We start from the raw sequence: 88,384 nt of genomic DNA on the forward strand, positions 1-88,384 counted from the left end.
CGGAAGGTTTATTCGCCAATAAGATTTTGGATATAGTAAAAAAAGCTCGTCCGAGCAATCAAGACCAGCTTTTGGGGAGCTTAATCAAGCTCTAAATCTATGTATTAGACTTCCTTCAGTGTACGACTAACGTTTGGCTCTGGGGTGCGCCCGGTCATACACTTCCTTCATCTTGCTTCGGGTCAACTGCGTATAAATTTGTGTAGTAGAAATATCCGCGTGCCCCAGCATTTCCTGTACCGACCTGAGATCCGCACCGTTCTCGAGCAAATGGGCTGCAAAAGAATGGCGCAGCGTATGCGGCGTAATTTCCTTCACAATTTGCGTTTCCGACGCGTACCTTTTAATAATTTTCCAGAAGCCTTGCCGGGTAATCCTCGTACCCAGATGGTTCACGAACAACGCCGCTTCCGATTTGGACTGCTTCAACAGCTTAGGGCGCATGACCTCGATGTACGTACCGACAATTTCGGAGGCAATAGCGCCAAGCGGAATGATGCGTTCCTTCGCCCCTTTGCCCGTACAGCGAATAAATCCCATCGTCGGATTCACATGCTCCACATCCAAAGAAATAAGCTCGGAGACACGTATCCCTGTTGCGTACAGCACCTCGAGCATGGCCTTGTCCCGCATTCCGTTAGGCACAGAGGTCTGCGGCGCTTCAAGGAGAGATTCTACCTCCTGAATTGTCAGCACCTTGGGCAGCCGCTTCTCCAGCTTCGGCGCCTCCAATTGGACGGTCGGGTCCTGATCCAGCATGCGCTCACGGACTAAATACTGGTAAAATGCGCGTAAGGAAACGATCGTACGGGATTGTGTCGCCGCCGCTCGTCCAAGCTGCCTCATATGATGAAGGTAGTTTGATATTTGTAATTTTTTCGTTTCCTGAAGCGAGGCGGTTCCGGTGCTTTCCAAATAGTCAATATATTGTGAGACATCCCTTTGATAGGAGTCTAACGTATTTTGGGCAAGTCCCCGCTCGTCGGACAAAAAATGGATAAATGAATGCAGTTCCTTTTTCATGCTGATTTCCCTTTCTATGTCTATCGCCCGATTCCTAGTAAAAGCAATCCATAGGTAAATTCAACATAAAGTAGTAGAATCCTGCTTATCTCACTAAAACGTTTATTCCCCTAACCAGTAAAACAGCTTTAGCCGCTCCCCCATCGGCCCTTCATCCGTCAAGGAAACATGATTTTGAAACACTTTTACCGCTTTGCCTGTCGGCTCCTTATAGCGCGGCGCGGGCTCAATCCAGCCTGTCAGCAGGACAAGCATATGGTATAAAGCATAGGTGAACAGAACAAACACCAGCATAAATTTCATTCGCTCGATCCATTTCCGAACGTGAAAGATCATAGCCAATCCCTCCTCTAGGATAAGCTATGATCCGAGATTTCGTTTTATGAAGGTTTTCAACCGCTTTTGCCGTCTTCTAAAGTCAAAAGCGAATCCAATGAAGCATACGGCATGCCTAAGCCTTCAGCTACCGCCGCATGGGTCACATGACCTTGATACGTATTCACCCCAGGCCTCAGCTCGGGATGCCTCCTCATCGCTTGAAGGAGCCCTTTATCCGCAAGCTCCACCGCATAGGACAAGGTCATATTCGTCAAAGCAAGCGTGGACGTGCGTGGCACCGCTCCAGGCATATTCGCCACCGCATAATGAATGACGCCATGCTTCACGTAGATCGGATCGCTGTGGGTTGTCACCCGGTCCACCGTTTCAATCGATCCGCCTTGATCCACTGCAACATCCACGATGACGGCTCCCGGCTTCATCTGCTTGACCATATCCTCGCTTACCAATTTAGGCGCTCTCGCACCGGGAATGAGAACGGCGCCGATAAGCAGGTCGGCTTTTTGAACAGCGCTTGCGATATTGTACCGATTGGACATCAAGGTTCGGATGCGTCCGTGGAATACATCATCCAAATAGCGCAGTCTGTCAGCACTGCGGTCGATGATGACAACGTTGGCTCCAAGACCTAAAGCCATCTTGGCCGCATTGGTACCGACGATGCCCCCTCCGATAATGATGACGTCCGCTGGCGGTACCCCTGGCACCCCGCCTAACAGAATGCCTCTGCCGCCATAAAATCGTTCCAAATACTGCGCTCCGACCTGGACCGACATCCGTCCGGCCACCTCGCTCATCGGAGTCAGCAGCGGCAGGCTGCCGCCGGCAAGCTGTATCGTTTCATAGGCGATACCGGTAATCTTGCTGCTGACCATCGCCTCGGCTAGCTTGGGCTCAGCGGCCAGATGCAAGTACGTGAACAGGGTCAGGCTTTCGCGGAAGTAGCCGTACTCGGACGGCAGCGGTTCCTTGACCTTCATGACGAGGTTCGCCTGCCCCCACACCTCAGCCGCATCCGCAAGGATGCTTGCCCCTTCCTTCTCATAATCCTGATCCGAGAAGCCGCTTCCTTCTCCCGCCCCCTCCTGAACAATCACTTTATGCCCTGACTGGGTCAGCATGCCTGCCCCGCCAGGAGTTAACGCAACGCGGTTTTCGTTATTTTTGATTTCTTTCGGAATTCCAATCATTTGGCTGGCCATCCTGTCCGCCTCCCTATTTCATTCATATGAAAAAAGACTGCTGCTGGTTCATTCTATTTTCACCCAACAGCACAATCTCTAACCGCTTTTTGCCATCGCATTGCACGTCTTGGAACTGCTGGCTGAGCATGGTATACTGGAAACTGGCTAGAAGCTGAGCAACCAGTTCCTGGTTAAAGGCCGAGGGACTGGTAAGGAAAGATCGAAGGGAGCAGCTATGAAAAAAATAGGGACCGAAATCCGCAGCTGGGTTACTTCTATTGTCATCGCTTTTGGCTGCGCATTATTAATCGGCGTATTCGTTATTCAGCCGACCAAGGTATCAGGTCATTCCATGGACCCGACACTGCATGACACCCAGCGTATCTTTATTTCCAAGCTGTCACATACGTTCCGGTACGAGCCGAAATACGGCGATATTGTGATTGTAGACAGTCGGGTAGACAGAGCGCGCAGCTTTTTGGATGATTTGGAGGAACACCCGTTGATCTCCTTGTTCAAGGGAGGAGACGACCGGATCGTTTATGTGAAAAGAGTCATCGGTAAACCTGGGGATGTACTGGAGTTTAAGAATCATAAAGTGTACCGGAATGGCGAAGCACTGGATGAGCCTTACTTGAATGAACCGATGAATTATACTTCACCTGATAAGGTGACCGTCCCTGCAGGCCATTTTTTTGTGATGGGGGATAACCGCAACAACAGCAAGGACAGCCGTAATATCGGTACCGTCCCGCTGGATCACATCCTTGGCATCAAGATGTAAGAACAGCAAAAAACCTTCTCCTTGTTCTCTTCTATTGAAGAATTGACAAGCAGAAGGTTTTCTTTGATTTTATTGATTGTTTTTATCATTTTTGTCAATGCAGCGGTGACAGATCCCTTGAAAATCAAGGCGATGGTCCAGTACCTTGAAGCGAAATTCGCTTTCCAGCCTTTCCTCCAATGGAGTCAGCCAGTCTTCCATAATTTCATCCACGGCACCGCACTGCACACAGATCAAATGATGATGATGGTGATGAGTGCTGTCATTGCGCAAATCATATCGGGCTACGCCGTCCCCGAAATTCATTTTCTCCAAAACGTGAAGCTCGCTAAGTAGTTCAAGCGTCCGGTATACCGTGGCAAGACCAATCTCGGGAGCTTTGTCCTTCACCAGCATGAAGACATCCTCCGCGCTTAAATGATCCTCTTCATTCTCCAGCAATACGCGGACGGTAGCTTCCCGCTGAGGAGTCAACTTATAGCCTTGTGATTGCAGCTGCTGTTTTATTTTTTCAATGCGAGATTCCATGCTACTCCCCCTACGGGTTTTGCACCAATGCAAAACCTGCTACGTAAGCCTGCGCCCAGATTTGCACAGCAAACGGTCTGCTGGGCTTCATCTTACATTATAGGTTGAGGTTGCCCGGAAAGTCAAACATTTAAGAAGACATCGTTACCAGCATCGGTGTGACCCACTTCATCATCACTGGAGAAATATGCGCTTCAAACAAGGCGACTCCGGCCAGCAGAACCCCCGAGACAAGGATCGTGGCCGAATACCGCATGAACGGCTCATAGAACGCGCCTTTACGGGTCATGAAACGGTGCTTCACCATATGGATGGAGAAGGCCATGGCGGTGACGCTGCAGATTAATAGAGCAGGAATAATAATGAGATTTTGGGGAGCCACCGATACCAAGGCGAATAAGAGGCCTTTCCACGACAGCTGACCGACAAGGTAGCCGACAGTAAATCCGATCAGTACCCCCTTCAGAAAATCAAGCACAAGAATCAGCGGAAGACCGATAACGGACATGCCGAGAATCCAAATGATGAGAATCCACTTGATATGCATCGCGAAGGACTGCTGAAACGAGGCGTTCGTCTCCATAAAGCCGCCCTGATCCACAGACGAAAAAAAGTTCCCCAAATAACGCATAATTTCCTGCTTTTGCTCCAAGGAGAGCGCATTGACCATAACCGCTCCAAAAATGACGCCTGTAATGAAAATGACGCTTACGAATAAATAGAGCGACAGGTTTTCCTTCACATACAGCTGTAACGACTGGTTACGATTCATGCTGCTTATCCTCCCTCACCCCTTGCACGATTAGTACAAGCATATGAGAAATTAAAGCAGGATATGACCACAACGTTATTTTCCAGCATCACTACTGCTTGAAGCCCTTTATTTCCCTGTCACTTTGCCGTATTTTCCGCCGCCGCCTACTTGAAGCTGCAGCTTGTCCTCACGGGCTTGAACGATATAGTCAGCAATCTCGGTACCAACGGACCGGATCAGGTCCTCATTCGGAACACGATGAAGCAGGTTCATTTCGGTACCGAATTCGTCCAGCAGCTTATTCAGCTTCTGCGGTCCAAGACCAGGGATATATTCAAGCGGGATTTGATAAAAATAGGGCGGCCGGTCCGCGGGTACATAAGGTGCCTCGAGCGGCCGGTCCGCAATATCAAGAATGCGGTCGAGGACACCGCGAACAATTTTTTTGCTGCCGCAGTATAAGCACCGTTCTACTGTTGTCTCCGCTTCTTCCAGCAGGGAGCTGCAGGCAGCACAGTACGTCCGGTGATATTTGCCAAGACGCGGATTCAGGCCGTAATTGGCAAGGACGGAGCGTCCCTGCTGCCCGGCCAATGCGAGGCGGAGCTCTTCAAAGCTCGGCGCTGCCAGCTGGAGCTTATTGTACTCGCGTCCGATCTTGGGCAGCGAGTGTGCGTCCGAGTTCGTCAAAAACGTGTACCGGTCCAGCTCCGAAATATACCCTGCCATTTCCGAATCCGCACTCAGCCCAAGCTCCACTGCGGCTACTTGATCCAGATCCAGCAGATCCGACATTCGGTCGGAGCAGCTTCCGTAGACGCTTTTGTGCGGGGTGAAAATATGTGCCGGGACGAGGAAGCCTCCCCTGCCGATGACCTCCTGCTGCAGCACCTTGGCAGGAACATAGATGCGCTGGGAGCTGAGCCCGACATTTTTCATATGCTTGCTCATCCATTCGGTAAACCGCTCCATGACATCAAGTGTAGGGAGATAGGCCAATAAATGAGCTGTCCCCAGGCCGGGGTCGCGGACCTCAATCTCGCTTCCCAGAATCACGGTGGTCTGATGGTACCGGATGCCGCCGCCCTCCAGCTCCTGCATCTCGCCGCGGTCCAGATACCTGCGCATATCCGATTGTACCGACGGGGCATGGCAATCGATAATACCTACGATGTCCATACCCTTTCGTTCGGAAGCTTCATGAGCAATATTGTAAAAAGTGAGATTGTTCGCTGCGCTAATCTTGACTGCCTGCCCTTCTTCACTTCGCCCAATATGAATATGCAAATCCGCGTAAAACGACCGCAAATCCATTGTTAAAAGCTCCCTGTCAGCTTATACGCCTGCCAGGCATAGACGGCTGTAATCGTTTTGGCGTCGCTGATCCGCTGCTCACGAATGTACTGCTGAGCCTCCTCCAGGCTCAAGCTTTCGCATTCGAGGAATTCATCCTCGTCCAGCTTGACGGTACCTTTCGTCAAATCCTGAGCGACATATAAGTGTAATATCTCATCCGCGAAGCCCGGAGATGTATAAAACGAGCAGATTTTCTCTATCGAACCGCAGCGGTAGCCGGTTTCTTCCTCCAGCTCCCTTTTCGCTGCATCCAGCGGATCCTCTCCGGCGTCCAGCTTGCCGGCCGGAATTTCAACCTGGCTTTTCTCCAGCGGCTTGCGGTACTGCTCTACGACGAGCATGCGGTCATTGAGCAAGGCTAATACCGCGACAGCGCCGGGATGCTTGACGATTTCACGGGTCGCCGTCTCACCGTTCGGGAGCCGGACCGTATCCACTTGAAGTGAAATGACGCGGCCTTGAAAAACAGGTTGGGTGGACAAGGTGATTTCTTCGAATTTATTACGGTTAATATGGGTCAATGGGGGTTCCTCCTAAGAGTTTTCCTTTAGGAAAACTGACTTCGTAAGCATGAGCAAAGCTTTCCATTGGAAAGCTGGCATCGTAAGCATTTGCTGAGTTTTCCTTTAGGAAAACTGACTTCGTAAGCATGAGCATAACAATGGAAAAACGGATTCATAAGGCATAAACTCCGCCTTCTCTGGGAAAACTGGCAGCATATGCGTACTTGGCATAACTATGCTCTATTATACCATATCCGCTATGTTCATAGCTTTTCATGACATAACCTGTCCCGAATACGCATAAGGTGTTACAAATCAGGTTTGCGTACAAAAAGGAGCGAGAAGTCTATGAAAACTTATATGACGGAAAATCAAATTCGATTGGTCGGGCGCGTGTGGGAAATTCGTCACTATTTAAAAATGGCTCAGCAGCGGCTGACGACAGACGTTCGACTACTGCAATTTTTATCCGAGCAAACCGGCCACAATCATCATCAGCAGCAGCCAAGCCGCGGATTGTGGCTGGATGGCTCTTTCTCTCAAGCGAACACTTCTGAAGAAATGAACACCCCGCCAGCAGAAGCTGTGTCTACCCTTCATGACAAAGAGACTGCCAAGCATTCCAGGCTTCATCTGCTGCAGCCCCAATTCCAGCCAGGCAGCACGGATCCTCGTGTAATTCCCTTCCCATTGAATAAATGGGCTCAGGATATGCTGCAAGAGCTTGATCCCACTCCTCAGCCTTAAGCGGTTCATGCCAACGCAGCTGGTGACGGGCTTCGATACCCGCCTCGCAAATCTGCTTATGTAATCTTTGCATCCATACGCCCGACAGCTTCGGCAGGGGGACACAAGCTTCAGCAAGCGCAACCTTGCTTAACACAGTTAAAGCATGATGACTGAGTCCCTGATGCCGTTCACGCAGATCGGTGAAGCTCATGCGCGGGATCAGGATCGGCTTTCCGTGCAATGCTGCGGCTGCGTTGATCAATTCCCCTGTTTCGATGCCGCTGAAACCAAGCAGAGTGCCTGTGCCTACACTGCCGGGGCCCATAAGCACGACTGCGATATCCGCCTGCAGAACGTGCTTGGCTGCAAGCAGCGCGGTATATTTATTGACCGTCTCTAGATCTCCGCCATACGCGTGTCCGTAAGTTACGGTACCCGCCAACCAGTCCAAACGTTTCAATAAACGCACATGCCTGCTGAATGACAAGGGCAAAGCAGCACCATCTGTCATAATATATGCCACTTTGCATTTTTTACCCTGCTTTTGTTCAAGCTGTCGAAGACGGCACAGAACAGCCGGCAGCATACTGTGAAGCTCTCCTATAAGCACCGGCAATCCTTCGAGGCTCAAATGTTCAAGAAATAGCGGGTGATAATCGCTTGCCGCCTCTTCCGCAGCCAATACGGACCTCTGCAAGGGCGTATACCGCATTTTCATAATATGGCCAGAGGTATTCTCGTCCCGAATGTCGTATTCAGCATACGAGACAGGGGAAGCACTGTTAGAGGAGGGTATAATGGAATGAATGAAATGATACCCCCCGGTACCCAGCCTCAAAGATGCTGCAGTGGTATTAACGAGCACTTGATCTCCCGGGGATAAGCTTGCTTTCATCCCTTCCTCGCAATAATATATAGCTTTACCGTTAGAGCCATCCGCAAGCTCGACAAGCGTCTCTTGTACACCCTGCTCCGGTTCGGCCGCTTCCGTTACGATTCCAATGCTCCACCTCATCATAGGTCCCCACCTCTATTCTTAGCCGATCGGACACGACTCTCTTCCTCTCAATGTATGAGCCTTGGGCTGCTGCTATGAACTGACACATACCCCGCCCCAGAAAAAGAAAAAGACCGCCCGCACGAGTGCAGACGATCTTCAATGAAAAAACCTCTATCGAAGCCTTACGAAAATAAGCGACCGCGTTCAGCGACAGGTTTTATCGCCAACTATAATTTTCACATCTGATGCCCTCGAAAGCTTATCTGGCGTGGGCTTGGTAAGAAACGCAGCTTATGCTCCTGCCGCTTCTTTCACAATCTCAACGACAACTTCAGCTACCTTGACTAAATCCTTGATGGCAATGTGCTCTTCTGTCGTGTGAATTTTTTGATAGCCTACGGCCAAGTTCACGGTAGGGACACCTAAGCCGTTAAATACGTTGGCATCGCTGCCTCCGCCGGAATGAAACGTTTTTGGCGTGCACCCGGCTTTTTTTAGAGCAGCGACAGCTAATTTGACGACCGGCGCTTCATCATCGAACATAAATGCCGGATAGATGAGTTCACTCCCGAACTCCATCTTCGCACCCATTTCCTGTGCGGCTTCCTGACATGCCTTTCTCATGGCCTCAACCTGACGGTCCAACTTTTCCTGCACGATACTGCGGGCTTCCGCTTCCAGCTCGACCCGGTCGACCACAATATTGGTCGCACCGTTCACTCCCCCTGCAAAACGGCCGATGTTGGCAGTCGTTTCCTTGTCGATGCGGCCGAGCGGCATTTTGGCTACCGCTTTGCTGGCGACAGTAATTGCGCTGACCCCCGCTTCAGGGTTCACACCCGCATGAGCGGAACGGCCTGTAAAGGCGATATGAATTTTGGACTGCGTAGGTGCGGCTACGGCAATATCGCCGATTTGCCCGTTGGAATCAAGGGCATAGCCGAATTCAGCCTGGAGCCACTTGGCGTCCATAGCACGGGAGCCTTTCAAACCGGATTCTTCGCCGGCCGTAATGATGAATTGAATCGGGCCGTGAGCGATATTTTGCTCCTTCAGCACCCGGATCGCTTCGAACATAGCAGCCAAGCCCGCTTTGTCGTCGCTGCCCAGAATCGTCGTCCCGTCGCTGCGGATGACTCCGTCCTCCCCAATCTGCGGTTTAATGCCTTTACCCGGCGTTACCGTATCCATATGGGAGGTGAAAAAGATTCCAGGCACCTTCGCGTCCTTCGTAGCCGCCAAGGTGCAGATCAGGTTGCCGGACCCGTGACCCGTCACGGCGGCCGTGTCGTCTTCTTCTACCGTCAAGCCGAGCGCCGTAAACTTTTGCTTCAATACTTGACTGATTTCCTGCTCAAAGCGCGTCTCGCTATCCACCTGCACCAATTCGATAAATTCCGCAACTAATCGTTTTTCCTGAATCATCTCTTTCCTCCTGTACATGCTTTAAGTTAAAATAGTACTATTCGTATTGCCCAAAGAGGAGTTGAAACCGAATGCGCAACAGGCTCATATTCAAAATTATTATTTACACGATGATCGCATGCATGCTGCTTTCGACGCTATTATTTACCGTCAACCTGTTTATTTAGTACAGCTTTGTCTCTTGATTGTAGGATTCCAGATTCTCCTTCACCCGCTGCAGGAACCGGCCGCAAATGACGCCGTCCAGTATACGGTGATCAAGGGACAAGCAGATGTTAGCCATGGAACGAACAGCAATCATATCTTGGATCACAACAGGCTTCTTCACGATCGACTCGAACGTAAGAATGGCTGCCTGAGGGTAGTTAATAATCGGATAGGACAAGATCGAACCGAAGGAGCCGGTATTGTTCACCGTGAACGTACCGCCCTGCAAATCTTGAAGCGACAGCTTGCCGGCTCTGGCCTTACGGGAGAATTCATCGATTTCCCGGGCCAAGCCGGCAATGTTTTTTTGATCGGCCTTTTTGATAACCGGTGTTGTGACCGAGTCTTCCGTACCTACGGCAAGGGAAATATTAATATCCCGTTTCACGATAATTTTATCTACCGCCCAAACCGAGTTCATGATCGGATAGTCTTTAATCGCGCTAACGACAGCTTTCATCATGAAGGAAAGGTAAGTCAGGTTAATGCCTTCCTGGCGCTTGAACTCGTCCTTCAGCTTATTGCGTAAATGAACCAGGTTTGTTACGTCCACCTCAATCATCGTCCAGGCATGAGGAATTTCGGAAACACTCTGACGCATATTGCGGGCAATCGCGCTGCGGATTGGAGTTACATCAATCAAATATTCTCCGCGGCCCTCCAGCTGCTGCCCCTCCACCTCGATATTCGGGATCGGAGGGTTCTCGGACAGGTGAATACCGGAAGAACGTACAGGTCCTTTGGAAGGCGCTGCGACAAAAATATCATTGTCCAACACTGCCGGGGCTGTCTGTTGAATCAGACCGCTTGCTGCAGGCGCCGGTGTCTGCTGCGTTGACGCCGCACGCTGCTGCTTTCCTGATGCCGCGTAGGCTTCAATGTCTTTACGCGTTATTCTTCCGCCCAGTCCGGTCCCTTGCACATCCTCCAGACGGATCCCATGCTCTCCTGCCTGCTTAAGCACGGATGGAGAGTAACGGCTCCGCATCCCTTGATCTGAAGATAATGCATCGCTGCCTGTATTGGCCGCCTTTTGAATGCCGGCCTGCGCTTCGTTTACCTGAACGCCTCCGGACACCGTTTCCTCGATGACACAAATTGCCTCTCCTACGGCCGCCGTATATCCTTCCTCTGCCAGAAGCCGAACCAATCTTCCCGAGACCGGCGACGGCATCTCGGTGTTCACCTTATCCGTAATCAGTTCGCATAATACATCGTACTGCTCTATGTAATCACCCGGTTGCTTGAGCCATTTGCCAATCGTTGCCGAAACGAGACTTTCCGCCAGATGCGGAACCGTCACCTCGGTCTCCCGTGTGTTTTGAGTCATGCCTGTATTTCCTCCTCATCTTCAAAGAAATGAAGCGCCTTACGGACCCGACCGGCAGGCAGTGTAACTGCCCCGTATCCGCCGTAAGGCACCTCTCGTCAGCTACTGTAAAGCTTCTTTAGAACAACGCCAGCTGTCTCATGGCGTCCTTGATTTTATCCGAGTTCAGCAGGAAAAACTTCTCCATCGGAGGGTTCATCCCTACCGCAGGCACATCCGGAGCACATAAGCGCATAATTGGCGCATCCAGGTCAAAAAGCATTTCTTCGGCGATAATTGCCGACACCTCTGCGCCGACACCGCCTGTCTTATTATCCTCGTGGATGATAAGCACCTTGCTGGTTTTGGCCGCGGCCTCGAGAATTGCATCCTTATCCAGCGGTTGAATCGTACGGAGATCGAGAATATGTACGCTGATTCCCTCTTCTTTAGCCAGCTCCTCCGCCGCCTGAAGCGCGTATTGTACCGTGATGCCATACGAAATGACGGTAATATCATCGCCTTGCCGCTTTACGTCCGCCTTGCCGATTTCGACAAGCACTTCGCCCTCCGGCACTTCACCGGTAACGCCAAGATAACACTTTTTATGCTCAAAATAAAGCACGGGGTCCGCATCGCGAATCGCCGCTTTCATTAAACCTTTAGCATCGTAAGGATTGGACGGCGCGACAATCTTAAGACCCGGTGTCCCGAAGAACACGGATTCCGGACATTGCGAGTGATACAGCGCGCCTCCGCCTGTTGCTCCGTAAGGAGCACGGATAACAACCGGGCAGTTCCAGTCATTGTTGGAGCGATAGCGGATACGGGCTGCTTCGCTAATGATCTGATTCGTCGCCGGAAAAATAAAATCTGCGAACTGCATCTCAGCGATCGGCTTCATGCCGTACATCGCCGCACCGATAGCTACACCGGCGATAGCGGATTCTGCAAGCGGCGTATCCATGACTCGTTCTTCGCCGAACTTGTCACGCAGCCCCTTTGTCGCGTTCAGCACGCCTCCCTTACCGACGTCCTCTCCAAGGACGAATACGTTCTCGTCCCGCTCCATTTCCTCCGCCATTGCCGAGCGAATGGCTTCCAAATACGTAATGACCGCCATTACCTTACCTCCCCTTCGTTTCCGTACACATGAAGTAAAGTATCCTCCGGCAGCGGATACGGCGCTTGATCAGCATACTGGGTAGCATCATTGACTTCCTGCTTGATTCGCTCTAGCAGCTCGGCTTCCTGTTCGTCGCTCCATAGACCGCAATCTACCAAATACTGCCGGTATTTCGGAATCCCGTCCTTCGCCTTGTTCTCCTCCACTTCTTCCTTCGTACGATAAAGCATATCGTCATCCGATGTGGAGTGAGGAGAAATACGGTACATCATAGCTTCGATCAACGTCGGGCCTTCTCCACGAATCGCACGCTCACGAGCTTCCTTCATCACGCGGTAAACCTCAAGCGCATCATTGCCGTCCACTCGAATCCCTGGAAAACCATAACCGTTCGCACGCTCGGCAATGCTTCCCGAGATTTGTTTATGTAAGGGAACGGAGATCGCATATTGGTTATTTTCACACATAAGAATGACAGGCAGCTTGTGAACGCCTGCAAAGTTACAGCCCTCATGGAAGTCGCCCTGATTGCTAGAGCCTTCCCCGAAAGTGGCGAACGTGACGAAGGCCTGCTTCTTCATCTTCGCAGCCAAAGCAATCCCCACGGCATGCGGCACCTGGGTAGTTACAGGACTGGAGCCGGTGACGATATTCAGCTTCTTATGGCTGAAATGTCCAGGCATTTGGCGTCCCCCGCTGTTCGGGTCCTCCGCTTTTGCAAAGACCGACAGCATCAGCTCTCTCATTGTCATGCCAACGGAGAGAACAAAGCCATAATCACGGTAGTAAGGAAAAAAGTAGTCCTTCTTCTTCTCCAATGCAAAGGCAGCGGCAACCTGTGCCACCTCCTGACCGATGCCGGACACGTGAAATCCGATTTTGCCGGAGCGCTGCAGCAAAAATCCCCTTTCGTCAAACTTTCTAGCCTTTTGCATGTATGTGTACATTTCAACAGCCTGTTCGTCAGACAAACCAAGCTTGCGATGTTTCATTAGCTGGCCAATGGACATGGGTTTAACCCCCTTCATTTGATACATACCAGGATTTAATACTAGGTACTAATACTTGCCCCTATAAGTATATTATAAACTGAATTAAAAATGAACACAATTTTTGCATTGACGGATCGATTAAATGCCGATAGCACGGCCATCGATTGCAAGCATCGCCTCACCTAACGCTTCCGACAAGGTCGGGTGCGGATGAATAGCCTGTCCTACTTCCCAAGGCGTGGCGTCCAGCAGCTGGGCCAATGCCGCCTCCGAGATGTAATCCGTTACGTGGGCTCCTATCATATGGACTCCAAGGATATCATTCGTTTTCTTATCCGCTATAACCTTCACGAAGCCGTCCGCCTCTCCGTGCACCAATGCTTTACCGATCGCTGTAAAAGGAACCCGTCCCACGACGACGTCATGCCCCGCATCCTTGGCCTGCTGCTCGGTCTGCCCCAGTGAGGCAGCCTCAGGTCTTGTATAGACGCATCGAGGCACTTGATGGGCATTGAACGTATGTGGGTGGAGTCCGCTTGCATGCTCAACGGCAATAATGCCTTCATGTCCTGCGACATGGGCAAGCTGGAGTCCGCCGTTCACATCGCCGATAGCATAAATATGGGAAACGTTTGTCTGCATGAATTCATTCACTCGGATGACCCCGTTTTCGATTTTCACATCCGTATTTTCCAGCAAACCGATACCTTCGACATTGGCCTGACGTCCTACGGAAACCAGCACTTTGTCCGCCATAAGCGATTTCTGCTCGCCTTTATGCTCCAGATTCAGCTGTACACGACCTTCTGTGATGTTCACCGTCTCCGGAAGCACCAACGCACCCGTTAATACCTCAACGCCTCTCTTTTTCAACAGACGCTCCATTTCTTTCGAAATATCCGCATCTTCTGTCGGCAGCAGACGAGGAGCATATTCGACGATCGTTACTTTGACCCCAAAATCATGAAGCATCGACGCCCATTCCACACCGATCACGCCACCGCCGATGATAACCATCGATTCAGGCAGTTCTTCAAGCTCAAGCGCATGATCCGAATTCAAAATATACCGTCCGTCCGTCTCTAGACCCGGGAGATTTCTTGGTCGCGAGCCTGTGGCGATAATAAGCTTGTCCGGGACGAGGGTAACAATTTCATCATCCGACAGCTCCACGGAAACCTGGCCGGATCGGGGGGAGAATATGGACGGGGAAAGAAGTCTTCCATTGCCATAAAACACTGCAATTTTATGTTTACTCATCAAATATTGAATGCCTCTATGTAATTGCTCGACAACACCGAGCTTGCGGGATTGTACTTTGGAAAAATTCAATTGTACGGATGCCGTTTCAACACCAAACCGGTCACCGTCCAACGTATTGGCATAAACCTCTGCGCTTCGCAGCAGCGCCTTACTCGGGATACATCCGCGGTGCAGGCAGGTTCCACCCAGTTTATCGCGTTCCACGATCGCTACCGTTTTTCCTAATTGGGCAGCGCGAATGGCGGCAATATACCCGCCTGTCCCTCCGCCGAGAACGACGATGTCAAATGCTTGGGTCATGTCAGTAAACCTCCTAAAATCTATGATTCTTTTATTGTAACCCTAATACGTGTGATAAATATAGTACAATTTACGAAACATACATGAAAAAATAGCGCAGTTATGGTACCTTAAAAGTACAAAGTAAGTTTACGCAGAAAGAGGATAAGGGGTTCCAAAACATGAAAGCTACGTTCTATCGGTTTATCGCTATGATGATGCTGGTCATTCCCGGTATTATGGCCACTTACGGTTTTTTATCGATGAAGGATGCGCTGTTTGCGCAATTCGGTGAAGGGGATACCCATGTATTATGGGGCAAATTCACCCTCGGCGCGGTGCTGTTCCTGCTTGGCGTCGCCTTCATCGGAGGCTGGACGTTTTTCCGTGACCGCAAACGCAACTATGTCGCTCCCCGCTTTAAAGCCAAACGCAAACGGAGCTAAGCGGCAAATCATTTAAACCTTTCATTCAGTCGGCCACAAACAAGAGGAGCCTGCCCATTCCAAAGGGGTCAGGCTCCTATATTTTACCCGTTCCATTACGTCCAAGTCTGTCGAACCATAGAAGAAACCGATTGGATTCAATCAGAGCCGATAACGAATGCCTCCAGGAGAATCCATGAACGATCACAAGCAGGATAAGCAGCAGTCCCTGCCACATCGCACTCACAGCCGCAACGGTCCAACAGCCGAAAGCAAAGCCCAGAAGGTTCGCTCCGGTATCCCCGAGCATCAGCTTCCCCCGCAAATCCGGAAGGAATAAAACAACCGCCCCGCAAATGACCGGCAGCATATCGGGCATAAAGGGGTACAGCATTGCCGCCTCATTGGACTTAGCTGCTAACGAAGCGGCTAACAGCAGCAGCAGGATGAAGAACCCTTTCAAGGCACGACCGGGACGTAAATCCAATAAATTGATCGCATTTGCCATCAAGGCTACTAATAAAACCTGCAGGGCCCCCATATACCAAGGTGCCGCCCCTCGGTGCTGCTGCAGCAAATAAACGGCAGGACATGCAGCAAGCAGGATTCCCCCCGCTTTAATAAACCCGGTGCTCAATTGGCCGCGCTTCACCCATAGTCCCCAATGGCCTGCAATCCCCTTCACATTGGTTTTGGCGCCGACAGCATCATCTATAAACCCAAGCAGTGCCACTATGCTGAGGCATGGTGCAAAAGAACGCTCGGGCTCTGGCCATATGGCAGCATCCAAGCCAAAATAAGCTGCAGCAGCAGCCAACGCCGAATGAATGATGACGAGCAGCCATACCAGAAAGCCTCCCGCCGTCGGAAGGGTCACTTGCTCATAATTGGTACAAGTCACCTCATGTTCAGCCAAAAACACACTCAGATAGGACAGCAGCCAGCTGCCAAGCAGCGTCAGCAGGAGGGCATATAGTAAATATTCGGCGGCAATCAATGCCAACGATATGTTTAACATATCGGCTGCCTCCACCGGTTCCAGAGCGTTCCTCCTACCGCACAAAACTGCTTTCCGCGGTGGTACCAGCCCAGTAAATCGCGCCCTGATTCTCTATGGGAAAAAGCAATCGTTTTCTCCTGCACCCGATAACCAAGTTTAATTGCGTCGATCGTGAGTCCGACCTCAACCCCAAAGCCTTCTGCCAATCTGCCGATGCGATCGAGCATCTCACTCTGAACGGCTCTTTGCCCTGATAGCGGGGCTGTGGTTTCAAAGCCGCACAGCCGGTAAACGCCTCGCTTGGCGAGCTGCTTGACAAGCCCGATTCCGCCCTTCGTCTTTGCTTCCGGCAAAACAGCAATGACCATATCACAATCTCCCCGGACCAGCGGTTCGACCAGATCGGTAAAAGCTTCGGCCGTGCTCCCTAAATCGGCGTCAAGAAACACGAGAATTTGTCCTTTTGCCATTTTGCGGCCTGTATTCAGCGCCGTTCCTTTGCCATAGCACTGCGGGTGTTGAACGACCAGATCCGCCCATGGAATCGCCAGCTCGAAGGTAGCATCCCGGCTGCCATCATCTACAACGATAAGCTCTGCTTTGGGAAGGCGGGCACACCCCCTGCGTATGGCACCAAGTGTCTCCTCAATCCGGTTCCCTTCATTCCAGGCAGGAACAATAATAGATATTTCAGGTATCATCACGAGTACTCATCCCCTTCTTGAACCATCCGTCTCGAAACCATGCCCTTAATTTGCAAAATATGCGGGGCAACTGCTTTCTTGCCTTGCTTAAGTCATGATCCCAGCTATCCTCCAGACTGGAATCCGCAGGCTTCAGTGACTGCAGGAATACAATACCCTTCGCATCAATGAGCTTGCTTCCGAGCTTCATTCGGACAAGCAGCGTGCTTCCCATTCCCTGCCGGCCCTTTTGTAAAAAATCAACCATGTGGCTATGAGCGCCAACGATCACAATCCGTTCGCAGCCATGGTCATAAGCAAGAAGCATCGCTACGTCTTCACTGGTCCCGCAGGCCGGCAGGATCCATGCCGGCAGGTCCAGCTGCCGTACCCTGCTCATTCCAGGAGCCTGTCCATCAAGATAGGCGTGGACGACCAGTTCTGCGCCGCATTGTAATGCGTTATCGGACACGCTGTCCATGTCCCCGACGATTAACTCGGGCTTATAGCCGAATTCCAGCAGGGCATCCGCCCCGCCATCAACACCAATCAAAACCGGATCGTGTTTGGCGATAAAATCACGCAGTGCGGTGAGCTCCTGTTTATACTCAGCCCCCCTTACAACAATAAGGACCTGTTTATGTTTTAATTGCGTTTTCAAATGGGTACAAAGCAACGGCTGCAAAATCCATTCTTTTTCCTTATGCGCATAAGCCAATGTATTATCAATAAATGCATGCAGCTGCTTTGGAAAGTTCAGATGTGCTTCCTGATACCGTTGAAGCCAATGCTGCCTTGTAATCCAGGTTACGGGGATCATTTGTTCCAGATCACGAACCATCAGCCCGTTCGGCGTGATGCCAAGCTCCGTTTGTCTTTTAAGAACAGCAAACCAGACGGCCTCGATCTCCAGCACAGGAACTCCGGCTTCCAGCAGCAGAAGACAGCCCGTGGCAGGAACCTTGCCTGTCATCGTTTGACCTGCGTTAATGACAGCCCGTACGTTAGCCTGAAGCAGCCCTTCTGCTGCCAGCTCATCCAAGTCGTCATGCCAAATAATCGCTATGCTACCGGAAGGCATTTGACGAAGCAGCTGCTTGGTTGATTCATGAATCCCAATTTCTCCATAAATCAGGACCGGAATCGGGTCCGGAAATGCTGAAATCATGCCTTTATGAATGGCCATCATTGCACCGCTGCTTTCTATTTGCTCAGATTATAGTATCCCTAGTTTCCCTGCTATTGTTTATTTTTTGTTGGAACGTCCCTTCTCATACATCCAAACTCAAAAAAAAGAAGCCCGGGATTGATTTCCCGGACTCTGCTTACTTTTTATTATCATCATAATAGATCAAACTATTTTTAAACCACGAGGCATACTCGGTCTCAGCAATCGAGGTTCGCACATATTGAAGAACCGCTTCGCTTTCTTCTGCTTTAAAAGCATACCTGCAGTCCATTCCATTAAACATCAGCTGAAGTCTGTTCACAGCCCCATCCTCTCCGGCATCCAACACAATAACATACAGCTCATTCGGTTCATCTACAAAACGACACCCCACGCTGATTTGCAGAAGGCCTGACGGCTCATGAAGCTCCAATTCACAATAGTCAAATTCCATCGTACGGCTTCAACCTTTCCTTGCTTTCCTATTGGTATTATTTTAACGCATAAACCTGTACGAGTCCAAACATACTAGTATCGTTCGAAAATTGATTCGCATTAGAGAGGGGAAGCTGCATTATGACGAACACGAACCAAATCAATAGCCAATACGATTGTGCCGATGCAGGCACGGACCTTCACGAGCTGAAACAGCAGCTGAGTGCACTCCAAGCTGAAGCTGGCCCCCATGCTCCCCAAGCAACAATGGACAAGATCCACCAGCTGAAAAATCAAATTGAGTTCATTAAAAACAAATGTGACATCCATCCTTAAAGTCCTTCTAAGAAACAACAAATCCTCTCATCCGTCAGGCTCTAGAATGAACCTGATGAATAAGAGGATTTTTCTTTGAGAAACGGGTGCTTCCCAATATTATTTACTCATCCTTACCCTTTCACGACACTTTATGCTCAATTCTCAGCTTATCCGCCACCATCGCGATAAATTCGCTATTGGTCGGCTTCGCTTTCGAGATATTAATCGTGTATCCGAACAAATGGCTGATGCTGTCGATGTTGCCGCGCGTCCAGGCGACTTCAATCGCATGGCGGATCGCACGTTCGACGCGGCTTGGCGTCGTTTTATATTTTTCTGCAATCGCCGGATACAGCGTTTTAGTGATTGCACCCAAAATTTCAATATTATTGTAAACCATAGTAATGGCTTCACGCAGATATTGATAGCCTTTGATATGTGCAGGAACTCCAATTTCATGAATAATTGTCGTAATATTGGCATCCAAATTTTTCGTTTTAGGCAGTTGTACGACATTCGCCTTCACGCCGCCCGAACTGGACATAACTGAATTGCTTTGGTTCGTAGAAACAAGCTGCCGTATCCGATTCGTTAGAATCTCCATGTCAAACGGCTTTAATATGTAGTAGGAAGCTCCAAGCTGAACTGCTTTTTGTGTAATGTTCTCTTGGCCGAAGGCAGTCAACATGATGATTTTAGGCTGTGGCTGTAAATCCATCTCCCGTAATTTTTCAAGTACTCCCAGTCCATCCAGATGAGGCATGATGATATCCAGTATTAAAACATCCGGCACCCGATTTCCTTGTTCGATGAGGCGTAGAACATCATTACCGTTATATGCAATGCCTGTTACATGCATATCATCTTGTTCATCGATAAATTCGGAGAGTAAATTCGTAAATTCGCGATTATCATCAGCCAGCAATACTTCAATCGTTTGCAACGTTGCTTCCTCCTTCATATGTTGACAATTAATGATTTAGCATTTTTTACCTAGAATATACTTTCGACAATGCCAACAAAATTCCTTCTGTCGAAAATTATTTTTATGGATTTTTTTAAAGTTTTATTCTATAATAAAATTTTGCTTCAAATATATACATTTTTCGACAAATTCAAAACCCAATCCATTTACACCAAAAAAATAAAAGCTAAAGGCTAGCTTGCCTTCAGCTCTTTGGTTGACCTTAGCATAATCCCCGCATCCTGCAGCATCCACTCAATAAAACAGCCATATCCGCTGGTTGGGTCATTTACAAATACGTGGGTGACTGCTCCAATAACTTTCCCGTGTTGTATGATGGGACTTCCGCTCATGCCCTGTACGATGCCGCCTGTTTTGTCCAGCAATCTAGGGTCTGTAATCTTAATGACCATGCCTTTCGTTGCCGGAAAATCCTGCTTGGCCACATGTACGACTTCAATATCAAACTTCTCTACGTTTTGCCCATTGACCACCGTGTAAATCTGGGCAGGACCTTCTTTAACCTCTTCTGCAAAGGCGACAGGCAGCGCCTCTTTGGTAAAGCTATGATCAGGAAGCTCCCTCATTTTACCGAAAATGCCGAACGGCGTATTTTTCTCAATGTTGCCAAGGACTTTACTTTCTTTTGAAAATTGTGCGCGTTTTTCTCCCGGTTCGCCATTCTGGCTTTTGGAAATGGAAGTCACATTGGAATGAACGATTTCGCCTGATCCCACGACAATAGGTGTTTGAGTATCCATATCGGTAATGACGTGTCCCAATGCTCCATAAACCCCTTGGTCCGGTGCATAAAAAGTAAGAGTCCCAACACCGGCTGCGGAATCCCTGATGTACAATCCAAGACGGTAGGCTTTGTCTACCACATCATAAACAGGATGAATTTGCAGCTCAATCAATTGATTATTCCGATTCAATGTGAGCGTTAGAGCCTTCTTGGCTTCACCCGCTGCCGCTACAAGCTCGGCAACCTTGGAAATATCACTCAATGGTTTTCCGTTAATTTTGACAATCAAATCGCCTAATTGGATTTTGGCATCTTCGCCCGGTGACGTTTTTTTATCCTCTGCAATGGAAACCAAGTGATGACCAACGACAAGGACACCCGCAGATTTCAGCTTGACGCCAATCGTTTGACCACCCGGTATTACTTTCAGGTCGGGGACCACATTGACCTTAACCGTTTTGAGGGGAATGGTGCCGAATAGCTTCAATTTCATTTCCGCTTGTCCGGCTTTGTAGGATTCGAGTGAAATCGGATGATGAAGATCGACTTGAAATGAGTGCCTGGCGGTACCATTAACTTTGAGAATCTCCGGATCATTCACCGTAACCTGTGCCATCACCGGCATAGATAATTGAAGCCTTGTCTGCTGTCCGGTAAACAACCGCAGCTCTTCAGGAAATGAGGCGAAGCTTTGAAAGGGTGTGGATAAGCTGCCTAGACAAACGAAGAAGACGAGCATCAAACCAAGCAATTTTTTTCTTGGGTTAGAACTCACGGTGTCACGCTCCCTTGCTTCCTTTGCTTAACGGTAAATTTCTTTCTTACCGCCGCTTGTGTACCTTTAAGGTAACCCCACGCCCTCGCTTTTATAACTGAAAATGATGCCACGCTTGACTTATTCCATCCTTGATTTCTTCTCATTCGCTAAATCGATCATTTCTTGTGCATGCTCGAGCGTTTTCCCTGTCACCTCGACTCCGCCCAGCATTCGGGCCAATTCACGAATTCGTCCTTCCGCAGTCAAATCATCCACATGCGTATAGGTCCGCTCTCCATCCGTCGATTTATGGATCAAGTAATGGGCATCTGCCATGCACGCCACTTGAGGCAAATGCGTGATGGAGAACACCTGGCAGCTGCGTGACAGCTTGGACATTTTCTCGGCAATCGCTTGAGCGGCGCGTCCGCTGACCCCCGTATCCACTTCATCAAAAACAAGAACAGGAATTTGATCCACTCTGGCGAAAATCGATTTCAATGCAAGCATGACGCGTGAAATCTCACCGCCAGACGCAATCTTGCTCAGACTCCTCAAAGGCTCGCCCGGATTCGCCGAAATAAGAAACTCCACCTGATCAGCACCCTCGGCCGTCCATTGCTCTTCACGATATTGAATATGGACTTTGAATTGCGTTCGTTCCATATGAAGATCGCGAAGCTCCGCGACAATTTCACCTGCCAAGCGCTCGGCCACAAGCTGACGCTGATCGGATAACCGCCGTGCACTCGCTTTTAACTGCGCGATGGCAAGCTCCTCTTCCTTTTGAAGCTCCTGCAGCTTCTCATCCTTATTCTCAATCAAATCCAGCTCGGCCTGAACCTTCGTTAAATATTTCAAAATATCTTCAACGGTATCCCCGTATTTTCTCCGTAAAGTGGTAATTGTATCCAGCCTCTGCTCAATAAAATCCAGCCGCGATGGGTTAAATTCAATATCATCACGATAATCCCGAATTTGATAGGCTGCATCCTCCAGCTGATAAAAAGCATTCTGCGTTTGCTCAACGATGGGAGCGAGCGCTGCATCCAGTGCGGCTATATCCTGAAGCTTCTGCACCGCCTTGCCGATCGCATCCAGACCTTTGTTACCGCTGTACAGTAAATCATAGGCGTCAGCCGCATGCTGAAACAATTTGCCTGCATTGGCTAGCTTGCGCTTTTCTTCATTTAAAGATTCATCTTCGCCTTTAATTAATTTGGCGGAAGTAATTTCCTCAACCTGAAAACGGTACAAATCCAGCATCCGCAATGACTGCTTACTGTTCTCTTCCAGCTCCTTCAGACTTTTGCGAATACGGGTATAGGTATCAAAGGCTTGGGAATATTCCCGCTTTACCGGTGCAATTTGGCTGTCCCCGAACATATCGAGCCACCGAATGTGTTCCTCCACATGAAACAAAGACTGATGCTCATGCTGTCCATGGATGTTCACTAACCAATCGCCCACTTGCTTCAAACCGGATAAGTTCACCAGCTGCCCGTTAATACGGCTGGTGCTTTTTCCTTGAGATGTAATTTCCCGCCGGATAATCAAATGCTCCTCTGTATCGCTTTCAATACCAAGTCCAGCTAAAGTTTCCCATACCGGATGTCCGGAATCGAAATGAAACAGCGCCTCAATCGCCGCCTTGTCACTTCCATAACGAACCAGATCAGCTGAGCTTCTGCCGCCTGCGATTAAAGTCAATGCATCAATAATAATGGATTTCCCTGCACCTGTTTCCCCTGTGAGTACATGAAACCCTTTTCGAAAATGAAGATCTACGGATTCAATTACCGCTAAATTGCGAATCGACATTTCAAGCAGCATCGCTATCTCTCCCGTTAACTCAACATAGACAAAATTTGATTAACTACCGTACCACTTTGCTCCTTCGATCTGCAAATAATAAGGATGGTGTCATCTCCGCAAATGGTCCCCATAATTTCACTCCATTCCAGGCTGTCAATCAACGCACCGATGGCATTTGCCGTGCCGGGCAAGCTTTTCATCACGACCAGATTCTCGGTATAATCGATATGTACAAAATGATCATTGAGCGCCCGCTTCAGGCGATGCATCGGATTGTAACGCTGATCAGCAGGAACCGAGTACTTGTAGCGTCCATCGTCCAAAGGCACCTTCATCAGATGAAGCTCCTTAATATCCCTTGAAATCGTCGCTTGCGTTACCGGAAACCCGGCCGATCGCAATTGTTCCACCAGTTCGTCTTGCGTTTCGATCTCGTTGTTCGTCACGATCTCCCGTATCTTGATATGCCTCTGGCCTTTCATTAGCTACCTCCCGAAAGTTATTACGCTTCTTGATCCAATTCCAATGCAAATGTTAAGACTGCCGCTTTGCCCAGGGCAGTATCCAAATAAATGACACCTGCCGTTCGAGGGTACAGCAGCTGATACACGAGCAGTTGATCGCGAACAGAGCTCCCTGTCATTTCCAATGGCTTCCTGTCTTTGGCCAGCTTGACAGTATACATTTGCCCGTCCCGTTCAACAAAATAATCAATAAATAGTCGGCTTTGCAGCTGGATATCATCGTTTACCGCGATCTCCAGCGGAATCCGCTGTTTGCCCCGAAGCACCGTAAACCCCTGCCGCTCAAGCAAAAGCGTTGCCTCATCTTCAGGTACATCCTCCGGCTGAGGCAGGGGCCGCATATCTTTTTCAAGGGTTGCTTTCATGCGACCCCTTGTGTATAGAAAAAGCCAAGTTCCCAGTACCAACAAGATGAGAAAAATAACGATTCCATCCCCGCTTTGCATGGCCTCTTCACCTCAACCATATATTCGAGACATGTCCTCCATTTCCTTTTCAGGCAGAAATGCTTATGTACCGAAAAAAAACTCATCAGCCTGATGAGTTTTGCAGCTTTTGTGCTTCGCTAACCGCTTCGTGAATCCATTGCTCGATCTGCTGCGCAGGAAATGGCTGCTCTGCAGAATTGCAGCGGAAATACGCCAAAAATTCCACGTTTCCTTCGCCGCCCTTGATCGGAGAAAACGTTAGCCCTTTCAAAATATAACCGCATTCCGCAGCAAAGCTCAGCGTCGTTTCGAGTACTTCGGTATGTACGGCAGGCTCACGAACTACACCTGTTTTGGGAACCTTTTCCCGTCCAGCTTCGAACTGCGGCTTGATTAAGGCAACCACTTCCCCTTCCTCTGCAAGAAGCTCCTTTAAAGGGGGAAGGATCAATTTCAATGAAATAAAGGATACGTCAATCGACGCAAAAGTAGGTGCCGGTCCCTTCAAATCTCCCGGCTGCATAAAGCGAAAATTGGTTCGCTCCATGACATTGACCCGCTCATCGCTGCGAATGGACCAATCCAACTGATTATACCCGACGTCGATCGCATACACATAAGCGGCCCCATTCTGAAGTGCACAGTCTGTAAATCCGCCCGTGGAAGCCCCGATATCCAGCATGTTGACACCCTGGACATCAATCTGGAACTCCTTCAGTGCTTTCTCAAGCTTTAAGCCTCCCCGGCTTACATAGGGATGCAGAGCCCCCTTGACGATAATCCTGGAGCTGCGTGGGATTTTGGTGCCCGCTTTATCCACAGGAACATCGTCCACAAGGACAAGTCCGGCCATAATAGAAGCTTTGGCTTTCTCCCGAGATTCGAAGAACCCTAGATCAACCAAAAGTATATCGAGTCTTTCTTTATCTGATGCCATGAATTAAAACGCTCCTGCCTGCAGTGAGTGTAGCGCTGTCAGCTGAAACAATGATTCCGGCCCTGGAATGATTCCCGGACTCGAAAGAACAATTTCAGTCTTCACAGTTCTCCTCACCGTATTCAAACTATTTATGCGTGCTGCCGTTTACGCGGCACAAGCGACTGCACCTCGGAAACGAGACGTTCGACGGTCAAGCCTACTTCCTTGCGCTGCTCCGGTACGGAACCGTGTTCAACGAAGTAGTCGGGGATCCCGATAATTTTGATTTGAAGTCCGTACACGCCTTGACTTGCGTAAAATTCCAGCACCCCGCTGCCAAAGCCGCCCATTTGCGTTCCTTCCTCCAGGGTGATCATAGGCAGACGCTCTTTCGCCAATTGATGGAGCATTGCATCATCCATTGGTTTAATAAATCTGGCATTCACCACACGCAGCTGAACGCCTTCTTTAGCCAGCAGCTCTGCTGCTTCCATGGCGATGGGAATCATCGGCCCAACAGCCAACACAACCGCGCTGTCTCCCGGCCGCAGCACTTCCCAGCTGCCGATTGGAATCGCTTTAAGCGGCTCCTCCATCGAAACGCCTAGTCCGCTGATACGCGGGTAGCGAACGGCGATGGGACCGTCATCATAGTCTACAGCCGTTTTCATCATATGACGCAGCTCATTTTCATCCTTCGGCATCATCAATGTCATATTAGGAATACTGCGCAAGTAAGCCGTATCGTATACGCCTTGGTGCGTTTCTCCATCCGGACCAACAAAACCGGCACGATCAATTGCGAAGATGACATTCAGGTTCGCACGGCAAATATCATGTACGACCTGATCATAAGCTCTTTGTAAAAAGGTGGAGTATACGGCATACACCGGCTTGACGCCTTCACTTGCCAGGCCAGCGCATAAGGTTGCTGCATGCTGTTCAGCAATCCCGACATCAATCATCCGATTCGGGAACTGCTTGGCAAACTTCAGCAGACCGGATCCTCCGGGCATTGCAGGTGTGACGGCAACGATGCGTGAATCCTTCTCGGCAAGCTCGATCAGCGTATTGCTGAACACGTCCGTATACATTGGAGGCCCGGCGGACTTCAGCATTTGTCCAGATTCAATTTTGTACGGGCTTGCACCATGCCATGCGAAGGAATCTTTCTCCGCAGGTGTGTAGCCTTTGCCCTTCAGCGTGAGAATATGCACCATGACCGGACCTTCGACCTTCTCCGCCTGCTTTAACGTTTCCAGGAGCAAAGGTAAATTATTCCCGTCAATCGGGCCCAAATAAGTAAAGCCCAGTTCCTCAAAAATGACGCCGGAGACCAGCAAATACTTGAGGCTGTCCTTCAGCTTTTCCATTGTTTTCGCCAATGTCCCGCCGATGGCAGGAATTTTTTTGAGCAAATGCTCGACTTCTTCCTTGGCTCTGACATAATGCTTATCCGACCGGATTTTACCAAGGTAATTGTGCATCGCACCGACATTAGGAGCAATGGACATCTCATTATCGTTCAAAATCACCATCAAATTTTTCTTCTCGTGTCCGATGTGATTCAGTGCCTCAAAGGCCATCCCGCCCGTTAAAGCGCCATCACCGATGATGGCTACAACACGGTTGCTTTCTCCCTTCAGGTCCCGGGCCATCGCCATCCCCATAGCCGCGGATAAAGAGGTGCTGCTGTGCCCGGCCTCCCACACATCATGCTCGCTTTCCGAGCGTTTCACGAAACCGCATAAGCCTTTATATTTGCGCAGTGTATCGAATTGATCCTTACGCCCCGTAAACATTTTATGAACATAAGACTGATGTCCCACATCGAAAATAAATTTGTCCTTGGGACTGTCAAAGAGATAATGCAGTGCTATAGTTAGCTCAACGACGCCAAGGTTAGACGAGAGGTGTCCGCCGGTGATCGATAGCTTTTCAACAAGAAACTGTCTGGTCTCTGCGGCCAGTTGCTCTAGTTGCTCCACCGACAGTCGTTTCAAGTCTTCAGGCTGATTGATTTGTTCGAGCAGCACGCTTGTTCCCCCGCTTTCCTTGATTGTTTTTTTTCTTTTTCGGATTGAACCATTTGACCCCTACTTTATCTTGCAAAAAGTAAAAAATTTTCCCGATAAATAATACGATATCGGTGGAATAATGAAGCGCGAACGATTTGCCCATCGCTTTACCGCCAACCGTCATGGCTGAAACCAGTGCCGTAAAGATGACACTGACTGCCGTACGCAGCCATTCGTTATCCCCGCCGATCCCGGACATCAGCTTAATCACTACCAAGGTGCTCGCCGCACCACTGATGACACCGGAAATATCCCCGATCACATCATTGCAAAAATTAGAGAAGCGGTCTGCATTCCGAACAATTTGAATCGCTTGCCGCGAGCCCTTGACCTTCTCGGAAGCCATGGCATGAAACGGAGTTTCATTCGCCGCGGCGGCAGCTAATCCCATCACATCAAAAAATATACCGTTACAAATCAAAAATATAACGATCAGCATGCCGATTCCCCATGGGAATCCTTCGAGCACAGTTGTAGACGTTACCGTAAATACACAAGCCATAATAAAAGTGACAATAGATATAAAAATACTCCATCGTATGGAGTGAATTAACGAAAATTTCATCTATTCTTCAGACGCTCCTGAAATAAGACATCACAAGTAAGTGGAGTGGTAACTTCTTGAGTAAACGCTGTGGCTTAGGTCCAGTAGGTTTTCCCAGGCAGTGCTCCTCCCCGTCGCCGGGGAGGCGGTTTCCCTTTATGTCTGCCTTGACGCCGTCACCGGTGGTCAGACTAGATTACCACTTAGTCCACACTATAATCCCCAAGAAGTTTCGTCACGAAACGAACAGTCTAGGAGTTTTCCTCTACAGCCCTGAAACCATTTTTTAGCCTCTTTTGCAAGTCAGATTTCATACAGCAACCGGCGCCCGGCATTCTTGGCCGAGAATACAGGCTCCTATATTCCGTAATCCCCTCTAACTCACTCAAGGCAGGCTACGCTGCACGCAAGTCGTTTTAGCACGATCAGGCCTTCTGTCGGCCATCCCATACAGGTGAGATTCGCTATTGCAGGTTCATACCCCAAGCCGTGCCCCTCCGCTCGAGGGCGGATCAGACCACGCACTTGGGCCTCCGCGGAAGGAGGGTCAACGCCCGCATGCCATTGCGGATCGCCCTCCAACCTTAACTCCCAGCATCAGCCCCCAACTGGGCGTTAGAAGCCAACACCAGGAACTTCATCGATGTGCCCTTTGGCGAATTTTTAGGCCCGCCTTCAAAAATGGTGGACTGACTAGAATACTGCACCACCCGCAAAATACTTGAACTCATTATAGCATAGAGGTCAAGATGTGCTCAAATGGAACATGAACCAAAAGATGTACAACTTGTCAATGGTCTCTTTGTGTTAAATAGTCGGCAAGCTCCAGCAGACGGTCCGGATAAGGGAAGCCTGCATTCATAATCGCTTGTTTCCCCTGCTCCGTCAGTTCTGCCACCTTCTCTTGTGACGCTTCGATACCGACGAAATACGGGTAGGTAACCTTTTGCTGTTTCTCATCGCTTTTTACCGGCTTCCCGAGCTTTTGCTCATCGCCGACCAAATCCAGAATATCATCTTGAATCTGGAAGGCCAGACCGATATGCTGGCCGAACTTTTCCAATGCCTGGAGCTGTTTCGGTGTCGCTCCCGCCAGATGTCCGCCTGCTTTTAAGGAAAACACGATCAGGTCGCTTGTTTTATGTAAATGAATATATTCGAGCTGTTCAAGACCTGTGATTCCCTGTTCACCCAACATATCCGCTGCCTGTCCGCCCACCATGCCGGGTGCCCCGGACAGCTTCGAAAGGTCCTCGATAATTTCTACAATCTGCTCAGCAGGTACATCGTAAGCGCGATACGACTGAACAATCGAGTAAAAGGCATGGGTCAGCAGCGCATCCCCCGCGAGAATGGCCATTGCTTCTCCGTACACCTTATGGTTCGTCAGCTTCCCTCTGCGATAATCGTCGTTATCCATAGCTGGAAGATCATCATGAATCAGAGAGTAGGTGTGAATCATCTCAACCGCGCAGGCAACCGGAAGCGCAGATTCCGTACTTCCCTTCAATGCTTCTACAGTTGCAAGCACCAGGATCGGGCGAAGCCGCTTGCCGCCAGCCATCAGGGAATACATCATCGATTCCCGCAACTCGTCCGGAATGTTCCATATGCCGGGAAGGGATTCGAGAAGCTCCGCTTCAATCAGTGCCGCTTTTTGCTCTAAATAAGGCTTCAAGTTACTTGCCACGCTCATCTGCCTTCACCTTTCTCATCGGTTGACGGATTGAAAGGCTTCTTCACCAGCCCGCCTTCCTGCTCCATTAAAATCTCGATTTTCCGTTCGACCTGCTCGAGCTTTTGACCGCACAGCTGGGACAGCTTCATGCCTTCTTGAAAAAGCTCAATCGCCTGCTCCAAAGGAACATCTCCGCTTTCCAGCAGAGCTACGATCTGTTCCAGCTTATCCATTGCCTGCTCAAAGCTAGGCGTCGTTTCCTGTTTTGTCATCTCGTTTCTCCTCCATTGACCACACATGACAATCCACGCGTCCATCCATCAGCCTGAGCTTCAGCACATCCCCAATCTGCACCTGGCCAATGGATTTAATCAACTGTTGTTCCTTCTCATCATATACTAAGCTGTATCCCCTCTGCATAACCTTCAGGGGACTAAGCGCATCCAGCTGTCTCATCATGGAAAGAAGCTGCTGGCTCTTTTGCTTCCTGGTTTGCTGCATTGCTTGCGATAACTGTCGTTCCACGGAGCTCAGCCGCTTGCGGGCGTAAATCGCTTGCTCCGTCGGATTAAATACGGATAAATGCTTATCCAGTTTCATTTTCCGCTCATGCAGCTTCGTCAGGCGTGCGCGCATTTTATAGGCAAGCTGCTCCTTCGTGCGGTCCAGACGTTCTACGGACTGCATGACAAGCTGGCGCTTCGGGTTTAAAAGCACAGGTGACCGCTGCGCGCGGCGCAGCCTTTCACGGCTCATCGCCGCCTGATTGGACAAGCCGCTGTACAGCTGCTGCCGCAGGAAGCTGAGCTGCTGCTTCAGCTCCATATGATGCGGCACAGCAAGCTCCGCCGCCGCTGTAGGGGTAGCCGCCCGCAAATCCGCCACAAAATCGGCAATCGTAAAATCCGTCTCATGCCCAACAGCAGAAATAACCGGGATGATCGATGCGTGGATAGCCCTAGCCACATCCTCCTCGTTAAAAGCCCACAATTCCTCCAGCGAGCCGCCGCCCCGGCCTACAATCAGAACATCCACTTCGTTCAAATTGTTCATCGCCTCAATCGCTTTTACGATAGATGGCGCGGCTTGCGTCCCCTGCACCAGTACGGGATACAGGAGAACCGGAACATTCGGATGTCTCCGCTGCAAGGTGATAATGATATCCCGCACCGCGGCGCCGGTTGGCGAAGTGATGACACCGATAGCCTTCGGGTAACGGGGGATCGGTCTTTTGGTAGCCACGGCAAACATGCCCTCGCCCTCCAGCTTTTTCTTCAGCTGCTCAAAAGCCAAATATAAACTCCCAATACCGTCAGGCTGCATTTGTGTCACATAAAATTGATACTGCCCGTCCCGTTCGTAAACGGAAATATTTCCGCAGGCCAGCACCTTCGCGCCTTCCCGCGGAATAAACGGCAGCCGTTGATTGTAAGAAGCGAACATGATGCTTTTCAGCCTGCTGTCCGCATCCTTCAGTGTAAAATACATATGACCGCTGGAATGATGGGTGAAATTGGAAATTTCTCCCCGCACCCACACATCCTGCAAACGGTCGTCGCTTTCCAAGCGCATCTTTATGTACCGGTTGATATCCTTTATCGAAAGAACCCGCTTATCGCTCATTGTCAGCCTACACGTTGACTTGGGATTGAAGGGCTCTTTTTGCGGCTTCCAGCGTATTTCTGAGCAATACGGTAATGGTCATTGGCCCGACACATCCCGGAACCGGAGTAATGTAGCTCGCCGTATCCAGCACATCGTCAAAATCAACGTCGCCGGCCAATTTCCCGGTATCCAAACGATTGATCCCTACGTCAATCACAACCGCTCCCGGCTTCACATGCTCCTTCTTGATCATTTTGGCTTTACCTACAGCTGCGACCAAAATATCCGCCTGACGCGTAATCTCCGCCATATTTGGCGTCTTGGAATGCACTACAGTCACCGTAGCATTCTCTCTAAGCAGCAGGATAGCCATCGGTTTGCCTACGATATTGCTCCGCCCGATAACGACGGCGTGCTTGCCGGCAATGTCATAGCCGATTTTTTTCAAAATGGCAATAACCCCGGCCGGTGTACATGGAGCAGGGCCTTCCTTGCCGATCATCAGGTTGCCGACATTCACCGGGTGGAAGCAGTCTGCATCCTTGTGTACGGCGATGGCTTCAACAATTTTTTCCTCGGAAATATGCTTGGGCAGCGGAGATTGGACCAGAATGCCATGAATTTTAGGATTCTGATTCAAGCTTTCAATCAGGGCAAGCACGTCCGCTTCCGATGTTGCCGCCTCTAATTGGTGTACCTCCGAGTACATTCCCGCTTCTTCACAAGCTTTGGCTTTATTGCGCACGTACACATGGGATGCCGGATCATCACCTACGATAATGACGGCGAGCCCGGGCTGAACGCCCTGCTGTGTCAATTGAGCTGCTTCTTCTTTGATTTGTGCGCGGTAGGCGCTAACAATTTCTTTTCCGTTAATCACTTGTGCTGGCATTCGGGTTCCCCTTCCTTTTGTTCATGCATTAACCTTTGGATTTAATCGTTTCCAGCTCCCTGATCATTTTGCCAAGGACGCCATTGACAAATTTGCCGGATTCGTCGGTACCAAAATGCTTGGCCAATTCAATAGCCTCATTAACGACAACCTTCGGAGGCACGTCATCACTGAACACCATCTCAAATGTAGCAAGCCTTAAAATTTCACGGTCCACACGGGACAGCCTGTCCATTTTATAACCTTTTAAATAGTCTGTAAGAAGACCGTCAATCTGCTGCTTGTGCTCAACTGTTCCCTGAACAAGCTCAATAATTTCTTGTGGAGCAATTTTGTCCTGGCTCTTGGTCAGCTGTGCCTCATCGTCATTTTGCGCTTCTTCTACAACGTGAGCAATCGCTTCCCCCATACTGACTTCATTCATTTCCATCTGGTACAGGCTTTGGAGAGCTAGCTCCCTTGCCAATCTACGTCTCATTTACGAATGTTCCTCCTTCAATTAGCATGCGTTGGAAACTTTTCTCCAGCATGTGAGATAAACCTCTACCTGGTCTTTCGAAGATGTGCGACCGCGTGAAGCAGAAGGTCTATTCTTCAATAAGAATTTTGTTATCCGATGCATCGGAAACTTATAATTCTTATGTGGTAAACAAAAAAATCCTTGGAAACAACCAGGGATTTTCATCTAAACAATCTCCATTTGTCCAAGAGCAAACGCCAAGTTTCGAGAATAGGTAAAGCCGGTTCCCCCCGGTCTATTCTTCTCCCTATATAATAACCAGTATATACGATTAAAACAAAGATTAACATACGCCAGAAGCCGAAAAACAAATAGATCAGGCCAAGCGGGATCCCTGCAGCAACGCCTGCCGTCTTCCCCCTATGATGCTCCCACAGCCACTCCCACAGTTGTTTCCACATCGCGGAGCCCACCTTTATTCCACTCTACTTTTGAAAGTGGGGGATGATTGCTGAATGTTAGCCACAAATACAGTCACAATGGCAACGGGAATTCCAGTAATTTCTTCGATATGGCTTTTGACACCGGACTGCATCTCTTCCGTTAATTGAGGGATCGAGCTTTCTCCGTCCACAATGGCACGGATAATGATTTCCAGACCGGCCTGACTCACCTTTACACGTGCTTTCAAATCTTTGACCCCACGGGTGCGGCGCGCCGCCTTCAAGGACAAATTTTCAACCGTTTCCATGGATATACGGATGTCCCCATAATCAGTGCGCTGGTCAATCGAAGGCACGTTGGCCTTTCCGCGGCGGAACGAAACGTATAAGAACCGGATGCTGATCAATGCGACAACGACAGTCAATGCGATAAAAATTAATGCAGTTTTGAGATCATAATAAACGTTATGGGCAAAGGTTCCGAGGGTTTCGTAAGAAATCCAACCGAATGCGCAAAATAACAGAACACCGCATGCCACCAGGACCGCTAAACTGAAAACAAATAGAAGCAATTTATCGATGACTCTAACCACGATCCGGACTCCTTCCAAATGAGAGGAAACCCCCTTACAAACGAAGGGGGTTTGCCAAGTTCTATTAACGTGTCTACTTGACTCGATTAGGCGTGACTTCGATTTCTTCCACCTTGTCCGATCCCTTGAAAATGACATCATGGATATGCACATTAACCTGAACTACACTTAATCCAGTCATGGACTCAATCGCATGCTTTACATTTTGCTGTACACCGGAAGCTACCTCTGGAATTCGGGTTCCAAACTCAATGACGACGGATACGTCAATAGCGGCCTCTTTCTGACCTACATCCACCTTCACGCCTTTGGATAAGTTCTTGCGACCTAACAGCTCCGCGATACCGCCGGCAAATCCCCCGCTCATCCCGGCAACGCCAGGCACTTCAATTGTAGCCATCCCTGCAATGATTTCAATAACCTCCGGGGCAATTTGAATCGTCCCCATATCGGTTTTTTCATAATCGGCTGCTACGATCGTCATAAACGGATCCTCCTTGGAAGTTTTGTGAGTGATCAAGCATTGTTACCTGCTTACCTCTATGCATATGCGCATTTCCACAAAACTTGTCTTATCTTCTACTATACCATTTCCCAAAAAATATGACAAATTACGGATTACGAATTAGGGTCATCCACGTCATGCTCTTCCAGGAATTTGATGTCAAAATCGCCTGCTAAAAATTTCTTGTGCTCCAGGAGCTTCAGATGAAATGGAATGGTCGAATGAATGCCTTCAATCGTAAATTCCGATAGCGCCCGTTTCATCCGTTGGACCGCTTCCTCCCTCGTCTTGCCCCATACGATCAGCTTCGCGATCATGGAGTCATAGTGCGGGGAGATGGTATATCCGGGGTAAGCCGCGCTGTCCACCCGAACGCCAAAGCCTCCCGGCGGCAAATAAAATTGAATTTGTCCCGCGGACGGCATGAAGTTACGTGTCGAGTCCTCGGCATTAATCCGGCACTCAATTGCCCAACCGTCAATCTCCACTTCATCCTGGGTAAAAGAGAGAGGTTCTCCCTCGGCTACGTGAATCATTTCTTTGATAATGTCAACACCTGTAATCAATTCGGTTACCGGGTGCTCAACCTGAATTCGAGTGTTCATCTCCATGAAATAAAACTGTCCGTCGGCTCCAAGCAAAAACTCCAGGGTGCCTGCGCCGGAATAATTCACAGCTTTGGCTGCACGAACCGCAGCATCCCCCATCCGTTTACGGATATCCGGGGTCAGAATCGGACAAGGCGCCTCCTCGACCAGCTTCTGGCGTCTGCGCTGTACCGAGCAATCCCGTTCGCCGAGATGGACCACGTTGCCGTGCTTATCGGCTAATATTTGAATTTCAACGTGCTTCATGCCCGTTAAATATTTTTCCAAATAAACGCCCGCATTGCCGAATGCTTTTTGCGCTTCCTGCTGGGCGGTAGTAATCTGTTGAATGAGCATTTCTTCGTCATCCGCAATACGGATCCCTTTACCTCCGCCACCTGCTGTCGCTTTGATGATGACAGGATATCCGATTTCACGTCCGAGACGAATTGCTTCGTCCATATCCTCAACCAGACCGTCGGAGCCAGGGATAACAGGAACGCCCGCATCCTTCATGGTTTGCTTGGCGACCGACTTGTCACCCATCCGGCTAATAGCGTCCGGGGACGGTCCGATAAATGTAATGTTGCAGCTTTCGCAAATCTCTGCAAAGTCAGCATTCTCCGCCAAAAATCCGTAGCCCGGATGAATCGCGTCGGTATCCGTCAGGGTGGCGACGCTCATGATATTGGTCAGGTTCAAGTAACTGTCTTTGGATAGGGTTGGTCCGATGCAGTAGGCCTCGTCCGCCAATCTAACATGCAGTGCGTTGCGGTCTGCTTCGGAATATACGGCCACCGTGGAAATGCCCAGCTCGCGGCAGGCGCGAATGATGCGGACAGCGATTTCACCACGGTTGGCGATTAATACTTTTTGAAACTTCAATGGGTTCTCCTCCTGAGAGCTTTTCCGTAGGAAAAGCTTTCTTCGTAAGCGTAATGCTTGAGTTTTGCGAATGCAAAACTGGCTTCGTAAGCATCTTCTGAGCTTTGCTCGTGAATTATTCCGGTCTTACAAGGAACAAAGGTTGTCCGTACTCAACAAGCTGGCCGTTTTCTACCAGCACTTCAACGATCTCACCTTTGATTTCGGCTTCGATTTCGTTCATCAGTTTCATCGCCTCGATAATGCATACTACCGATTTTTCCTTTACCTTGCTGCCTTTGGCAACGAATGCCGCAGCACCAGGCGACGGAGCTTCGTAGAACGTACCCACCATTGGGGAAGCGATGGTATGTAGGTTGCTGTCCACAGCCGGAAGTTTATCTGCTGCAGGAACAGAAGGTGCAGCAGCTTGTACGACAGGAGCTGCTTGCTGTACGGCTGCTTGCGCATATGAGGGTTGAGCAGACACTGAAGATACAATAACGGACTCCGTTTTATTAGGTTTACGAATAAAAAGGCGGGAGCCTTCGTTTTCAATTTCTAATTCTTGTAAAGAACTTTCGTCGATCAATTTGATCAATTCTTTAATCTCGCTTAGTTTAAACACTAGATTCACTCCTTCAACGATGGTGAAACAACGACGTTGTTATTATAACACAATATTATTTTAATAAAAGAGTTTCTTCATTCTTTGCTAAGGTGCATTGTTAACGCTTTTTCAATAAAAATGATTCCTTTGTTTCGTCACGAACTTAGTGCATTCCCACAGAGCAGCATACGACCAGACAAGCACCCAGTTATCAAAGAAAGAATATCATAACTGACCAATGAATAACTTAGATTGTTGAAAAAGTAAACGGAGGTGAAGCCATGCAAATCCATGTTGTGCAATCTGGTGAGTCGCTTTATCAGCTCTCACGCGTTTATGGAGTTCCCCTTGAGACCATTGCAGCAACGAATGAGGTCCCTGTAAATAAGACATTGGTCGTAGGACAGGCATTGGTCATACCTATTACCGGAAGTTATTACTGGGTGCATCCAGGTGATACGATTTATAGTGTTGCACATAAAGTCGGGACCGATGTGCAAACCCTTGCTGAAGTTAATCATTTGAATCTAAACTACACTTTACCGGTCGGATTGAGGCTTTATGTTCCCCAAAAACCACGCCGTACTGCGGAAATCAATGCTTATATCGAGCCTACGGGAAATGAGTTTTCACCCCACCTTATACAATCGGCTAGCGATGCAGCCCCTCATGTAACTTACTTAGCTCCATTTAGCTTCCGGATCCAGCGGGACGGGTCTTTGCAAGCGCCCCCAATGGATGATCTCTATACCGTTGCAGGTCAACATCACGTCACCTTAATGATGGTCGTAACCAATCTGGAAAAAAATCAATTTAGCGCAGAACTTGGCAGCATTATATTAAATAACGAACAACACCAAAATGCTTTACTCGAAAATATACTGCGTACGGCAAAGCAATTCGATTTTCGGGATATCCATTTTGATATTGAGCATTTACATCCAAAAGATAAGGAAGCCTACAATGCATTCTTACGGAAAGCCTCAAATGTTATTCATCGGGAAGGATATTTAATGTCCACAGCCTTGGCCCCGAAAACAAGCGCAGCTCAATCAGGGGCATGGTATACTGCCCATGATTATAAAGCACATGGACAAATTGCTGATTTTGTTATCATTATGACATACGAGTGGGGGTATAGCGGAGGGCCGCCTATGCCGGTGTCTCCCATTGGTCCGGTCAGAAAAGTACTGGAATATGCCATAACTGAAATGCCTGCCTCCAAAATTATGATGGGCCAAAATTTATACGGGTATGATTGGACACTCCCTTTTGTTCAAGGGGGACCATTTGCCAGGGCGATAAGCCCCCAGTCGGCTATTGATTTGGCCAGAAGAGAAAACCAAGATATAAAGTATGATTATATTGCACAGGCACCACATTTTCAGTATCAAGATAATCGTGGAAAACAACACATTGTGTGGTTTGAAGATGCGCGTTCCATTCAGGCAAAGTTTAATCTAGTGAAAGAACTAGGTCTCCGTGGCATCAGCTACTGGAAACTTGGGCTTCGTTTTCCTCAAAACTGGTTGTTAATTGAAAGCAATTTTGAGGTTGTAAAAAGATAGGGGCCCTTAACAAAAAGGCCCTTTTTGACTACTATGTTGGAAGCCCCATCTGACTAAGGGGTATTATGGTACTTCGACATCACACAACGGCTGTACTGGCACCATCTACAACATCCGGGTCCAATGTGTTGGTGCTGCTGGCCTGGTTGTTCGAAACGGCACCGAAGGCATCCCCTGGAGAGAACGAAGCGGCTCCACCGTAGTTTTTCGAGGAACTTGATAAGTTAATGCAAGCGGTATCGCCGATCTGAATGTTCGAGCCCTGACTTACGCTGTTAATTTTAATATTTCCGACAATTGAAGGCATGGGAGTACCTCTTCCTTCATATTTGACTTCCTTCTTCATTGTATGGGGATAATCGCCCAAATGTCACCCCTATCGCCCGACAGATGCGGTAGGATGATAAATGAAACAAGAGCCCGGTGCGGACCGGGCTCTTCGCTTTCAAACGATATTCAGCCAACGAGCTTAAGGAACATAAGTGACAACAATGCTTTCCGGCCCAACTTTCATTTCCTGCATCACTTTCTCAACGATGGTTACGGCTTGGCTTTTTTGCAGATTGCTGCTTTGAACGGTAACCTTCCATTTATTGGCGTCCTGCGTAATAATGGCATTGGCAAAGTCTTTGGTCAGAGCATCCTCCAGGTTGCTGACCTTCGCTTCCGTATCCTGAATTTTTCTAAGCTCAGCTTCAGCGTTGGCAGCAGCCTCAGGCGTTTGCTTCGGATCAGCGAGAATGGTCAGCCATTTTTCAGAAAGCTTAGACAAGTCCTCATTGCGCTTCAAGCTCAAGCTGTCGAAGTAGCTTTGTCCTTGCTTTGCTTGCGTCTGTACTTGCTGGAGCACCTTGGCATCGGCGGCGGAGACGGCACCTGCTGCGGCTGTAGGCTGTGCGGCTTTGGGATCGGACTTGGCATCGCTTTTGGTGTCAGGCTTGGCATTGGTCGCCTCATCGGCCTTCGCTTTCGAGCCTTCATCTGTTTTCGTGCTGCTTGATTTTTGCTCAGGCTTGGTGTTGGCTGCAGGCTGCTGCTTCGCATCCGGCGCTGTCGCAGCACCAGTTTTGGCGTCGGTTTTCGTGTCTACAGGCGTTTGCTTGCCGTTCAGGTCGTTTGTGTTAACAACGATTTCCTTCACGGATGTGCCCGTCTTTGCATCCGATGCATTTTTAACTTCTCCTGTGGAAGAGATTTGCAGGTTGTTTACGTCTTCCGTAAAGAGATAGTAAGCTGACAGGACTACCATCAGGCTCAGCATGGAAACCAGCCAAATTGTTTGTCTTTTCGCGTTCATTTGTATTCCTCCCTAAGGTTTTATAAAATTTCATATACTTATGAATTATTGCTTTCGCGGAAGTACCGAGATCCGGTGCGCCGGAACATCCAGCCCACGCTCTACAGCCTCCGTAATCATTTTTTTGACCGTTAAATTCTCGGCCCCTGTCGCAACGACGACAACTCCCCTGATTTTCGGTTTAATGGTTTTCAGCACAAGCGGCTGCTTACCGCCCGAAACCTCGTACAGCACAACCTCTCCATCCCGCGTCACATTCGTAATGTGCCGTGTAGCCCCTTTTTCATCCTTTTCGTTGGTCACCTGCTGCGTTTCCTTCGAGTTGTGCTCCACCGCAATTTCCTCCGTCGATTCAATCGTGACCAGAACTTCCACATCTCCGACTGCGACGATTTTCGATAAAATCTCTTTGAGCTGCGATTCATAAGCATCCTCATAATCTTTAAAGGAGCTTTGCTCTTTATTCGGGCTATTCTTAAATACAGCTTTGGCTGATGGGTCCGGAGAAGCACGCCCTTCGCTGATGGGATCAACGTCCTTCACTGTAATGAAAGAGTTGAGGATCATAAACGCCGCTCCAACCAAACCCATCAGCAGCAGCCACCGAAACGTCGTCACCCGCTTCGTGCCGTTCGGGCCCCCGCCTAACCATTTTTCCAGCCATTTCATCATATTTCCCATGTGCTCACCTCCTTCACTTGTCAATCCAAAGCTACGATTTTATTTGGCCGGATATCATATCCACCGTTACCCGATCCAGCGGAACCTGCCATTCTTGCAGTAATAGCATACGAATTTGCGTCTGCTCCTTCTCAAAGCCGGCTGACGCTGGAGCCCCGGCCGCCTTATCCGTTTCAGCCGCTTTCGATTGCGGCGCGACGCGGATATCAACAGGCTGGATCGGTTTCACTGTCACAGCGCTCTGCTTGCCCTCTGAGGAAGGAGACGATTTGGCTGGATGCTGCGGAGCCGCCTTTACAAAAACATGGCTTATCACCATCTGGCCCTGGTCATCTTTTGCCGTTTCAACCTGTATTTGCTGGACTTTTACCCCAGCCTGCTGCTCTATCGTTTTTTTCATGAGTGTACTCATTTGCTGCTGCATCAGCTTCAGGGATTGCTCTTCCTGTCGATTCTTCAGCTGCTCCGCCTGCTGTTGGATTGTGCTCAGCGGCTGCATGGTCGCTGAATTCGCTTGTTTGGCATCCGATGCGAATAGATTCAGCCCGCTCGAGCTGCTTTGACGCATCGCTTTTGCCAGCTGCTCATTTATGGTTCCTTCCTTTTGAAATATGGAAAATAACGGCTGCAGCAGGATTAATAAAATGAATAGGCCTATAACGGTTTTTACATACCTCTGCATCGTTTGACTGGGCAGCAGGATATCCACAAACGTGGCAAGTAAAATAATGAGAACAATCGATTTAAGCCAGCCGCTAAGCCAATCCAAGGTGATCGTCCCCCTCGCTGCCGGTTCAACGCATCATGACGGAGAGATTGCCGGCAGTAATTAAGATGGTGATGGCCAAGAAAAACATCAATCCGACGACCGCCAGGGCGGCAAAAACGTATATCAGGCTTTTTCCTATCGTTTCCAGGCAAGCAATCATCGGATTATCTCCTAACGGCTGCATAATCGCCGCGGAAATATTGTATATGAAGGCAAGCGCCATTATTTTCAAAGCGGGAAAAGCACACAGCATTAAGATGATTACAACCCCTACAAGGCCGACCGCATTTTTGACTAACAGCGAGGCCCCGATTACCGTTTCGGAAGCATCGGAGAACATACGCCCGACGACCGGCACGAAATTGCCCGCAATATATTTGGCCGTTCGGATCGTCACGCCATCCGCCACCGCACTGCTCGCTCCTCGAACGGAAATGACGCCGAGAAACACGGTTACGAAAACGCCGAGGCAGCCGACACTGATTGTCCGAAGCAGATTGGCAAGCTGTGTCACCTTGTATTTGTCCGACAACGAGCTCACAATATGCAGGACGGCCGAGAAGAAAAGCAGCGGGAACACGATCAGGTAAATGGCGGTTCCTACGGCATGGATCATAAATACGATCAATGGGTGCATAACAGAGACCGACACCACATTCCCCATACTGGCGAGCAGCGTCAACAGCAGCGGAATGACGGCTACCATAAAATGAATCATGTCGGAAATCGCCGTCTTCGCATATCCGATAGCAACGCTAAAGCTGTTGATCGCCATAATCATGAGCACCATGAAGGTAATGGCGTAAGCAATTTTACTGACTGTATTTTTCTCAAAAGAGCTTTGCAGCGTCTCCAGCAGCATACTGAACATGGTCAAAACGACGATGGAGGCGAGCAGCTTGCCGTTGTACATCAGCTCATGAAAAAAGTAACGGAAGATAGCTGAAAAGATCGAAGACATATCGATTTGCTTTGTTCCTGTTAAGAGCTCCATCAAAGTCGGCGTTTTGTTATCCGGAAAATAACCGCCGTATTTGTGCATCAGCTGGCTCCAATACTGCTCCACCGGATCCATCTGCAGCCTTTCGGCTTGCTCCTTGATCAACTGCTCTACCGGTGTTGAGGCTTCAGCTGCATCGCCGATTGCCGCCCCCGTCCAGCCCGCGAAAAGCATCAGGACGACGATGAAACGGAGTGCATGCCATCGAGCCGGTATGGATAGTACAGGGAAACCGTTCTGCGTCATATGCGTCAACTCCTGGTACTTGAGACTATGGTGGTGCGAATTACGCTGGAAGCAGCTTCACGACGGTTTCAATGATCACGGACACGATGGGAATGGCCATCACCATAATCAAAATTTTGCCGGACAGCTCAATTTTGGAGGCAATGGATTCTTGCCCTGCGTCTCTCACAATTTGTGCGCCAAATTCTGCGATATAGGCAATGCCGATGATTTTAAGAATGGTTTTGAGAAATATCAGGTTGATGTTCGCTTTCAGCGCCAAGTCCTCTAGCACATGAATGACGGATGTAATTTTACCGATCAGAAACAAAAAGATGGTGATCCCTGTAAAAGCGGTAAGCAGGAACGCAAACATCGGTTTTTGCTCTTTGACGATGAGCACCAGTATCGTGGCGATTAAGCCAAGACCTACGATTTGTACGATCTCCAAGACGCTTCACCTACATCTACTGGAATAAAAAGATGGTTTTGATTTCCTTGAACAAGCTGTCTAAGAGGTTAACGACCATAAACAACACGACGACAAAACCGATGACCGTCACCCAATGCGCCATATCCTCTTTTCCCATCTGCTTCAGGACGGTATGTATCATCGCGATAATGATCCCGATGCCGGCAATCTGAAATATCGCGTTCACATCTACGTTCATTCGTTGCACCTCACCTCTAGCCTTTAACTTTCCTTCATTAAACAAGTCCCTTAGCCGATGCCTTACTAGTACATGAGGATGACCAGGAGAGCCCCCATCAACAGCCCCAAGCTACGCCACATACTCTCGTACCGCTTGCGTTCTTCAAGCGCACCATCCATTTCACCCTGAAGCTGCTGGATAGCCAAGCGGAGGTGCTTCACTTGGTCGGTGCTATCCGATAAACCGAGGGTGAAGCCGAGCTGACTTACAATGTCCTGCTCGCCTTTTTTCAAAGATGTCCGATGCCATTGCTGCTGAATTACTTCCTGCCAAATGTGCTGGACCGAACGCCCCTCGCTTTCCCCCAGCTCCTCGGCCACGCGGCGGAACAGATAATTCAACGGTGCCGGGCAGGCATTGGCCACCTTAATAAGTGCTTGTTGCAAAGGAGTGAAGCCATAGGTAATTTCAGTTTCGAGCCTCTGAAAGGATCGAATCAGATCTGCTATTTGCTTCGGCCGACGGGCAAACTGCTGTGCCTGATAAAAGCCGAATAAGGTGAAGGCGATAAGGATCAGCATCGCTCCAAGCAGCTTTAGCATGGATCAGCGCCCCCTTGTCCCGGTCTTTCCATTCGCTCGGCAGCGGCAACGCTTAAGCCAGCGGGACGGGGTACCTGCGTTCTGTGTGTCAGCTTCGGACTAGCCGAGGGCTGCTCCTCATGCCGACTCAGCTTTGCGCCTCGGGAGTCATAAATTCCTTCGAGCGATCCGACTCCAAATCTGCTGTGGAGAATAACCAATCGGGAAAATACTTGCTCCGCTATTAGGGACTGGAGAACCGGTCTTTTTCCAATGTCATCCAACGAGCCTCCATGTGCCGTGGCTATCACCTTGATGCCTGCATGCAGCGCTTCGCGAATCGCCTGCGCATCCTCCGGCCGCCCAATTTCATCGACGATCAGTACCTCCGGCGACATCGAACGTATCATCATCATCATCCCTTCAGCCTTGGGGCATGCGTCCAGCACATCCGTTCTCGGTCCCAGTTCAAATCGCGGGATGCCTCTGACGCAAGCGGCCACCTCGGAGCGTTCATCCACAATGCCCACCTTGTAACCCCGTTGCAGCCCCCTCGCTCCAGCATCCGACGGTCCCGTGCTGAGAAGTCGAGCCAAGTCACGGATTAACGTCGTTTTTCCCTGCTGCGGGGGAGAAATGATCAGCGTGTGATGGACACCACCCCCCATTTCATCCATTAAAAAGGGAAGCACTTTGGCACCTGCACCTTGCTTTTCTCTCGCAATCCGGATATTGAAGCTTCCGATCTCTTTCAAAAGCTTGACTTTGCCCAGCTCCAGAACGGCTCTGCCCGCAAGCCCGACACGATGGCCTCCCTGAACGGTAATGTACCCTCTGCGAAGCTCCTCTTCGAACGTGTAAAGAGAATGCTGAGTCAAATTTTCGAGAAGCACAGCGCAGTCTTCCCTGGTAGGCCTGTATGCCTGAGCGGGATTGTCGCAAAGTCCCAAGGCTAGTGATACAAAGCTGTATCGATCCTTCCACCCGATCTCCAGCGGCCTGCCTTCCCTGACCCGTATCTCTTGTATTTCCTGAATTACTTCATTTGATAGAGTTGATAGGCTTTGCCGCAAAGGGACAGAAAAAAGCCGGAGCAGCGAATGCATGTCATGATCCCCCCAAGCTGTCCATCTTTTATACTCATTTCTATGCTTGGACGACTTTAATATGACAATTACTTTTTTAAAATGCCGATAAAAATGCAGCTTACCCCAACAAGTACCCACAGCATTTTTCCATAAGAAAGCTTCTCCGCCACCCCTACCAATCCAAGCGTCGTAGTAGTTAACAGCACAAAGGGACCTACCATAGCCAGTCCCGTATTGACCATCAGGGCTTTGTCGATTTGATTCAGCCGGAGCATCAGCAAGGCCGCGATAATTTCAATGCTTCCGGATAATAATCGGAGCGACGCCATACTCAGCACAATTTTGTTTAACATTGCTCTCCTCCTATGAATGAAATTTCGGTATCTTCACTTCTCTATCAATCTATGCAAGCTCGTCTCATTTTAGGCATGGTGGGCACAACCCCAAAATCGAATGCATATGATGACACAGAAATCATTCAAAATTGTTAACAGCGAGGCGATAAAACATGGAGGTAAAGTCACACCTGAAGTGGCACCCCCTGCTCAGCGATCCAACGGGCAAACGCAGTTTGAAACCGAGGACACTTGGCCAGACGATGGTGATTGATAAAGGCTTGGGAATCCATGCATTAGAGGATTTATTGCAAACGGCAGGCGCACATATCGACATGTTGAAAATCGGGTTCGGCACCTCACCCTTGTACAGCACCGAGCTGCTCAAACAAAAAATCGATATGATCAAATCGCATCAGATCCTCGTATACCCTGGTGGTACTTTCCTTGAAGTGGCAATACAGCAGGATGCTCTGGATGCTTATTTTGATATGATCAGCTGCCTCGGATTTAATGGCTTGGAGATTTCAGACGGGACCATCGATGTGCCCAGAAGCCAGCGGAGCGAGCTCATTCGGCGTGGCGTCAGGGATGGATTCACGGTCATAACCGAATATGGTAAAAAATGCTGGGGCTCGTCGATCGAAATCGAAGAGTTGATAGAGACCGTCGTGATTGACGCGGAACTCGGAGCGAGTCTGATCACTATCGAGGGACGGGAATCGGGGAAAGGCGTCGGGATTTATGACGAGCAGGGCGGATGCAAAGATAAAGATATCGAGAGGGTGCTGACGAGAGTGCCGAGCAGCAATCTTCTGCTTTGGGAGGCACCGCACAAGGACCAGCAGGTACACCTGCTCAATATGCTTGGTACGGACATTCATCTGGGGAATATCTCCCCATCCGATGTGATTTCATTAGAAGCGCTGCGCAGAGGGCTTCGCTCCGATACGCTGCATTTAGGCAAAACGGCCGGATGGGATCATTGGGAAATTTAATTGCTTCGCAAAAACCAGCTCATGCTGATGAGCTGACTTTTCAGAGGAAAGTCAATAGGAGGTTTTCATAAAGTGGAGATTATGGTAATCCCCAGCGTCAATGAAGCGCGAGCGGATGACCTTACGAACAAAACCGTGATTGTCATAGATGTGCTGCGAGCCACCAGCACGATGCTGACGGCCTTGGCCCACGGCTGCAAGGAAATCTTCCCGGTCGAGACTGTACTCCAGGCTAAACAGCTGCAGCAGTCCCATTACTTAATGGGCGGGGAACGCGCTTGTAAAAAAATACCCGGCTTCGATCTAGGCAATTCCCCCTTTGAGTATATGGGAGACCACATTGCCGGCAGATCACTTATTTTTACGACAACGAACGGAACTCGTGCCATTCAAAAAGCACATAAAGCCGGAACCATCCTCGCAGGTACACTGCTCAACGGCAAAGCTTGCGCCACCGCAGCCATTGCCCTGCGCAAAGACATTGTCATCCTGTGCTCCGGTACGCAGGACGTATACTCCCTTGAGGACGGCGTCTGTGCAGGCCAGTTGGTCGATGAGCTGGTACAATTGCTGCCCTTATCTGCAACTGATTTCACAATCAACGATTTCGGATTGAGCATGCGGCACGCCTTTTGCCATATCCAACCGAATATTACGCAAGCACTCATGCAGTGCAGCAACGGTAAACGCTTATGCAAGCTCGGTTTCCAGGATGACGTCCTTTACTGTTCACAGTTGAATCTGTTCTCCCTGGTCCCTGTCATTCGGGACGGAAAGCTGGTCCTGCCCGGCTAAATGAAAGCTGGACCCGTTCCATCCGGCTGTTCTAAATCACGGCCCCCCTCATACACATAAAGAGAATCCATGAGACAAGGGGTAACCAAACCATGTACGGTGATATACTTCTCGTAGTTCTCATTATTATCGGGCTGATCGGACGCTCGCACATTATCACAACGGCTGCCTGTGTACTATTGGTAATTAAGCTGATCAGCCTGGACCGGTACTTACCGACCATTGAGCGGCGCGGGCTGGAGCTGGGGCTGTTGTTTCTAACGATGGGGGTGTTGGTGCCGTTTGCCAGCGAGCGCATAACTTATAAAGATATTGCGAGCATGGTCACGACATGGCCCGGTATTCTGGCCCTTCTCGGGGGCGCCATCGCCACGTATATGAACGGCAAAGGGCTTGAATTATTAAAAATAGACCCACAATTAATTGTGGGCCTAGTCATAGGGTCGATCTTCGGTATTATATTTCTAAAAGGAATTCCTGTCGGTCCATTGATGGCCGCAGGAATTACCGCTTTTTTGTTAAAGGTATTTACCTTTGTATTTGATAAGCTGAAGTAACGGCTATAGCTTCCTGCTTAGCGACGGTCCTTCGGTCCGCCGACAAATGCTTGCTGATCGGTGTCCAAGCCATATGCCGTATGAAGCGCTTGGATCACTTCATTCAAACGGCTGTTGTCAATCACGCACGAGGTTTTGATTTCGGACGTGCTGACCATATTGATGCTGAGGCCCAGATCGGAAATCACCTCGAACATTTTTGCGGCAACGCCCGGTGTACTTACCATGCCTGCGCCTACGATCGAAACCTTCACCAGATTTTCCTGTGAAGAAACTTCACGGAAGCCTACTTCGGAACGGATGTTTTGGATTACATCCAGAGCTTTATCCTTGTCCGTCAAAGCAACCGTGAACGAGAAATCTGCCGCTCCATTCATGACACCGCTTTGAACGATAATATCCACGTCGATTTGGGCATTGGCCAAAGCGGTGAACACCTTCGCAAGCTGCCCCGGCTTTTCCTCAACTCCGAGAATACTGATTCTCGCTACATTTTTATCGCTTGCAATTCCACGAACAACGATTCCTTGCTCCATCGCTGCTTCCTCCTTCACTTGAGTACCTTCATTATGGTTAAAGCTGGATCTAACGACCAGCGGCACATTGTAGTTCTTCGCATATTCTACGGCTCTAGGGTGCAGCACGGCAGCGCCCAAATTCGCGAGCTCAAGCATTTCGTCATACGTAATTTCAGGAAGCTTGCGCGCACATTTGACCACACGCGGGTCGGTCGAATAAATACCGTCCACATCGGTGAAAATTTCGCAGACGTCCGCTTCGATCGCAGCAGCCAAAGCAACCGCCGTCGTATCGGAACCCCCGCGGCCCAAGGTTGTAATCTCGCCTTCGGTAGTCATCCCTTGGAAACCGGCAACGATGACGACGTTGCCTTCCTTCAGCGCTTTCAGAACGCGCTCTGGTTGAATGTCCGTAATTCTTGCCTTACCATGCACGGCTTCCGTGTACATTCCCGCCTGCCATCCGGTAAACGAGACTGCCGGTTGACCTAAGCTGTGAATCGCCATAGACAACAGAGCTACAGAAACTTGCTCGCCTGTAGTCAACAGCATATCCATTTCACGCGCCGGAGGCGTCGCAGAACTTATTTGCTTCGTCAGGTCTATCAAATCGTCCGTTGTATCCCCCATGGCGGAAACGACAACCACGCATTGGTGGCCTTCCCGCTGTCTCTCTACAACACGATTGGCTACACGTTTCATGCGCTCCGCATCACCAACGGAACTGCCGCCGAATTTCATTACTATAAGAGACAAAGCTGTTCACTCCCTACCGAAACTTTTAGTGCGTGTTTAAAAAGTACGATTTCAGAACCGAGAAGGTTGAACGAAATCCGAAGAAGGAGGAACGGCGCGTAGGAGAAACCTACGTGAGTACCGGAGTTCCCGGGTTTGTTCAAGATTCGATGCCGAAATACGTCCAGATCAGCTTCGTTATCAAATCGGACTTTTTAAACATACCTCTATTACATAACAATTAGTAATTATAGCATAAGAGCGCGTCACGTAGAAGTAGAAAAATGTCGATTATACCGACAAAGGAATCCAGTCCAGATCGTCGATGAATTGTTTGCGACGCCAGGGTGTTCCCGTAAGCCGCTGTATATATGAAGATATCGTTCCTTCATGGGAGACGATATACACTTTTCTCCTCTCAAGCCTTCCACACCATGCCAGAAACCCGGCGGACCACTTATCGAACAATAGGGCGGGAGCGGTATGGATTCCCTGGAGCCATATATACTCAGGAACATCCGGTGCAGGAAGAAACTCGCTGAAGCTTTCCTTGATCTGCCTCGGCTCCATGATATGATCACACCGATAGGTGAAGAAATCGTACCGGGGCGGAAACTGCCGAGGTCCGACCGTTGGGTGGGCGAAGCGAAGCGCATCCGTACCCTCGCACCAGATCCTCGCCGTTTGCAGCGTTCGCCGTGTAGGACTTGCAATCACCGCATCCTGCTCTGTCAAAGGCAGGGATGCCCTTAACCTCTCCGCTTGCCGGACCCCTAGCTGCGTCAAACCCGGAGCCTCGATCTCGTAGCTTGCCGGAATGTTCATCGTATGCTCCGCCTGACCATGGGATACAAAAATTAACTCCATGCCGGTCACCTCACCTCATGTTGTTTTATCATTTTATGCTGTCTCAGCCTGTCTTCCATGACATAAATTTTATAGGGGAACAATAAAAAAACCGCGGCAGACTTAAGAGTCATTAACCGCGGTTTTCAGCATGGAATCATAGAGGATGGCTTAAGGTTTAAGCTGAAGGCGAGCTCTAGCCTTGTAAATAGCGAACCCTATCAGCCCGCCCAGCACATTCAGAATAATATCATCGACATCAAAGCTCCCCACCTTGAATGCCACCTGCAAAGCTTCTACGATAAACAAAAGACCAAAGAACAGCCTGAGCACCTGCCCCCACCGGGCAACCTTCGGAAATAAAAGAGGGATCAAAAAACCAAATGGAACGAAGGCTGCAACATTTCCGAATAAATTGATAAACCACATATCGAAGTTGTAATATTGATAATTTTCGATATATCCTTTTATCGTTTTGAGCGGGACCACATTGTACATCCGATGATCGGACCGGCTTGATCGGGAAAATCCGATAAACAGCAAATAAATCATAAATAAGGAGTAGCCGATAAAAACAACCCAGGCTAACCCTTTAAAAGGCTTGCTTGGCTGCCGCCGAGCCGTTTTTAGAGTCGTTCTCATAAATTATAGCAACCTTTCTTTTCCTGCCATTCCAATAGCTATATCTTATCATGATCCCGAAGACGAAAAAAGATCCTTAACGCTTCGATTATTGGAGATCGAAACGTTAAGGATCTTAAACTTGTAAAACGACTACGCACGGGAAATATATTTACCGTCGCGGGAATCGATAAGAAGCACGTCCCCTTCGTTGATGAACAAAGGCACCATGACGTTCAAGCCGGTTTCAAGCTTCGCATTTTTCAATGCGCCTTGGGCTGTGTTTCCTTTCACGCCCGGCTCGGTTTCGATTACAGTCAACTCAACGCTGTTCGGCAGGTTGATCCCAAGAATTTCACCTTGGTAGCTCATGATATGGATCATCATGTTTTCTTTAAGGAAGTTCAATTCCCATTCCAATTGCTTTGCAGGAAGGCTGAATTGATCATAAGTTTCTGTATCCATGAACGTATAGTCGGAGCCGCTTGCATACAAATACTGCATTTCACGGTTCTCGATGTGAGCACGGCCCACGTTCTCACCTGCACGGAACGTACGTTCAACGGTATTGCCGTTACGCAGGTTTTTCAACTTGGAGCGAACGAATGCCGCACCTTTACCTGGTTTTACGTGTTGGAAATCGATAACGGTGAACAAATCGCCGTCTACTTCAATTGTCAAGCCTGTTTTAAAATCGTTAACTGAAACCACTACAAAAAACCTCCCTAAAAATGTGAGCAGACGGATGGGAAACCTCTCTAAGAAGCCCCATCCTCTGCCGAGCAGTAATGTTAATCAAGGACTATGAAGTCTTTGCTTGATTGTGTGACTATTTTAATTCCGGATTCTGTAATGACGATATCATCTTCGATACGAACTCCGCCGAAGCCCGGCAAATAAATACCGGGTTCTACCGTCACCGTCATTCCGGGCGTTAAAACCGTATTCCCTTGTCTGGATAGCCGCGGCTCTTCATGGATTTCCATCCCCAGCCCGTGCCCGGTCCCATGGCCAAAATAATCGCCGTAGCCATAACGGGTAATGACATCACGGCACAATGCGTCCGCTTCCTTGCCTGTCATGCCCGGCTTTATTTTATCCAAGGCTTCCAGCTGCGCCTCCAGCACAATGTTGTAAATTTCCTTGTGCTTATCGGTCGGTTTTCCCAGCACAACGGTGCGGGTAATATCCGAGCAGTAGTTTTTATAATAAGCGCCATAGTCCATTTTGACAAATTCATTCGGCTGCAGCAAACGGTCGCTGGCTTTGCCATGAGGCAGGGCCGAGCGTTCCCCTGAAGCAACAATCGTCTCAAATGAAGTGGAAGCTGCACCGTTCTTGCGAACGAACATTTCAATTTCCAGCGCAATATCCAATTCCTTCACACCAGGCTTCAGAAAGCCTAAAATATGTGTAAACGTACGGTCCGCCAAATCTGCGGCTTCCTGCATCACTGCAAGCTCACTTGCATCTTTTATGATCCGGAGCCGCTCGACAACCCCATCGGTTGCCGCAAGCTCGATGCCGCTTAATGCTTGTGCTGTACTGAGATAGGTGCCGTAAGTCAGATCATTTTGCTCGAAACCGACTTTCCGGATTCCCTGCTGCTCCAACAGCTGCTTCACGGTATCCATCGCTCTCGGCGCATGTTCTACGACTTCATAAGCAGTGGCCTGCTGCGGAGCTTGTGTCATGTAACGGAAATCCGTAAGCAAATAAGCCTTGGATTCGGTCACGAGCACATAGCCGGAAGAACCGGTAAACCCCGTCATATAAAGGCGATTCGTAGCGTTCGTAATGAGCAGTGCCTTCAACCCCTGCTCCTGCAAAGCCAGCCTTAGCTTTTCGATACGCGCTTGATGCATAGGATCATCCCTCCAGCGAATTGAGGTGGTTAACCATGGCACGCAGACCGAGCTCATAGCTGTCCGCGCCTAAACCGGCGATTTGGCCCAGTGCCACGGGAGCAATAACGGAAACATGCCGAAACGGTTCTCTTTTATGAATGTTGGAAATATGTACTTCCAAGGTTGGGATTTGAACGGTGCTGATCGCATCGCGGAGCGCATAGCTGTAATGAGTAAAAGCTCCCGGATTGATAACGATCCCGTCCTTCGTACCGAAAGCTTCGTGAATCTTGTCTATTAAGCCGCCTTCATGGTTCGATTGGTAGCATTCCAGCTCCACGCCAAGCTCAGCAGCTAGCTTATGCAGTCTCTCCTCAATCGCTTGCAGCGTTAATGTACCGTATACTCCAGGCTCACGAACCCCCAGCATATTCAAATTCGGACCGTTTAACACCAAAATTCGTTTCAAAACAGGACCCTCCGTCACAAACAAAATGGTGTGGAATCCACACACCCAGCTATTTTACCATAACTTTCTTTCGTTTGAGAACTACTTTTTGCTTGTCAGCCTGTTTTCCTAAGACTCCGGCTCCGGCCTGTGCACATTTTTGCCGAACGGCTCGCGGATGCGTTCATCCGTAAACTCCAATGCAATACTATAACCGATAAACAAACCCCATACAAGAAAAAGGCAAATTTCCGTAACAATCGTATTCCAGTCCATAAATGCAATCCAGTTCATCATCCCGGTTACAGGGCCGACCAATAAAAAAATGACCGCCCACCAGCCTGCTCCGTAGCCTACTCCTGCCCAAGGCCCGGATGCTTTGGCCAAAAGCAGTGTATAGAGAAGCGAGGCGAAGATCGAAAACAATATAAACATGCCCCAGCCGACGATATATCCCTGCCATGACAGAAGAAACGACCTTTTAAAAAAAGGCTCGACCAGAAAGCCCGGCGGCAGGCTCGTAAATTTGAAAAAATGCTCCATGATTTTGACGGCTCCCCAGATGATTCCCGCCCACAGACCGATATACACGGCAAAACGCCAACGATTTGTAGAATGAATCGTTTCCTTTTGTTCTTCCATGTGAACCTCCCTTTCAACCCGTGATAGCCGATGCCGGATACCGTTAGTATATGCAAATATTTGTACCCTAAACGGTAGCTTTCTCTCATTGAATCCGATACAATAATGGAGAACCGCACATATATTCTTAACAAGAGAAGGTGTTTTCATTGTCGCAAAAGGAGCAGCCATGTGCTATTTACGGCGGGCAAGCCGTGATCGAAGGCGTCATGTTTGGAGGGCAAAGCGTTCATGTAACGGCTGTTCGCCGAAAAGATAATTCGATTCACTTCCTGGAGGTACCCAAGACAGAAATCGGCTGGGTGCAGGCCCTCAAGAAAATCCCGTTGATCCGCGGTATCGTCGGTATCGTTGAGGCGAGTGCCAAGGGAGCCCAGCATTTGAATTTCTCTGCCGAAACCTTTGCCGAAGGCGAAGAAGATGAGCAAACGAAAGCAGAGCAGAAGGAATCGGTCACCGGTAAAATTTCGATGATTTTGGGCGTTGCCGTCGTCGGGATTTTGTCCTTTCTATTCGGTAAATTCGTATTTACCCTGATTCCTCCGATTATTGAACAGCTGCTGTTCTCCAAGCTTTTCACCAACCAGATCGGCCATAATTTATTAGAAGGCCTTATCAAAATCATTTTACTGGTCGGCTATATTTACTTTATCTCCCTCACACCGATGATTAAACGCTTGTTTCAATATCACGGGGCCGAGCACAAGGTCATCAGCGCTTATGAAGCCGGTGTTGAGCTGACTGTTGCGAATGTGCAAAAATTCAGCACACTGCATTACCGTTGCGGAAGCAGCTTTATCGTGTTCACTGTATTAGTCGGGGTTGTCGTATATTCTTTCTTCCAATACGATTCGTTCATTGAACGGATTGTACAACGCCTGATTTTGCTGCCGCTCGTCATCGGTTTATCCTATGAAGTGCTGCGGTTTACCAACAGTCTGCGCGAGGTACCGGTGCTGCGTTATCTTGGATATCCGGGACTGTGGCTGCAAATGCTAACAACCAAACAGCCTGACGATTCCCAGGTCGAGGTATCCATCGCATCGTTTAACCGGATGAGAGAGCTCGATCGACAAGCAAGAGCTTAATTTAGGATCAAAGGAGGGGCTGCGTTTGAAAAAACGATATTCCATTGCCACCTACGTTATACTTGGGCTTGCTTTAATTGGGGTAGCTTCCAAAGCGTTGTCGCTTATTATTCCGATACTCGTTTTTGGGGTCATATTCCTGCTTTACAAATTTCCTCCAAGCACATGGAAAAAATCCGGCTTTTCAGGCCGCGGGAGTTCGAGCCATTCGAGAACACAAGGGAAACGGACGCGAAACGCAACGTTTCGGGTCATCAACGGAAATAAGGGAAGCTCGGATGAGCCTCCCAAATATCATTAACCTCTGACGGCGGGTCTTACCGCCGTTTTTTATTTTGCCTTATCAGGGATTTGCTTGCTTGTTGCGGATCACATGCTCTATATATTTATTTTTATAGTCGGACAGCTTCCATTTGTTCAAGAACAGCTCCCCTGCCTTATCTCCCGCCTCATACAGCCTCAAGCTCTCTTCCTTGGTAATGGTAAACTCCGTATTACTGACCCCGAGCGTCGGAATTTTAATGGTACGGAACCGGTTAATCTCTTCAATGTATCGCTCGTCATGGGCATCCATCATCGTTGAGAACAATGCTTTGAACATAGATAGAGGTCCATAAATCTGATTGGGCTTGCCGCTGCCCCGTCCAACCAGCTGAAACCCGATCGTAGGGATCATTTGGTCAAGTGCCGGCGCATTATCCTGGTCGAACAGCCATAATGGGAAGTTGCTTAATAAACCGCCGTCTACGATATAAACAAACTGATCGACGAACTTCTCGTTAGGCTGACGTTTGTCCGGGGCTTTACGAAGGATGACGGGATCAAAAAAGTAGGGAATGCTGGTGCTCATACGAACGGCTTTGGCGATAGGAAATTCCAGCGGGGAAATACCGTACTGGATAATATCATCCGGAAGCACAAGCAGCTTGCGCTGGGATATATCCGAGGCAATAATCCGCAGCTGGTTCAGCTTCAAGTCGCCGAAGGTTCGAATGCCTTTGGCCATCAGCAGTTGGTACATCCAATACTCCAGCGCCTCTCCCGAGTACAGCCCTTTCTTAATGAACAAACGCAGTGCAGGTCCAATGATTTTCGTATCAAATACTTTGGACCGCTGCATAAATTCACTGAAGGGGGTTTCCATGATGACCTTTTTCATTTCTTCGGCCGTATAACCCGCAGCCACCAAGGAAGCCACTATCGCCCCTGAAGACGTTCCGGCAACCTGGTGAAAGGTCAGCCCTCTGCGCTCCGCTGCCTGAACGGCTCCTGCCAGCGCAATACCCTTCACTCCGCCGCCCTCGAATACCGCATTGACTCTCATACCCTCCCACTCCCGCCTATTGATATCTGACCGATACCTCTACTCATCCGAATGTATGCGGGAAGTGCCTGTTCGTATGTCTGCAGATGAATGGCACAACAAAAAAAGCACTCGACGGTAAAGTCGAATGCTCTCTGTTAGGTTTCATCCATTTCCCGCTTCAGCTTCATGAGCTCTTCAACCCGGGAAGGATCACGCCGGAAATACTCAATTAAGGTTTCGATACAAGTAATGGAATCCCAGCTAAGGTGGTGCTCAATGCCTTCGACATCCTGATAAATCGTATCTTCGGAAACGCCGATCAGCGTTAAAAATTGCTCCAGCAGTTGATGGCGGTCAACCAGCCTTTTCCCCATCTTTTGACCCTTCGAGGTCAACACAAGCCCACGGTACTTTTCATAAACCAAATAATTGTCCTTATCCAGCTTCTGGATCATCTTTGTAACGGAGGACGGATGCACCTCTAGACCTTCGGCAATATCGGATACGCGGGCGTACCCCTTCTCGTCGATCAGCTTATAAATTCGTTCCAGATAATCCTCCATACTCGGTGTAGCCATTCGCTTTCCTCCCGAACATTATCAAAAACCTTGATATGTAATTCAACAATCGATTGCGATTGCGTGTAAAATCCTAAGAGATCCAGCGTCTGCACCTGCTTATTTTCCCATGAGTGAGCTGCAGTTTACGTGTGCAAAATAGGGTCATCACAAGCGCCTTTTAATATAACACAGTAAGCAGAACCGTTGCAAGTGACTGAACAAAATGCTCACAAAGTAGGCGTTCAAAGGGAGGTTAGCAGGTTTATATGTCCGTAGAAACTTTAACACCGCCGCTGCGCCAGACGGAAGTATTCGTGCCGGAGCTGGTTTATTTCGAGCCGGATGCGCTCAACTACCCCAAGGGGCAAAGGATTATGGAATGGGCGAAGCAGCAAGGCTTGCCTATCCACATGACCACCTCCCATAACCGGATCACGAATCTCCCGGGAGAGAGCGATCTGGAAAAGTACCGCATCGCAAAGCGTACACTCGTTGTAGGTATTAGGAAAACACTGAAGTTCGATACCTCCAAGCCGTCGGCCGAATATGCCATTCCTATTGCCACAGGCTGTATGGCGCACTGCCATTATTGTTACTTGCAGACGACGCTAGGCGCCAAACCGTATATTCGTGTTTACGTCAATACGGATGATATTTTGAAGGCAGCCAAACAATATATTGAAGAACGCGCACCCGAAATCACAAGATTCGAAGCGGCCTGTACTTCAGATCCTGTCGGTTTGGAGCACATCAGCGGTTCCCTGCAGGAATTAATTGAATTTATGGCTAAGGAACCTCTCGGGCGTCTTCGTTTCGTCACCAAGTTTCACCATGTGGAACCCTTGCTCACTTTGAACCATAACAAGCATACCCGTTTCCGTTTCAGCGTCAATGCGGATTATGTGATCAAAAACTTCGAACCCGCTACATCCAGCTTCTCCGAACGAATTACAGCCGCAGGGAAAGTTGCCAAAGCGGGTTATCCGTTAGGCTTTATCATCGCCCCTATCATCTGGCATGAAGGCTGGGAAACGGGTTACAAGCAGCTGCTGGAAAAATTAAAAGAGGCGCTTCCGGAAGAAGCCACCTCTGATTTAACCTTTGAGCTCATCCAGCACCGCTTCACGAAAACGGCCAAAACCGTTATTCAGCAGCGTTATCCCAAAACCAAGCTGGAGCTGGATGAAACGAAACGCAAATACAAATGGGGCCGCTGGGGGCAAGGAAAATACGTTTACCCCGATGAACAGGCCACTGCGTTGAGAGAATTCATTACCGAGCAAATATTCGAGAAATTTCCGATGGCCAAGATTGATTACTTCACATAGAGCTTTATGCAAGCTTCTGTTAAAACTTCAGCCAGTCGGGGGTTATCTGATTGAGCCAAATCGTGATTCGGGTCATTTGGTCCGTATAAAGCAGTACGGCCATAACGATCATCAGGCCCCCGCCTATTTTCATAATCCGGGAAGAATACCGCAATATCCATTTGGTCGAGCCGATGAAAAAAGCAAGCACGAAAAACGGAATCGCAAATCCCAGTGAGTAGGCCGTAATTAAAGGAAACCACGAATCCGGATTCGTCGCTGCTAAGGCCAGAATAGCCGAAAGAATGGGTCCGATACAAGGAGACCAGCCCGCTGCAAAGCCCATTCCGATGAGTACAGAGCCTATGTAGCCTGCCGGCTTAAACTTCCACTGCAGCTTCCGTTCCTTCATCAGCCACTGCGGCTGGAAAATACCGAGCAGGAATAACCCCATGACCAGGATTAAGATCGCAGCAATTTGACGGAGCAGGTCCTTGTAATCAATAAAAATATTAGATACAAGTCCAGCTCCCCAGCCTAAGCTGTAAAAGATAATGGAAAAGCCTAAAATAAAACAAAGCGTATGTAAAACCGTCTTCGTTCGTACGCCTCCGGCCGCTTCGCCGCTTTTCAGCTGGGTGACGGATATGCCGGTAATATAGGATAAATAAGACGGGTACAGCGGCAAACAGCAGGGAGATATAAATGAGGCTATCCCGGCCCAAAGCGCAATCCATAAATTAACTTCCATTCTCTTCCACTCGCCTCCTGACTACAAACGAAAGCCTCTCTTTACAAACATACTGACGATCAATAAGCCGATAAGAAACAGCACAATCGTTGCTCCAGGAGCCAGATCCCATGTACCGGCCGCAACCAAACCGCCCACAACCGACACTTCCGAGAACAAAATAGCCCAGAACATGGAGTTACGAAAGCTTTTGGCCACAAGCAGACTGCAGGCAACAGGAATCGTCAGCAGCGAAGATACGAGCAACGCGCCTACAATCTTGATAGCGACCGTAATCACAAGTGCCGTCAGCATCGTAATCATAATATTATAAAAACGCAGCGGCAGTCCGCTCACTCCTGCGGCATCCTCGTCGAAGAACATCAGAAACAGCTCTTTATAATTAAATACGATCACACCGACAACCAGTACTGTAACTCCAAGGACAACCCATAAATCCGTCGTATCCAAAGTATAGATGCTGCCGAAGAAATAACTCATGACATTAATGTTAAAGCCTTTTCCCAACGTGAACAGCAGTGTAGCCAGAGCGACGCCGCCCGACATAATGATAGCAATCGACAGCTCTGCATAGGTCTTGTAAGCCTTACGCAGCCGTTCAATCGCGAACGAGGCCAGCAGCGCAAAAATAAGGCCGACGCCGATCGGATACACATTGATGAGGAAGCCCAATGCAATGCCCGCAATCGATACGTGGGCCAAAGTATCTCCGATCATCGATAATCTCCGCAGCACGAGAAATACCCCCATCAAGGGGGCCGTCAGCCCGATCAACAAGCCCCCCATCAAGGCCCGTTGGAAAAAATATTCTGAAAAAATGTCCACCTGATTCGCTCCTAGCTTAATACCTCGATTTTTTCTCTGAGCTGCTGCATCGAATGCGTCAAGTTCGTTTCTTTGCAGTTTTCCGGCTCATGCGTATGCTTCACATAAAAGGAGAGCGAGCCGCTCTTCTGGATCGGTTCCGTTCCGATATACGATTGTACCATATCCATGTCATGGGACACCATAATAAACGTAATATGATGGTGCTGATGCATGTGACGGATCATCCGGAAAAAGCCCGCCTGCGTCTCCGCATCGATTCCAACGGTAGGCTCGTCCAGAATGAGCAGCTCCGGATTGTTAATCAGCGCTCTGGCCAGGAAAACACGCTGCTGCTGTCCCCCGGACAGCTGGCCGATACGGCGGTCCGCCAAATCCTCGATTCGCATCACATACAAGGCTTCCTCGCACTTTTGCTGATCCGCTTTGCCGATGCGGCGGAACATATTTTTTTTGCCGTACAGTCCTGACAGGACCACCTCGCGAACCGTGGCAGGGAACAATGGATTGAACGCGTTCTTCTGCGGTACGTAGCCGATCCGCTCCCAATCGCGAAACGTCGAAACCGGTTGGCCGAACAGACGGATTTGGCCTTGAGACGGCTTCAGCAGGCCGACGATCATTTTCAACAGCGTTGTCTTCCCCGCTCCATTCGAGCCGATCAAGCCGACAAAATCACGCTCCAAAATGTTGAAGCTCAGATGCTCAATCACTTTTTTATTTTCGTAGAAAAAAAAGACGTCATCCAGTGTAACGATACTCTGGTGACATCCTGCATTCATGCTAGGCTCCATCATGTAAGCTCCTTCTCGCAGGTTCTTACTCTATTGTAATGCTTTTATTAAATTATTCAAATTACTTTCCATTAATGATATATAATCGGCCCCGGATTTCGCCTGCTGCTCGGTCAAGCCTTCCACGGGATTCAATACCAGCGTCTCCACCTTCGCATCTTTCGCTAAGGTTTTGGCCAGCCGGTCGGAAACCAATTCCTCGAAGAAAATATATTGAATATGATTCGAGCGGATAAATTCATTAATTGCTTGAAGATCTTTGGAGGTCGGCTCCGAATCAGGAGACAAGCCCAATATCGGCATTTGGCTCAAGCCGTATTCCTTGGCCAGGTAGCCAAACGATTGATGCGTCACGACGATTTGCTTCTTCGGCAGCTTCGTCAGGCTGTCTTTGTACTTGGCGTGCAGCTGATCCAGTTGGGCGGCCAGCTTCGCGAAATTCGCCTCGTATTCCGATTTGTGCGCTCCATCCACAGCAACCAGCTGATCTTTGATATTCTGAGCAATGATCTTGGCATTAACCGGGCTCAGCCAGACATGGGGATCATATTCGGATTCGTTGTGCTCATGCCCCTTCTCTTCCTTGGACGATTCGCTGTGATTGTGCTCTTCCTCGGATGAGGCAAGGAGTTGAACACCTTTACTTGCTTCTACGACAGCCACCTTGGAGTCCTTGGGCAAGCTGCCGAGCGTGTCGTGAACCCAGCCCTCGAAGCCGGCGCCTAAATATACGAACATTTGCGCCTTGGACAAATTTTGCATATCCCGGCTTTTCGGGGACCAATCATGCGGCTCTACGCCGGTAGGCACCAGGTTAATCACGTTCACATGGTCGCCGCCGATTTTTTTGGTGAAATCATACAATGGATAAAAGCTGGCTACCACGTTCACTTTATCCTCTACCAGAGAAGCTTTGGGCTTGCCGCAGGCAGTTGCAACAAGTGACAGGAGAATCAATGCCGCCACAGGCATCAGGGTAAGCCACTTACGGAATTTCATGAAAAGTACACTCCTTCAAACTGTAAATCGTAATTTTTAAGAATAACAACAGGTTTGATTATACGGCGGCCTTCGGCGCATTGTCAACTGTTAATAATATTTACGATTAAACTGCAGAGGTTATGCCTTTATTTCAACAAAAAAATACCCCGCAGGGGCTTTTAAGCTTGGCCCAAGCAGGGTATTTTTACGGAAGCTTTCAATGCTTCTTGCGGTTGACGAACTGCTATTCTACACGCACCGCTTGCACTTGCGCCTGAATGCACAGCTCCGCCGCTTTGAAGGCATGCTCCTGGGTCATCGCATTTTCCGTACGGTTGATGCAGTCCAAAATCAGCTGACCGAAGAACGGGAAGCCGACTTGGCCGCGAAGGGAGAAATGCTTCTCGCCCTCTTGGTTCACCAGGTACAAATGATCGCCCTTAGGATCGCGTGCAATATCGATATATTTACGAATTTCAATATACCCTTCCGTACCGAGAATGGTCATCCGGCCATCTCCCCAAGTGCCCAAACCGTCCGGTGTCAACCAGTCTACGCGGAAGTAGTTGGTCGCCCCGTTATCGGCCACAAGCGTAGCGTCACCGAAATCCTCCAGCTCCGGATAGTCCTTGTTCTTATAGTTCGCGACTTTACTATGGACTACCTTCGCGTCTTTGGCACCAGTAAAGAACAGGAACTGTTCGATTTGATGGCTGCCGATATCGCACAGAATGCCGCCGTAATTTTCGAATTTGAAGAACCAGTCGGGGCGAGACGGCGCATTCAAACGGTGAGGGCCAAAGCCGATGACCTGTACTACGCGGCCGATGGCTCCTTGTTCTATAAGCTGGCCGGCAAACACGGCACTTTCCACGTGCAAACGCTCGCTGTAATACACCATGTACTTCTTACCGGTTTCCTTCACTTTCGCTTTCGCTTGCTCTAGCTGCTCAAGCGATGTGAAGGGCGTTTTGTCCGTAAAATAGTCTTTGCCATGGTCCATAGCGCGCAGCCCCAACGCACAGCGTTCTGACGGAACGGCCGCTCCGGCAATCAAACGAATGGACGGATCGTTCAAAATCTCCTCTTCCGAAGCTGCAGCTTTGGCTTGCGGGAATTTTTTGACGAATGCTTCCACCTTCGCCGGATCCGGGTCGTATACCGCTACAAGGTCGGCTCCCGCCTCGATTAGACCGTTGCACATCCCATAAATGTGTCCATGGTCCAAAGCTATGGCCGCGAATGCAAATTCGCCTTTGGCAACGACCGGATTCGGTTTGCCTTGTGGAGCGTAGTTCATACCGTCTTTGGTTTGCATAATGGATGATGCCTCCTGGGTAATGGAATGGGTATTGTCTGCAAAATGATATTAATTGTTCACGTGAACAATCCTCATTTTACCACAGATCCATTCGGAAGTGCATCAGAAATTGTAGCTAAAGTTAATTGATCTCCGTGCGATGCGGCAAGGATCATCCCTTGCGATAATTCGCCGCGAAGCTTGACCGGCTTCAGGTTCGTTACGCAGATCACCTTGCGTCCGACCATTTGCTCCGGGGTATAAAACTTGGCGATCCCCGAGACGACCTGGCGCTGCTCCGTGCCGAGATCCAGCTGAAGCTTCAGCAGCTTGTCGGCGCCCTTCACCGGCTCGGCGGCCAGCACTTCAGCCACGCGCAGCTCCACCTTGAAGAAATCGTCGATCGAGATTTCTTGAACGCCCTCCTCTGTGGCTGCGGCTGCCGCCGGAGCGCTTTCCTTCTTCGCCGGCGCTTCCGGTGCCGCAGCAGGAGCAGAAGCCCCCATTGCCTCCGCAATAGCGGACACTTCCTTCTCGACGTCCAGTCGAGGGAACATGACTTCGCCTTTAACGACGCGGGTGCCGCTAGGCAGCGTGCCGAACTGGTGGATCGTGTCCCAAGCGGTCAGCGAGGCATCCTCGATGCCCAGCTGCTGCCACATTTTGTGCGGCGTCAGGGTCAGGAACGGTTGAAGCATAACCGAAGCGATCCGAAGCGATTCCGCCAGGCAGTACAGAACGGAGCCCAGTACCGGGCGCTTGCTCTCGTCCTTCACCAGCGACCACGGCTGCGTCTCATCGATATATTTGTTCGTGCGGCTGATCATTTGCCAAATGGAAGCGAGCGCTACGGAGAATTCCATCCGCTCCATCGACTCCTCCACCTTATGAACCGCCGAATGAATCGTATCGAGCAGGCTGCCGTCAAATTCGGTTGCCCCTTGAATATAGGCTGGAAGCACGCCGTTAAAGTATTTGTCGATCATGACGACAGTACGGCTCAGCAGGTTGCCCAAGTCGTTCGCCAGATCGAAGTTGATCCGGTCTACAAAGCTCTCGGGTGTAAACGTGCCGTCCGAGCCAAATGGCACTTCACGCAGCAAATAATAGCGCAGCGCATCCAGGCCGTAGCGGTCAATCAATGTTACGGGGTCTACGACATTTCCTTTGGATTTGGACATTTTGCCGTCCTTCATCAGCAGCCAGCCGTGTCCGAACACTTTTCTCGGGAGCGGCAAGCCCAGCGCCATCAGCATAATCGGCCAGTAAATCGTATGGAAGCGAATGATCTCCTTCCCGACCAGGTGCACATCGGCAGGCCAGAAGGTCCGGTATTTGCTGTCATCCTCACTGCCGTAGCCAAGAGCGGTAATGTAGTTGGACAAAGCGTCGATCCATACATAGATGACATGCTTCGGATCGTTAGGCACCTTGACGCCCCAATCGAACGTCGCGCGCGATACGGCAAGATCCTCCAGCCCCGGCTTGATGAAGTTGTTGATCATTTCGTTCTTGCGGGATTCCGGCTGAATGAAATCCGGGTTTTCTTCATAGTATTGAAGCAGCCGGTCTGCATATTTGCTCATCCGGAAGAAATAGCTCTCCTCCTTCAGCAGCTCGACGGGGCGGCCGCAGTCCGGGCAATTGCCGTTGACCAGCTTGTTCTCCAGGAAGAACGACTCGCACGGCGTACAGTACCAGCCTTCATAGGTTCCCAAATAAATATCGTCCTGCTCGATAAGCTGAGCGAAAATCTTCTCGACCGACTTCTTGTGCCGCGGCTCGGTAGTGCGAATGAAATCGTCATAAGAGATGTCAAGCTTGCCCCACAGCTCCTTGATCCCGCTAACGATATCGTCAACGAACTGCTGAGGGGTGACTCCCTTCTCCTGCGCCTTGCGCTCGATCTTCTGTCCGTGCTCGTCGGTACCTGTCAAGTACATCACATTGTAGCCGCGAAGCCGCTTGTAACGGGCCATCGCATCGCCGGCCACCGTGGTATAGGCATGGCCGATATGGAGCTTATCGCTCGGGTAATAGATCGGGGTCGTCAAGTAAAACGACGGCTGCTTGTTCTGGTCTGTCATCGTTACGTCCTCCTTCAAATAGGTAGCCTATATTTTTCCTTTTTACCACGTCGCTCATCATCGCAAGGCTTCGATAAAGGTTTTCTCATACGCAAAAAAAGCCCTGTCCAGCTTGGGACGAGAGCTTGTGCTCACGCGGTACCACCCAACTTCCCCCTTCTTCCTGTGCAGGAAGTCAAGGCTCAGTAGTCGATTGCGACTTTCCATTAACGCTGGAATCGCGACAACGGCTCACCTGGCTGCATGCTTGCCGTCATATCCTCCCGGACCATATTCCTCTACCCTCCGTCAACCGGTTCTCAGCATCCCGGCTCTCTGTATGACTTGACGTAAAGTACTCATCCGTTCATAGGGAAATGATTTATCCAATTAACGCAAATATAGCGAAAAGAAGGCACGTCTGTCAAGTGACAGCCGCGGATTCGACAAAACGTTACAGCGGCCGCTGTTCCGTACGCACATGCCTGCCGCTCATACCGCGGGCTTCTCATGCTTCGATGTCCCCTCAACCGGTGGGACATGATCGATACCGCCGGGATGAAACGGATGGCATTTGCAAATCCGTTTGACTGCAAGCCAGGATCCCTTACCCGGGCCATGCAGCTCTACAGCCTCCAATGCATAGGCCGAGCATGTCGGATAAAACCGGCAGGTAGGGGGCTTCAACGGCGAGATAAACTTACGATAAAATAATATGAAGGCTTGCAGCACTTTCTTCATCATCATTCGCCTCCGGACAGATTCGGGATCGATTCCGATACTTTGTTATATGTATCATGAAGGAAGGTCCCGCCCGAAGTCAAGCTGTTCCATCTGCCATGCAGCTGGCTACACCTGCTCCTTCCCGGAGCTTTCGAGTCCTTCGTTGACAAGACACATCAGACGTTCCTTCCTGTCGGGAGGACAAGCGATAATATAAGGCTCCGAATGCATGCCGGTAAAAGGTGTGCCGTCAAACTGCAGCACGAGACCACCGGCTTCCTGAACGAGGAGAAGCCCGGAGTACAGATCGTCACCCTCGGAATTGTACAATACAATGCCGTCCAGATTGCCCCGCGCAAGCAGCGCCCACTGCATCGTCGGTGCCCACAGGCGAAGCATTCTTTTGGAGGCTGCTTCAATATGCCTTCTTAACCGGACCGCAGGCGGGTCATTCTGCACCTGATGCCCTTGAATCCAACCGAGCGTCAGCTTACTTGAAGCCGGCTTGGGCCGCATGTGCAAAGGCTCTCCGTTACAGGTAGCGCCGCCCCCTTTGCGGGCCACATACATATCATCCTGGATCGTATCGTAAATGACGCCCAGTACAGGCTCCTGACGGTAGATCAAAGTAATCGATACACCGAATACGGGCAGTCCGATGGCAAAATTGTTCGTTCCGTCCAGCGGGTCGACGAGCCACAGCCAGTCTCCCTCCACACCTGACCAGCCGGACTCCTCGCTGCGGATCTGATGATCCGGAAAGGTACTGCGGATGCGGCTAAGAATCGCCTCCTCTGCAGCCAGGTCCGCCTCCGTTAACAAATCGCCGGAAGCGTCCTTTTCCTGCACGGCGAAGCCGTGGCGAAACAATTTCCGGGCAGCATCACCTGCAGCGCGGGCAGCATCAACGGCAATCTTCTCAGCCATTTCCAATGTCTCCATCATCAGCTGGCCACGCCTCCCCTGCGTCTATTCCTGTGCCATTTATCATTGGCTTCGTATTTCGTTCAGCTCTTGCCGTTGATCGTCCGTCATGGATTGACGTGATACACGTGCCCCCAAGGAGTGGAACATATCGATTGCATCCTCGTATCCCCGCTCAATGTGCTCAATCCCGGTAATTCGGGTGATACCATCCGCCGCCATCCCCGCAAGGATGAGACACGTTCCTGCACGGACGTCCGTCGCATGAACCCAATTGCCTTGCAGCGGAACGCCGCCTTTAATATAGGCGCTCTCTTTGCGGATTTCCACATCCGCGCCCAACCGCTTCAGCTGATGCACATGGGCGAACCGCTTCGGATACACGCGCTCGGTAATGATGCTTTTGCCCCCCGCTTGAGTCAGCAGCGCGGTCAATGGCTGCTGCAAATCCGTCGCAAAGCCGGGATACATCCCCGTCCGAACCCGGGTCGCCCGCAGCCTTCCCGTCGAATAGGCGGTGATGCTCTGATCCTGCACATCAAGCTCGATTCCTATCTCCTGCAGCTTCGCGAGACAGGAGCCCAAATGCTCGGGAATGATCTGATTGACCGTTACGCTGCCGCCGCGGATTCCTGCCGCCATCAGAAAAGCACCCGCAATCAACCGGTCCGGAATTACGCTATAGGTCCCCCCGCTTAAATACGGCACGCCTTCAATGCGGATTTTATCTGTTCCTGCGCCTACAATCCGCGCTCCCAGCTGGTTCAAGAAATTCGCCGTATCGACTACTTCCGGATCCATCGCCGCATTAAACAGCCTCGTTCTCCCGTTCGCACGGGCCGCAGCCAGCATCGCGTTAATCGTAGCTCCCGAGGTGATCATATCGAAATAAATATCCGCCCCGCGCAGCTGGCTTGCTTCCACCACATAATGATCGTTATAAAAAGTGACGTCCGCGCCAAGCGCACGAAATGCCTTGATATGCTGATCGATCGGACGGGAAACGAAATCATCCCCTCCCGGAAACCCTACCGTCACCTTGCCGAACTTGGCGAGCAGCGCTCCGATAAAATAATACGAAGCACGGTAGGCCGAGGCTTTGCCCGGATCAATCGTTGCGCTATGAATAAACCGGGGATCCATCCGCATTTGTCCATTAGGCCGGCGTTCGATCACAAGACCAATGTCCTTACCAATTTGCTGAATGACGCGAAAATCATATATATTGGGAATCCCCTCCAGCGTAACCTCGGCATCCGCCAGGCAGGAAGCGGCCAACAGAGCTAACGAGCTGTTCTTGGAGCCTTGAATAGGTACCGAGCCGTGCAGGGGGCCCGCAGCTTGCACTTGTATGTAATCCACTAAAGTTCCTACTTTCTCCTGGTTTGATTGTCGTGTCAATCCTTCTCCAATACATAACCGCTGCCGCGCACGGCGCTGATCATGAACGTGTCCTTGCCGTATTTCTTCCGTATCCGATAAACCAGCGCATTCAGCTCGTCCATGCTGACATCAGGCAGCCCTTCGGCATCCTGAGAGCGTTCGGGCCAAACCGTCTTTTTAATTTCATCAAAAGGAACCAGCTGATTCGTATGGTCCGTAAGCAATTTGATGAATCCGTATTCCTTCTCCGACATCACAATACGCTGCCCGTTCACCGTGCACTCCCGCTTCTCCCAATTGATGGAGTAGGCTTCCAGCTCTTCGAGCATATGAAATTGCTGCGTCAGGCTGATCGGTTCAAACTCCAGTGTTTGGTCGGCGAACAAATACGAGAAATGCAAGACGACCATCCCCCGGGCCAGCTTTATAATATCAAAGGACTGCAGCTTGTGCGGTGTATGGGGCTCGACCCGTTGGCCATTAAGCTCCGTTCCGTGCCTGCTCCCCATATCGTACAATACGGCCTGTTCCTTCTCTTTACGAATCATCACATGCCTGCGGGAAATAAAAGCGTTCGAAAATGAAAGATCCGGTACCTCATCGTTCGATATGCGACCTACAATCCATTCTTCTTCATCTAATTGAATGTACGTTCCGGGCCGATGAGGTTCACCTCGGATAACATAAAGACATGCATAAGCTTCCAGAAGGACCTCCTCCGATTCCCATTATTTTGAATTCACCTGCTGCGAGGATAAACGGCTTCTCCGCTCCTCCGGGAACGGCTCACCCTTGTCCAGGCCAACTGACCATCCTATTTGGACGCCTCTACCATCTTACCTTATTATTGTGCTCCAGGAGAATGCCTCTACACTAATAAGTCGGTGACAGCTGACTGACGCGAAGCTCACAGCCGATCTATGCTTCATCATGGAAACGTTCCCATCCTATGATTGTAGCAAAGTGGGCGTCAACCCGCAATTTTCTTAGATGGCATCGATATCTAAGTTGTGACACGTCAGTAACCCGCTTCGGAAGGAGGCCGCTGAACAAGCTGCGGCTGCATGGACGGATCTCTTTTCTGAAGCAAAAAAGGCCCGGCTCCTTCTCCGGAGCCGAGCGATTTTTCACGGGTAAGATAAACTAAGCGATGGAGGTTGGCGCTCCGAACGGCGAGCTGTAACCGCTAATGCCTTGCAATATCCGCTGCGCCTCCTCGTCCGTCATGGAGCCGTAGCGTTCTACCGCGTCTACGATCTTGGGAAACAAATGGACATCGCCTGCACTGGCAAAGCCGGAAATGCCCTGGAAGGACAAAACAAAATGCACACAGGCGTCAATCACCTGCTGCTCGGCGAACGGCTCATACCAGGTCGCATAGTCCCTCTGCTGCCCCTCTGCCCAAGGTCCTTTGGCGATCGCCTTGATGACGCGAACAGCCGTCTGCTCCTTACTTGCCTGCTCCAGCAGCTGATCAAAAGCCGTTTTGTACTCCGGCAGCGAGTATAAATAATAATTTAACGGGAGCAGTACTGTGTCGAACGAGTACCGCCGGAGTGCCTCCAGGTGGGTCATCGGAGCCAAATGTCCGTGCCCGGTGATCCCGATGGCTTTGACCACCCCCTCATCCTTCGCTTCAAGCAGTGCTTCAAGTGCGCCTCCGCTTTCCGTGCACTTATCCAGCTCTTCGATGGTTCCGACCGCATGCAGCTGGATCAAATCGACGCTGTCCACCTGCAGCCGTTCAAGGGAACGATAGATTTGCTCTTTGGCCTTGGACTTTGACCGCTCACCCGTTTTTGTCGCCAAAAAAATTTCGTCCCGGATTTTGGGCATCCAAGGCCCCATCCGCAGCTCCGCATCACCGTAGCTTGCCGCCGTATCAAAATGATTCACCCCATGGGCTCTTGCAAAAGCAATCGAATCATCCGCTTCCTGCTGCGTCACATTTCCGAGACTGGCCGCACCAAACATCACGACCGAGCTTTGATGGCCCAAACGGCCTGTTTCGCGTTGTAGCATCATTAGTTCCTCCTTTGATTAGGGTCTCGCAGACCCGAGCGCGTTGCGCATACTTAAAATATATTTGGATGTATCCAACGGATGAACGCCTCTTCGCGTTCTAACGGCCTCCATCCCTTCGGGGCATTCCCGGTAGCCGTCGAAGCGTGTGGTGAACGTGCCCCGTCCACCGGTCAGCGTGCTCAGCTTCACAGCAAAGTCCAGAGAGCTTGCGACCGGTACAGTACCTTCCACCATGAGGCGATCCCCCGTCATGACCGGATAGTCAAAGATCGCCCGCATCAGCGTCAGCTCATGCAATATTTTCCCGCTTGACTCCTCTGGCGCGCTGATGCGGAAATGAACATAGGGCTCCAGCAGGGTCGTTCCTGTCTGTGCCAGTCCGTTCATGATGCCCATCGGCGTGGCAAGAACAAAATCCAGCGGATGGGTATGCCATACATGGTGCTCCCCTTCGATCAAGGTTACCTTCAGATCCGTTACCTCCCAGCCCAGAAGACCTTGCTGAAGCGACTCCGGTACCCGCCTGGCCACTTCATTCTGGTAGCTAGGCAGCAAATTCTCGGGCTTGACGATGGAGGAGTAGCTCAGCCCGCTCCCCCGCACTCCCGGTTCAATACGGAACTTCAGTATGGCCCAACACGGCTTGGGCATTGTGTAGGCGACGAAGCCGATCCCCTGCCGGCTTGGTGTCTCTTTGTAAATGACACTTGGCTGTCCGAACACGGCATGCAGCCCGAACCGGCTGTACAGCACATGCGTCAGCACCTCCAGCTGAATAGGACCCATGATCTTCACATGAAGCTCCCGTTCCGTCTGATGCCATTGCAAATCCAGCAAGGGATCCTCGTCGGCAAGCTCCTGGAGGGCAGCGACAAGCTGCGGATAATCCGCATCCTGAAGCGGCTTCACCTGAACCGTCAGCAGCGGTACAGTCAGCCGGTGCTCCGGCGGGATGAGCCCCGGATTGCCCAGGACATCTCCGATCCTGACACGGCTCAGCCCGCAAACGGCGGCGATATCTCCTGCCTCGAGCATACCGACATCCTCGTGGTGTCCTGCATGGACTTTTCGAATTTGCGTAACCTTCTCATCCAGCCCTAGCGTGGCATTGTGGATGACATCACGGTTCTGTATACGTCCTCCATAGAGCCGGACCAAGGCCAGCCTGCCCATCACTTTATCCCGTTCGAGCCGGAAAACAACGCCGGACAGCGCATCCCCGACGCTCCCCGATGGCGGAGGGAGCAGCTCCGTCATCGCATCCATCAGCTCCGTGACGCCTATCCCTCTATTCGCTGCCGCGTACAGCACAGGCGTGACGAGAGCCTGGCCGGTAAGCTGCCTTAGCTGGGCCAGCCATCGGGACTCCGGTACGGCAATTCCGTTAATGTAGTCCTCCAGCAGCGATTCCTCCTGCTCCGCAAGACATCCGATCAGTCCATCATAGCCCGGATGACCCGGAGCGAATTGACTCGACTTGCCGTTCGAGCAGTCCGTGGGCACCGGTCTCCAGAACGGCTCCACGCCGGCAAATGCTTCCCCCTGGCCATCATACCATTGAACCGGAATGGCAGACGGTGTCAACACCGATCTGATTTCTTGAAGAACCCGTTCTGCATCCGCTCCGACTCTGTCCATCTTGTTGATCAGCATCAAGGTTGGAATTCCCAAGGTATGGAGCGCATTCCATAACGTCTCTGTATGGGCTTGGACGCCCTCAACTGCAGAGATGACCAGGATCGCCCCGTCCAGCACGCGCAGGGAACGTTCCACCTCCGATGAGAAATCGACGTGGCCTGGCGTATCAATCAGATTGATCGTGCAGCCTTTCCATTGAAAAACGGTAGTCGCCGCACGGACGGAGATGCCCCTTTCCTTTTCGATATCCATCCAATCCGTCTGGGCAGTACCTGCATCCACCCGTCCCAGACTTCGAATGCGGCCGCTTTCGAACAGCATATGCTCCGTCGTGGTCGTTTTCCCCGCATCCACATGAGCCACAATGCCGATATTTCGGATCTGCTTAGCTTCCACTTTCTGTTCTGTACTCATGCTGCTGCGCAGAGCTCACCTCGTCCCTATCCTTCTTCCGTCCGGTCCGTCGCCGGCGGTGGCGCGATTGACAGCGCTGAAATTTCCTGGCGCCATTCAGGCGTCATCGAAATATCCGCTGCAGCCAAGGAAGGCTCCAGCTGCTCTACGCTGCGCGCGCCGATGATCGGGGCCGTGACGCCCGGGTGCGACATAACCCATGCGACCGCCAAGGAGGCCGGATGCACCTCGCGCTCCAGCGCATAATCTGTAAAGCGTTCGGCAATTTCGTAATTGCTCTCTTTGCTGTAGCGCTCCGCATACATTTTTTGCTCGACAAGCCTGCCCTGCGACGGCCTGCGGTCTTTGCCGTATTTCCCTGTCAGAAGACCGCCGCCAAGCGGGCTGTAGGTGATGACTCCTACCTGCTCAGATTCGGCCAAAGGCAAAATTTCAACCTCTGCCTGCCGCTTCACCAAATTATACATCGGCTGAATACACTCGAACCTCGCCCAATGATTTCGCTCCGAGATCCCGAGCGCCTTCGCGATTTGCCATGCGGCCCAATTGCTTACGGCAGGATACAGGATTTTGCCCTGCTGCTGCAAATCGTCCAAAGCGCGCAGCGTTTCCTCCATCGGCGTGAGCGGATCGAAATGATGGACGAAATAGACGTCCAGACGATCCGTCCCGAGACGACGCAGACTGTCCTCTACCGCAAGCAGGATATGGCGGCGCGACAGCCCTTTAGCATTTCTGTCCTGACCGGTCGGAAAGCATACCTTCGAGGTTAGAACAATCTCGTCACGGCACTTCGCATCGCGGATACAGCCTCCGAGAATTTCCTCCGAGCGGCCCTGTGTGTAAACGTTTGCCGTATCGAAAAAATTGATCCCAGCTTCCCGGCAGCGGTTGAACATAGCCCGGGACTCTGTTTCGTCCGCGTTCCCACCGAACGACATCGTACCAAAGCACAAGCTAGAAACCTGTACACCTGTCTTCCCTAACGTTCTGTACTGCATAGCCGCCTCCTATGGGTTCGTTTATTATTGATCATTCAATCGGTCCGTTTGCCAGCTTAACAGGTCAAATGCGGCGAGCCCGGCATCAGCTGCATAAATTCGATCCGGTTGCCGTCAGGATCCTTCGCCCAGCACTGATAATTGGTGTCCTTCCCCTGCTTCGGCTCCACATCCAATGTCACGCCATGGCTTTTCAAATGATGAGCAATTTGGTGAATATCCTCCACCTCCAGGCAAAGATGATTAAAGCCGATCGGCTTTTGAACAGGACCCGGTTTATTCTCACCGCCGTAGAAAAGCTCGATAAATTGGCCCTCGCAAACTTTAATATATTGAATCCATGGCTTGTCTTCGTTATCATGCAGCTCAAATGCTCTCTGAAAACCGAGAAGATCACAGTAAAAATGAAGAGATTGCTCCATGTCCTGAACCGTCAAAGCAATGTGCCCAATACGTTTGATCATTTGGAACGTTCGCCTCCTCCAGGGTTGAACGAAAACGGCTGCCTTCGCCCTCCCTACATCATATAAAATTTCACTTGAAAATATAAGGAGTGAAGACGATTTCATTAAGTTACCTTGAGGTAAGCGATCCTCATGCGTATGCCCGGTCCATACTGCTTTACCCTCTTGCAGAAGAACAGCATATTTTTATCATAGGGTGATGTTATCGGCGGATAGATATCATTTTATGAAACATCTCATCTAATAACATTATTTCTGCTTTTTGGCTGACGGCATGGTTCCCAAGCTTTACATCGATTATAAAGTCATTGTTCAGCATCTGGCGGTAACGGGAAATAATGTCGTCGTCAGACATTTCTCCCATTGCCTTCGTTTCGGCTGGAATTACCGGGATTCCGGCTTGCTCTACCAGGTGAATGTTTTGTTTAATATCTGCGGCAATCTTTCTTAGAATACTTTCACTTCTTGCTGTCTCGATATCCACCATTCCGTCATTCGTATAGAAATGCTTGTTGATAATAGCCAACGCAGTATGCGAAATATGGAATGCCTTAATGTCTTTTTGGATTTCATAATGCAAATCCACTGATTCAAATAGTTGGGCAAGCTCTTCCACTCTTTCGGTCATCAGTCCGCTTATTTCACCAAACATGGTTCCTTGATGTTTTTCAGAACCGAATTGGGCGTATAGAACATCTTCTTTGATGTCTCCACCGGCACCCGGGAATCCCGGAAGTAAGCGGTCCCCCACGATTTCAAGCCAAGAGTCATATCCAATAGTGTTGGTCAAGGTGACGATGGTCTTGCTCTGATTATGCTTGATCGCAGATAGGGCAGATTCGGCCTGGTCATATCGGACTGGGACCAAAATGAAATCATAAATGTCGTCGTTATCAAGCTTTACTATCGTCTTGATCGATATTTGCTTTATCGTTCCATTATCGTTGTATTTCAGTCCATCCCTTTTCAGCGCCTCCAGTCTCTTTCCTCGTGCCAGTATAGTAACGTCAAGTCCCGACTGTGCGAATCGGAGTGCATATAGACTGCCAATCACGCCGGCGCCAAATATCAAAAGTCTAGGGGGTTTGGTATTCAATAGAATCCTTCCTTTCGAAGAATTATACACAGATTGTTTAAGCAACACCTGTTTGTTAAGATAATAGTATCGCATGCTTATGATTTCAACCGGCAGAGTTAGGGAAAGGTTGCATAGGCAACACATTGTAATAATTGATGTTTAACAAGGAGATATTGAAATGGTAAATCAGGAAGATCCGAGGGTGTTGAGAACACGACAGTTAATTAGAACAGCGTTCAGAGCTTTGCTGCGAAGAAAAGGATTTGATGCAATTACAATCAAAGATATCGCTCAGGAAGCAACCATTAACCGCGCCACCTTTTATGCCCATTTTGAAGATAAATATGCTTTGCTTGACGAAGTCACAGAACAGGCTTTTCATGAGATGATTCCTGAGCGAGTGGCGGATGCACAGGAGTTCACAGATGAAATATGTGACCAGTTGATCTTGATGACGCACCAATATATCGTGGATTTTTATCGGATCTGCAGAATGGATTCCAATTCGATGGCAAAGCTTGTCGATGAAAAAATAAAGAAAATGCTGCAGCAAACCATAGAAAGCATTTTTCTGAAAGGGGGTACCCACCTCGGGCCGGACAGGCATCGTATAAAAATCATGGCGGCCATGACAGGTTCAGCCATATATGGTGCTGCGCATTATTGGTTAAATGTCGAGGAAAAGGATCGAACCGATGGGCTTGTAGACATTGTTCGTCCCTATGTACTTAACGGTCTGGGGCTAGGTGTTTAGGTTCATTCGTTGCCGTGAAAGCTGAGTTGGTTGGATATAAGATGAAACTACGTTATATTTAAATATGTACATACATGCGTATGAACAGTTATACAGGGCGGAGGGGAACCATGGGCAAAACAATGCAATAGGTACTTTGTGGATACTTAACGAACGTAAACGCTATGCATTCAGTTTTAGTCCGATTTTAACATAATATATAGTAACCGAGACGTTAATAGTAGGAATCGGTCAAAAGCAGATTTTTTTAAAAAATAGCTTACATAACCTCCGAGTCTTTATAGCTGCGACTGATGATATTAAGTCACCGAAAAAGGTAACTCCGCTAACGTCTAAAGCTCCGAATAAAAAAGAATATCTCGAAATCTCTTCTAAAGATACATTGAAACAATATGCAGAAAAATCTAAACAAAAAGTAAAAGATCTGGATGACAATACAGAGTACCAGTTTATTGTTACTTTTAAGAAGCCAATCTCCGAAAACGAGCTGAAGGCATATACCGGAAATCTGAACAAGCCTATGATATATGGCCGTGGTATTGACAATGAGGGAAACAGAATTACGACACTGGCGCTATCAGTTGATGAGGATGCGATAAAACAAGTAAAAGAAAATCCTAAATATACTTTTAAGGGCTTTACTCAAATCGATGCGGTAGCTACCGGGGCAGAAAATAAAAAGCTCCTTAATGATAATGCCGTGTTTAGCGTAGAAGCCGCTAATAACTTCGAGCCGTTGGGTCTATTTTGGAAATTAGAAGAACAGGAGTAATATAATACTAAGGAAAAAGAAACAAGAGGGGCTAACACCCCCTCTATATTTTATTAGGGGGGGTGGTATGATGTTTGAAAATCAGTTTCGCAATCTTGCTGGTATATTGACTGCTGTAGTCGGGATATTGTACCTTCCGGGGATTTTAACCAATCTCACAGGTAACATACTTTGGGCGGCAATGTTTATCCTTTTAGGTTTAATTATCCGTGGTAATCCTCCTTATCGGGCTTATGTTTGGTCAAACTTCCTTAATTTTGGATTCCAAGGATTCATGCTTGTCATCGCCCTTTTAACGTACTTCGATATTTCAGATGGTTCTATATCCACGTCCGCAATGCTCACACTTGTGTGTTGCCATTCAATCATCTTAGGAACTTACGTAGCTCACTTCTTCTGGGTAATGCGAAAAAAAAAAAAAAAACATTAAACAAGAATTTTCCTGTAATATCTCCCCAATAGACCGAGAACAATCTTAATGACTGGCCTATCCAGCTATTTCAGTGATGTACTTCTGACAAACATAAAGGCCCTAATTTTCCATTTCCGCTTTTCTCTCGAAGTGAACGATTAAGAAAAAGAAAATGAATTGTAGGGCCTTTTCTATGCTTCTGGACAGATAAATTTGTGGTAAAAAAGAGCGCAGGGCATGTTACATCCCTGCACTCTTTTTCAAAGAATCACCTGCGTATTTTCCGGCGCTGCTTCAAGGCTCTGGCCGCCCCCGGCTTCAAGCTTGCCGTTACCGCTTTCGGGGACGTAAACGAGCTGATCATTTTGAACATCGGTCCCATCTGCTGGACTAATTTGAATACCTGCTGCGCCTTCCCCATTATTGAAATAAGTCCGTCAATGCCGCCGAACATGGAAAGTAACGAAGCGCCCTGCTCTGGAACCGCCGCTGCACGGTCCGCTTCAGCCGTCGAATCCCCTGCTCCCGGTCCGGCTCCCCCGCCGTTTTGTGCGATAGAAGGCTCGACGTAGCTCTCGTAGTCCGCAGGTCCGGAGTAACCTGGGGCTGTTCTTTTCCGCTTCGGATACGAGTTTTTTTTGGTACCTGGCCGCTGTGCTTTCGGCGAATTGGCTTTGAGTGCATTGGATTTGGCGGGGATAGCTTTGGATACAGTCGGTCTACCCACATTTTTTTTCATACGGATCCCTTTCCTTTGCCCAATCATGGTGTCATTTCACGATAAGCCAAGCATCATCACATTCTAGTCTTGTATTATTTTATGTGATGCTTGCGGAAAGGGCATGGGTCACTGCACCGCCATACTGCAAATGTGTTATTGTCCGACTCGGTTCCTAAGCTCCTTGGGCCGGCACTGTAATCCAGCCTTGGTAGATCGAATAATAGAACAGGAATGTGGAGATGCCTCCGAGAACGAGCATCAGAAAGCCCCAGTTCTTCTTCCGCTGGAGAAACAACACAAGCGCGCCGCTGAAAAAGGACCCCATAATTAAAATAAACAAAATAAAAAGTATGATCATGAAAGCAGAATCTCCTTTAATGGTTCGTTAATCACATAGATTCTACTTTATCATTTTTGAAGAGGAAATGCACTATAACCCAAACACAAGCACATTCACAACGATACATCCCTACATACGGTACGGTGCTGCAGTATAAGGTAAATGCCTACCAGGAGTAAGCCTTCGGACCTGCCCCGCCGGGTCCGGGGAAAATGGCATCCAATTGGGCAATTACCTCTTCACTAAGATCCAATTCCGCCGCACGCAAAGTGTTTTCCAGCTGCCCCAGCGTTCGCGGGCCGATAATCGGCGCCGTTATGGCCGGATGTCGCAATGTCCAGGCTAACGCCACGTTCGCTTCGCTTTCCCCGATTTCCCGACACAATCCGGCGAAAGCATCCAATTGCGGACGCAAGCTTTCGATACGGGCTTTTTGCCGTTCGGAGCGTGATCCGGCCGTGGGGTTCACATTGCCGCCAAGAACGCCGCCATCCAGCGGGCTCCAGGCAATAACCCCTATGCCTTGGCTCTCGGCCGCAGGAAGCAGCTCCAGCTCCGGCAGCCGGCAGAGCAGGCTGTATTTATGCTGCTCGGACACCAGGCCGAACGAGTGGCGAGCCTTCGCCTCGTACTGCGCGGTAATCAGGTCCCATCCGGCGAAATTACTGCTGCCGACATACCCAATCTTCCCCTGGTATAAAGCGACGTCGAAGGCTTCCCACAGCTCAGCCCACGATACATTCCTGTCGATATGATGCATTTGATACAGCTCGACATGATCGGTCTGCAGCCTGCGTAAGGATGCCTCCAAATGTCTGCGGATCTTATAGGCCGACAGTCCTCTGGGGTCGTTCGGCCCGTCATTCGGGTCCTTCATAATCCCGTATACTTTGGTGGCAAGGACTACCTTTTCCCTGCGCCCCCCGCCTTGGGCGAACCAGCGCCCGATAATTTCTTCGGTCCATCCCGGATGCTCCGCGCCACCGTATACATTCGCCGTATCAAAGAAGTTAATTCCCGCATCGACGGCGGCATCCATCATCCGGAAAGCTTCCTTTTCCTCCGTCGCAGGCCCGAAATTCATCGTTCCCAAGCATAGCCGGCTTACTTGCAGTCCCGTTCTTCCTAATGAGGTGTATCTCATCGTTAACCCTCCTTGAATGATATTAACTGCCCGCAGCTTCCATTAGTCCCTTAATGTATCCTACGCCATAGAGCCGTCCCAGCAGCTCGTAGCCTGGATGGGAATTATCTTCACCTTCCATTGTGGGAACATGGTCAGGTCTTGCGGGGCCTTGATAGCCAACCTCATAGTAGGTTTTCATCGCTTCCAGCATGTTCGTTTGCCCGTCATCGTGGAACGTTTCCTCGAATTTCTCAGGAGTTCCGCGCACATCCCGGAAGTGAACGAAAAAGATTTTATCCCGGGCTGCAAAGCTGCGGATAACGGAAGGAATATGCTCCCCCGCCGTGGCCAATGTCCCCTGGCACAGCGTAATTCCGCTGTATTCGCTTGGGACCAGGTCGATAGCCCGTTGAAGCGCATCGGCATTCCGTAAAATTCTCGACACACCCCGAATCGGGGAGATCGGCGGATCATCGGGGTGCAGCGCGAGCCGTACCTTCGCTTTTTCCGCGACAGGCACAATCCGCTCCAAATAGTACTTGAGGTTATCCCACAGCTGTTCTTCCGTTACGATTCCTGCTTCTGTGAGCGGAGCATGCTTCATGACCTCATGATCATAGCTCGATACGAGCGCACCGCCTCGGGTCCGGGTTGTGGTCGAAGTCCGGAACCAGTTGAACTGCGCCATAAAGTTGTAGCACAGCACACCGATGCCCAAGGCTCCCATGTTCGTGATGAACTGCTGCATCACTTCGATTTCTTCGTCCCGGCCGGGGAGGCCGAGCTTGATCCGATTTGCGGGTGGGGCGGATTCGATTACCGCCAGGTCCAGCCCGAAGTCCTCGAATCTTTTCTTCATATGCATCAGGTTGATATAGTCCCACGGCTTCAATCCATTTTCTTCTCTGGGCAGCGGTCCCACGGCATAATTTATACCCATTTGCTTAGCCAGATGCCACAGCTGATTCGGATGCGATGAGAAGAATTCAGCCAGCTTCACTCTCGATCACCTCATTCTTTATTGTGAACCAAACCATCAACATTCTTCTTGCTTACAAAACTTATTTGCCGCCAAGCTTCGCTTCGATCTCTTTACCCATCGTTTCGATCGTTTTGTACGCATCGTCCAACGACTTTTTGCCGAACCAGACCGCTTCCATCTCTGCCTGGTATGCCTGCACCCATTCCGACCAACCGGTTGGAGCAGGATAGAAGGGAAGCGCCTTCTCGATAACCGTATCCAGAAGCTTTCTGCTCATTAAATCCGTAGGCTGAAGCGACGGCTCCAGCTCCTTGTAAATCTCGTTGTTGATTGGAATACCGCGCGAGGTTCCCAGCGCCTTCCCCGCTTCCTTGTCCGTGATGAACCAGCGGATAAATTCCTTCGCTTCCTTCTTGTATTTGGATGTGGAGCTAACGCTCAAAAACAGCGTCGATTGCGCCCAGCCTCCGCCGGACGGACCGGTCGGCATCGTAGTCAACCCGACCTTCCCGGGCATCAGCTGCTCCATCACCGCAACGGAAGCAACTGTCACCCCTTTGGTCATGACCGCCCCGGAAGCCATGGAATCGCCTTTCGGATCGTTGTCCACGAATGCCTTCGTGACATCCGGAGGAGGAACGGTTCCATCTTTACGGAACTGTGCGAACCTGTTTTGGTACTCGTACCAAAGCTCTTTGTTCAAATTGAATTTTTTGCCGTCCACCATGATCGGGCCTTTGCCTTTGGCGGTTTGATAATATTGATAGTTATCCCATATGTTCGATCCGTCTCCGATCGGATACTTGCCCTTCGGCAGCTTCGCTCTGCCCTCCTTCGCAAATTCGAAGTAATCGTCCCATGTCCAGTTTTTGGCCGGAAGCATGATTCCCGCCGCCTCCAGATCGGTTTTGTTAAAAGCCATTCCTTGACCGTTATGGCCGAGCGGAATGCCGTACAGCTTTCCGTTGATTTTCGAGTTTTCGATAATTTTCGGATCAACAATGCCCTTCAGATCAATATCCGACAAGTCCTCCAGCGTCCCCCGGCTCGCATAATCCTGAATATAAGCGCCATCCATCTGCAGCACGTCCGTCATCGATTTGGAGGCGGCCAGCGTCGTCAGCTTGCTCCAATAGCCGTCCCAGGCGAGATATTCGGGGGTGAATTTGATGCTCGGCTTCTGTTTCGAGTAAATGTCCAGCGCCGCCAGCGTGGCTTTATGTCTGGTGTCGGGCCCCCACCACATGATTTTGAGGTTCGTGCTGCCGCCGTCGCCGCCCTTGCCCTCCCCCGGCTTGCCTGCTGTCCCTTGACTCCCCCCGCTGCAAGCCGTCAAAGCCAGAACCGCCGCTACACCAAGTGTAATGCCTTTCCCCCACCTGCGATCATGCTTCATACCCTTCATCCCCTTTATCATTGTTTAGCTTGACAAGCACCACACAGGCATCCGTCATCCTTTTAACCCTGTGGTGGTAATCCCTTCAACAAAATGCTTTTGCGCGAGAAAAAACACGATAACCGAGGGAACGATGGAAAGCAGCGACATGGCCAGCAGCTGTCCCCACTGGATCTCGAATTGATCAATAAACATGCGGAGCGCCAGACCGACCGTATATTTTTCCACGGAGCTCAAATAGAGTACTTGACCGAAGAAATCGTCCCAGCTCCATATAAACGTGAAAATAGCTACGGTAACCAGAGAAGGCTTCAGCAGGGGAAAAATGATCCGGGCATAAATACCGTACACAGAGGCCCCGTCGATTTTGGCAGCCTCATCCAGCTCCCGGGGAATTCCTCTGATGAACTGAACCAGCAGAAAGACGAAGAAAGCGCCGCCGCCAAAGAAATGAGGTAAAATAAGCGGAATATAGCTGTCGACCAAACCAAAGTGGTTATACATGATGTATTGAGGGATAACCGTTACTTGTCCGGGCAGCATCATCGTCAGCAGCAGGATGGAGAACCAGAAGGCACGCAGCTTGAATTGCAGCCGTGCGAACCCGTATGCAACGAGGGAGCTGGTTATGACGGCACCCAGTACGTTCCAAAACTCCATGGTCAGCGTGTTGGCAAAAAAATGAGTAAATGAGAAATCAGCGGAAAAGTGCCAACCCTTCGTATAGTTTTCCCACATTGGGCTCTGCGGCCAAATGGAAGGCAGACTCATTTCCTCGGTTTTCTTAAGCGACGCTCCCAGCCACCAAATTACCGGATACAGCATGAGCAGGGAAATCCCCGTAAGCAGCAGGTGATTGGCAAGCCTTGAGCCCTTCAGCGAGGATAGGTTCACTTGGCTTTCCCCCCTTCCGATTCATAAAATACCCAGTAACGCGACACCAGGAAGTTAATCCCGGTCAGAACCGCAATGATAACCAGCAAAATCCATGCAAGCGCTGAAGCATACCCCATTTGATAGTGCTTGAATGCCTTTTCAAAAAGAAATAAGGCGTACATGTACGTCGAATTCACAGGTCCTCCCTTCGTAATAATGAAGGCGGATGTAAACATTTGAAAGGAACCGATTACCCCAAGAACCAGATTAAAGAACATGACCGGTGATAGCATCGGCAGCGTGATATGAAAAAACTGTCTTGCTTTACCCGCGCCGTCCACTGCCGAGGAATCGTACAATTCTCCGGGAATTTGCTTGAGACCTGCCAGAAAAATGACCATCGTCGAGCCGAATTGCCAGGTGCTGAGCAGGATGAGCGTGCCAAGGGACGTATTCGGATTCGAGATCCAGCCTACCCCTTGAATGCCAAACCAGCCGAGCACATGGTTCACATAGCCATCCAGACTGAACATATTGCGCCAGAGGACGGATACGGCTATACTGCCCCCGATAAGGGACGGGAAATATATCGCGGTCCTATACAAATTCATCCCCCGAAGGTTTTTGTTCAGCAGCATGGCCACCATGAGCGAGAAAAAGAGCTTTAACGGAACGGCCGCCAGAACGAAAGCGAACGTAACCCCTAGGGAAGTGCGGAATAGCTGATCCTTGAATAAAATGCTGGAATAGTTTTGGGACCCGATCCAGGTCGGATCATTCAAGAGTGAATATTCGGTAAAAGATAAGTAAAACGATTGGGCGATCGGCCACACCGTCAGCAACAAAAATCCGATCAGCCATGGCGATATAAAAATGTAGCCTGCCAGATTCGTCTCCCTACTGTCCCTCCTCCATAACTTCGCAAATCTCGCTGCAAAGGATTGGCGCTTGACCCCTGCATCCTCTTGATACAAGGACACGTTCGACATGACTCAACCTCCTCTTCTCACAATGGAAACAGCTTGTGGATATAAAATTAACAAAAGCGCTTTCAAAAGGACAGGTGAATATTTTACGAATTTGTTTGATTTTTTTGGGGTGCAAAATACCGGCCCAGTAAGCGATAATGCCTATCACAACTCTTTCTGAGCAAAGCAAATAAGCATACGGCTTGGCGATATGCAGCCTGTATGCTTGCTGAAGGGGAACGGCTCACAGCCCAGTGGAATCCCTGTACTCGCTTGGGGATACACCGACCTTTTTCTTGAAAATTTGGCTGAAATAACGGGAATCCTTATAGCCGACCTGCTCGGCGACTTCATAGTTTTTCAAATGCGTGCTCTTCAGCATAGCCTTCGCCTTATTGATCCGGATATCGGTCAGCTGGTCGATAAACGTTTTGCCCGTATTCGTTTTAAATAAGGAGCTCAAGTAAGCAGGCGTCATGTATACTTTCTGGGCCACGCTGTACAGTGTGGCATGCTGGCATTCCTGCTCCATATATTGAATCGTTTTCTTAATAATACTGCGGAGACTTTCCCTCTCCTGCTGCAGCATCACTTCCCTCAAGCCGGTCAAATAATCCACGACGAAGGATTGGACTTCCTGAATCGAGCGCATTTCAACGACAGCCATCATCTCAACACGATTGAGAGCGCTTACCATTTCCGATGCCGTTACCCGCTTTTCCAATCCTATGAGCATTCGGATCGTTAATTCATAGATGGACTTGGGAGCCACAGGGCCGTTTTGAAGGATAAAGCCGTACCATTCTTCTACAGCGTTCCTGATCATTTCAGGATGGACCGCAGCTTTCAGCCGTTCATACAGCAGGGTTTCCCGCTCAGCAGGATAGACAGATATTTTCTGAAACTTGGACAGCTCGCTGAAATAAACAATTTCTCCGACACCATTATAAAATTTGTTCTTCAAGGCAAGAAGCGCTTGCCGATAAGAGTTATGAATGTCCGACAGCTGTCCGCACGGCTTCCCTACACTCATATTCACGGTCATGGAGAAGGCCTGCTTCACCCGAAGCTGCAAGGTCTCGATCCAATCCTTGGATACCCACGAGAAGAGTACGCCGAGTCTCCCCTCCCCATCAATGAACACAACGCTTCCGCCTGTCTCCTGCTGCTGCAAATCGTCACGAAGGATCTCCATCCATTTCCGTTTCTCGCTCTCATCCACCGAAGTCATGACAGGCTCTAATAAGGCAATGGCCGGAAAGGTGAAGTATGGATTCAAATTCAGGTAGGCTAATATTTCTTGTACGGGGTGCGTTTGCTGTGAATCCTTCGTAACCAGTCCGACTAAAAAACGATCCCTCATCAGCTTCAGCATTTCCTCATCATCAAAAAAACGTTTCTGATTGTGCATGCTCCATATCCCCTTTGAACAGGTTAACATTTCGAGATGCCATGCGTCAGTACGAGGTTCAGTCCATTCGATGCCTAGCTCCATTTTATCGATTATCGATAATTTAGTTTGAATGAGAAAACCTCTATCGAGGCCTTTCAAGACTCTTGTTTTGATTATCGATAATCGATATTTTGTATCTATCGTTATTATAAGGGGCTTCTTTCCATTTGGATACGGGAAAAATATCGGAGGTTTTGTCGAAGGCATCAGCTCGTATACCGCTTATAGAAATCCAAACCGCGGATCAGCTTCTCCTCGGTTGCATCTACATCCCCGGATTTTATCAAGTCCAATATTTCCGTATGCGAATTCGGTATGCTGTAGCCTGAATGGTCTTGATTCGTTACGGTAATAAAACGCATAATTTTCGTGCGAATCCGGTTCCAAATATCCAGAAACAGCTCGTTGCCGCTGCGTTCGTAGAAATAACCGTGAAACTGCATATCCAGCTCCACCAGCCGGTATGGATCCTGTTCATCCACCGCCTGCGTCATCTGCTGAAGTATACCTTCCAGATAACGGATATCTTCTGCGGTCAGCACCTTCATCGTCTGCCGCAGCGCATGGCCTTCCATCAGCTGGCGCAGCTCATAAATATCCCGAATTTCTTTGTGCGTAATCTCGGACACGACGGAGCCTTTGTTCTGTTTGCCGACAATGAGGCCTTCCTGCTTCAAACGCTCGAGCGCTTCACGAACCGGTGCCTGGCTGACATCGAATTGTTTGGCAATATCCAATACGATGAGCCGCTGTCCCGGGGCTAGCTCCCCTTTCATAATTTTCTTTTTTAACGCCAGGTAGACATGCTCGCTTAAAGAAGTCGGGAGCGAGCTCGTGTGCGCGGTATCCATCAATGGAATGAATGCCTCCGTTCGGAGTAGGGTATGGGAAAAAAGATAAGATTGTCGATAAACGATAATCTTATCTTAAAGAGAGACGAGCTTCCTCGTCAAGCCGTATTCCCATTCCCCTCTACTTCGCCAAACGCTTCTCGGCATCGTCCAAAGCCATTTTGGTTCCCATCGCTGAATAATCCAGCCACGGCTGCTCTGGAATCACATAAACATGATTCGCCTTGACCGCCTTTAGCCCCTGCCAAATCGGGCTTGTCTGCAGCTGCTGGAACAGCTTTTGCGCACCATCCTCTTTGTTCAGCACAAGGAAGATCGCATCCGCATCGTAATCCGGCAGCACTTCCTGGGAAATCGTCTCATAGGCCTTATCTTTGCTGATCTTGTCCACACCTTTTGCCGGCTTTAGCCCCAAATCCTCGAACAGCATCGGGCCCATTGGCCGTCTCATACCGAACACCCGCAGCTCCTTGGCTGTCACACGTACCGCCATGACCGTGCCGTCTCCAATTTGGCCTTGCATTTGCTTCTTCACACGCTCTGCTTGAGCCTGGTAATCTTGTATAAAGGTGTCCGCCTGCGGTTCGCGGTTCACCAGCTTGGCGACTTTTTTCAATGTGTCTCTCCACGTGCCTTCATTCAGATCGAATACTTCCGTCTTGGCAATCTTTTCGTACTTTGCAAGATCCTTGCCTGCATACTGCTTATCTACATAGATTACATCCGGTTTAAGGGCCAGCAGAGACTCCATATCCGGATCCGTCGCGACGCCGAGCGGTTTCGTATCTTTCAAGCGGTCCGCAACGTGCGGAAGAAATGCTTTCAGCTCGCCGCCGATGACGGAGCCTACAGGGGTAATACCAAGGGCGAGCAGTTCATTGGTCAAGTGAATCGAGAGCGAGGCGATTCGGGGCGCTTGGCCGGCTTCCGGTTTGGCGGCTGCGGAATCTCCCTTCTGTGGAGCTGTGCTTGGCGGCTGCGAAGTCGTTTGACCGCAGGCTGCGGTCAGCATCAAGGCCAGGATGGTAATAAGCAATGCGATCGTTTTTTTCATAGAGATCCCCTTTGTCATGGATGACTGTTATTTATTTGGTTCTGACAAGCAGATAGAGAAAGTAGGGCGCTCCTACAGCAGCCACAACGATACCGGCCGGGATGGCATTCGGTTGAAAAAGCGACCGGCCGAGCGTATCGGCCCCCACCAGAATGACAAGACCTATCATGCCGGCAATGGGCATGAAATGCTGGTGCATGGGCCCGACCAGGCGGCGGGCCAGGTGAGGCGCGACGAGACCGATAAACCCGATCCCGCCCGCCATCGAGACGCTGGCGCTGGACAATCCCACGGCCGCTGCGAGCAGCAGCAGCCGTTTCTTGCGGACGGCCGTTCCGATCCCGACGGCCAGCTCATCCCCCAGTGAGAATGCATTCAAGCTGTGGGATTGCCCTATTGCATACGGCACAAGCAGTGCAATCCACGGAAGCAGCGCGATCACATGTACCCAATCCCTGCCCCAGACGCTGCCTACCAGCCATCTGGAGGTGAAAGCATACGTGGTTTCGTCCAATTGCAGCGACAAAAACAAGGATACGGCACCGAAGCCTGCGGCCACGGCAATTCCGATCAGAATTAACCGGACAGGGATAAGTCCCCTGTGCCGGTCGTAAGCCAGCAGCACAATCAATAAAGCCGCCAGAACACCCCCTGCGAAGGTAAACAACGGGATGAACAGTGAAACCGGCCCCTTCATCGTTTGGAAGAAGGTGACGAACAGGATCAGACCAAAGGCCGCTCCTGCATGCAGCCCAAGTATCCCCGGGTCGGCCAGTGCGTTGCGGGACAGCCCCTGCAGGATGGCCCCCGAAACGCCGAGTCCGATGCCCGCCAGCATCGTAACCAGGCTGCGCGGCAGCCGGAAATCGAATAAAACCATGGCTTCATCCGGGCTGCCTTGACCCAGGAAAGTCCGGAGAACCGCCAAGGGAGACAGACGGATCGTTCCCGTGTTCAGGCTGATCAGCACGACAACCGTACATAAGAGGGCTAGTACGATACCGGTGCTCCAAGCCTTTCTCCCTCTGCTGGTGCTTGTGGAATGGAAGCTCATTACAGGCTCCTCCCTTCCTGACGGGCCAAGTATAAGAAGAAAGGAACCCCTACCAGCGCCACCATCACTCCAATGGCCAGCTCCTTCGGCGGATTCACCATCCGGGCGCACAGGTCGGCCAGTACAAGCAGCACGGCACCTAATAAAGCGGATGTCGGGATGATGCGTCTATAATCGACGCCCACCAGCTTTCGGGCAATATGAGGGATGACCAGCCCGACGAAGCCGATGGCGCCAACAGCCGAAACGGATATTCCGGCAAGAATGACGGCTGCGGTGATCGCCATCCAACGTACTCGTTGGGTGCGAACACCCAAATTGGAAGCTGCCTCCTCCCCAAGCGAAACAAGGGAGATGGACTTGCCTAGCAAGCTAGCACCTGCGATAGTGAGCAGAATGATCGGCACAAGAAGCTTCAAATGCATCCACTTCACCCCGGACACGCCACCGGCATACCAAAACGCGAGGTCCTGGCTCAAATTATAGTAAATCGCTACACCTGAGCTTAACGAGTGAAGCATCGCTGCCACGACCGCTCCGGCCACGGTGAGCCGAAGCGGTGTCAAACCACCGGGGGCTGCGGCACCCAGTGCAAATATCAGCAGCGTGCTGAGCACCGCTCCGAGAAAAGATAGAGCCATCAATCCCGAATAAGGGATGTTCGGCATGAATGCAAAGCTAAGCGCAACCACAAGCGTAGCCCCTGCATTGATGCCTAGCACCCCTGCATCGGCTAGCGGGTTGCGTGTCACTCCCTGCATCAAAGCGCCCGCTACAGCAAAGGCCCCGCCTATTGCAGCCGCACCTATTACTCGGGGCAGCCGCAATTCATGAATAATTTGGTGCGTCGTCAAGCCCGGATCGTACTGAACAACCGCGGTCCACACGGTTCCCAGGGACATCCCCTTGGCCCCCAGGGAAACTGCGGCAAACATCGATAGCAGCAACCCGCATACAGCTAGCAGCAGAACGATCCCAAACCGTGAAGTACTGGAAAAAGCCTGTATCGGAATCAGCTCCGCTCAATAATATTGATAATCATTATCATTCGTTATCATTATAAAAACCTCTTCCGAGGCCGTCCATGACATAATTTAAGGTATTATCCATGGATTATTTTAAGATTCGCTATTTCAACCGCTTAAGGGGCGAGGGCTCTTGCGGAATGTGATGACTGGAGTAGTCTGATGGGGCGCAGCCTACTTTTTCCTTAAACCTCCTGCTGAAGTAAAACTCATCACGGTAACCGACGCTTCTAGCTACCTCGCGTATGCTTGGATTCGGAGCCAGGAGCAGCTCTTTGGCTTTATTCATGCGCAGCCGGGTCACATACTCGATAGGCGAATAGTTCATCCTTCGTTTAAACTGCTGGGAATAATACGCCGGGTGTACACCGGCCATATCAGCCAGCTTGCCCAGCTTGATCTCCTCCGTAAAATGCTGATCCAAGTACTCAACGGTCCGTCGGAACCAATCTTCCCCCGAGCTTGTTGGCTCTCCAGGGCTGGATGGCTCCTGAAGAAGCAGCTCCAGCAGCTCAAAGAGCAAGGATTGACGTTGTAATGCCTTCTTCCCCGTATCGCCGCCGTCACTAGAGGGGAAAGCTTCTTCCATCTCAGCTAATGAATGCAGCAATTGGAGCAAGTATCGGGAATGAAGCTTGATTTCACCTTGCACAGGAAATGTGAGCTGTTTCTCATATACCCTGCGTGCCTCTGTCCATTCCACAGCGGTATATAGATCGAATGAAATACGATATAAGTCAGCCTCATGACCTGCCCCCCATTCCACTGTGGCACCAGGCAGCAGGAGAAACACGGACGGGTACGCAAGCGTCACCGGAATATTGTTAACAGTCAGCTGGACGTTCCCCTTGGTCATCCACAGCAAGGCATGATGCCGCGCCGTTTCCTTGCCAGCCTTTTCGATTCGATGCTTCTCAGCCCCCCTCCACTCCACCAGCTTTCTATACAGCCCATCCGTCTTCCCTTCCATCTCCGGCTGCCGCCTCCCCTCAATTCCTTTATTTCTGAATCATCGCAGCTCGGCCCCTGTGTGAGCCTGATGCTTGTAATAATTTAGCTTCAAACCCTTCCAGCAGCACACTCAGTCCAAACTCAAATTCACGGTCCCATTCAATGGACGTCGTATAGACTGCCAATCTGGCCATGTGAGGGTAAAGCTCGGATGGAAGCGACTGAAACTGCTCGGAATAGTGCTTGCCCAGCTCTTCCAAGTTTATCTCCCCCCGATTGGCGCGGTCGGTTAACCGGGTTTCCTCCTGCACAAAGCCAAGCACATAGCTTTTCACCATGGACGCAAGCCACGGTATGTTCGGGTCCTGAAATCCCGCCTCGGACAATAGGCGAAATAAAAATTCGATGTGTGCCAGACGGCGAGGACTAGCGGCGATGGTCGCTTCCATAATATGTCCCGCATCCCGGTATTGCTGGAGCGTTCGGCGAAAGTTCAATGCCCACTGCCGAAGCTGCTCCTGCCAAGAAAGCTGCGCATCCGGGAACGCCACTTCCGAGCTGATTTGCTCCGCCAGCAAGTGCAGCAGCTGCTCTTTATCCTTCACATGATAATACAGCGCCGCGGCCTTGACTCCGAGCGCATCGGCAATTTTCCGCATCCGGATCCCCTCTATCCCCTCCGCTTGCAGCATGTCCAGTACGGCGCTAACGATCCGTTGACGGTCCAGCGGGGTGTGAAGCGGTTCAGATTGCCCTTTATAAGTATCGTCCGTTGATTGGTGTATTCTTCTTCTTGCCATGTTCACCCTCCGTTTTGTCTTGACAATTATAGCATATCCGATTAATCTAACGGTATTAAATTATAATTTAACGTTGTTAAATTGCGGTCAAACAATCGCCTGCCTATTCAAAAAATAAATAAAGGAGCCATTCCTGTAATGCAGCCTCTTATACAAACCCCCGAGCCAACGAGACA

General features: G+C 49.9%; 97 protein-coding genes and 1 pseudogene. 15 read left to right on the forward strand and 83 right to left on the reverse strand.

The genetic code is table 11. From position 1 onward, the window contains the following. Nucleotides 1–126 precede the first annotated feature (126 nt). From xerD to ald, 3 genes are all read right to left on the reverse strand, one after another. Nucleotides 127–1,023 (reverse strand): site-specific tyrosine recombinase XerD, encoded by an 897-nt coding sequence (gene xerD / locus CF651_RS03345; RefSeq protein WP_094013384.1) that lies wholly within the window; start codon nt 1,021–1,023, stop codon nt 127–129. Nucleotides 1,024–1,125: 102 nt separating this feature from the next. Beyond that, nucleotides 1,126–1,359 (reverse strand): DUF4227 family protein, encoded by a 234-nt coding sequence (locus CF651_RS03350; RefSeq protein ID WP_094013385.1) that lies wholly within the window; start codon nt 1,357–1,359, stop codon nt 1,126–1,128. A gap of 56 nt (nt 1,360–1,415) precedes the next feature. Further along, entirely contained in the window at nt 1,416–2,564 is a 1,149-nt protein-coding gene (ald, locus tag CF651_RS03355) for an alanine dehydrogenase (protein WP_245855652.1), read from the reverse strand. A gap of 217 nt (nt 2,565–2,781) precedes the next feature. Here ald and lepB point away from each other — a divergent pair, with 217 nt between their 5' ends. Next, nucleotides 2,782–3,330 carry a signal peptidase I gene (gene lepB / locus CF651_RS03360; RefSeq protein WP_094013386.1) on the forward strand — a complete coding sequence of 183 codons (549 nt, stop codon included), beginning with the start codon at nt 2,782–2,784 and terminating at the stop codon, nt 3,328–3,330. A gap of 69 nt (nt 3,331–3,399) precedes the next feature. Here the strand turns inward: lepB and fur are convergent, their stop codons facing one another. The 4 genes from fur to CF651_RS03380 all read right to left on the reverse strand — a co-directional run bounded on the left by fur (nt 3,400) and on the right by CF651_RS03380 (nt 6,489). Next, nucleotides 3,400–3,858 (reverse strand): ferric iron uptake transcriptional regulator, encoded by a 459-nt coding sequence (gene fur / locus CF651_RS03365; protein WP_094013387.1) that lies wholly within the window; start codon nt 3,856–3,858, stop codon nt 3,400–3,402. Between the two features lie 130 nt (nt 3,859–3,988). Beyond that, nucleotides 3,989–4,630 carry a stage II sporulation protein M gene (gene spoIIM, locus CF651_RS03370; RefSeq protein ID WP_094013388.1) on the reverse strand — a complete coding sequence of 214 codons (642 nt, stop codon included), beginning with the start codon at nt 4,628–4,630 and terminating at the stop codon, nt 3,989–3,991. Between the two features lie 108 nt (nt 4,631–4,738). After that, nucleotides 4,739–5,926: an endonuclease Q family protein gene (locus CF651_RS03375; protein ID WP_094013389.1), complete on the reverse strand. Its 1,188-nt coding sequence runs from the start codon at nt 5,924–5,926 to the stop codon at nt 4,739–4,741. Nucleotides 5,927–5,928: 2 nt separating this feature from the next. Further along, entirely contained in the window at nt 5,929–6,489 is a 561-nt protein-coding gene (locus CF651_RS03380; protein ID WP_094013390.1) for an NUDIX domain-containing protein, read from the reverse strand. 342 nt (nt 6,490–6,831) lie between these two features. Between CF651_RS03380 and mciZ the strand changes: the two are divergent. Next, a pseudogene (gene mciZ, locus CF651_RS33095) lies at nt 6,832–6,888 on the forward strand (Z-ring formation inhibitor MciZ); the annotation flags it as partial. Nucleotides 6,889–7,060: 172 nt separating this feature from the next. Here the strand turns inward: mciZ and CF651_RS32725 are convergent. Both CF651_RS32725 and CF651_RS03395 read right to left on the reverse strand, forming a co-directional pair. Beyond that, the gene (locus tag CF651_RS32725; protein ID WP_094013392.1) at nt 7,061–8,218 is read right to left on the reverse strand and encodes a DUF3866 family protein; all 1,158 of its coding nucleotides are present in this window, start codon (nt 8,216–8,218) and stop codon (nt 7,061–7,063) included. Nucleotides 8,219–8,491: 273 nt separating this feature from the next. Then, entirely contained in the window at nt 8,492–9,625 is a 1,134-nt protein-coding gene (locus CF651_RS03395) for a M20/M25/M40 family metallo-hydrolase (protein WP_094013393.1), read from the reverse strand. A gap of 71 nt (nt 9,626–9,696) precedes the next feature. Between CF651_RS03395 and prli42 the strand changes: the two genes are divergently transcribed. Further along, entirely contained in the window at nt 9,697–9,792 is a 96-nt protein-coding gene (gene prli42 / locus CF651_RS32150; protein ID WP_179232660.1) for a stressosome-associated protein Prli42, read from the forward strand. Here prli42 and CF651_RS03400 read toward each other — a convergent pair. From CF651_RS03400 to lpdA, 4 genes are all read right to left on the reverse strand, one after another. After that, entirely contained in the window at nt 9,789–11,162 is a 1,374-nt protein-coding gene (locus tag CF651_RS03400) for a dihydrolipoamide acetyltransferase family protein (RefSeq protein ID WP_094013394.1), read from the reverse strand. The genes prli42 and CF651_RS03400 overlap by 4 nt on opposite strands. Before the next feature lie 118 nt (nt 11,163–11,280). Beyond that, the gene (locus CF651_RS03405; RefSeq protein WP_094013395.1) at nt 11,281–12,264 is read right to left on the reverse strand and encodes an alpha-ketoacid dehydrogenase subunit beta; all 984 of its coding nucleotides are present in this window, start codon (nt 12,262–12,264) and stop codon (nt 11,281–11,283) included. Beyond that, on the reverse strand, nt 12,264–13,277 hold the full coding sequence (locus CF651_RS03410) for a thiamine pyrophosphate-dependent dehydrogenase E1 component subunit alpha (protein ID WP_094013396.1): 1,014 nt from the start codon (nt 13,275–13,277) through the stop codon (nt 12,264–12,266). Before CF651_RS03410 ends, CF651_RS03405 begins: the two co-directional genes overlap by 1 nt. Nucleotides 13,278–13,397: 120 nt before the next feature. Continuing rightward, nucleotides 13,398–14,822, reverse strand: coding sequence for a dihydrolipoyl dehydrogenase (gene lpdA / locus CF651_RS03415; protein WP_094013397.1), 1,425 nt, complete (start codon nt 14,820–14,822; stop codon nt 13,398–13,400). A 161-nt stretch (nt 14,823–14,983) separates the two neighbouring features. On the opposite strand from lpdA, the gene CF651_RS03420 reads away from it, so the two are divergent. After that, nucleotides 14,984–15,247 (forward strand): DUF2627 domain-containing protein, encoded by a 264-nt coding sequence (locus tag CF651_RS03420; RefSeq protein ID WP_094013398.1) that lies wholly within the window; start codon nt 14,984–14,986, stop codon nt 15,245–15,247. A gap of 76 nt (nt 15,248–15,323) precedes the next feature. On the opposite strand, the gene CF651_RS03425 is transcribed toward CF651_RS03420, so the two are convergent. From CF651_RS03425 to CF651_RS03440, 4 genes are all read right to left on the reverse strand, one after another. Then, nucleotides 15,324–16,244, reverse strand: coding sequence for a hypothetical protein (locus CF651_RS03425; RefSeq protein ID WP_094013399.1), 921 nt, complete (start codon nt 16,242–16,244; stop codon nt 15,324–15,326). After that, nucleotides 16,238–16,927, reverse strand: a complete 690-nt coding sequence (locus CF651_RS03430; RefSeq protein WP_094013400.1) for a glycosyltransferase family 2 protein — start codon at nt 16,925–16,927, stop codon at nt 16,238–16,240. Before CF651_RS03430 ends, CF651_RS03425 begins: the two co-directional genes overlap by 7 nt. After that, nucleotides 16,917–18,098, reverse strand: coding sequence for a putative cytokinetic ring protein SteA (steA, locus tag CF651_RS03435; protein WP_094013401.1), 1,182 nt, complete (start codon nt 18,096–18,098; stop codon nt 16,917–16,919). The genes CF651_RS03430 and steA overlap by 11 nt, the downstream gene beginning before the upstream one ends. A 136-nt stretch (nt 18,099–18,234) precedes the next feature. Beyond that, nucleotides 18,235–18,531, reverse strand: a complete 297-nt coding sequence (locus CF651_RS03440) for a hypothetical protein (RefSeq protein ID WP_094013402.1) — start codon at nt 18,529–18,531, stop codon at nt 18,235–18,237. Nucleotides 18,532–18,653: 122 nt separating this feature from the next. On the opposite strand from CF651_RS03440, the gene CF651_RS03445 reads away from it, so the two are divergent. After that, nucleotides 18,654–18,848, forward strand: coding sequence for a hypothetical protein (locus CF651_RS03445; protein ID WP_094013403.1), 195 nt, complete (start codon nt 18,654–18,656; stop codon nt 18,846–18,848). A gap of 121 nt (nt 18,849–18,969) precedes the next feature. Here CF651_RS03445 and spo0A read toward each other — a convergent pair whose 3' ends face one another. From spo0A to accB, 18 genes are all read right to left on the reverse strand, one after another. Then, nucleotides 18,970–19,773: a sporulation transcription factor Spo0A gene (gene spo0A / locus CF651_RS03450; protein ID WP_094013404.1), complete on the reverse strand. Its 804-nt coding sequence runs from the start codon at nt 19,771–19,773 to the stop codon at nt 18,970–18,972. A 215-nt stretch (nt 19,774–19,988) separates the two neighbouring features. Continuing rightward, the gene (gene spoIVB / locus CF651_RS03455; protein ID WP_245855653.1) at nt 19,989–21,314 is read right to left on the reverse strand and encodes a SpoIVB peptidase; all 1,326 of its coding nucleotides are present in this window, start codon (nt 21,312–21,314) and stop codon (nt 19,989–19,991) included. 120 nt (nt 21,315–21,434) lie between these two features. After that, entirely contained in the window at nt 21,435–23,129 is a 1,695-nt protein-coding gene (gene recN, locus CF651_RS03460) for a DNA repair protein RecN (RefSeq protein ID WP_094013405.1), read from the reverse strand. Between the two features lie 14 nt (nt 23,130–23,143). Further along, entirely contained in the window at nt 23,144–23,593 is a 450-nt protein-coding gene (ahrC, locus tag CF651_RS03465) for a transcriptional regulator AhrC/ArgR (RefSeq protein WP_094013406.1), read from the reverse strand. A gap of 20 nt (nt 23,594–23,613) precedes the next feature. Next, nucleotides 23,614–24,000, reverse strand: a complete 387-nt coding sequence (locus CF651_RS03470; protein WP_245855655.1) for a hypothetical protein — start codon at nt 23,998–24,000, stop codon at nt 23,614–23,616. A gap of 166 nt (nt 24,001–24,166) precedes the next feature. Then, the gene (locus CF651_RS03475; protein WP_094013408.1) at nt 24,167–25,000 is read right to left on the reverse strand and encodes a TlyA family RNA methyltransferase; all 834 of its coding nucleotides are present in this window, start codon (nt 24,998–25,000) and stop codon (nt 24,167–24,169) included. A gap of 131 nt (nt 25,001–25,131) precedes the next feature. Continuing rightward, entirely contained in the window at nt 25,132–27,018 is a 1,887-nt protein-coding gene (gene dxs / locus CF651_RS03480; protein WP_094013409.1) for a 1-deoxy-D-xylulose-5-phosphate synthase, read from the reverse strand. Further along, a complete protein-coding gene (locus CF651_RS03485; protein ID WP_094013410.1) occupies nt 26,990–27,625 on the reverse strand; it encodes a CNNM domain-containing protein in 636 nt (211 codons plus the stop codon). The genes dxs and CF651_RS03485 overlap by 29 nt, the downstream gene beginning before the upstream one ends. 769 nt (nt 27,626–28,394) lie before the next feature. Continuing rightward, nucleotides 28,395–29,300: a polyprenyl synthetase family protein gene (locus tag CF651_RS03490; RefSeq protein WP_094013411.1), complete on the reverse strand. Its 906-nt coding sequence runs from the start codon at nt 29,298–29,300 to the stop codon at nt 28,395–28,397. Further along, nucleotides 29,297–29,554: an exodeoxyribonuclease VII small subunit gene (xseB, locus tag CF651_RS03495; RefSeq protein WP_094013412.1), complete on the reverse strand. Its 258-nt coding sequence runs from the start codon at nt 29,552–29,554 to the stop codon at nt 29,297–29,299. The genes CF651_RS03490 and xseB overlap by 4 nt, the downstream gene beginning before the upstream one ends. Beyond that, on the reverse strand, nt 29,529–30,905 hold the full coding sequence (gene xseA / locus CF651_RS03500) for an exodeoxyribonuclease VII large subunit (protein ID WP_094013413.1): 1,377 nt from the start codon (nt 30,903–30,905) through the stop codon (nt 29,529–29,531). The genes xseB and xseA overlap by 26 nt, the downstream gene beginning before the upstream one ends. 7 nt (nt 30,906–30,912) lie before the next feature. Next, nucleotides 30,913–31,779, reverse strand: a complete 867-nt coding sequence (gene folD / locus CF651_RS03505; protein ID WP_094013414.1) for a bifunctional methylenetetrahydrofolate dehydrogenase/methenyltetrahydrofolate cyclohydrolase FolD — start codon at nt 31,777–31,779, stop codon at nt 30,913–30,915. Between the two features lie 28 nt (nt 31,780–31,807). Next, nucleotides 31,808–32,257: a transcription antitermination factor NusB gene (gene nusB / locus CF651_RS03510; RefSeq protein WP_094013415.1), complete on the reverse strand. Its 450-nt coding sequence runs from the start codon at nt 32,255–32,257 to the stop codon at nt 31,808–31,810. Nucleotides 32,258–32,460: 203 nt separating this feature from the next. Continuing rightward, nucleotides 32,461–32,700: a DUF2273 domain-containing protein gene (locus tag CF651_RS03515; RefSeq protein ID WP_094013416.1), complete on the reverse strand. Its 240-nt coding sequence runs from the start codon at nt 32,698–32,700 to the stop codon at nt 32,461–32,463. Between the two features lie 14 nt (nt 32,701–32,714). Next, on the reverse strand, nt 32,715–33,275 hold the full coding sequence (amaP, locus tag CF651_RS03520; protein WP_094013538.1) for an alkaline shock response membrane anchor protein AmaP: 561 nt from the start codon (nt 33,273–33,275) through the stop codon (nt 32,715–32,717). A gap of 73 nt (nt 33,276–33,348) precedes the next feature. After that, nucleotides 33,349–33,759 carry an Asp23/Gls24 family envelope stress response protein gene (locus CF651_RS03525; protein WP_094013417.1) on the reverse strand — a complete coding sequence of 137 codons (411 nt, stop codon included), beginning with the start codon at nt 33,757–33,759 and terminating at the stop codon, nt 33,349–33,351. A gap of 134 nt (nt 33,760–33,893) precedes the next feature. After that, complete coding sequence (accC, locus tag CF651_RS03530) at nt 33,894–35,252, reverse strand: acetyl-CoA carboxylase biotin carboxylase subunit (RefSeq protein WP_094013418.1); 1,359 nt, start codon at nt 35,250–35,252, stop codon at nt 33,894–33,896. Nucleotides 35,253–35,367: 115 nt separating this feature from the next. Further along, a complete protein-coding gene (gene accB / locus CF651_RS03535) occupies nt 35,368–35,859 on the reverse strand; it encodes an acetyl-CoA carboxylase biotin carboxyl carrier protein (protein WP_094013419.1) in 492 nt (163 codons plus the stop codon). Nucleotides 35,860–36,122: 263 nt separating this feature from the next. On the opposite strand from accB, the gene CF651_RS03540 reads away from it, so the two are divergent. Then, on the forward strand, nt 36,123–37,409 hold the full coding sequence (locus tag CF651_RS03540) for a glycoside hydrolase family 18 protein (protein WP_094013420.1): 1,287 nt from the start codon (nt 36,123–36,125) through the stop codon (nt 37,407–37,409). A 79-nt stretch (nt 37,410–37,488) separates the two neighbouring features. Here the strand turns inward: CF651_RS03540 and CF651_RS03545 are convergent, their stop codons facing one another. The 10 genes from CF651_RS03545 to CF651_RS03590 all read right to left on the reverse strand — a co-directional run bounded on the left by CF651_RS03545 (nt 37,489) and on the right by CF651_RS03590 (nt 44,056). Beyond that, entirely contained in the window at nt 37,489–37,716 is a 228-nt protein-coding gene (locus tag CF651_RS03545; RefSeq protein ID WP_094013421.1) for a spore germination protein, read from the reverse strand. Between the two features lie 162 nt (nt 37,717–37,878). After that, a complete protein-coding gene (locus tag CF651_RS03550) occupies nt 37,879–38,706 on the reverse strand; it encodes a SpoIIIAH-like family protein (RefSeq protein WP_094013422.1) in 828 nt (275 codons plus the stop codon). A gap of 45 nt (nt 38,707–38,751) precedes the next feature. Further along, nucleotides 38,752–39,387 (reverse strand): stage III sporulation protein AG, encoded by a 636-nt coding sequence (gene spoIIIAG, locus CF651_RS03555; RefSeq protein ID WP_094013423.1) that lies wholly within the window; start codon nt 39,385–39,387, stop codon nt 38,752–38,754. A 31-nt stretch (nt 39,388–39,418) separates the two neighbouring features. Continuing rightward, nucleotides 39,419–40,156: a stage III sporulation protein AF gene (spoIIIAF, locus tag CF651_RS03560; protein ID WP_179232661.1), complete on the reverse strand. Its 738-nt coding sequence runs from the start codon at nt 40,154–40,156 to the stop codon at nt 39,419–39,421. Between the two features lie 25 nt (nt 40,157–40,181). Then, nucleotides 40,182–41,402: a stage III sporulation protein AE gene (spoIIIAE, locus tag CF651_RS03565; RefSeq protein ID WP_094013425.1), complete on the reverse strand. Its 1,221-nt coding sequence runs from the start codon at nt 41,400–41,402 to the stop codon at nt 40,182–40,184. A 40-nt stretch (nt 41,403–41,442) separates the two neighbouring features. Beyond that, nucleotides 41,443–41,832, reverse strand: coding sequence for a stage III sporulation protein AD (gene spoIIIAD / locus CF651_RS03570; protein WP_094013426.1), 390 nt, complete (start codon nt 41,830–41,832; stop codon nt 41,443–41,445). Between the two features lie 16 nt (nt 41,833–41,848). Further along, nucleotides 41,849–42,052, reverse strand: coding sequence for a stage III sporulation protein AC (gene spoIIIAC, locus CF651_RS03575; protein WP_094013427.1), 204 nt, complete (start codon nt 42,050–42,052; stop codon nt 41,849–41,851). A 65-nt stretch (nt 42,053–42,117) separates the two neighbouring features. Next, complete coding sequence (gene spoIIIAB / locus CF651_RS03580; RefSeq protein WP_094013428.1) at nt 42,118–42,636, reverse strand: stage III sporulation protein SpoIIIAB; 519 nt, start codon at nt 42,634–42,636, stop codon at nt 42,118–42,120. After that, nucleotides 42,630–43,721, reverse strand: a complete 1,092-nt coding sequence (gene spoIIIAA, locus CF651_RS03585; RefSeq protein WP_094013429.1) for a stage III sporulation protein AA — start codon at nt 43,719–43,721, stop codon at nt 42,630–42,632. Before spoIIIAA ends, spoIIIAB begins: the two co-directional genes overlap by 7 nt. Nucleotides 43,722–43,789: 68 nt before the next feature. Further along, nucleotides 43,790–44,056, reverse strand: coding sequence for a YqhV family protein (locus CF651_RS03590; protein WP_094013430.1), 267 nt, complete (start codon nt 44,054–44,056; stop codon nt 43,790–43,792). 155 nt (nt 44,057–44,211) lie between these two features. Here CF651_RS03590 and comA point away from each other — a divergent pair, with 155 nt between their 5' ends. From comA to CF651_RS03605, 3 genes are all read left to right on the forward strand, one after another. Further along, nucleotides 44,212–45,036, forward strand: coding sequence for a phosphosulfolactate synthase (gene comA / locus CF651_RS03595; RefSeq protein ID WP_094013431.1), 825 nt, complete (start codon nt 44,212–44,214; stop codon nt 45,034–45,036). An 81-nt stretch (nt 45,037–45,117) separates the two neighbouring features. Beyond that, nucleotides 45,118–45,831, forward strand: coding sequence for a 2-phosphosulfolactate phosphatase (locus CF651_RS03600; RefSeq protein WP_342746539.1), 714 nt, complete (start codon nt 45,118–45,120; stop codon nt 45,829–45,831). Nucleotides 45,832–45,923: 92 nt separating this feature from the next. Continuing rightward, on the forward strand, nt 45,924–46,388 hold the full coding sequence (locus CF651_RS03605; RefSeq protein ID WP_094013433.1) for a DUF441 domain-containing protein: 465 nt from the start codon (nt 45,924–45,926) through the stop codon (nt 46,386–46,388). Between the two features lie 17 nt (nt 46,389–46,405). Here the strand turns inward: CF651_RS03605 and CF651_RS03610 are convergent, their stop codons facing one another. From CF651_RS03610 to CF651_RS03640, 7 genes are all read right to left on the reverse strand, one after another. Then, complete coding sequence (locus CF651_RS03610; RefSeq protein WP_094013434.1) at nt 46,406–47,662, reverse strand: aspartate kinase; 1,257 nt, start codon at nt 47,660–47,662, stop codon at nt 46,406–46,408. Nucleotides 47,663–47,932: 270 nt separating this feature from the next. Next, a complete protein-coding gene (locus CF651_RS03615; RefSeq protein WP_094013435.1) occupies nt 47,933–48,508 on the reverse strand; it encodes a histidine phosphatase family protein in 576 nt (191 codons plus the stop codon). A gap of 150 nt (nt 48,509–48,658) precedes the next feature. Next, on the reverse strand, nt 48,659–49,129 hold the full coding sequence (locus CF651_RS03620; RefSeq protein WP_094013436.1) for a VanZ family protein: 471 nt from the start codon (nt 49,127–49,129) through the stop codon (nt 48,659–48,661). A gap of 132 nt (nt 49,130–49,261) precedes the next feature. Continuing rightward, the gene (efp, locus tag CF651_RS03625) at nt 49,262–49,819 is read right to left on the reverse strand and encodes an elongation factor P (RefSeq protein ID WP_094013437.1); all 558 of its coding nucleotides are present in this window, start codon (nt 49,817–49,819) and stop codon (nt 49,262–49,264) included. An 80-nt stretch (nt 49,820–49,899) separates the two neighbouring features. Further along, nucleotides 49,900–50,973 carry a M24 family metallopeptidase gene (locus CF651_RS03630; RefSeq protein WP_094013438.1) on the reverse strand — a complete coding sequence of 358 codons (1,074 nt, stop codon included), beginning with the start codon at nt 50,971–50,973 and terminating at the stop codon, nt 49,900–49,902. Nucleotides 50,974–50,977: 4 nt separating this feature from the next. Continuing rightward, complete coding sequence (gene aroQ, locus CF651_RS03635; protein ID WP_094013439.1) at nt 50,978–51,424, reverse strand: type II 3-dehydroquinate dehydratase; 447 nt, start codon at nt 51,422–51,424, stop codon at nt 50,978–50,980. Nucleotides 51,425–51,532: 108 nt separating this feature from the next. Beyond that, nucleotides 51,533–52,045 carry a YqhR family membrane protein gene (locus tag CF651_RS03640; RefSeq protein WP_094013440.1) on the reverse strand — a complete coding sequence of 171 codons (513 nt, stop codon included), beginning with the start codon at nt 52,043–52,045 and terminating at the stop codon, nt 51,533–51,535. A gap of 149 nt (nt 52,046–52,194) precedes the next feature. On the opposite strand from CF651_RS03640, the gene CF651_RS03645 reads away from it, so the two are divergent. Beyond that, nucleotides 52,195–53,133 carry a DUF1385 domain-containing protein gene (locus tag CF651_RS03645; protein ID WP_094013441.1) on the forward strand — a complete coding sequence of 313 codons (939 nt, stop codon included), beginning with the start codon at nt 52,195–52,197 and terminating at the stop codon, nt 53,131–53,133. Nucleotides 53,134–53,158: 25 nt separating this feature from the next. After that, nucleotides 53,159–53,434 (forward strand): hypothetical protein, encoded by a 276-nt coding sequence (locus CF651_RS03650; RefSeq protein WP_094013442.1) that lies wholly within the window; start codon nt 53,159–53,161, stop codon nt 53,432–53,434. Nucleotides 53,435–53,476: 42 nt separating this feature from the next. On the opposite strand, the gene CF651_RS03655 is transcribed toward CF651_RS03650, so the two are convergent. Both CF651_RS03655 and mntR read right to left on the reverse strand, forming a co-directional pair. Continuing rightward, nucleotides 53,477–54,457 (reverse strand): patatin-like phospholipase family protein, encoded by a 981-nt coding sequence (locus tag CF651_RS03655; protein WP_094013443.1) that lies wholly within the window; start codon nt 54,455–54,457, stop codon nt 53,477–53,479. A gap of 137 nt (nt 54,458–54,594) precedes the next feature. Then, nucleotides 54,595–55,017 (reverse strand): transcriptional regulator MntR, encoded by a 423-nt coding sequence (mntR, locus tag CF651_RS03660; protein ID WP_094013444.1) that lies wholly within the window; start codon nt 55,015–55,017, stop codon nt 54,595–54,597. 248 nt (nt 55,018–55,265) lie between these two features. Here mntR and splB point away from each other — a divergent pair, with 248 nt between their 5' ends. Then, nucleotides 55,266–56,327, forward strand: coding sequence for a spore photoproduct lyase (gene splB, locus CF651_RS03665; RefSeq protein WP_094013445.1), 1,062 nt, complete (start codon nt 55,266–55,268; stop codon nt 56,325–56,327). Between the two features lie 19 nt (nt 56,328–56,346). Here the strand turns inward: splB and CF651_RS03670 are convergent, their stop codons facing one another. The 15 genes from CF651_RS03670 to CF651_RS03740 all read right to left on the reverse strand — a co-directional run bounded on the left by CF651_RS03670 (nt 56,347) and on the right by CF651_RS03740 (nt 72,691). Continuing rightward, nucleotides 56,347–57,057 (reverse strand): cytochrome c biogenesis CcdA family protein, encoded by a 711-nt coding sequence (locus tag CF651_RS03670; protein ID WP_094013446.1) that lies wholly within the window; start codon nt 57,055–57,057, stop codon nt 56,347–56,349. 21 nt (nt 57,058–57,078) lie between these two features. Next, nucleotides 57,079–57,882: a metal ABC transporter permease gene (locus CF651_RS03675; protein WP_094013447.1), complete on the reverse strand. Its 804-nt coding sequence runs from the start codon at nt 57,880–57,882 to the stop codon at nt 57,079–57,081. An 11-nt stretch (nt 57,883–57,893) separates the two neighbouring features. Beyond that, the gene (locus tag CF651_RS03680; protein WP_094013448.1) at nt 57,894–58,676 is read right to left on the reverse strand and encodes a metal ABC transporter ATP-binding protein; all 783 of its coding nucleotides are present in this window, start codon (nt 58,674–58,676) and stop codon (nt 57,894–57,896) included. A 30-nt stretch (nt 58,677–58,706) separates the two neighbouring features. Next, nucleotides 58,707–59,675 (reverse strand): metal ABC transporter substrate-binding protein, encoded by a 969-nt coding sequence (locus CF651_RS03685; RefSeq protein WP_094013449.1) that lies wholly within the window; start codon nt 59,673–59,675, stop codon nt 58,707–58,709. Nucleotides 59,676–59,901: 226 nt separating this feature from the next. Then, a complete protein-coding gene (locus CF651_RS03690) occupies nt 59,902–60,975 on the reverse strand; it encodes a Gfo/Idh/MocA family protein (protein ID WP_094013450.1) in 1,074 nt (357 codons plus the stop codon). A gap of 74 nt (nt 60,976–61,049) precedes the next feature. Continuing rightward, a complete protein-coding gene (metG, locus tag CF651_RS03695) occupies nt 61,050–63,044 on the reverse strand; it encodes a methionine--tRNA ligase (RefSeq protein WP_094013451.1) in 1,995 nt (664 codons plus the stop codon). A gap of 471 nt (nt 63,045–63,515) precedes the next feature. After that, entirely contained in the window at nt 63,516–63,764 is a 249-nt protein-coding gene (gene yidD / locus CF651_RS03700) for a membrane protein insertion efficiency factor YidD (protein WP_094013539.1), read from the reverse strand. 108 nt (nt 63,765–63,872) lie between these two features. Continuing rightward, on the reverse strand, nt 63,873–64,691 hold the full coding sequence (locus CF651_RS03705; protein ID WP_094013452.1) for an inositol monophosphatase family protein: 819 nt from the start codon (nt 64,689–64,691) through the stop codon (nt 63,873–63,875). A gap of 42 nt (nt 64,692–64,733) precedes the next feature. After that, on the reverse strand, nt 64,734–66,032 hold the full coding sequence (murA, locus tag CF651_RS03710) for a UDP-N-acetylglucosamine 1-carboxyvinyltransferase (RefSeq protein WP_094013453.1): 1,299 nt from the start codon (nt 66,030–66,032) through the stop codon (nt 64,734–64,736). Nucleotides 66,033–66,067: 35 nt separating this feature from the next. Then, nucleotides 66,068–66,760 (reverse strand): FHA domain-containing protein, encoded by a 693-nt coding sequence (locus CF651_RS03715; RefSeq protein ID WP_094013454.1) that lies wholly within the window; start codon nt 66,758–66,760, stop codon nt 66,068–66,070. 436 nt (nt 66,761–67,196) lie between these two features. After that, nucleotides 67,197–68,078 (reverse strand): aldo/keto reductase, encoded by an 882-nt coding sequence (locus CF651_RS03720; RefSeq protein WP_245855657.1) that lies wholly within the window; start codon nt 68,076–68,078, stop codon nt 67,197–67,199. 15 nt (nt 68,079–68,093) lie between these two features. Next, a complete protein-coding gene (locus CF651_RS03725) occupies nt 68,094–70,130 on the reverse strand; it encodes an elongation factor G (RefSeq protein WP_094013456.1) in 2,037 nt (678 codons plus the stop codon). A gap of 26 nt (nt 70,131–70,156) precedes the next feature. After that, a complete protein-coding gene (locus CF651_RS03730; RefSeq protein ID WP_094013457.1) occupies nt 70,157–71,131 on the reverse strand; it encodes an aldo/keto reductase in 975 nt (324 codons plus the stop codon). A 56-nt stretch (nt 71,132–71,187) separates the two neighbouring features. Beyond that, nucleotides 71,188–71,595, reverse strand: a complete 408-nt coding sequence (locus CF651_RS03735; protein ID WP_094013458.1) for a VOC family protein — start codon at nt 71,593–71,595, stop codon at nt 71,188–71,190. 202 nt (nt 71,596–71,797) lie between these two features. Then, the gene (locus tag CF651_RS03740) at nt 71,798–72,691 is read right to left on the reverse strand and encodes a ketopantoate reductase family protein (protein ID WP_094013459.1); all 894 of its coding nucleotides are present in this window, start codon (nt 72,689–72,691) and stop codon (nt 71,798–71,800) included. A gap of 160 nt (nt 72,692–72,851) precedes the next feature. On the opposite strand from CF651_RS03740, the gene CF651_RS03745 reads away from it, so the two are divergent. The 3 genes from CF651_RS03745 (at nt 72,852) to CF651_RS03755 (ending at nt 74,629) form a co-directional block, all read left to right on the forward strand. Beyond that, nucleotides 72,852–73,427: a TetR/AcrR family transcriptional regulator gene (locus CF651_RS03745; protein WP_094013460.1), complete on the forward strand. Its 576-nt coding sequence runs from the start codon at nt 72,852–72,854 to the stop codon at nt 73,425–73,427. Between the two features lie 382 nt (nt 73,428–73,809). Then, nucleotides 73,810–74,199: a hypothetical protein gene (locus tag CF651_RS03750; RefSeq protein ID WP_094013461.1), complete on the forward strand. Its 390-nt coding sequence runs from the start codon at nt 73,810–73,812 to the stop codon at nt 74,197–74,199. A 67-nt stretch (nt 74,200–74,266) separates the two neighbouring features. Then, the gene (locus CF651_RS03755) at nt 74,267–74,629 is read left to right on the forward strand and encodes a hypothetical protein (RefSeq protein WP_094013462.1); all 363 of its coding nucleotides are present in this window, start codon (nt 74,267–74,269) and stop codon (nt 74,627–74,629) included. Nucleotides 74,630–74,879: 250 nt separating this feature from the next. Here CF651_RS03755 and CF651_RS03760 read toward each other — a convergent pair whose 3' ends face one another. The 14 genes from CF651_RS03760 to CF651_RS03825 form a co-directional block, all read right to left on the reverse strand. Continuing rightward, a complete protein-coding gene (locus CF651_RS03760) occupies nt 74,880–75,350 on the reverse strand; it encodes a hypothetical protein (protein WP_094013463.1) in 471 nt (156 codons plus the stop codon). Nucleotides 75,351–75,504: 154 nt separating this feature from the next. Next, the gene (locus tag CF651_RS03765) at nt 75,505–75,690 is read right to left on the reverse strand and encodes a hypothetical protein (protein ID WP_094013464.1); all 186 of its coding nucleotides are present in this window, start codon (nt 75,688–75,690) and stop codon (nt 75,505–75,507) included. A 148-nt stretch (nt 75,691–75,838) separates the two neighbouring features. Continuing rightward, entirely contained in the window at nt 75,839–76,816 is a 978-nt protein-coding gene (locus tag CF651_RS03770; protein WP_094013465.1) for an aldo/keto reductase, read from the reverse strand. Between the two features lie 22 nt (nt 76,817–76,838). Beyond that, nucleotides 76,839–77,798 carry a mannonate dehydratase gene (locus CF651_RS03775; protein WP_094013466.1) on the reverse strand — a complete coding sequence of 320 codons (960 nt, stop codon included), beginning with the start codon at nt 77,796–77,798 and terminating at the stop codon, nt 76,839–76,841. A 61-nt stretch (nt 77,799–77,859) separates the two neighbouring features. Beyond that, entirely contained in the window at nt 77,860–79,176 is a 1,317-nt protein-coding gene (locus CF651_RS03780; protein ID WP_094013467.1) for an ABC transporter substrate-binding protein, read from the reverse strand. Between the two features lie 54 nt (nt 79,177–79,230). Then, entirely contained in the window at nt 79,231–80,001 is a 771-nt protein-coding gene (locus CF651_RS03785; protein ID WP_425436192.1) for a carbohydrate ABC transporter permease, read from the reverse strand. A gap of 65 nt (nt 80,002–80,066) precedes the next feature. Continuing rightward, a complete protein-coding gene (locus tag CF651_RS03790; protein WP_094013469.1) occupies nt 80,067–81,041 on the reverse strand; it encodes a carbohydrate ABC transporter permease in 975 nt (324 codons plus the stop codon). A 223-nt stretch (nt 81,042–81,264) separates the two neighbouring features. Next, on the reverse strand, nt 81,265–82,431 hold the full coding sequence (locus CF651_RS03795; RefSeq protein ID WP_179232662.1) for a helix-turn-helix domain-containing protein: 1,167 nt from the start codon (nt 82,429–82,431) through the stop codon (nt 81,265–81,267). 248 nt (nt 82,432–82,679) lie between these two features. Beyond that, nucleotides 82,680–83,324, reverse strand: coding sequence for a GntR family transcriptional regulator (locus CF651_RS03800; protein ID WP_094013471.1), 645 nt, complete (start codon nt 83,322–83,324; stop codon nt 82,680–82,682). 121 nt (nt 83,325–83,445) lie between these two features. Further along, entirely contained in the window at nt 83,446–84,378 is a 933-nt protein-coding gene (locus tag CF651_RS03805; protein ID WP_094013472.1) for an iron-hydroxamate ABC transporter substrate-binding protein, read from the reverse strand. 31 nt (nt 84,379–84,409) lie between these two features. Continuing rightward, nucleotides 84,410–85,432, reverse strand: a complete 1,023-nt coding sequence (locus CF651_RS03810; protein WP_094013473.1) for a FecCD family ABC transporter permease — start codon at nt 85,430–85,432, stop codon at nt 84,410–84,412. Beyond that, entirely contained in the window at nt 85,432–86,367 is a 936-nt protein-coding gene (locus CF651_RS03815) for a FecCD family ABC transporter permease (RefSeq protein WP_094013474.1), read from the reverse strand. Before CF651_RS03815 ends, CF651_RS03810 begins: the two co-directional genes overlap by 1 nt. A gap of 193 nt (nt 86,368–86,560) precedes the next feature. Further along, on the reverse strand, nt 86,561–87,427 hold the full coding sequence (locus tag CF651_RS03820; RefSeq protein WP_094013475.1) for a helix-turn-helix transcriptional regulator: 867 nt from the start codon (nt 87,425–87,427) through the stop codon (nt 86,561–86,563). A gap of 28 nt (nt 87,428–87,455) precedes the next feature. After that, complete coding sequence (locus tag CF651_RS03825; RefSeq protein ID WP_094013476.1) at nt 87,456–88,208, reverse strand: TetR/AcrR family transcriptional regulator C-terminal domain-containing protein; 753 nt, start codon at nt 88,206–88,208, stop codon at nt 87,456–87,458. Between the last annotated feature and the right edge of the window lie 176 nt (nt 88,209–88,384).

Source organism: Paenibacillus rigui (assembly GCF_002234615.1).
In the GTDB taxonomy this organism is placed as follows: domain Bacteria; phylum Bacillota; class Bacilli; order Paenibacillales; family NBRC-103111; genus Paenibacillus_S; species Paenibacillus_S rigui.

Coding starts and splice junctions, on each gene's coding strand:
- CF651_RS03590 (WP_094013430.1), bottom strand. CDS start 44,056: ATGTTAAACAAAATTGTGCTGAGTATGGCGTCGCTCCGATTATTATCC.
- CF651_RS03525 (WP_094013417.1), bottom strand. CDS start 33,759: ATGACGATCGTAGCAGCCGATTATGAAAAAACCGATATGGGGACGATT.
- splB (WP_094013445.1), top strand. CDS start 55,266: ATGTCCGTAGAAACTTTAACACCGCCGCTGCGCCAGACGGAAGTATTC.
- ald (WP_245855652.1), bottom strand. CDS start 2,564: ATGGCCAGCCAAATGATTGGAATTCCGAAAGAAATCAAAAATAACGAA.
- CF651_RS03730 (WP_094013457.1), bottom strand. CDS start 71,131: ATGCAGTACAGAACGTTAGGGAAGACAGGTGTACAGGTTTCTAGCTTG.
- spoIIIAA (WP_094013429.1), bottom strand. CDS start 43,721: ATGCATTCGCTGCTCCGGCTTTTTTCTGTCCCTTTGCGGCAAAGCCTA.
- spoIIM (WP_094013388.1), bottom strand. CDS start 4,630: ATGAATCGTAACCAGTCGTTACAGCTGTATGTGAAGGAAAACCTGTCG.
- CF651_RS03705 (WP_094013452.1), bottom strand. CDS start 64,691: ATGATGGAGACATTGGAAATGGCTGAGAAGATTGCCGTTGATGCTGCC.
- CF651_RS03720 (WP_245855657.1), bottom strand. CDS start 68,078: ATGATGCTACAACGCGAAACAGGCCGTTTGGGCCATCAAAGCTCGGTC.
- CF651_RS03430 (WP_094013400.1), bottom strand. CDS start 16,927: ATGATACCTGAAATATCTATTATTGTTCCTGCCTGGAATGAAGGGAAC.
- CF651_RS03615 (WP_094013435.1), bottom strand. CDS start 48,508: ATGGAGTTAATTTTTGTATCCCATGGTCAGGCGGAGCATACGATGAAC.
- CF651_RS03670 (WP_094013446.1), bottom strand. CDS start 57,057: ATGGAAGTTAATTTATGGATTGCGCTTTGGGCCGGGATAGCCTCATTT.
- CF651_RS03815 (WP_094013474.1), bottom strand. CDS start 86,367: ATGTTTGCCGCAGTTTCCCTGGGGGCCAAGGGGATGTCCCTGGGAACC.
- CF651_RS03735 (WP_094013458.1), bottom strand. CDS start 71,595: ATGATCAAACGTATTGGGCACATTGCTTTGACGGTTCAGGACATGGAG.
- spoIIIAC (WP_094013427.1), bottom strand. CDS start 42,052: ATGAACGTAGATGTGAACGCGATATTTCAGATTGCCGGCATCGGGATC.
- xerD (WP_094013384.1), bottom strand. CDS start 1,023: ATGAAAAAGGAACTGCATTCATTTATCCATTTTTTGTCCGACGAGCGG.
- CF651_RS03785 (WP_425436192.1), bottom strand. CDS start 80,001: ATGCTGTATCCGGTAATTTGGTGGCTGGGAGCGTCGCTTAAGAAAACC.
- CF651_RS03600 (WP_342746539.1), top strand. CDS start 45,118: ATGGTAATCCCCAGCGTCAATGAAGCGCGAGCGGATGACCTTACGAAC.
- CF651_RS03375 (WP_094013389.1), bottom strand. CDS start 5,926: ATGGATTTGCGGTCGTTTTACGCGGATTTGCATATTCATATTGGGCGA.
- CF651_RS03800 (WP_094013471.1), bottom strand. CDS start 83,324: ATGGATACCGCGCACACGAGCTCGCTCCCGACTTCTTTAAGCGAGCAT.
- CF651_RS03795 (WP_179232662.1), bottom strand. CDS start 82,431: ATGCACAATCAGAAACGTTTTTTTGATGATGAGGAAATGCTGAAGCTG.
- CF651_RS03445 (WP_094013403.1), top strand. CDS start 18,654: ATGACGAACACGAACCAAATCAATAGCCAATACGATTGTGCCGATGCA.
- lepB (WP_094013386.1), top strand. CDS start 2,782: ATGAAAAAAATAGGGACCGAAATCCGCAGCTGGGTTACTTCTATTGTC.
- CF651_RS03780 (WP_094013467.1), bottom strand. CDS start 79,176: ATGAAGCATGATCGCAGGTGGGGGAAAGGCATTACACTTGGTGTAGCG.
- CF651_RS03425 (WP_094013399.1), bottom strand. CDS start 16,244: ATGTTAAACATATCGTTGGCATTGATTGCCGCCGAATATTTACTATAT.
- CF651_RS03470 (WP_245855655.1), bottom strand. CDS start 24,000: ATGAAAGCAACCCTTGAAAAAGATATGCGGCCCCTGCCTCAGCCGGAG.
- CF651_RS03810 (WP_094013473.1), bottom strand. CDS start 85,432: ATGAGCTTCCATTCCACAAGCACCAGCAGAGGGAGAAAGGCTTGGAGC.
- CF651_RS03685 (WP_094013449.1), bottom strand. CDS start 59,675: ATGAAATTCCGTAAGTGGCTTACCCTGATGCCTGTGGCGGCATTGATT.
- CF651_RS03825 (WP_094013476.1), bottom strand. CDS start 88,208: ATGGCAAGAAGAAGAATACACCAATCAACGGACGATACTTATAAAGGG.
- steA (WP_094013401.1), bottom strand. CDS start 18,098: ATGATGGCCATTCATAAAGGCATGATTTCAGCATTTCCGGACCCGATT.
- CF651_RS03820 (WP_094013475.1), bottom strand. CDS start 87,427: ATGGAAGGGAAGACGGATGGGCTGTATAGAAAGCTGGTGGAGTGGAGG.
- CF651_RS03655 (WP_094013443.1), bottom strand. CDS start 54,457: ATGAGAGTCAATGCGGTATTCGAGGGCGGCGGAGTGAAGGGTATTGCG.
- CF651_RS32725 (WP_094013392.1), bottom strand. CDS start 8,218: ATGATGAGGTGGAGCATTGGAATCGTAACGGAAGCGGCCGAACCGGAG.
- CF651_RS03640 (WP_094013440.1), bottom strand. CDS start 52,045: ATGGAAGAACAAAAGGAAACGATTCATTCTACAAATCGTTGGCGTTTT.
- CF651_RS03605 (WP_094013433.1), top strand. CDS start 45,924: ATGTACGGTGATATACTTCTCGTAGTTCTCATTATTATCGGGCTGATC.
- CF651_RS03755 (WP_094013462.1), top strand. CDS start 74,267: ATGATGTTTGAAAATCAGTTTCGCAATCTTGCTGGTATATTGACTGCT.
- comA (WP_094013431.1), top strand. CDS start 44,212: ATGGAGGTAAAGTCACACCTGAAGTGGCACCCCCTGCTCAGCGATCCA.
- spoIIIAE (WP_094013425.1), bottom strand. CDS start 41,402: ATGACGCAGAACGGTTTCCCTGTACTATCCATACCGGCTCGATGGCAT.
- lpdA (WP_094013397.1), bottom strand. CDS start 14,822: ATGACCCAAGCATTTGACATCGTCGTTCTCGGCGGAGGGACAGGCGGG.
- nusB (WP_094013415.1), bottom strand. CDS start 32,257: ATGAGACGTAGATTGGCAAGGGAGCTAGCTCTCCAAAGCCTGTACCAG.
- mntR (WP_094013444.1), bottom strand. CDS start 55,017: ATGGCTACACCGAGTATGGAGGATTATCTGGAACGAATTTATAAGCTG.
- CF651_RS03620 (WP_094013436.1), bottom strand. CDS start 49,129: ATGAGAACGACTCTAAAAACGGCTCGGCGGCAGCCAAGCAAGCCTTTT.
- CF651_RS03400 (WP_094013394.1), bottom strand. CDS start 11,162: ATGACTCAAAACACACGGGAGACCGAGGTGACGGTTCCGCATCTGGCG.
- prli42 (WP_179232660.1), top strand. CDS start 9,697: ATGCGCAACAGGCTCATATTCAAAATTATTATTTACACGATGATCGCA.
- recN (WP_094013405.1), bottom strand. CDS start 23,129: ATGCTGCTTGAAATGTCGATTCGCAATTTAGCGGTAATTGAATCCGTA.
- CF651_RS03420 (WP_094013398.1), top strand. CDS start 14,984: ATGAAAGCTACGTTCTATCGGTTTATCGCTATGATGATGCTGGTCATT.
- CF651_RS03760 (WP_094013463.1), bottom strand. CDS start 75,350: ATGAAAAAAAATGTGGGTAGACCGACTGTATCCAAAGCTATCCCCGCC.
- CF651_RS03680 (WP_094013448.1), bottom strand. CDS start 58,676: ATGGAGCCTAGCATGAATGCAGGATGTCACCAGAGTATCGTTACACTG.
- spoIIIAG (WP_094013423.1), bottom strand. CDS start 39,387: ATGGGAAATATGATGAAATGGCTGGAAAAATGGTTAGGCGGGGGCCCG.
- spoIIIAB (WP_094013428.1), bottom strand. CDS start 42,636: ATGCTAAAGCTGCTTGGAGCGATGCTGATCCTTATCGCCTTCACCTTA.
- CF651_RS03405 (WP_094013395.1), bottom strand. CDS start 12,264: ATGGCGGTCATTACGTATTTGGAAGCCATTCGCTCGGCAATGGCGGAG.
- CF651_RS03630 (WP_094013438.1), bottom strand. CDS start 50,973: ATGCATCAAGCGCGTATCGAAAAGCTAAGGCTGGCTTTGCAGGAGCAG.
- xseA (WP_094013413.1), bottom strand. CDS start 30,905: ATGAGCGATAAGCGGGTTCTTTCGATAAAGGATATCAACCGGTACATA.
- xseB (WP_094013412.1), bottom strand. CDS start 29,554: ATGACAAAACAGGAAACGACGCCTAGCTTTGAGCAGGCAATGGATAAG.
- fur (WP_094013387.1), bottom strand. CDS start 3,858: ATGGAATCTCGCATTGAAAAAATAAAACAGCAGCTGCAATCACAAGGC.
- CF651_RS03805 (WP_094013472.1), bottom strand. CDS start 84,378: ATGAAAAAAACGATCGCATTGCTTATTACCATCCTGGCCTTGATGCTG.
- yidD (WP_094013539.1), bottom strand. CDS start 63,764: ATGAAGAAAGTGCTGCAAGCCTTCATATTATTTTATCGTAAGTTTATC.
- CF651_RS03350 (WP_094013385.1), bottom strand. CDS start 1,359: ATGATCTTTCACGTTCGGAAATGGATCGAGCGAATGAAATTTATGCTG.
- CF651_RS03540 (WP_094013420.1), top strand. CDS start 36,123: ATGCAAATCCATGTTGTGCAATCTGGTGAGTCGCTTTATCAGCTCTCA.
- CF651_RS03485 (WP_094013410.1), bottom strand. CDS start 27,625: ATGAAATTTTCGTTAATTCACTCCATACGATGGAGTATTTTTATATCT.
- CF651_RS03690 (WP_094013450.1), bottom strand. CDS start 60,975: ATGCAAACCAAAGACGGTATGAACTACGCTCCACAAGGCAAACCGAAT.
- CF651_RS03475 (WP_094013408.1), bottom strand. CDS start 25,000: ATGGCATCAGATAAAGAAAGACTCGATATACTTTTGGTTGATCTAGGG.
- CF651_RS03395 (WP_094013393.1), bottom strand. CDS start 9,625: ATGATTCAGGAAAAACGATTAGTTGCGGAATTTATCGAATTGGTGCAG.
- CF651_RS03545 (WP_094013421.1), bottom strand. CDS start 37,716: ATGCCTTCAATTGTCGGAAATATTAAAATTAACAGCGTAAGTCAGGGC.
- CF651_RS03790 (WP_094013469.1), bottom strand. CDS start 81,041: ATGTCGAACGTGTCCTTGTATCAAGAGGATGCAGGGGTCAAGCGCCAA.
- CF651_RS03550 (WP_094013422.1), bottom strand. CDS start 38,706: ATGAACGCGAAAAGACAAACAATTTGGCTGGTTTCCATGCTGAGCCTG.
- CF651_RS03410 (WP_094013396.1), bottom strand. CDS start 13,277: ATGTCCATTGGCCAGCTAATGAAACATCGCAAGCTTGGTTTGTCTGAC.
- CF651_RS03725 (WP_094013456.1), bottom strand. CDS start 70,130: ATGAGTACAGAACAGAAAGTGGAAGCTAAGCAGATCCGAAATATCGGC.
- ahrC (WP_094013406.1), bottom strand. CDS start 23,593: ATGAAAGGCCAGAGGCATATCAAGATACGGGAGATCGTGACGAACAAC.
- folD (WP_094013414.1), bottom strand. CDS start 31,779: ATGCCAGCACAAGTGATTAACGGAAAAGAAATTGTTAGCGCCTACCGC.
- CF651_RS03745 (WP_094013460.1), top strand. CDS start 72,852: ATGGTAAATCAGGAAGATCCGAGGGTGTTGAGAACACGACAGTTAATT.
- metG (WP_094013451.1), bottom strand. CDS start 63,044: ATGACAGACCAGAACAAGCAGCCGTCGTTTTACTTGACGACCCCGATC.
- CF651_RS03770 (WP_094013465.1), bottom strand. CDS start 76,816: ATGAGATACACCTCATTAGGAAGAACGGGACTGCAAGTAAGCCGGCTA.
- CF651_RS03440 (WP_094013402.1), bottom strand. CDS start 18,531: ATGGAATTTGACTATTGTGAATTGGAGCTTCATGAGCCGTCAGGCCTT.
- CF651_RS03765 (WP_094013464.1), bottom strand. CDS start 75,690: ATGATCATACTTTTTATTTTGTTTATTTTAATTATGGGGTCCTTTTTC.
- CF651_RS03490 (WP_094013411.1), bottom strand. CDS start 29,300: ATGAGCGTGGCAAGTAACTTGAAGCCTTATTTAGAGCAAAAAGCGGCA.
- CF651_RS03515 (WP_094013416.1), bottom strand. CDS start 32,700: ATGTGGAAACAACTGTGGGAGTGGCTGTGGGAGCATCATAGGGGGAAG.